This window comes from Jeotgalicoccus coquinae, assembly GCF_014207425.1.
Taxonomy (GTDB): Bacteria; Bacillota; Bacilli; order Staphylococcales; family Salinicoccaceae; genus Jeotgalicoccus; species Jeotgalicoccus coquinae.
On sequence record NZ_JACHFF010000003.1, the window covers coordinates 1 to 115343 of the forward strand.

A 115343-nucleotide genomic window follows, 5' to 3' on the forward strand; every position below is an offset into this window, starting at 1 on the left:
CACACCTGTTCCCATGTCGAACACAGCAGTTAAGCTCTCCAGCGCCGATGGTAGTTGGACTGACGTCCCGCAAGAGTAGGACGCTGCCAGGCTAAGACATATTCAAATATATGGATGCGATGAGCCGCATTGAGACCTTTCGAGGTCTCTTTTTTTTGTTCTTTTTTATATAGTATAATAATGTTATAAAATCTATCGGAGGTATATATGTCTCTTATAAGTAAGTTAAAAGGACTGCATAATGATAATTCAATATCTATGCATGTACCCGGACATAAGAACAATACAATTGGAGAACTGTCTGATGTTATTAAAGCTGACTATGATCTGACTGAGATACCGGGACTGGATGATCTTCATGACCCTGTTGAAATACTAAGTGAATTGAATACTATGCTTGCACAGAAAGCACCGGGCTATCATGCACAGGCAATGGTAAACGGTACTACAAATGGCATCATCTGCAGCATACATGCGATAAAGGAACGGGTGAGTCATTTCTATATAGCAGGGGATGCTCATAAATCGGTGTATCACGGAGTATCACTCATTAATAGTGACTATACAGTTATCCGTCCGGAAGAATTGTATGAACTGGATCTTGATGACAGCTGTGTAATATTGACTTCTCCTTCATATACAGGTGAACTTATTAAAGATATTGAGAAGCATGTGGAATACATAAGGAAGAATAATGGATTAAGTATTATAGATGCGGCGCACGGTGCGCATTTATCGATTACAAATAACTTTGAAGCGTCATTATTAAAGTCTGGTGCAGATGTCGTTATAGAGTCTTATCATAAAATGCTGCCCGCACTGACTATGGCCTCTGTTTTATTTACGGGAGACAGTGCGCTTCATCAGCGTATAATGCATTACATCAACCAGTTCGAAACGTCCAGTCCGTCATATTTAGTACTGGCTTCGATTGAATATGCGCAGCAGTTTTATAACGAGTATGATGATAAAGAATTCTTTCAGAAACGGGGACAGCTGATTCATCATCTTAAAGCAGCTGGAATAGATACAAAAGAACAGGATGATCCTGCGAAGCTGATACTGAATTCTTCCGAAGGTCCATACAACCTCGAACAGAGCCTGCGTGATTCAGGTGTCTATTCAGAGATGGTCACTGATGAAGGTGTGCTGTGGTGCCTGCCGCTCTGGCATGAGGGGGACAGATATCCGTTTACAGCACTGCTTGAAAGAATTACAAAGTTAACTCCTGCTGCATTTAATGAAGGAACAGTTATGAATACAGATATACTTGAAGGGGAGATATGTGTCGAGAATATAGTGCCTTATCCACCCGGTGTACCGCTTGTTTTAAAAGGAAATGTGATTACGGCAGATGTTATTAAAAGGATAAAGCACTACCAGGTTAATCATGTTAAAATAGAGGGTATACAATATAACATCTACTATTATATGAATGAGGCAGAATTATGAGTTACTTCATCACTTTTGAAGGTCCGGAAGGATCAGGAAAGACTACGGTTATAGAACAAATCAGAGCATTATTGGCAGAAACGCATGAAGTCGTAAAAACACGTGAGCCCGGCGGTATACCAATCAGCGAAAAAATTCGCGAAGTACTGCTGACTAAAGACTACGATATGGATGGCAGAACCGAAGCACTGCTTTTTGCAGCATCGCGCCGCCAGCATCTTGTTGAACGTGTGGTACCGGCACTTGAGGCAGGTAAAATTGTATTATGCGACAGGTTTGTCGACAGTTCACTTGCTTACCAGGGCATTGCACGCGGCATCGGCTTTGATGATATAATGGCGATAAATAAATTTGCTATTGATAGTTATATGCCGGACTTAACAATTTACTTAAAACTCGATCCGGAAACAGGACTGCAGCGAATCCGGGATAATGCACGGGAAAATAATCGTCTGGATGATGAAACTATAGACTTTCATAAAAAAGTAGTCTTGGGTTATAATGAGTTATCGGAGTTATATCCCGACAGAATTAAAATTGTTGATGCAGACCAGTCAGTTGAGAACGTTGTTAGAGATACATTAAATATTATAAATACTTATATACAATCTAGAGGTGAAGAATAATGAAAATGGTAATAGCTATTGTCCAGGACCATGACAGCCAAAGATTAAATGATAAATTAACAAAGAATGACTTCCGAAATACGAAACTTGCTTCTACAGGCGGTTTCCTTCGTGCGGGTAACACTACGTTCCTGTGCGGGGTGGAAGATGCACGTGTAAATGAACTTCTTAAACTTATTGACGATACTTGCGGTAACCGCGAGCAGACTGTTGCACCGGTAACGCCAATGGGCGGGAATGCGGATTCTTATATTCCTTACCCGGTTGAAGTTGAAGTCGGCGGCGCTACTGTTTTTGTTTTACCGATCGAACAATTCGAAAGATTTTAAGATGAATAACAATATCGTACAGCAGCAATTATTAAAAATTATCGAGAACAATAAGCTGAGTCATACTTATATGTTCGAAGGCGATGCAATAGAAACACTGCGCAAGTACAGCAAGTTTTTTGCGCTGCATATTTTCGGCAGCAATACGCGAAATGATATGCTGATTGATTCAGGGAACCATCCGGATTTATATTATTTATCGACAGCTGAAAATACGATTAAGAAAGAAGAAATCGAGCAGCTGGTCCGCCAGATGAACCAGAAACCGATTGAGTCTGATTATAAAGTGTATATAATTGAGCAGTTTGAAAAACTGACTCCGCAGGCCGAAAACAGTATTTTGAAATTTTTAGAAGAACCGCCGGAAAGAACAATTGCGATTTTATTAACGATAAATAAAAGCGGCATCCTTCCGACTATACATTCGAGAAGCCAGCACATTCATATCCAGGGAGAGGACGGGGACCGCGAAGATTCGCTGCCTAATTTAAGCGAAGCTGAAACGAAAACCGTCAATGCTCTCGCACTAAATGCTCATCACGTTAACGAGATGGCTGAAAAATTCAGCGACATGCGCCAGGAAGCAATCAGCTTCGGAACGCGCTGGATACATAATCATCCGCTTGTATTAATCGATGCTAAAAGAATAATCGATATTTGTGATGACCGTAAGGATTACGAACTGATGCTGCAGCTCCTCGCCGGATTTATCCGCCAGGCGCTGCATAAAACTATCGGTCTCGATGATTTTCAACCGTTTGATGCGCCACTGCCGGAAGGCAATGATGTAAATGCAGTTAAACTGACACGTATGCTTGAAGAAATTCAAAAAGCGAATCAGCTGCTTTCATTTAACGTTAATCCAATGCTTGTTTTTGAAGGTATGGTCATAGGTGCGAAAGGTTGATGAATGAATATGCTTAAAATCATCAAGGTCACGCAACTTGATTATTACGATAATATTTATATCACTTGCAGTGATGATTCTATAGAACGCGGTGACTATGTTGTCGCGGAAACAAAGAGAGGTCTTGAACTGCTTAATGTAGTAAAAGGGACTTATGAAATACCGAAAGATAATATCGTTGAACCCGATGGTAAATTTGTTCGTCTGGCAACAGAAGATGATTTAATTAAATTTAAGGCGAATGAAGAAAAAGCTGAAACTGCAATGGATTTTTGTACAAATGCAATTAAAGATGAAAAACTTGATATGAACCTTGTGAATGCTAAATTCACGCTTGATATGAAGAAGCTCATTTTTAACTTTACAGCAGATGACAGAGTGGACTTCAGATCACTTGTCAGAATTCTGGCAACTCGCTTTAAAACACGTATCGAGCTGCGTCAGATTGGTGTCAGAGATGAAGCGAAGTACCTTGGCGGTATCGGTCCATGCGGCCGTGCGCACTGCTGTTCGACGTTCCTCGGAGACTTTGTGCCGGTAAGTATTCAAATGGCCAAAAACCAGGACTTATCGTTATCTCCAAGTAAAATATCAGGGGCCTGCGGCCGTCTGATGTGCTGCTTGAACTACGAAGACGAGTATTATGAAGATGCACGTACCAAACTGCCTGATGTCGGCACTAAAGTAAAAACACCGGCAGGCATCGGGAGAGTTATCGGTATTAACATACTGGATTTAGCTGTCAGAGTTAAAGGTTCAGATGATTATATTGAAGAGTACGGTGAAGAAGATATAGATAAGCTAGAGGTTGTGAAGTAATGGATCGTGAAAAACTGTTCCTGCATATTCAGCAGCTCGAACGCAATATCAAAATGATGGATGAAGAAGTGCAGACACTGAAAGAACTCACTGTAAAACTGGTTGAGGAAAACGTCAGCCTGGAACTTGAGAAAGAAAACTATGAGCAGCTTTTAAATGATAAAGAGACGGCAGATTCTCCATTTAAAGAAAACTCATTGAAAAGTTTATACGATGAAGGATTTCATGTATGCAGCATCCATTTTGGCACACACAGACACGGAGACGACTGCTTATTCTGCCAGGCATTTTTTAATGAAAGACAAAGTTAAAGCAGCGATCAGCTGCTTTTCTTTTTGGAGTGAACTCAATGTTAAAATCAAACGAACGCACAGATGACCTGTTCAGGGAAGATATGTGTATTATTCAAAGCAGCGAAACCTTTTCATTTTCTGTCGACGCACTGCTGCTCGGTAACTTTGTGAAGATTAATAAGCGCGATAACAGAATTATGGATTTATGCAGCGGCAACGGCATTATTCCGCTCCTTTTATCACACCGTGCAACGCAGCCGATCGATGCTGTTGAAATTCAGGAACTGCTGGTGGATATGGCAGAGCGCAGCATTCAGATGAATGACAAGTCAGATCAGATTACGATGTATAATCTCGACATTAAAGAACTTAAAACTTCTATGAAACATTCTTCGTATGACGTCATTACAGTAAATCCGCCGTATTTTACAAGCAACCAGCCGTTAAAAGATAAAGGACCGCAGAGCATTGCGCGCCACGAACTGCATATCGATTTAAAAGGCATCGTTGAGGCATGCCGTTATTTAATAACGAACAAAGGACGCCTCTACATGGTTCACCGTGCAGAGCGCAGCGCTGAAGTATTCACAGAAATGCATAACCAGGGCTTCAGAGTCAGACGCGCCCAGCATGTGTACAATGATGTGAACAGCAAAACCGCGATGTTTATCATTGTGGAAGCAATTTTTAATTCTAACGCGTATGCTGATATACTGCCGCCGTTTTATATTTATAATGCGGACAAGACATATTCCGATGAAATGCTTGAGGTGTATTACGGTGACAACAGAGGATAAAAGATACTATGTCTATATTGTTGAATGCAGTGATTTCAGTCTGTATACGGGCTACACGACCGATATTGATGCACGGGTTACGACGCACAATGCCGGTCTCGGTGCGAAGTATACACGGGGGAGACTGCCTGTAACGCTTCGCTATGTCGAAGTCTTCGATTCGAAAAGTACGGCACTGAGACGTGAGTATGCGATTAAACAGCTGACAAAACAGCAGAAGTTATCGTTAATAGGAGGATAATTATGTTATATATTACCGGGACACCGATAGGGAACTTGGATGATATGTCATACAGAGCGATTAAGACGCTTGAAGAAGCAGATGTGATTCTGTGTGAAGATACGCGTATTACCCGTAAATTAACGACACATTTTAATATTGATACGCCGCTTAAAAGCTATCATGATTTCAATAAAGAAGAAGCGACAGAGTCTATTATAGAAGATATAAGAAACGGCAAAACATATGCACTTGTAACTGATGCGGGTATGCCTGTAATATCGGACCCCGGTTTTGAACTCGTCAGCCGCATGCAGGATGAAAAACTGCCGTACGCTGTGATTCCGGCTGCATCAGCCTTTACGATGGCGCTTGTAGCAAGTGGTATTCCAAGCTACGAATTTACGTATTTCGGATTTCTGCCTAAAAGCTCATCGAAGCAGCGGGAGAAACTTTCTGAAATAATGCACCATAAATTCACGTCGGTACTTTACGAATCACCGCACAGAATGAAATCTCTGATGACAGAAGTCAGTAAGATAGACAGCGGCAGAATCGTCAGCGTATCTCGCGAGATTACGAAGAAATTTGAACAGCATGTCAGAGGTACAGCAGATGAAATTTTAGCACAGCTGGATAACGGTATTCCTTTAAAAGGAGAGTTTGTCGTCGTTATAGACAGTTATAAAGAAGAACAGTCGGAGTTCACAGGAACGCCGAAAGATCACGTTACAGAGCTCGTTGAAGAGGGTATGCGCCCGAAAGATGCGATTAAGCTCGTTGCGGAACTGCGCGGCTTGAAAAAACAGGAAGTGTATAATGAATTTCATAAATAAAAAGCCGTGAATGAAATATTCACGGCATGGTTTCTTTTAATTATTTATCGATTTTCTTTTTAATTTCTTTAATTAGCTGATCGGCGCCTTCTTTGCTGAGTACAATTTTACCGTCAGCAAGTGACATGTTGTCGTCGGATACATCGCCGGTTACTGCGCAAGTCATGCGCGGCTGGTATTTTTTCAGAATGATTTTATCGTCATCAGTGAAAATTTCCAGTGCATCTTTAACCTCGATATCGAGAACGCGACGAAGTTCAATTGGAATAACGACGCGTCCAAGTTCATCAACTTTACGCACAATTCCAGTAGATTTCATTAGTGATTCCTCCTACATAGTTAACCAAAATATAATGGGTTATGTCCAATTCGGAAATATGATCGTGCAGTAAAATAAAAGAAAATAAGCTTCGAATCTATTACCCGAAATTGGATATTCATGACTATAGCATAAAAATAATGGGAAAACTATTAAAAACTGTTCAGAATTGAAAAACATACATAAATTAGATATATTAGATAAGTATATTATAGGAGGATGTCCCATGACCAAACCAACATTTTATATCACTACGCCAATTTATTATCCGAGTGGAAAACTCCATATCGGTAATGCATATACGACAATTGCATGTGATGTAATGGCACGTTATAAACGCCTGAGAGGCTTTGACGTATATTACTTAACAGGTACTGACGAACACGGTCAGAAAATAGAGCAGAAAGCTGATGACATGGGGATTACACCTCAGGCTTACGTCGATGACATGGCGGAGAGCATGAAAGAATTATGGAAGATGCTCGATATTACTTACGATCAGTTTATCCGTACGACAAGCGAAAAACATAAAGCAGCTGTACAGTACATTTTCGAACGCCTGCTTGAACAGGGAGATATTTACCTTGGTGAATACGAAGGATGGTACTCGGTTCAGGATGAAGAATTCTTTACTGAAACTCAGCTTGATGAAGTTTACCGCGATGAAGACGGTAAAATGATTGGCGGAAGAGCGCCGAGCGGACACGATGTGGAACTTGTTAAAGAAGAGAGCTATTTCTTCAAAATGAGCAAATACGCTGACCGCCTTGTGAAGTATTACGAAGATAATCCGGATTTCATTCAGCCTGAAGCGCGCAAAAATGAAATGCTGAATAACTTCATTAAACCGGGACTTGAAGACCTCGCTGTATCAAGAACGACATTCAAATGGGGAGTGCCGGTTAAATCGGATCCTAAACACGTTGTCTACGTATGGATCGATGCACTGGCTAACTACATTACGGCACTCGGCTACTCGACAGATGAAGACGAGCTGTTTAAAAAATACTGGCCTGCAGATGTCCACATGATCGGTAAGGAAATCGTAAGATTCCACGCAATTTACTGGCCGATTATGCTGATGGCATTAGACCTGCCGCTGCCGAAAAAATTACTCGGACACGGCTGGCTGCTGATGAAAGACGGCAAGATGTCCAAGTCAAAAGGGAACGTTATTTACCCTGACCAGATTGTCGAACGCTATGGTCTCGACTCACTCCGTTATTATTTAATGCGTGAAGTGCCATTCGGTTCTGACGGCGTGTTTACACCTGAGTCGTTTATCGAACGTACGAACTTTGATTTGGCAAACGACCTTGGGAACCTGGTGAACCGTACAATTTCAATGATTAACAAATACTTCGACGGACATGTGCCTGCATATACAGGTACTCATACCGATTTCGATAAAAGTCTTGAAGCTGCTGTTAAAGACAGCGTTTCGGAATATGAAGCTGCTATGGAAAAAATGCAGTTCAGCCATGCGCTTAGAGCGGTATGGACAATTATCGGCCGTTCGAACAAGTATATCGACGAAACGGCACCATGGGTGCTGGCGAAAGATGAAGCAAACAAAGATGCACTTGGCAATGTAATGGTGCACCTGGCGGAAAACATCCGTATCGCGGCTGTATTATTAAGCCCGTACCTGCCGCACGGTCCGAAAGAAATCTTCAAACAGCTGAATATTACTGATGAAAACCAGCAGACGTATGAATCAGTATTGGAATACGGTATCGTTAAACCTGCCGGACAGCTGGTTAAACCGACACCAATCTATCCGAGACTGGATGTTGAAGAAGAAGTGACGCACATTAAAAACCAGATGCGTCCGCCTGCAGCTGAAAAAGAGGAAGAAGAAACTGAAGCGGCAGAAAAAATTACAATTGATGACTTTAACAAAGTAGAAATTAAAGTTGCAACTATCATTGCAGCAGAAGCTGTGAAGAAAGCCAAGAAACTGTTGAAAATCCAGGTGGATTTAGGCAATGAAGAACGCCAGATTGTTTCGGGAATTCACGAGCATTACGAGCCGGGAGACATTATCGGCAAAAAAGTACTTGTCGTAACAAACCTGCAGCCTGTAAATCTGCGCGGAGAGAAATCAGAAGGTATGATTTTAACTGCAGAAAAAGGCAGCCGTTTAACGTTAATTGATGTGCCTGACGGCATTGAAAACGGCAGCATTGTAAAATAAATCAAGGAGTGATTATGTGTTAATCGATACACACGTCCATCTGAATGCACACCAGTACAATGAAGACCTGGAGGAAGTGATTGCGCGTGCGCGTGAGAACGGACTTGAGAAAATGGTTGTTATCGGCTGCGACCGTCCGTCGATTGAACGCACGATGGAACTCATTGAAGAATATGATGATATATACGGCGTAATTGGATGGCATCCGGTCGATGCCATCGACTGCACTGATGAAGATCTTAAGTGGATAGAAGAACTGTCTGCTCATGAGAAAATTGTCGGTATCGGTGAAACAGGTCTCGACTATCATTGGGATAAGTCACCGAAAGATGTGCAGAAAGAACTTTTCAGAAAGCAGCTGGCACTGGCAAAACGTGTCGGTCTGCCAATCATTATCCACAACCGTGAATCGACTGAGGATTGTGTTGAAATTCTGAAAGAAGAAAATGCCGGAGAAATCGGCGGTATCATGCATGCGTTCAGCGCAGATGAAAAGACTGCAGATGAAATTATCGCTATGAACTTTTATGTCTCGCTTGGCGGACCGGTGACATTTAAAAATGCACAGCTGCCTAAAAAGATAGCCGTTCACGTACCGCTTGACCGTCTGCTCGTTGAAACGGATGCACCGTATTTAACGCCGCATCCGTTCCGCGGTAAACGCAACGAACCGGCACACGTAAAACTGGTTGCCGAGAAAATTGCGGAACTTCGCGGCATGAGCTACGAAGATCTTGCGGCGGCAACGACTGAGAACGCAAAAAGACTTTATAACATCTAAAATGAAAGTGTTTCACTTTGACTTTGGTTGAGGTGAGGCACTTTTTTTATGGTGCAGAAAGATAAGAAATATGAAAAATATGTTATGATACTAAACGAGGTATAAGAGGTGACATTGTATGGAAAAACCTGTGATTAAAGAAATTATTGTCGTTGAAGGCAGAGATGATACACGCAGATTAAAAGAAGCAGTTATCTGCGAAACGATTGAAACGAACGGTTCCGCAATTAATGAACGGACACTTGAAGAAATTGAAGTGGCATTAAATACTCGCGGTGCCATTATATTTACAGATCCGGACTTCCCGGGCCATAAAATCAGAAATACGATTATCGAACGATTCCCGAATATAAAAGAAGCATTTTTACCAAAACATAAAGCGCTGGGACATAACAGTGTCGGCGTGGAACATGCCCGTCTTCAGGATATCCGTTCCGCACTTGAAAACTGTCAGACGAGCCAGCAGGTCGAAGAAGAACAGATTACGATTCAGGATATGCAGTATTTACGCTTATCCGGCAATGCTGCTGCGAAAGAACGCCGTGAGTATTTAACGGAAAAGCTTAATATCGGCTATGCGAATGCAACGCAGCTGCGCAAAAAGCTGAACCGCTACAGCATCTCACCTGAAAAAGTTGCAGAAATATTAAATGAGCTGGAAGTGAATAAATGATGAAGCATATCTCCACTGTAGGACGAACTAAAGAAATCCTCGAAAAACATCACTTTAAATTTAAGAAAAGTCTCGGACAGAACTTTTTAATCGACTCAAATGTCATTAAAGAAGTGATCCATAAAGCGGATATTAATGAAAATACAGGCGTTATAGAAGTCGGTCCGGGGATCGGTTCATTAACAGAGCACCTTGCAATTAATGCAAAAAAAGTGCTGGCTTTTGAAATAGACCAGCGTCTGATTCCAGTACTTGGTGATACGTTAAGCGCGTACGATAATGTAACAGTAATCAATGAGGATATACTGGAAGCGGATGTACCGGCGCGTATTGAAGAGTATTTAAGCGACTGTGATGATATCGTCGTTGTGGCAAACTTGCCGTATTACATTACAACACCGATACTGATGAACTTCCTGACTGGTCATCTGCCGATTTCACGCTACTATGTGATGATGCAGAAAGAAGTCGGCGAGCGTATCAGTGCATCACCGAACTCAAAAGCGTACGGTTCACTGTCGATTGCAATCGATTATTATACAGAAGCGAAAACTGTACAGAATGTACCGAGAACAGTATTTATGCCGCCGCCGAACGTCGATTCGATTATCGTTGAACTGAAGACGCGTCCGGAAAGAAAAGTTGAAGTGGACGATGAAGATACGTTTTTCAAATTAACGAGAGGTGCGTTCCTGCATCGTCGCAAAACAATACTGAACAACTATCAGACATTGTTTCTGGATGGTAAAAAGAAAAAAGATGAAATCAGAGCGCTGTTTGAAGAAGCCGGAATTGAACCTGTCCGCCGCGGTGAGAGTTTATCGCTTGAGGACTATAAGGCAATTTACGACGCCTTCAAGAAAAGTGACTTGGAATTCGCCTAGGAAAACTGGTATAATGGCAATTTTTTGACAGAATTATGTAAACTTGTTACAATGGTCTTAGTGAGGTGGGGTATAATGCCAAAAACATTAATCGACATCAAAAAGATTCTTGATTGTCAGTTAGGAAATCCATGTGTACTTCGTGCTAACGGAGGCCGCAAGAAGTTGATTGAAAGAAAAGGTATTTTAAGAGAGACTTATCCATCGATTTTCGTAGTTGAACTAGATCAAGACGAGCATAATTTTGAGCGTGTATCTTATACATACACAGACGTACTAACATCAAATGTAGAGGTTACTTTCTATAACGACGATTTTACAGAAGAATTTTTAATTCAATAACATATTAAAAACCATCCTTTCGGATGGTTTTTTTGTTTTGTGAGCGGATATTGAGCATACCGCAATCATTATATATATTATTAAAATTATATAATAGATGGAGTGTGACTTATGAATATAAACAACCCTCATATCATGCCGGAAATAGATAAATCAAAGGGGCTTGAATTCGGCCTGTATACTCTCGGAGATCATTTGCCGAATCCGCATACGGGAGAGAGAATCCCGGCAAGCCAGCGTATTAAAGAAATTATTGAAACTGCCCAATATGCAGAACAGGCGGGCATCGACACATTCCAGGTCGGTGAATCCCACCAGGATTATTTTACATCACAGGCGCATATGGTCATCTTATCTGCCATCGCACAGTCGACTGGCAGAATAAAAATCGCGTCCGGCTCAACAATCATCAGTACATCGGATCCGGTTCGTGTGTTTGAAGATGCTTCGACAATCGATCTGATATCGGGCGGGCGTATGGAAGTTATTGCAGGCCGTGCATCACGAGTCGGATTATATGATCTGCTCGGATATAATTTAAATGATTATGAAGCACTGTTTGAAGAGAAGTTTGAACTCTTCTTAAAGATTAACGAAAATGAATATGTTGACTGGCAGGGAGAGTTCCGTGCGCCGTTAAATAATGCACATGTGATTCCACGTCCGGAAAATGAACACAATGGACTGCCGGTATGGCGTGCTGTCGGGGGTTCAATGGCTTCAGCGCATAAAGCAGGACTGACAGGTGTACCGATGTATCAGGCGCACTTAGGCGGGCCGGCTGATGCTTTTAAGAGCCGTATTGACCTGTACAGACAGACGGCGGAAGAAGCGGGCTACGATGCTTTCAGGCTGCCTGTAGCAACTGCGGGGTTCTTCTTTACACATGAAGATACGCTCGAAGCTTACAAAAAGTATTATCCTCATATTAATGAGGGAATGAAGAAATCAAACGGTCAGGGATTCCCTAAACAGGGCTTTGCCCAGGGACAGGATTACCGCAGTGTAATTAACGTCGGAGACCCGGAACTTATAATAGAGAAGATACTTTATCAGCATGAGTTATTTAATCATGACCGTTATATTGCACAGCTCGATTTTGGTGGCGTGACAATGGAAGATATTAAACGTAACATAGATATTATTGGAGAAAAGATACTGCCTGCAGTTAAAAAATATACAAAATCACAGGGGGAACAGTAATGAAAGCAGTAATCATCAGCGGGTCGGTCGTCGGAAGCAAGACACGTAAAGCGACGACGGCACTTAGAGGAAAAATTGAATCATTAAATGTTCATGAAATTGAATATATAGACTTAAAAGAATATGATATGCCGTTCAGCGACGGGCGAAACTATTTGGACTACGGCGGTGCAACGACTGAAGCGCTGACTAAAATAATGGAAGCGGATGTTGTATTTATCGGTACACCGATTTTCCAGGCTTCAATTCCAGGTCCGTTAAAAAACTTATTTGATCTGCTTCCACCGGATGCATTTCGTAATAAAACTGTCGGTATGATTATTACTGCCGGTTCACTCAGACATTACCTGGTGCCGGAACAGCAGCTGAAACCGATTCTGTCTTACATGAAAGCAAATATTGTACCGGGATATGTGTATATTCTGGATCAGGACTTCGGTATGGAAGGTATCGAGAATGATGATATTCTGCTCAGACTGGATGCGCTCATTGATAATACATTTAACAATGCAGAAGCTCAGCAGGCAGTACTTGAAAAATTTAATGACTCGTTTGGATTCTAAAGTGAAAAAGCGTTCAGGATAATCTCCTGAACGCTTTTTACTTATAATTTATCGGATTGTTTTAAGTCCGTTAGCCCAGTTAACTGTAGTAGTGATTACAGCTTCAATTGTTGGGTTATGAAGCTCTGCAGGCGCAAATTTAGTCATTTCTTCAAAGTCAGTGAACAGGCTGAAAGCACCGAAAGGTCCTACAGTAGCCATGTTAAAGTTTGAAAGAATCTGACGCAGTGAAAGTGTTGCAGCAACACCTAAAGTTGAACCGTATCCAACGATACCTGCTGATTTGTTACCGAACTCAGGTCCGATGTAATCAAGAAGGTTTTTAAGTGCCGGTGAAACAGCTTTATTGTATTCTGGAGTAACAAAGATATAACCGTCAAGTGAATCAATTTTAGCTGACCAGTTATTGATTACGTCAGAACCGTACTGTTTGTTAGCCATTAACGGTGGTAAAGCTTCTTTGAATAATGGTGCTTCGTAATCTTTAATATCTACGATTTCGAACTCTGCACCTGTATCTAATTTCTCAGCAAAGTCTTTAAGCCACTCTGCAACCTGCAAGTTAACACGTGATTCACGTGTACTACCTGTAACAATACCAATTTTAGTCATTATATAATTCCTCCGAAGTATGTGAAAAATATTAAGTTACATTTTGTAACTAGTTATAATATACAGTATTTCGAAATGGAAATAAAGACTTTAGTTCATTTATATTCATAAATTGTCATGATTACGTTTACATGGTAAATTTAAAAGTGATTTTAAACAATAGGAGCAATGATTATGGAGATAGAGGTTAAAAATTTAACAGGCCTCCGGTCTGATGAAAAGATTAAAATGACAGCCGGAGAGGTTCTCGCGGTTCAGATTCCATACGAGCGTCTCGAAGTTTTTGCAGAGACACTTCAGAACGCAGGTGTCCACGTCTTTTCAGGCAGTTTATTATATTATAAACGGATGAATTTAAAAGTCCATATTGAATACTTAAGAAAATGGTATAACAGTCCGTTGAAAACCGATGATCTGGTCCGTCAGTTTAACATTACTGATGTTTCCACCAGGTTGTCGAAACTGAGCCGTGCTGAAATTCAAAAGCTGACTTATATTCACGCATTGCTCAGCAATAATAAGCATATTGTTTTTATCGATCCTTTTATCAATACAGTGAATGATAATATTCATCTGTTCCATAAAATGAAAGAACAGCTGGTTAATCAGGGGAAGTCGCTTTTTGTCGCGGCATCGAGACTGGAGGATGCATTTATCGTACAGCCTGATGTCATGAAGCTGACTGAACAGGGTCTGCAGGTCGTTGAAACCGCAGATAATACTGAAGAAGACAGCATCTCAAATGTGAGTAAGATTAAAGTGAAAGCAAACGATAAAACAATTTTCGTTACTATAGAAGATATTGAGTATCTTGAAAGTCAGGACGGCAAAACTTATATTAATCTCGGTTCGGAGAAGTTTGTAATGGAATCGACACTGCAGGGTGCGGAAGAACAGCTGGAAGCACACGGTTTTTACCGCTGTCACCGTTCTTATATTGTTAATCTCCATAAAGTAAAAGAGATTATTACATGGTCTAAAAATACTTATTCTGTGATTATCAGCAATCCTGAAAAGGCGAAGATTCCGCTGTCACGTGCGAAGTTTAATGAAATACAGGAGAAGCTTGTAAAACTATAAAATAAAAAGGTGACTTTATGAACATATATAAAATACAGGCGACGATTTACAGAGATATAAGGGAGTTCTTTACAAATTATGCAGTGCTGACATTGCTTCTAATGCCGCCGGCAATGGCTGCCTTATATGGAACGACTGCACAAAGTGCCGGAGAAAAGATGCCGGATGTTATGATATTTGTCGTTCTCGGTACGACGCTGTCTGCAATTACTACGAATATTCCATTGATGCTGTATGCCGAAGAAAATGAACACGGGCTGTTAAAGCTCGTCACACATACCCGACAGGATCTCTTGAACGGTTTGCTCGGCAGAAGTGTACTGACGCTGATTATTACAGGAGCAGTAGTTATTATTTCTATTTTTATAATGCAGGGGATGCACATATTCAGTTTTCAGCTGATGACAGGATTTATTCTTGCAGCAATTATATTTTTAAATCTGGGGTTATGGACCGGACTGTATGCGAAACTGCAGTCGACATCAACAGTGTACGGAGTAATCGTCCTGTTCTTCCTCGGTATGACCCCGATTATTGAAACATTAAATCTCGGAGAGAGCAGTATTATTTCAGGTCTCGCCGGCCTGACTCCTGTGTATCAATTGATGGCGATATATAATAACGCCGGAATAATGCCATACGTTATTTTAGCCGTATGGCTTGCTCTGACAACGTTTCTTGTCTGGATGGTAGTATCGAAACGTACTGAAACACTGTAGTACAGTTCATGGGATATAAGTACACCTGATAAAAACCAGGGTACACAAGACACTTAATTTATACAGTTCAATATTTATTACCTACAACTCACCGTGATTATATCGCGGTGTTTTTGTTTTGCCCGTAAACTTTAGTTAAGATAACCGAAACAAAATAACTGGAGGTTTTAAATATGAGTATCATTCAGGTAAACAATCTTGAGAAAACATTCGGCAGCGAACGCGCACTTGCCGGTATTACATTTAATGTAGAACGCGGTCAGATTTTCGGACTGCTTGGACCGAGCGGTTCAGGAAAGACAACGACAATTAAAGTTATGACAGGTGAACTTAAACCTTCGGACGGCGACGTTAACGTGAACAATTTCAACTATAAACAGTTCAGAAAAAATGACTACGTCAGCAGCCTGGGGATTTTATCGGATAAAAGTTCTCTATATGAAAGACTGACAGTCAAAGATAATCTGGAGCTGTTCAGAAAGTTATACAATGCACCCAAAGGTTCAGTAGAAAGAGTATTAAAAGATGTCGGGCTGGAAAGTGAAATTGATAAACCGGTATCGAAGTTATCCAAAGGAATGAAACAGCGCATTCTATTATGTAAAGCGGTGATTCACAGACCGGCAATTTTATTCCTGGATGAACCGACATCGGCGCTCGATCCGACGACGACAGAAAAAATCCACGACATGCTGGAAGAACTGCGTGATGAAGGGACGACGATTTTACTGACAACACACAACATGGATGAAGCAACACGACTGTGTGACAATGTCGCATTCCTTTATCAGGGTGTGATTCAGGACTCAGGTGCACCGGCAGAGTTAAGGCACAGATACAAACGAAATGAAGTGCACATTACTTATACAGACGGCACTGTTAAAACAGTAGACAGAACGGAAGAGAACAGATCACTGCTCGACAATGTGCTGTTCAATGAAGAAGCAGTTGACGTAAGAACCGATTTCCCGACACTCGGAGAAGTGTTTAAAAAAGTAACTGGTAAGGAGCTGGTTTAAATGAATATGACAAGAGCGATGGCGATATTTGAAAAAGATCTGAAAGAATTTATGAAAAATATGATGTTGTTTACTTCGGTACTGATTCCGATACTGATGGCAGTATTTTTCTCGAGAGTAGGTATTGGTGCAGGAGCAGAAGGAGAAATGCCCCCGGAAATACTCGGGATTCTTGCAGGTGTAGTATTCTCGGCAGTGCTGTTCAGCGGAATTATGACGATGATTGCTGAAGAAAATGAAAAAGATACGTTAAGAGGACTGCTGCAGTCGCCGGCGACAATTATCGATATTATTCTTGGCAAGAGCATGGTAGTAATATTGATGACAGTAATTTCACTCGTGGCTTCAATAGTGATTATCAGCCCTGAAAACTATTGGACTCTTGAAAATATTATCAGCCTTGTGCTTGCAGGGATGTTTTTCCTGAACATGGGAATCGGACTTGGACTTGTTGTGAAATCAGTAGCAACGACATCGGTGTACATTATTCCAATTATGTTCATCTTCGGTTTTACACCGTATATTGAAATGCTGATTACGGATCCGGACAGCATAGGGATTAAAATTGCGGAATACTTCCCGATTTATCAGCATATGTTCGTACTCGAGGGCAATGCCGGAGCAGTGGAGTTCATCGTTCTTGCTGCATGGGTTGCTGTGAGTTTCCTGCTGGTACTGTGGGCATTTAATAAACGTAAGAATGATGAGTAGAATGATATAAAGTGCCGGATTCCTAATGGAATCCGGTTTTTTTGTTGCTTGGAAGTCGTGGTTTTTGGAACGACGACGTTTAAAGTTGCTTGGAAGTCGTGGTTTTTGGAACGACGACGTTTAAAGCCGTTTGGAAGTCGTGGTTTTCGCAACGACGACGATTAAAGCCGTTTGGAAGTCGTGGTTTTCACAACGACGACGTTTAAAGCCGTCAGGATGTTGTGGTCTCCTCAAATGACGGTGCCGCGCAATCCCAAAACAGCCCCAAACTCGCTCCCCGTGCCAATCTTTAAAAATATCAGCAATATTCATCTTTGTTCTATGCTAAAATAACACATATATATTTCGAAAAAAAACTGGCAAAGGACTATGAACTATGCATTATGAAATCGCACCAGCAAAAATTAATTTAACATTGGATACGCTGTATAAACGCGATGATGGTTATCACGAAGTCAGCATGGTTATGACGACTGTCGATCTGAACGATAATTTATCGTTTGAGAAGCGTAAGGACAGAAAAATCATCATTGAGTCCGATCATCAGTTCGTGCCGACAGACCGACGCAACCTGGCTTACCAGGCTGCGCAGTTAATGATGCGCCGTTACAAGATAAAAACCGGCGTAACGATTAACATCGACAAGCATATTCCGATTGCTGCGGGTCTTGCCGGAGGTTCTGCTGATGCTGCCGCGACGTTCAGGGGGATGAACGTGCTGTATAATCTCGGTGCAGGACTTGATGAGCTGGCGGAATTGTCATCGGAGCTCGGTTCCGATATTCCATTTTGTGTATACGGGGGAACAGCACTTGCGACAGGACGTGGAGAGATTATCGAGCGTCTGCCGCGACCGCCGCATGCATGGGTCGTGCTCGCAAAACCGTCTATCAGCGTATCGACGAAGACTATTTACGGCGCACTGAAACCGGGTAAAAACAAACCGGTTTCAAACGTTATGAAAGATGCAATTGTAAGTGAAGATTACGACAGGATTATCAATACTTTAAAGAATGATCTTGAAGAAGTGACTGTAAGAAAATATCCGCAGGTGAGAAAACTGCTCAGTAATATGAAGGAATCGGGTTCTGACGGTGCACTGATGAGCGGAAGCGGACCGACGGTATTCGGGATTGTCAGGAAGGAACGCCAGTCTGTTCATTTGTACAATGCGATGAAAGGCTGCTGTGCTGAAGTTTATCGAATAAGATTACTTGGATAAGTATTAAAATCCGAACTTATATGGTAAAATTGGTACCTATAATACGGTTTAGGAGTTAGACTATGAAATATAAACGCAGTGAAAGGCTCGTCTATATGACGCAGCATTTAATTACAAATCCCAATAAATTGATACCATTAACGACTTATGTAGATAAATTCAGCCAGGCGAAGTCTTCAATCAGTGAAGATATCCGCATTATTAAAGATGTTTTTAATGCCGAAGGACTTGGCATACTTCAAACAACAGCAGGCGCAAACGGCGGCGCAATGTTCATTCCTAAAATCAGCGTGGAGCGTGCAGAAATGATTATCTCTGAATTCAAGGAAGATCTTGAATCGAGTGAACGTCTGCTTCCGGGGGGCTACTTATACATGTCCGACATTATGGGCAACCCGAAGATGATGAACGACATCGGCGATTTAATCGCAACGATGTACGGCGGCCTGGAAATTGATTCAGTCGTGACAATTGCAACCAAGGGTATTTCCCTTGCAAACGCAGTTGCACGCAAACTGAACGTGCCGGTTGCTGTTATCCGTAAAGATAACAAGGTTACAGAAGGTTCTACGGTATCGATTAATTACGTATCGGGCTCGACGCGAAAGATCGAAACGATGGTACTGTCAAAACGCACACTTAAAGAAGGTTCACGTGTGCTGGTAGTCGACGACTTCCTGCGCGCAGGCGGTTCGATTACCGGTGTAACGAATCTTATGGAAGAGTTCAACGCAACAGTTGTCGGCGTCAGCGTACTCGTTGAAGCGAAAGAAGTTGCGAACCGCAGATTTAACGATTACACGTCATTGCTTAAAGTATCCGAGATTGATGAATTTAACGAATCATTTGTAGTTGAAGAAGGAAACTGTTTAGATTACATTACAGGCAAGTAGATTTTATTCAAATTACGGAGGATGATTAAGATGCAGCCAATTAATTCTGACAAAGCACCAGCAGCAGTAGGACCATACAGCCATGGAGTAAGAACGGGAAATTTATTTTATTCTTCCGGGCAGGTGCCGTTAACACTTGAAGGTAAAATTGTTTCAGATGATGTTGCAGAGCAGGCAGCACAGGTTCTCGACAACATCGGCGGTGTGCTTGAAGCGGCCGGACTGGACTACAGTAATATTGTTAAAACAACTATTTTCATTGCTGATATGAATGACTTTGCAGTGATCAACGAAGTTTACGCGAAGTATTTTACGGGTAAACTACCTGCAAGATCATGTGTAGAAGTTAGTCGTCTCCCATTAGATGCAAAAGTGGAGATTGAGGTTGTTGCATCTTTCGAATAACTGTTGATTTTAGTAAGGTTCTAAGCTAGATGGGTTTTACACAGAAGATCTAAAACACAAATCTATGGAGGAACAGACACATGAAAATAACAGACGTAAGACTTAGAAAAGTCAATAATCAGGATACAAGAATGAAAGCTCTGGTTTCTGTAACATTTGATGAGTCATTTGTTATTCACGATTTACGTGTAATAGACGGTAATAATGGACTGTTCGTAGCAATGCCGAGTAAACGTACTCCGGACGGAGAGTTCAGAGATATTGCCCATCCGATTAATTCCGAAATGCGTCAGCATGTACAGGTAGAAGTTATGCGTGTTTATGAAGAAACTGCGGATGCGGAAGGAACTGCTGAACAGGCAAGTGAGCCGACTGTGGAATCTGACCCGGCTGAAGACGAAGAAACTGCAGAAAATATTGACGAAGAAGACGCTGCAGACTCAAATGCTGCTAAAGAAGAAAGCGTAAAAAATGAAGATTCATCGGAAGTGTCGGAAGATACTGCGGAAGAAAATAAATAAAGCTTCACAATTCAGGCCGGGCCGGTATGGTCCGGCCTGAGTTTCGTCTTGAAAGATAACATATACTGAAATATAATTAATGTATCGTATTATAGTGGGGGTTAATTATGCAAACGAGAGCGATTATTGTTGCTGCAGGTGTCGGCAAGAGAATGAATTCAAAGAAACCGAAAGTATTGCACGAAGTCTGTGGAATCCCGATGATCACGAGAGTAATTAACGCTGTGAAAGCTGCGGGAATCAGCGAACTGCATGTCGTGACAGGTTCAGGACATGACGAAGTAACAGAGATTCTGCCGGCAGATGTTAACGTTGCAGTCCAGGAAAAACAGGAAGGTACAGCACATGCTGTCAGCCAGACGTCGGAGGAATTAAGCGAAGCGGACGGCAACACACTGATTATCTTCGGTGATACACCGCTTATTTCACCGGAAACGATTAAAAATCTTGTGGCAGATCACGAGCACTCGGGACTGAAAGCAACAGTATTATCAGCATATGCAGATAATCCGAAAAATTTCGGCCGTGTTATCCGCAAGGAGAACGGTACGGTTAAAGCGATTCTGGAACAAACTGAAGTTACACATGAACAGGAAGAAATTAAAGAAGTCAGCGCAGGTGCTGCTGTCTTTAATAACCGGGAATTATTTAAAGTGCTCAAAAAGATTACAAATGATAATCCGGAACAGGAATATTATCTTTCTGATGCTGTCGGACTGTTAAGCAGTAAAGGTTCCCGTGTCGGAGCATTTGTGACGCCGGATAATGATGAAATTATAAACGTCGACAACCGGATTTTACTGGCGCGTGCATCAGAACTTCTGAGACAGCGCATTAATGAGCAGCATTTAGAACAAGGTGTGACAATTATCGATCCTTCGAACACATACATCGATGAAAGTGTTAGAATTGGTATGGATACTATTATTTATCCTAACACTGTTATTAAAGGCGATACGGTAATCGGTGAAAATGCGATTATTTCGGCCAATTGTGAAATCAGCAACAGTGTAATCGGTGATAATGCAGAGATTAAACATTCCGTTGTTACCGATGCAGAAGTCGGCAGCAGCACGACAGTCGGTCCATACGCGCAGCTGCGTCCGGGAGCGAAACTCGGAGAAGCTGTGAAGATTGGAAACTTTGTTGAAGTTAAGAAGTCGGAGTTAAAAGACGGCGCGAAAGTATCACACCTGAGCTACATCGGCGATGCAGAAATCGGTGAGAGAGCGAATATCGGGTGCGGTGCGATTACGGTTAACTACGACGGCGTCAACAAGTTTAAAACGACAGTCGGCGCGGATGCGTTCATCGGCTGCAATACGAATCTCGTTGCCCCGGTAACGGTAGGCAGCCGTTCTATTACGGCAGCAGGTTCAACGATTACAGATGATGTTCCTGATGATAGTTTGGCGATTGCACGAAATAAGCAGACGACAAAAGAAGGCTATTACAAAAAATAATACTTGGAGGATCAAAATGTTAGCTTCTAGTAATCAAAACAGAAATTCTAAGATGAAATTATTTACGTTGACAGGTAACGAACCCTTAGCACGTGAAATCGCGGAACATATCGGTATTCCGCTTGGTAAATGTACAGTAAACCGTTTCTCGGACGAAGAAGTTCAGGTCAATGTCGAGGAAAGTGTACGCGGCTGTGACGTATTCGTTATTCAGCCTACAAGCCAGCCGGTAAACGAAAACCTTATGGAATTACTAATCATGATTGATGCACTGAAACGTGCATCGGCTAACACGATTAATATTGTTATGCCGTATTACGGCTATGCACGTCAGGACCGTAAGAGTCGTGCACGTGAACCAATTACAGCGAAGCTCGTTGCAAACATTATTGAAACTGCAGGTGCAAACCGTGTGATTTCACTTGATCTTCACGCACCTCAAATTCAGGGATTCTTCGATATTCCAATCGATCACCTGATGGGAGTGCCAATTTTAAGCGACTACTTCTTAGAGCATGAAGGTATTGACCTTGAAGAAGTAGTCATCGTTTCACCTGACCACGGCGGAGTAACGCGCGCACGCCGCATGGCAGACCGTTTGAAAGCTCCAATCGCAATCATCGATAAACGCCGTCCGCGTCCGAACGTATCTGAAGTAATGAATATCGTCGGTGAAATCGACGGCAGAACAGCAATTATTATCGATGATATTATTGATACAGGCGGCACGATTAAAACTGCAGCACAGGCTCTGGTAGACAAAGGTGCCAAAGATGTTTACGCATGCTGTACGCACCCTGTACTTTCAGGACCTGCAATCGAACGTATTCAGGACTCTGTAATTAAAGAGCTTGTAGTAACAAACTCTATCCAGCTGCCGGAAGAGAAGAAAATTGACAAAATTACAGAATTATCTGTTGGCGAACTGCTTGCACAGGCGATCGTGAGAGTTCACGAGCAGGAGTCGGTGAGTATTTTATTCGACCAAACGTGATAATTTAACAGTTTTTTTACAAACTGCTGTAATTTGTGGTATTATAATGCGTGGCTATGTGTTAGGATAGGCGTTATTATAATAGACTTGTATTAGATGAAAGGTGGAAATAATTATGGCTAAATTAGCCTCAAACTCAAGAGCTGGGAAATCAAAACAGTCAGAACTTAAAGAATTACGTCAAACTGGTAAAGTTCCAGCGGTCGTATATGGTTTTGAAACAGAAAATACATCATTATCGGTAGACGAGAACGAATTCATCAGAGTAATTCGTGAAGTTGGACGTAACGGTGTTATCGACTTAGAAATCGCAGAAGGCGTTACTCAGGTAATGGTCAGCGATTACCAGTTCGACGCACTTAAAAACCAAATTACTCACATCGACTTCATTGCAATCAACATGCAGACTGAAGTTACGGTTGAAGTACAAATCGAATTAACTGGCGAAGCTCCAGGACAAAAAGAAGGCGGCATTCTTGAACAGCCACTATTCGAAGTGTCTGTAACTGCTAAACCAGCTGACATTCCGGAAACTATCGAAGTAGATATTTCTGAACTTAACATCGGAGATGCAATTCACGTTGAAGACATCCGTTCTAAAGGTAACTTTGTTATCGAAAACGAAGATGCTGATGCATTAGTAATCGTAAGTGCGCCAACTGAAGAGCCTGAAGAAGATGAAAACGCTGAAGAACAAAGCGTTGAAGTTGAAGCAACAGCTCAGAAAAATGACGCTGCTGACAACGAGTAATATTAATTTAAAATAACAACGGCGGTGGACTTTCCATCGCCTTTTTTAACGTTTATATGAGGTGATGGAATGAAATGTTTTATCGGTCTTGGAAACCCGGGCCCTAAATACGATAAGACTCGTCATAATATCGGATTTATGGCGATAGACAGATTGAGCAGCGATACTCACATTGAGCTGGATAAGACGAAATTCAAATGTAATTTCGGTACAGGCTTATTAAACGGGGAAAAAGTGATGCTCGTTAAGCCCCAGACTTTTATGAACTTATCAGGTGAAGGTGTACGCCCGCTCGTTGATTATTACAATATTGAACTGGAAGATATCGTCGTTATTTATGATGACCTGGATTTACCGCTTGGACGAATCCGTCTGCGCCAAAAAGGCAGCGGCGGGGGACATAATGGTATTAAATCGCTGACGCAGCATTTCGGCAGTGAAAAATATAATCGTATCCGTCTCGGTATTGAACGTCCGCCGCAGGGTATGCCGGTAACAAATTACGTACTTGGCAAATTTCCCAAAGCAGACTCGCAGACAGTCGATAAAGTACTCGACGTGTCGAGCGAAGCATGCCGGAGTTTCGTCTCGGCACCGTTTTTAGACGTGATGAACGAATACAATGGTGATGTCAATGCATAATAAAATAAGCGACAGAATATTAAACGATGAACGTGTCAAAAGTATTTTAAATTACGACAGCGATAAAAACCTGCTCGTGACAGGTGTGAACGACGACTTTAAACCGGTGCTGCTGAAAGAAATTACAGAGAACTCGGCAGAACCGCAAGTTGTCTTCGTTGAAAACAACCACCATATGGAGAAACTGGCAAACAGTATGATGGACGTCATGGATAATGTATATACATTCCCGGTCGGCGATATTATGATTGAAAGTTTATCAAAGCAAAGCCCTGATTTTATGAAAGCAAGGATGACTGCATTATATGCACTTGCTCATGAGAAACCAGGGCTCTTTATCGTGCCTGTACACGGCCTTTTAAAACCGCTGATGCCGAAAGAAAAACTTCTGTCATACGAAAGAACGCTGCAGCTTGGCGGCACAATCAACTATGACGAGCTGATCGGGTTCCTTGTCAGCCTGGGTTATAAACGTATGAACCAGGCACAGAACTTCGGTGAATTTGCGGTGCGCGGCGATATTTTTGATATTTATATGCACGATGTATTCCTCCGTCTGGAGTTATTTGACGATGAAATCGATTCGCTCCGGCTGATTGATCCCGAGACACAGCGGTCACTTCAGAACATCGACAGTATTACGCTTGAACCTTATGCGGAGTATATCGTCGAGGCAGGCGAGCGCGAAGAACTGCTCGATAAAATCGATGAATTGTACGAACAGACTTCAGCGGGGCTTGAAGGTGTAACGAAAGAAGCACTCGAAGAATACTATGGTGTCGTTACGCATCCGGACCAGCTGGTAAATCATCTGGTTCAGTTTGCACATCTCTTGGAAGACCACGATAAATCACTGCTGGATTATTTAACGTCGAATCACAGAGTGTTTATCGATGATGCCAGTGCGATTAAGTCAGCCTACGATGCTGAGTTATCAGCGGTTCATAATTATTTTGAATCGGTGCTTGAAGCGGGGCAGATGTTTAACGGTGCGGCCAACTATCTGGAAGACCAGTACGAACGACTCCTGAATATTGAAGGTGCGACATACTTCAACTTATTTATGAAGAGTATGCCTGTTTCAATCGGTGAAATGGTTAAAATCTCAGTGAAACCGACAGAGATCTATTACGGGCAGTACGATATTCTCGCCTCGAATTTGAACGGCATGCTGGAAAATGATTATCTCATTAATATTATTCTTCGCGATGAAGATGAGCTGAACAAGACGAAACAGCTGCTCGAAGACTTAAAAATCCCGAGCTTTATAAACGAAATACCTGAAAACTCAGGCATCGTGCTGACAATCGGCAGCATGGCGACAGGATTTATTCTGCCGTATATGAGTGCTGCGATTTTAACATCGAAAGAACTATATAATAAAGTTCAGAAACGAAAAAAACGCAAACAGAAAATTTCAAACGCTGAAAAGATAAAGTCATATCAGGAACTTAACGTCGGAGATTACATCGTCCACGTGCATCACGGTGTAGGCCGGTATCTCGGCATTGAAACGCTGCAGGTCGGCGGTATTCACAGCGACTATATGAAGCTGCAGTACAAAGGTACCGATCAGCTTTATATTCCGGTTGATCAGATGGATCTCGTCCAGAAATATGTCGCGAGTGATGACGGATCGCCGAAAATGCATAAACTCGGCGGTGTCGAATGGAAGAAAACAAAAGCCAAAGTCGAGGCGAATGTTAACGATATTGCTGAAGAATTAATCAGACTCTATCAGGAACGTGCACAGGCTGAAGGATTCCAGTTCAGTCCGGATACGGAAATGCAGGAAGCATTTGAAGCGCGCTTCCCATATGAACCGACACCAGATCAGCTCGCAAGTATAAACGAGATTAAGAAAGACATGGAAGAAGCGAAGCCGATGGACAGACTGCTGTGCGGTGACGTGGGTTACGGTAAGACCGAAGTGGCGATCCGTGCAGCCTTTAAAGCAGTGCAGGATGGTAAACAGGTGGCATTTTTAGTGCCGACAACGATTCTTGCAGCACAGCATTTTGAAAGTCTGATTGAACGGATTGAAGATTATCCGGTTAATGTTGCTATGATGTCGCGTTTCAGAACTGCGAAAGAAAACCGCGAAACAGCGGCAGGTTTAAAAGAAGGACGTATTGATATCGTCGTCGGGACACATAAAATACTTGGCAAATCGATTGAGTATAAAGATCTCGGACTGCTGATCGTCGATGAAGAGCAGCGTTTCGGGGTAAAACATAAAGAAGCGATTAAGCAGATTAAAAATAACGTCGATGTTTTAACGCTGACTGCAACTCCGATTCCAAGAACGCTCCATATGAGTCTTACGGGTGTGCGGGATTTATCGGTTATAGAAACACCGCCTGAAAACAGATTCCCGGTGCAGACATACGTGCTCGAGTTCAACGGCAACTTTGTTAAAGAAGCAATTGAACGGGAACTGTCACGTAACGGGCAGGTATTTTACCTGCACAACAGAGTTGATACGATTTACAACAAACAGGCGCACGTTGAGATGCTTGTGCCCGATGCATCTGTCGGCGTTATGCATGCGAAGATGACCGAGAAGCAGATTGAGGAAACGATGCTCGATTTTGTGAATGGTGAATTCGATGTTCTCGTGACGACGACGATTATCGAAACCGGTGTGGATGTGCCGAATGCGAATACACTTATTATTGAAGATGCTGACCGATTCGGTTTAAGTCAGCTGTATCAGCTCCGCGGACGTGTCGGACGAAGCAACAGAATCAGTTATGCGTATTTATTCCACCAGCCGAACAAAGTGCTGACGGAAGTGGCGGAAAAGCGTCTTGAAGCCATTAAAGAATATACGGAACTCGGCAGCGGATTTAAAATCGCAATGCGCGACCTGAACATTCGCGGCGCCGGTAATCTGCTTGGTAAAAATCAGTCCGGATTTATCGATTCAGTCGGATATGAGATGTACAGCGATATGCTGGAAAGTGCTGTTCAGGAAAAACAGGGTATTGAAAAAGAAAAAGAACCGGTCAGCATTCCGATTAATATTGAAGCAGATGCCTATATTCCGGCGACATATATTACACATGAACAGTCAAAAATCGATATTTACAAACGTTTAAGAAAAGCGAACTCGCTTGAAGATATTCAGGATATTGAAGATGAACTGATCGACCGTTTCGGTGAGTATCCTGAAGAAGTCGTAAATTTAATCGAACTCGTAAAAGTAAAAGTGTATGCACTCATGTACGGGATCTACAAAGTGTCGGAAGATGCGAGACATTATTACCTGAATGTTTCGAAAGCGGCAACAGAAGAAATCAGCGGCGAGAAACTGTTCCAGGACACGCAGGACTACAGCAGAATATTAAAAATATCAGTTAAAGACGGAGAAATCCGCTTAACAATCCGCTCTAAAAATATTAAAGAACTTGTCAGCATTATGAGTGCAATACAGGACAGCAGAATGGAGGCAGTCAGATGAATACAATAAGAATTATCGGGCTCGGCACATCGGATATCGATAAAATGCCGCTCGGCGTATATAAAGAACTAAAAGCAGCGAAGCAGTTATTCGTCCGCACGATAGATCATCCCGCAGCAGTGATGCTAAAAGATGAAGGGGCGGAAATTACGAGCTTCGATTCGTATTATGAACAAAACGATACGTTTGAAGGCACTTACGAACACATTACGGACACGCTCTTAAAAGCAGCGGAAACGGCAGATGTACTGTACGCAGTGCCGGGTCACCCGATGGTCTATGAGACGACGACGGAACGGCTTCTTGAAGCGGCGGCAGCCGGTAAGGTTAATGTGGAAATTGCCGGCGGCCAGAGTTTTATCGATGATGTGATTACTGCACTTAAAATACCGGTGAATGAAAACTTCCAGCTGCTTGACGGTACAGATCTTAACATCGGGGACCTCGATTACAATAAACACACGCTGATTACGCAGGTGTATGATCAGCTGTCTGTCAGCGAAGTGAAAGTCACGCTGCTCGAGTATTACAACTATGACGCGCCGGTTTATTTAGTCGATAAAGCAGGCAGTGCCGATGAAAATATTATCGAAAGCACGATTTCTGAAATCGACTTCCACGTGCCGGACTCCAACCTGCTGTGTATGTTTGTGCCGAAAGCTGCAGGGGAACAATATGATAACCGTTCAATCGGACATATGGTTAATGTATTCGATACACTCGTAAGTGAAGAAAACGGCTGCCCGTGGGACAGTGTGCAGACGCATGCATCGCTGGAACGCTATCTGCTTGAAGAATCATATGAAGTCATTGAAGCGATAGAAAAACAGGATGATAACGGACTGATTGAAGAGCTTGGCGATATACTGCTGCAGGTTGCACTGCATTCAGCAATCGGCAAAAAAGACGGCTACTTCGACTTTTACGATGTCCTCAGCTCGCTGAATAAAAAAGTGGTGCACCGCCACCCGCATGTATTCGGTGATGCGACTGTCGAAAACATGGATGACCTGAACGAAGTATGGGCGAAAGCGAAAGCGGCGGAAGGCAAAAAGCCGAAAGTGAAACACGAAAAAGAATATGCAGCAACGGTATTGGACTGGATGAAGGAAACGATTCATCATAACAAACCGCTGAATGAAATTATTGCAGAGGATGATGGTCATGAGACTCGATAAATTTTTAAAAGTATCAAGAATCATTAAGCGCCGCACGCTTGCGAAAGAAATCAGCAGCGAAGGGCGCATCGAAGTAAACGGGCGCGCAGCTAAAGCGAGCACCGGGCTTGCTGTCGGAGATACGCTTGTAATCCGTTTCGGACGCAGTATCGTGACGTACGAAATACTGGAACTGAACGAGAAAGCGAAAAAAGAAGAAGCAGAACGCATGTATAAAGTTCTAAATGAAGAGAAAATTGAAAAAGAATCAGATTTTTAATAGATTGTCGCCTGTTTTTCCTGTATCTTGTATATAATAGATAGTGAATATGAGATTACAAGATTGGATGTGACAATGTGAGCAACAAGGTAGTAAGGCTGCTGAATAACTATACGAAAAAAAGAGATAGCGAAAAGAAGCAGTTAGCGAGTGAATCACGTGTGTCCCGCCGCCGTACGATGTTTTTTGGCAGTATCCTTCTCGGGATTGCCATCATACTCATGCTCGTGGCATTCAATCAAAAACAGGCAAATGAAGAACTGCACGGCGAAGTACTTGCAACGACTGAAGTACTGGAGAAGAAAAACAAGCAGCATTCGGATCTGGAACAGCAGATCAGACAGCTTAACGATGATAATTATATTCTGCGTATTGCACGCAGCGAATTCTTTTTATCAGAAGAAGGAGAATTGATTTTTAACCTTCCGGATAAAGAGGATAAAGAACAGAAGCAGGCGGAGGAATAATCATTGCTTATGTAATGATTATTCTTTTATTTAGTGTTAATATAGAAATGTATAATGATTTTGGGAGGATATTAAATAAACATGTCAGTTGAAGCGGGCAGTAAAGTTATCGGCAAGGTTACAGGTATCAAACCATTTGGTGCATTTGTTCAATTGCCAGGCGGCAAAACAGGGTTAGTTCACATCAGTGAAGTGGCTGATAAGTACGTAGAGGATATCAACGAACATTTAAAAGTCGGTGACGAAATCGAGGTTAAAGTGCTAACGATAGGCGACGACAACAAGATAAGTTTATCTATTAAAAAAGCACAGGATAAACCAAAACCGAAACCGCGTGCTAAAACACCGTCTCCGGAAGACTTTGAGAAGAAATTATCAGGTTTCCTTAAAGACAGTGAAGAGAGAATGTCTACAATTAAAAGACAGGCAGAATCGCGCCGCGGCGGAAGAGGCCGTAAATAATTATATTAAGAGGCCGGAGCAATTCGCTCTAGCCTTTTTCTTATTTATTGAGATTGGGGGAGGCGGTAAATGATGAACCTGGAAATCAATACTGCATGGGGCCGGGATGACGACATTGCCCTGGCATTGTCCGGCGGCATAGATTCAATGGTGCTGTACAGCCTCCTGACCCGGGAATATAAACATACATACAAAACGCTTACTGTGATTCATGTGAATCATAATGTGAGGGAAGCATCTGAAGAAGAAGCAGCATATATTAAAAACATGACGAAGCGCGACTGTATCCGCTTTGAAATGACCGTACTGGATTTTACGGACGGATTTTCGCAGGAAGCGGGTCGGGTCAAACGTTATGAGTTTTTTGAAAGTGTACTTAAAAAGCTGGATATTAAGTATCTGCTGATGGGTCATCATCAGGACGATCAGTACGAAACGGTGCTGCAGCAACTGTTAACCGGCCGTCATCTGTACGGGAATTTAGGGATTCCGGAAGTACGTGATACTGGCAGTTATACGGTTGTCCGTCCGTTTAAGACCATCACGAAACAAGATATTCAAAAATATCAGAGACATCATGACATTACTTATTTTGAAGACCGGAGCAACTCGGAAGACGGCTACACACGGAACTACGTGAGACATCATATTATTCCGGCGGTGAAAGAGTCGGCATCACTTGATATCAGCCAGCTGGATAATGTCAGACAGGATCTGAACGAACTCAGCGATTTTGCGTACCGGGCGGCTGAGGATTTTGTGAAGCGGCATGACAGCAGACTGCCGAGAGCCGGGTACTTAAAGCACAGCGGTATTATCAGACGGTATATTCTGACTGTTCTTCTAAACAGGCAGGGTGTCCGTATCAGCCGGCAGTCACAGGATTCACTTGATGAACTGCTGGAAAGCGGGCCGCCGCAGACAGTATTCGAGGCCGGTGCTGTGTCAGTACACATTGAATACGATTATTTCTACGCAGCACCATCAGCGGAAGGAATTCCGGAAACCCTCTTATCTGTTGAGGATAACGGCGAATTTATTTATAATGACTATCATGTCACTGTAAATTTATGCAAGTCGGAATTGCCGCTTACATTACGCATGAAGGCGGACGGCGACAAGGTACATATTAAGAATACCGGAACGAAAAAGATCAGCCGGCTGTTTATAGATAAAAAGATTCCGGCCGGTGAACGGCTGAAAATGCCGGTCGTCGTGAATTCTGACGGTATTATTATTGCAGTTGGAACAATTTATAATATAATTGAACCATCTGAAAACAGACTATTAAAGATTACGAAGGAGTTTAATGATGACAATTCAAAATGATATAAGCGAGATTGTGTTATCTGTTGAAGATATAGAGGCAATTAATAAGGAACTTGGAGAACGCATTACTAAAGACTACGAAGGTAAAAAACCTGTACTTGTCGGCCTGTTAAAAGGTTCAATTATGTTCATGGCGGATTTAATTAAGCATATCGATACGCACATGGAAATTGATTTCATGGATGTTTCAAGCTATGTCGGCACGAAATCCACAGGAGAAGTAAAAATCCTGAAAGACTTATCGACATCTGTAGAAGGCAGACATATCATCATTGTTGAAGACATCGTAGAAACAGGAACGACTTTAAATTCCATTATTGAATTTTTAACTTACCGTAAGGCCGCATCTATTGAAATTGTTACACTGCTCGACAAACCGGTTCCGGAAAGAAAACTTGATGTTGAAGTTAAATATATCGGGACTAAAATTCCCGACGGATTCGTCGTTGGATACGGGCTGGATTTTGATCAGCAATACCGCAATCTGCCTTACATTGGATTGTTAAAACCTGAAATCTACAGCTAAATCAAATGAGTGGAACTTACAGGAAATTTTTGTTACTATTTTTGGTAATGCATTAGAAATGGAGGATTACGGATGCCGAAAAATACTGGCCGTAACATATTACTTATCGCCATTCTAACAGTTGTTATGTTTGGTATTTTCCAACGCTTTAACGGCGCCGGCGGAACAGAAGAAGAACTGCAGTACAACGAGTTCTTAAACGCGCTGGAAGCTGGAGAAGTTGCTGAATTAACGATTCAGCCAGAGAATAATGTTTATTTAATTACAGGTCGTTTAGCCGACCAGGACGAACAGGAGTCATTCACTTCTGTAGTTCCATATAATAGTGTTAGTGATTTGGAACAGATTACGGATACAGCCCGCAGTCAGGAAAACCTTTCATTAACAGTAGCACCTGAAGAAGAGCCGAGTCCTTGGGCGAGCATGCTGGTTACATTTATTCCATTGCTGCTTATCTTTTTCTTATTCATCTTCCTCATGAGCCGTGCCCAGGGCGGCGGCGGAGGCGGCGGTAAAATGATGAACTTCGGCAAGAGTAAAGCGAAGCTTCATGAAAAAGACAAATCAGACGTTCGTTTTGATGATGTTGCCGGTGCCGATGAAGAAAAAGCAGAACTTGTGGAAGTTGTAGACTTCTTAAAAGATCCGCGCAGATTTGACAGAATTGGTGCCCGCATTCCTAAAGGGGTGCTTTTAGTCGGACCTCCGGGTACGGGTAAAACTCTTATCGCACGTGCTGTTGCAGGTGAGGCGGGCGTACCGTTCTTCTCAATCAGCGGTTCGGACTTCGTCGAAATGTTCGTCGGGGTCGGAGCATCACGTGTACGTGACCTGTTTGAGAATGCTAAGAAAAATGCACCTTGTATTATCTTTATCGATGAGATTGATGCTGTAGGGCGTCAGCGTGGTGCAGGTGTCGGCGGCGGTCACGATGAGCGTGAGCAGACACTTAACCAGCTCCTGGTTGAAATGGATGGATTCGCAGCGAACGAAGGCGTTATTATGATTGCAGCGACTAACCGTCCTGATATTCTTGACCCTGCACTTTTACGCCCGGGTCGTTTCGACAGACAGATTCAGGTTGGCCGTCCGGATGTTAAAGGACGTGAAGCGGTACTTAAAGTACACGCACGCAACAAGCCCCTTGATGATACTGTGGACCTTGGCGCAATTGCACAGCGTACTCCGGGATTCTCAGGTGCGGATCTTGAAAACCTGTTAAACGAAGCGGCACTTGTTGCTGCCCGTTCAGGTAAGAAGAAAATTGATATGCGGGATGTCGATGAAGCGTCAGACCGTGTTATCGCAGGGCCGGCTAAGAAGAGCCGGGTCATGAGTAAGAAAGAACGTAACATTGTCGCGTATCACGAAGCGGGCCATACAATTATCGGAATGGTGCTTGATGATGCAGAGACAGTGCACAAAGTTACCATCGTGCCGCGTGGACAGGCCGGCGGTTATGCTGTAATGCTTCCTAAAGAAGACCGTTACTTCATGACTAAGCCTGAACTGGAAGACAAGATTGTCGGCCTTCTAGGAGGACGTGTTTCTGAGGAAATTACATTTGGTGAAGTTTCCACAGGTGCACATAATGACTTCCAGAGAACGACAGGCATTGCACGCAGTATGGTAACTGAATACGGTATGAGTGACAGACTTGGACCAATTCAGTTCGGCGAATCAAACGGTCAGGTGTTCCTCGGTAAAGAAATGTCTAATGATGCAAATTATTCAGACAGTATTGCTTATGAAATTGACCAGGAAATGCAAAATATTGTGAAGACACAATACGAGCGCTGCCGCCAGATTCTTACTGAACATCAGGAACAGCTGAACTTAATTGCTGAAACACTGCTTGAGATTGAAACTCTCGACAGAGAGCAGATTGAAGGATTGTTCTACCACGGTAAATTACCGGAGCGCAGCTTCGATAACGACCCGGAGGAAGAAGATACAGTAATCAGCGATTCACTGGACAGCGATAAAACCGGCGCATCTTATGAAGAAGTTAAAGATAAGATGGACAGCGAAGATACTGATGCAGAAAATGATCGGAAAGAACAGCCTGAAGAACGTCCGGATATGGTGGAACCGCCAAAACCGGAAGGAAATAGTGAAGAAACTTCAGTAGACAGAAATAATGACGAAAGAAACAACAGATAGAACATCGAGCTGCCTTTTTGGCAGCTTTTTTTAATGGCACGAGCAATGAAATTGACTATCTTTGACGTTTGATTTATTATGCATGATAGTGAACATGGTTTATTATATAAAATGAAAAGAATTTCCAGGTGGAGGAATATAAAATGAGTGATTATTTAATTAGAGGTTTAGGCCTTAACGATGAAGTAAGGATATTTGCTGTCGATACGACAGAAACGATAAATGAAGCAGTACGACGTCATGGTGCACTGCCGACAGCAGCAGCAGCGCTTGGCCGTTCAATGAGCGCGGGTGTCATGATGGGCGCAATGCTTAAAGGTGATGACAAAGCGACAATAACTATCGAAGGCGGGGGACCGATTGGTGCCATAGTCGTGGACAGCGACGCTGATGGACATGTCAGAGGATACCTCGGCAATCCGGAAGTACACTTTGACTTAAACGACCAGGGCAAACTTGATGTGCGACGTGCAGTCGGTACTGACGGTTACCTGCGTGTAGCTAAAGATATCGGCTTAAAAGATAACTTTGTCGGTTCTGTGGAATTAATTTCAGGAGAGCTTGGCGAAGATTTCTCCTACTATTTTTATGCAAGTGAGCAGGTGCCTTCAATCGTTGCACTTGGTGTTTTAGTAAACCCTGATAACACAATTCAGGCTGCAGGCGGATTTGTAATCCAGGTACTGCCGTCGGCAAGCGATGAAACAATCGAATGGTTAAATGAACGTGCGAAAACAATGACGCCGGTATCTAAACTGCTTGCGAAAGGTTTATCGCCTGAACAGGTTATCGATGAAGCAATCGGTGAAGAAAACTGGAGAAATCTTAATAACATGCCTGTCAGCTTCGAGTGTAACTGTTCCAAAGAACGTTTTATTAACGCAATCAGCGCACTTGATCCAAAAGACATTATGACGATGATTAAAGAAGACGGCGGAGCGGAAGCTGACTGTCATTTCTGCCGCAATAAAGAATGGATTACGAAAGAAGAACTTCAGGAACTTATTACACACTAAATATTTGAAAAAACAGCACTATAATGGTATATTATTCATAGTTATTAACTAGGAATAGGAGTGTTTAATTGTGAGCAACGTATTTAACAACATTTCAGAAGCAATCGGCAACACGCCATTAGTAAAATTAAACAAACTGACTGAAGACAACAGTGCGGACGTTTATGTAAAAGTGGAATTTATGAATCCGGGGAGTTCGGTTAAAGACCGTATTGCCTTAGCAATGATTGAAGCCGCAGAAGCGTCAGGTGAATTAAAAGCCGGCACGACAATCGTTGAACCGACAAGTGGTAACACAGGTATCGGTCTTGCGATGGTAGCTGCTTCAAAAGGTTATAAAGCAGTTTTAGTAATGCCTGATACGATGAGTAAGGAACGCCGTAACCTGTTGCGCGCATATGGTGCGGAACTTGTTCTGACTCCGGGTGCAGACGGTATGAAAGGTGCAATTAAAAAAGCATCTGAACTTGCTGAAAAAGAAAACTTCTTTATGCCTCAGCAGTTTGAGAACCCTGCCAACCCTGAAATTCACGCTAAAACAACTGGTAAAGAATTAGTTGAACAGGCGGCGGCGGCAGGTTTTGAAATCGACGCATTCATCTCAGGTATCGGTACAGGCGGAACAATCAGCGGTGCCGGAAAAGTGTTAAAAGAAAACTTTGATAATGTTAAAGTTGTTGCAGTTGAACCGACGGATTCAGCAATCTTAAGCGGGCAGGAACCAGGTCCGCATAAAATCCAGGGTATCGGCGCAGGATTTGTTCCTGACACATTAAATACAGACATTTATGATGAAATTGTTACGATTGAAAATGAAGAGGCAATGGACACTGCGAGAGAACTTGCAAAACAGGAAGGTATCCTCGGCGGTATTTCTTCAGGTGCTGCAGTCCAAGCAGGAATTAAAGTTGCAAAAGATCTCGGCAAAGGCAAAAATGTCATTGTCATACTCCCTTCAAACGGTGAGAGATATTTATCTACACCATTATTTAACTTTGAAGACTAATTAAATTACAGGAAACTCCGTCTGTTCATCAGACGGAGTTTCTTTTTGTTCTGATTATTTCAGTACGGAAATATTTGGGGGAGTAATCATCTTTAAACATGTTATAATATGACTATTCAATTTATGTAAAAGCAGAGGTAGATTTTAATGGGAAGACTGAAAGTCATGGGTATTTTAAACACCACGCCGGATTCGTTCAGCGACGGTGGCAAATACAACTCGGTCGAGGCCGCTGTACACCGTGCGCGGGAGATGGTTGAAGAAGGCGTGGATATTATCGATATCGGCGGTTATTCAACGCGTCCCGGCTATACTGAGATTACAGCGGAGACGGAAATCGAACGCACAGTCCCTGTAGTTAAAGCAATCAGGGAAGCCGGCATCACTGTGGATATATCAGTCGATACATTCCGCAGTGAAGTGGCACGTGCCGTTCTGGAAGCGGGAGCGACGATGATTAACGATCAGTGGCGCGGTATTTACGATGAGAAAATACTCGATGTAGCCGCAGCATTTGATGCACCGATTTTCTTAATGCATAATAATAATCACAGCACATATAACAACGTGACTGAAGATATGATCAGAGAGCTGAAAGAGTCAGCTGACCTTGCATTAAAGCATGGTGTTAAAAAAGAAAATATCTGGCTGGATCCTGGCATCGGTTTCGTTAAATCGAGAGAAGAAGAACTCGAAGTGATGCGCAATCTTAAACAGCTGACAGCAGAAGGCTATCCGGTACTGCTTGCAACGAGCAGAAAACGCATGGTTAAAGAACTGATCGGCGGCGAAACTGACGCTGACGACCGTGACGCAGGCACACTTGCAACGACGATTATCGGTATTGAAGCGGGCGTTAAAGCAGTCAGAGTCCACAATGTTAAGATGAACCGTCAGGCAGCAGATGTCTATATGAAATTAAAAGGTGATTACAATGGATAAAATTCATATTAACGGAATAAAAACATATGCATACCACGGTGCGATTCAGGAAGAGCGTGTGCTCGGTCAGTATTTCATTACTGACCTGGTACTGCACGTTGATTTAACGGATGCATCACAGACGGATGACCTGACAGCAACTGTCCATTACGGCGAAGTTTATAACCTGGTGGAAGAGATTGTTAAAGGCGAACCGGTGAGTTTAATCGAGCGTCTGGCAGGTAAAATCAATGCGGCATTATTTGACCGGTATGATAAAATAGTAGAGATAGAAACTACTATTACGAAACCTAATCCACCAATAGATGGAAATTATGAAAGCGTGGCAATCACGCTGCACGGAAAGCGGGAATCATCATGGCAATAGCTTACCTCGGACTTGGAAGCAACATCGGTGACAGGGAAGAAAGCTTGAATAATGCAATCGCTGAATTATCCGGAGTGCCGGGTATTCAAGTAACGAAAATTTCATCGAGGTATGAAACAAAACCCTACGGCAATACAAATCAGCCGGACTTTATAAACATGGCAGTGGAAGTGGATACGAACTTAACGCCGCTGGATTTACTGGAGACAGTACTAGGTATCGAGCATGAGCTCGGGCGTGTCAGAACAGAAATATGGGGACCGCGCAGCATCGATATAGATGTTCTGCTGTACGAAGACCTTGAACTGAAACTGACGGATTTAAAAGTACCGCATCCGGAAATGCACCTGCGTTCATTCGTAATTGACCCGCTGTATGAAATTGCACCGAAAAGAGAACATCCGACATTGCATATGACGGTAGAAAAAATTAAAGAGCAGTTAGATAAAAGTCAGTCAGCAGAATGACTTAATTAAATAAAAATTATTAGAACATATATAGGAGTGGAGTATAGTGAGTGAAGAACTGAATGATCAATTAGCTGTCCGCCGCGAGAAAATGCAGCAATTAAGAGACCAGGGTATGGATCCGTTTGGTAAACGATTTGATCGTTTAGCCTACAATGAAGAACTTACAGCTCAGTGGGATGAATTTACTAAAGCAGAGCTTGAAGAAAAAGAAGCGGAGTCAGTTACTGCAATTGCCGGCCGTATTATGACTAAACGCGGTAAAGGTAAAGCAGGCTTTGCACATATTCAGGATATTACTGGACAGATTCAAATCTACGTCAGAAAAGACCAGATTGGCGACGAAGCATTTGAAGTTTGGAATCAGGCAGACCTGGGTGACTTTGTCGGTGTCAAAGGACCGATGTTCAAAACAAACACGGGAGAACTGTCGATTAAACCGACGGAATTCACGCTGCTTACAAAAGCGCTCCGCCCGCTGCCGGACAAATATCACGGTCTGAAAGACGTTGAAGAACGTTACCGTAAACGCTACCTTGACCTGATTACGAGTAAGGAATCGAGAGAAACGTTTATCAAACGCAGCAGAATTATTCAGGAGATGCGCAACTATCTGGACAGCATCGGTTTCCTGGAAGTGGAAACACCGATGATGCATTCAATCGCAGGCGGTGCACAGGCGCGTCCGTTCATTACTCACCATAACGCACTGGACAGAGACCTGTTCATGCGTATCGCACTTGAGCTGCACTTAAAACGCCTTGTTATCGGCGGGATTGAAAAAGTGTATGAAATCGGACGCGTATTTAGAAACGAAGGTGTTTCAACGCGCCATAACCCTGAATTTACGATGATGGAACTTTATGAAGCATATGCTGATTACAAAGATATTATGAAACTTACTGAAGAAATGGTTGCTTACATCGCTGAAAAAGTAAACGGCACGATGAAAGTGACATATAACGGAGAAGAAATCGATTTGACTCCTGAGTGGAAACGCGTGCACATGGTGGATATCGTCAACGAATTCACAGGTGTAAACTTCTACGACATTGAAACAGTAGAAGAAGCGAGAGCTGCGGCGAAAGCGCATAACGTTGAAATTAATGACAACATGCTTTACGGCCACATCCTGAACGAATTCTTCGAACAGAAAGTTGAAGAAGAACTGGTACAGCCGACATTTGTATACGGCCATCCGGTTGAAATTTCACCGCTGGCTAAGAAAAACGATGAAGACCCTCGCTTCACGGATCGTTTCGAGCTGTTTATCGTGCGCCGCGAACACGCGAATGCATTCACAGAGCTGAACGACCCAATCGATCAGAGAGAACGTTTCGAGGCGCAGGTCGCTGAACGTGACGCCGGTAATGACGAAGCACATGAGATGGACGAAGACTATCTTGAAGCAATGGAATACGGACTGCCGCCTACAGGCGGACTTGGAATTGGGATCGACCGTCTGGTAATGCTCCTCACGGACTCGGCATCAATCAGAGATGTACTGTTATTCCCGTCAATGCGCGACAGATAATATAAATTTGAGCACCGCTTTCCTTCGGGAGAGTGGTGTTTTTTTATTGGATGAAGGTAGTAAGTAACAATGAGCGTGTTTCATAGTCACGCAGGAAGCTGTAAGTAACAATGAGCGTGTTTCATAGTCACGCAGGAAGCTGTAAGTAACAATGAGCGAGTTTCATAGTCACGCAGGGTGGCTGTAAGTAACAATGAGCGTGTTTCATAGTTACGCAGGAAGCTGTAAGTAACAATGAGCGTGTTTCATAGTCACGCAGGAAGCTGTAAGTAACAATGAGCGAGTCTCATAGTTACGCAGGAAGCTGTAAGTAACAATGAGCGAGTTTCATAGTCACGCAGGAAGCTGTAAGTAACAATGAGCGGGTTTCATAGTCACGCAGAGCAGTAAATCACAGCCATTTATTAACTTTACGTAAAAATCTATTGACAAATTTACAGAAAATCTATATTATATATATTAGTTTGATTTTGCTTTCCGGAGAATTAGCTCAGCTGGGAGAGCATCTGCCTTACAAGCAGAGGGTCGGCGGTTCGAGCCCGTCATTCTCCACCATTTAATTTTATATTTTTAAAATGCGGAAGTAGTTCAGTGATAGAACACCACCTTGCCAAGGTGGGGGTCGCGGGTTTGAATCCCGTCTTCCGCTCCATTTTTTTTATTACATAAGGGCCTATAGCTCAGTTGGTTAGAGCGCACGCCTGATAAGCGTGAGGTCGGTGGTTCGAGTCCACCTAGGCCCACTCAATAGATATCACTTTCGACGCTGCAGTCGGAAGTGTTTTTTGTTTTACGCATAGTAAAACTGCACAAGGTTAATTATCCTGTGCAGTCAAAATCAGTATTATTTTATATGACCTTTATCTATCAGCGCTTTACGGATTTCAAGCATCGCTGTATACGTTGCAAGCATGTGAATTTGTGTTGTCGGTGCGTGTTCAATTGCTTCGATAACATTTGGCAGTTCCTCTGCGGCATCGATAGTATTTCTGTCAAATCCTGCTGTTACAAGACGTTCCGTCATTGTATCGACAGCAATACCGCCTGTAATGATTTTCTTAATATTAAGCTCTGTCAGCGATTCGAACTGCGTGTCATCAAGCCACTTTAAATCGACACCGTCTGCAGGACGATTATTGAGCAGTGCGACCAGTGTGAACGGTTCTTTTTCAAGTTTAATAAGGTTCAGCACCTGATCGAGTCCCACCGGATTTTTCACGACGTTCAGGATAATCTTTTTATCATAAGCGATAATAACTTCCTGACGGCCGAAGACGCGTTCATTTTCATTGAAGGCCTCTTTAATGCTCGTTGCCGGCACATCAAAAAACTTACCGACGCTGTATGCTGCCAAGGCGTTGTATATATTATAAATACCTGCGTTATGCAGTGTGTACGAGTCATTATCGAGTTTAAACGTTGAGTGTGTGACGTCCAGTTCCTGTACTTCGGTAACTTTGTAATCGAGTGCAGGGCGTTTGTAGCCGCATGATGTACAGTAATAATCACCCAGATTGGCGTATGTGAAATGGTTGTAGTTTAAAGTGTGGCCGCATTTTGGACATTGTGCATTTTCTTTTGACTGATCACTTGATTCAACATCTGTATCGAAACCGAAAAACTTCTGAGGATTTTTCAGATTGTGCGAGTTGAACAGCGGCAGATCACCATTTGCTATAATTGTCGCATCTGGGACTTCGCGAGCTGCATCAATCAGCAGCTCATATATGTTATCAGTCGTCCCGTAACGGTCCAGCTGATCGCTGAAAATATTAGTATGTACAAATACTTTAGGTTGCAGCTCGGCAACGACGTTTTTTAAAGAACCTTCGTCGACTTCGAGAATGGCAATCGAATCTTTCGTTGTGCGGGGAGCATTCAGGAATGCGCCGACAATGCCCTGCTTCATATTTGAACCTGTCCGGTTCGTAATTATGTTATTGTATTTTTTAGACAGAACTTTTGTCGTAAGAGTAGTAGTCAAAGTTTTACCGTTAGTTCCTGTAATTACGATTACATCGTAATTTTTAGCGAGATTCCGGAGCAGGTTTTTATCGATTGAAAGAGCGATTTTACCTGGCAGGCTGCTGCCCCCGTTCGTAAATTTTGTTAAAAAATAGTGAGTTATTTTACCTGCGTTTTTAGCTATATTGGATATGAGTGTCATTAATGTACGCTCCTTTAACTTAAGACTGTTGGGTATCAATTATAACATCAAGGTATATTAGGTACTATAATTTTTTGAAAAGCGTTATAATAAACAATATTAATCACATAGGAGAGTATGCATGTTAGATTTATTTATGAGTTTGGAATCATGGCAGCAGGCGTTAATCGCCACGCTGTTTACGTGGAGCATGACGGGTCTAGGTGCGGCAATTGTATTTCTGACTAAAGGTGTCAGCGATAACTTTTTAAATATAACCCTCGGCTTTGCCGGCGGTATTATGATAGCAGCAAGTTTCTGGTCACTCCTCGCTCCGGCTATTGAAGCGAGTGCCGGTCATCCGGTGGGTGAGTGGTTCCCTGCATTAATCGGTGTGCTTGGCGGTGCGTTATTTATTTATTTATTCGATAAACTGATTCCACACCGGCACCGCGGTGATGATATGGCGGAAGGTCTGGCTTATAATACGTCCAGACGCAGTACGCTGCTTATTACGTCGCTGACATTGCATAATATACCGGAAGGGCTGTCGATTGGTATTCTGTTCGGTGCAGCAGGGCTGAGCGGTGACCCGGTAATGACGATGAGTGCGCTGACGCTGGCAATCGGTATTGGACTGCAGAACATTCCGGAAGGTACAGCGGTATCAATGCCGCTCCGCGGCGATGGAGCTTCAAAAAGACGCGCGTTCTTCTGGGGATGGATGTCTGCGATTGTGGAACCGATGGCGGCCCTTGTTGGTGTTCTGCTGATTGGCTTTATGGAGCCGGCACTGCCTTATGCGCTGGCTGCGGGTGCCGGAGCGATGATATTCGTTGTCGTCGAAGAGGTTATCCCGAGTACGCAGAAAAACGGACATTCCGATGTAGCAGTCTTTGCATTTATGATCGGCTTTGCGATTATGATGGTGCTGGACGTCGCACTGGGATAAAAAAATCCGGAGGACAATGTCCTCCGGATTTTTTGTATTTAAATATTTTTTAATCTTAGTAGAAGAATCCGATGATTACAGAACTTAGTAATGAAACAAGTGTAGCACCGTATACTAATTTAAGACCGAACTTCGCAACTTTGTCTCCGCTTTCGCCGTGAAGGCCTTTCACAGAACCGGCAATAATACCGATACTTGCAAAGTTAGCGAATGAAATAAGGAATACTGAAAGCATTGCTTGTGTTTTCTCTGACAGAGTTTCTGCTAACGGCATAAACTCTAAAATTGCTACGAATTCGTTAGTAATAAGTTTCGTCGCCATTCGTTAGTAATAAGTTTCGTCGCCATTAATGAACCGGCAGTCTGAGCTTCATCCCATGGGATACCGATCAGGAATGCGATAGGCATAAAGATGTAACCGAGAATGTCCTGGAATGATAAGCTTGATCCCGGAATTAACAGGAATATATTGTTTAACAGACCAATTAATGCGATAAACCCGATAAGCATTGCACCTACGATAAGGACGATTTTACCACCGTCGATGATGTAATCTCCAAGAACCTGGAAGAAGGATTTGCCTTTCTCAGGGTTAGTGGAAATTTCAACGTCGCCGTCATCAATCTCTTCTTCATACGGGTTGATAATATGAACAATAACGTATACACCGAACAGGTTAAGAACAATTGCGATAATTACAAACTGCGGGTCGAGCATTGTAAAGAACGCACCGACGATTGACAGTGAGATTGAACTCATTGCCTGCGCTGATAATGTGTAAAGACGCTGTGTTGTCATTTTAGGCAGATGGTTTTTGAGTGATACAAAAACTTCTGACTGCCCAAGCATCATTGACGCCGCACCGTTATATGACTCTATGTAAGGCATGCCAGTGATTTTTGTAAGCAGGAATCCTATTCCTTTAATAATGAAAGGAAGAATTCTCGTAAATGATAAAATACCGATAATTGCCGAGATAAAGATAATCGGAAGTAAAACATTGAATAAGAACACGTCTGCCGGTTCTCCTTCAGTTGTACTCATCAGATCACCAAAGACGAACAATCCGCCTTCTCTTGCAAATCCAAGTAATTCATCGAACGCGTTAGCCAGCCACAGAATGAATGTCTGTCCGCCTGTTGTACTTAAGAATAAGAAAGCAGCAAGCAGTTGCAGTGCAAGTAATAAAACAATGTTTTTCCAGTGTTTGAATGCAAGTTTTTTGTTGCTGCTTGCGATCCATGCCAAGAAGATGACGAATAGTATACCAACTATTCCCATTACAATACTCATAGTAAGCCTCCAAAATTTAATGTATGAAATTTTTCTCTATGTATATGTTTCATTTAATTATAAAATAAATGTTACATAAACGCGATACTGAATCATTATAATGCAAACGTTTACAGAAATAAAGGGGGATTTGATAAAAACGAACAATAAATTCAGCCTTTTTGAGAAATACAAACAATAGGTGTTTAAAAAATAAACAAGAGATTTGCCAAAAAAACGCACAGACTGTATACTTTAGTCAAAGTTGGTCAAGGAGGAGTGATGATATGCGTAATATGTCGGATATCATTGAGCAGTATTTAAAAGATATGATTGAAAAATCTGGCAATGAAGTCGTTGAGATTAAACGTGCGCACATCGCTGAAAAATTTGATTGTGTACCGTCGCAGCTGAACTATGTTATAAAAACCCGTTTCACTAATGAACATGGATATGTAGTGGAAAGTAAACGCGGCGGGGGCGGCTACATAAGAATCACGAAAGTTGAAACTCATTCTGAAACCGAGTATCTGGCACATCTGCAAAATTTAATCGGGGAAAGCATCTCCCAGTTAAATGCAGAACACCTGGTGCAGTCAATGTATGAGAATGAAGTGATTACTTACCGCGAAGCGCAGATTATAGATGCAGTGATGAAGCGTGAAATTTTATCGCTTGAGCTGCCTTACAGAGATATTTTAAGGGCGAAGATTTTACGCCGTATAATTACAGCCATACTCTATGCTAAGGAGTGATCGTATGAAATGTGAAATATGCAATGAACGCGAAGCTTCAATTCATATTTCCAAAGGTTCGGGGCTCACTCACAAAGAACAATATTTGTGTGAACAATGCGCCAATCAATCGATGGATATAAATTATAACCAGACAGATAATCCGTTTGATATTCAGACGCTGTTAAAAATGCTTGCAGGCAATTCAAAGCGCGAACAGTCAGAAACAGAGCAGCATGCATGTCCAACATGCAGTTCGACACTGCAGAGCGTCGTAAAAAATGGTTTGTTCGGCTGCAGCCACTGCTATGAGTACTTTGAACGCTACGTGCCGGAAATCGTTACGCGCGTTCAGTTAAATCAGCAGCGGCATATCGGTAAAATACCGTCGCAGGCGCACGAGACATTGAAACTGAAACGGGATATTGAAACGCTCGAGAAATCACTGCAGGAAAAAGTAAAAACACAAGCCTTTGAAGAGGCAGCGGTTATCCGCGATAAGATTCAGGCGCTGAAGGACGGTGAGCCGCATGAATAGAGAGACAAGCATATGGATTCAAAATGCAGTAAATACAGAAATTGAAATGTCATCACGAATCCGTCTGGCGCGCAACATTAAAGGTGTGCCGTTTACACATATGCTGGAAGACGATGAAGATCTCGATGCACTTTCGGGACTCGTCTCAAAAATACTACCCGAATACGCACTGACATCAATGAAAAAGCTGTCTGTTCTCGACAGAGCACTGCTTGTTGAAAAGCATTTAATCAGTCCTAATTTTGCCAGGAACGGAACACGGGTCTTCATTAACGATGATGAAGACACTTCCATTATGCTCGGTGAAGAAGATCATCTCCGCATTCAGGCACTCGGGGTGAATGTTCCGCTCGAGACGCTTTATGAGAAAGCGAGCGCAATTGATGATACATTGGAAGCACGAATAGAATATGCTTTCGATGAACAATACGGCTATTTAACGGCGTGTCCGACTAATATCGGGACCGGTATGAGAGCGTCAGTAATGCTTCACCTGCCGGCGCTGACAGCGACAAATAAAATTCAGAGATTCCATAACAACCTGACACGTTTCGGTTTTACGCTGCGTGGTATATACGGGGAAGGTTCCGAACCGCTCGGTTCGGTTTATCAGCTTTCCAATCAGGTGACTTTAGGTTTTGAGGAAGCTGTCATTATTAATAATTTAAACGAGTTGAAAAATCGTTTAATAGAAGAAGAACGCATGGCAAGGGAGCAGTTAAAAACGATTGATACGCTCGACGCAGTCAGCCGTTCACTGGGTGTGCTGCAGCATGCCTATAAATTATCTTTAAAGGAAGCTTCGATGCATTTAAGTAATGTAAAACTTGGTATTGATCTGGCTTATCTTGAAGTTGAAAAATTTAACTTTCAGGAATGGTTCCAGCTGATTCAGCCGGCATTTGTGAAAGAGCGTTTAAATAGAGAAGAATACGATTCACCCGGAATTGCCGCGGAAAGAACGCGGGCAGCCTTAATGCGTGAATTACTAGGAGGGAAATAAGTATGTTGTTTGGTAAATTAACAGAGCGTGCCCAGAAAGTCCTGGCATATGCACAAGAAGAAGCAATCACACTAAAAAACTCTAATATAGGTACAGAACACCTGCTGCTTGGTCTGGTTAAAGAACAAGAAGGCATTGCGGCAAAGGTTCTTGCATCATTTAATATTGATGAACAGCGTGTTAATGAAGAAGTGCATAACTTAATCAATACAGGGTCGGAAAAGGCATCATCTATCCACTATACACCCCGTGCTAAAAAAGTAATCGAGCTGTCGATGGATGAAGCGCGCAAGCTCCATCATAACTTCGTCGGTACAGAGCACCTGCTGCTCGGTTTAATCCGTGAAAGCGAGGGCGTGGCAGCACGTGTACTTGCGAACCTCGACTTAAACATTACGAAAGCACGTGCAGCTGTGATTAAAATGCTCGGCAATCCCGAATCTTTCCAGTCACACAGCAGTATTGAACGTGATACGAATACACCGACACTTGATTCACTTGCGCGTGATTTAACGCAGATTGCAAGAGAAGAGCGTCTTGATCCGGTAATCGGCCGTTCAAGCGAGATTACGCGTGTTGTTGAAGTACTGAGCCGCAGAACGAAAAACAACCCGGTATTAATCGGTGAACCCGGTGTTGGTAAAACTGCAATCGCAGAAGGACTGGCACAGGCAATTATTCACAACGAAGTACCTGAGAACTTAAAAGGCAAACGCGTCATGTCACTCGACATGGGGACGGTCGTTGCAGGGACGAAATACCGTGGTGAATTTGAAGAGCGCATGAAAAAAGTAATGGATGAAATTCATAAAGCAGGCAACGTTGTGCTCTTTATCGATGAGCTGCACACACTTATCGGTGCCGGCGGTGCAGAAGGTGCGATTGATGCATCGAACATTTTAAAACCTGCACTGGCGCGCGGTGAGCTGCAGTGTATCGGTGCGACAACTCTTGATGAGTTCCGCAAACACATTGAAAAAGACGCAGCACTGGAACGCCGTTTCCAGCCTGTAATGGTAGACGAACCGAACGCTGAAGATGCACTCCTTATTTTGAAAGGGCTGCGTGACCGTTATGAGGCACATCACCGCCTGACAATTACGGATGAAGCACTTGAAGCGGCGGTACGTATGAGTGACCGTTATATTCAGGACCGTTTCCTGCCGGATAAAGCGATCGATTTAATCGATGAAGCATCTTCCAAAGTCAGATTGAGAAGCTATGCTGCTCCGCCTGACCTGAAAGATCTTGAAGCACAGCTCGAAACTGTGAAGAAAGAAAAAGATGCGGCAGTGCAGAGCCAGGAATTTGAAGCGGCTGCAAACTACCGTGACCAGCAGACGAAAATCGAACGTCAGGTAAAAGAATGCGAAGAGAACTGGAAGAAAGAACAGGGAGACTCATCGCAGTCGGTAATGCCTTCCGATATCGAACTTGTCGTTGCCGGCATTACAGGTATTCCGCTGACGAAAATCGCAGAAGATGAATCGGACAGACTGTTAAATCTCGAGTCGATTTTACACGAACGTGTTATCGGACAGAACGATGCAGTCACATCGATTTCAAAAGCAGTCCGACGCGCGCGCGCGGGGCTTAAAAACCCTAAACGTCCAATCGGAAGCTTTATCTTCTTAGGACCGACAGGTGTCGGGAAGACCGAGCTTGCAAGAGCACTCAGCGAAACGATGTTCGGTGAAGAAGACGCGATGATCCGCGTCGATATGAGTGAATATATGGAGAAACATTCCGTATCGCGTCTTGTCGGTTCGCCTCCGGGCTATGTCGGCTATGATGACGGCGGACAGCTGACTGAGAAAGTCAGAAGAAAACCATACTCACTTGTCCTGTTTGATGAAATTGAAAAAGCACATCCTGATGTTTTTAACCTGCTGCTGCAGGTGCTTGACGACGGACGCTTAACAGATTCAAACGGGCGTACAGTCGATTTCCGCAATACGATTATCGTAATGACATCAAACGTCGGTGCCCGTGAACTTCAGGATCAGAGATTCGTCGGTTTCGGCGGACCTGCTGCAGAAGATTATGAGAATGTCCGCAGCACGATGATGAAAGAACTTAAAAATACTTTCAGACCTGAATTTATTAACCGTGTAGACGATATTATTGTGTTCCACAAACTTGAAAAAGAACACCTTAGAGAGATTGTCAGTCTGATGATTGACCAGCTGCGCGAACGTCTGACAGACCAGAATATTCACATTGAAGTGACTGATAAAGCAACTGAACGTATTGCAGAAGAAGGATACGATCCTGAATATGGAGCGCGTCCGCTGGCAAGAAGCATTCAGAAAAACATTGAGGATACACTCAGTGAATCACTGCTTTCCGGTGAGGTTTTTGAAAATAAACTCGTTACTGTTGATTACAAAGATGATGAATTCAAAGTAACAACTAAAGACAGGGAAAAAGACACAGTCGAACAATAATAAAGAAACCCCAATCGCTCAAAGAGAATTTGAGGATTGGGGTTTTGCTTACATAAATTACGAATGGAACACTTCTTCGGCGAGGTTGATTGCATTAAACAGCGCGCTCGCTTTATTGATTGTTTCCTGATATTCGTTTTCCGGAGTGGAATCCGCAACGACACCGGCACCTGCCTGAACGCTGACAGTACTGCCTTCTAAAATCATTGTGCGGATTGTAATGCACGAGTCCATATTGCCGTCGAATCCGTAATAGAGAATGCACCCGCCGTATAAACCGCGGTTGTCCGGCTCGAGTTCACGGATGATTTCCATGGCGCGCGTTTTCGGTGCGCCGGTGAGCGTGCCTGCCGGAAATGAATTAAAGAACGCTTCAATCGGTGACACATCGTCACGGAGCGTACCGTTTACGACGCTGATAATGTGCATAACTTCCGAGAATTTTCCGATAGTCATATAACGGCTGACTTCGACGCTGTCTGCGACAGATACTTTGCGGAATTCATCGAGAGCAAGTTCCACGAGCATTTTATGCTCGGCGACTTCTTTTTCATCATTGAGCAGTTCTTCAGCAATCGCTTCATCCTCTTTTGGAGTGGCGCCGCGTCTTCTCGTGCCGGCAATCGGGTGGATTTCGAGCGTATTGTCTTTGACCTGCAGCTGGCGTTCCGGCGAACTGCCGATCAGTTTGGAATCCGGGAAGTTTAAGTAGAACATATACGGTGACGGGTTCACGTTTCTTAATACGCGGTACAGCTCAAAACCGGAACATTGTGTTTCCGTGTCGAAACGCTGTGACAGCACCGTCTGTTCTATTTCGCCGCGGCTGATATGCTCTTTAATCACATCAACATCGCGTTTGAAGTCGGCTTCTTTATAGTTGCTTGTAAATGACAGTTTTGGATTTTCCGCCTGTCTTCTGGACAGCATCAAATCTTCGAGGTGCGCACTGTCCCGCAATCGTTTTTTTAATGAATGAATCCTGGTTTTTAAAGTGTTGTATGTATCTTTAACACTTTCGAAACGTTCGGGACTGTCGAATGAAACGATGAATGTTTTTTGAGCGCGGTGCTCGTAAGCAATCAGTGTACGTGTAAAGACAAAGTGATAATTGCCGGATTCCGTGTTTTCACGGGGGCTGATGCCGGCTAAATCCTGTACGGCTTCATAGTTCACGTAGCCGACCGCGCCGCCTTTAAACGGCAGTTCAATGCTGTCTGTATACGCGTTGACATAATCCTGTGCGTAATCCAGCGCATCTTTCAGATTGTCGAAGCTGAATGTTTTATCAGTGTCGAGATCGGTCATAAGAAAACCGTTATCCTGCTCACTGATATCGATAAAAGGATCCAGGCCGATAAATGAATAATTCGACCACTCTGATGCAGGGTCCTGACTTTCTAAAATGTAAAGCGCGTCGTCTTTCAATGCATTGAACATATGTATCGGTGTCAGTACATCGGTGTAAAAGCTTTCAATCAGCGGCAAAGTTCTGTGAGAACCGGCGCTTTTGGAAAAATCGTTAAATGACTGCATAGAATCTCCTTTTCTTTTTTAAGAATATGAACATATATTAAAGAAGCTGAAAGTGATTTGCAACCATGCTGATGGAATAGTCTGAAAATATTTTGTGAATGGACGAACAATATTACTGAATATCATTAATATCACAGGCTTCTGCCTTTAAATCAATTCAAATAAATAATACAATAGTAATACGTAAATATAATTGGGGGAGAATGTACACTGATGGCAAAAGCAAAAGTATCATTTGAATGTATGGCCTGCGGCTACGAGTCGCCAAAGTGGATGGGCAAATGTCCGAACTGCGGTGCGTGGAACCAGCTTGAAGAGAAAATTGTACATAAGGAATCGACGCCCGGCCGGGGAACGCTCGGTAAGACGGCTTCCGATGACCGCTCGCGTGCCACTAAACTTACTACGATAAAAAAACAGGATACACCGCGTACAACGACACGCTCCGGAGAATTTGACCGGGTGCTCGGCGGGGGTATCGTCAACGGTTCACTGATTTTAATCGGCGGGGATCCCGGTATCGGGAAATCAACAATCTTACTGCAGACGGCACTGATTTTAGCAGAAAATCATAATGTGCTTTACGTTTCCGGTGAGGAATCGCTCGAACAGATTAAAATGCGTGCGGACCGGATTACAGAAAAACCGTCGGATTTAACGGTGTTCTGTGAAACGAACCTGTTATATATACATGACGAAATTAAACGTATGAAGCCCGACTTCTTAATTATCGACTCGATTCAGACAGTATTCCATCCGGATGTCGCAAGTGCACCGGGCAGTGTGGCTCAGGTCAGGGAGAGTACGCAGTCCATTATGAATATTGCCAAAGGCAATAACATTGCGACATTTATTGTCGGACACGTAACGAAGGACGGTCAGATTGCCGGACCGAGACTGCTTGAACACATGGTGGATACTGTGCTGTATTTCGAAGGTGATCAGCACCATTCGTACCGTATACTGCGTGCAGTGAAAAACCGTTTCGGTTCAACGAACGAAATGGGTATTTTCGAAATGAAGGCAAAAGGGCTTGAAGAAGTTTTAAACCCTTCTGAAATCTTCCTCGAAGAACGTTCGAAAAACGCACCGGGCTCGGCTATCGTTGCAACGATGGAAGGAACGCGGTCAATGCTCGTTGAAGTACAGTCGCTGGTTACTCCGACACACTTTCATAACCCGAGACGCATGGCGACCGGAGTCGACACGAACCGGCTGTCGCTGTTAATGGCAGTACTTGAGAAATCGGAAGGACTGCTTATGCAGCAGCACGATGCATACATTAAAGTTGCAGGCGGCGTAAAACTCGATGAGCCGGCTGTCGATTTAAGTGTCATTATCAGTATTGCTTCCAGCTTCCAGAATATTGCGGTACGCGGTGATGACTGCTTTATCGGTGAAGTGGGGCTGACAGGCGAAATCAGACGTGTGACTAAGATTGAACAGCGTCTGCAGGAAGCGGCAAAGCTCGGATTTAAACGTGCAATAGTGCCTGCTTCGAACTTAAGCGGCGTGGATGTGCCGGCGGGCATTGAAGCTATCGGTGTGAAAACGCTGAAACAGGCAATCAAACACGCACAGCATAAAGATTAAAAAGGAGGGATACTATGCTCAAATATTTACTGTATGTCGTTTACATACTGATTGGTATTTCACTGGGTGTCTGGCTGTTTCCTGAACTGCAGATGCTGCTGCCGTTCGAAATACCGAGGATATTTAACAATATACTGATAAGCGGCACGCTTGGTGTTCTGCTGTTTTTCCTGTTATTCGGCTGGACACTGTCGCATGCACATAATTTTCTGAAGAAAAGTGAAGGATATCTGCTTTCAAGAAGTCTTGTCGAAATCGTTTTTGCCACACTTGGAATGGTACTGGGACTCGTAATCGCTGTCTTAATATCTCTTTTAATCAATACACTGGACATTCCACTGATAGGCGAAATCGTACCGATTGTATTTGCAGTAGTACTCGGTTATTTAGGATTTATAATCGGACTGCGCAAATTCAGCGAGGTGCTTGATTTCTTTCCGAAAGCTTCGCAGAAAGCCAAAGCAGACGGCAATCAGATTGCCCTTAAGAAGTTTATCGATACGAGTGTAATTATTGACGGACGGATTATCGATGTTGTCGAAACGGGGTTTCTGGAAGGTGAAATTATCATTCCGCAGTTCGTACTGGATGAACTTCAGCTGATTGCTGATGCTACTGACCCGGTTAAAAGGGAAAAAGGCCAGCGCGGGCTGGACATGCTGAATGCACTGCAGGAGAAAAGCCGTAATGTCCGTATCGAACCGGTTACTTATGACAAGCTCGATGTCGACCAGCAGCTGATCGAGATTGCAAAAAAAGAAAAAGGTGCAATTTTAACGACGGATTACAACCTGAATAAAATATGCCAGCTTCACGATATTCCCGTTCTTAACGTCAATGAGTTAAGCGGGGCGATAAAAACCGTCGTCGTTCAGGGTGACGTTTTTGAACTGTTTGTATCCAAAACTGGTAAAGAAGAAAACCAGGGTGTCGGATATCTCGATGACGGTACGATGGTCGTTGTGGAAAACGGTGAGAACTTAATTAATCAAATGGTACCTGTCATTGTGACAAGTGTACTGCAGACGAATTCAGGACGAATCGTCTTTGCGAAACTGGAGAAAAACAAATGAAATATACGGTAATTATTCCGGCAGCGGGACTCGGTTCCCGCATGGGGCTCGGATTTAACAAAGTGCTTTTGGAAATTGACGGAGAACCGGTAATTAAACGCACCGTCAGACAATTTGAAGAAGATCCCGACTGCGAAGCGATTCACCTTGCGGTGAGATCTGAAGAGACGGATATTATGAATAAGATGTTTGAAAACAGCAGAAAAATCGCAGGTATTCATATCGGCGGTGCTGAACGTCAGGACAGCATTTATAATGCACTGATTAATGTGAAGAATGCCGAATATGTTTTCGTACACGACGGTGCAAGACCGTTTGTCACAACTGATGTACTTAAGCGATTGAAAGATAAAGTTACAGAAACCGGCGCGGTCATCTGCGGAGTGAAAACAAAAGATACGCTGAAGCGCGTCAATGACGGCAAGGTGAAAGAAACACTTGTCCGTGATGAAGTGGTTGCCGTGCATACGCCGCAAGGTTTTAAGTACAGTATTTTAAGACAGGCTTATGAGCATTCAAAAGCAAATAAACTTGAAGTGACAGATGACTCGATGATGGTTGAAGCGATAGGAAAAGAAGTCTATTTAGTCGATTCGACTTATGATAATATTAAAATAACGACAAGCGAAGATCTGCAGCTTGCGCATATGATTCTTAAAGGAAAGTAGTGAGATGATGAGGATCGGTCACGGTTATGATGTGCACGCATTTGATGCATCCCGCCCGCTTATTTTGGGCGGTATGGAAATTCCCCACGACTTCGGGTTAAAAGGACATTCCGACGCGGATGTGCTGCTGCATACAATTACAGATTCCATACTGGGTGCGCTGGCACTTGGTGATATCGGGAAGTTCTTCCCGGACACAGACGAAAAATTTAAAGATGCGGATTCACGTGCACTGCTGAGTGAAGTAGTAACGATGATGCATGAAAAAGGTTATGAAATCGGCAATATCGATGCAGTAGTGATTGCTGAAAGGCCGAAACTTAGAGGATATATTGACGATATGCGTGAGAACGTTGCGGTTCTTTTGAAGACGGATATATCAAATGTTAATATTAAAGCGACAACATCTGAAAAATTAGGATTTACAGGCAGAGAAGAAGGTATCGCAAGTGAAGCGGTAGTCTTACTTCAAAAACAGGAGGCAAAATAATGAGTAAAGTAAGAGTGAGATACGCACCAAGTCCAACCGGATATCTGCACATAGGTAATGCCCGTGCAGCACTGTTTAACTATTTGTTCGCACGCCATCACGGCGGAGACTTCATTATCCGTATTGAGGATACTGATAGATCGAGACACGTGGATGAGGGTGAAGAGTCTCAGCTGAACTACTTGAAGTGGCTCGGTATTGAGTGGGATGAAAGTGTTGATGTTGGCGGAAACTACGGCCCGTACCGTCAGTCGGAACGCGGAGATATTTACGCACCGTATATCCAGAAATTACTGGATAACAACCTGGCATACCGCTGCTATATGACTTCTGAAGAACTTGAAGCTGAAAGAGAAGAACAGCTTAAAAACGGTCAGACACCAATGTACGGCGGAAAACATTCAAACTTAACAGCTGAACAGGAAGAACAGTACAAGGCTGAAGGCAGAGAACCATCAATCCGTATCCGTGTACCGAAAGACAAAACATACACGTTTAACGACATGGTTAAAGGCGACGTATCATTTGACTCAAACGGATTCGGCGACTGGGTTATCGTGAAGAAAGACGGCGTGCCGACTTACAACTTCGCTGTTGTAATCGATGACCACGAAATGGAAATTACTCACGTACTTCGCGGTGACGACCACATTTCAAATACACCGAAACAGATGATGGTGTACGAACTGCTTGATTTGCCGCTGCCGGAATTCGGCCACACAGCATTAATCGTTAACGCAGAGAAGAAGAAGTTATCAAAACGAGATGCTTCAATTATTCAGTTCATCGAGCAGTATGAAGCGCTTGGCTACCTGCCGGATGCAATGTTTAACTTTATCGCGCTTCTTGGCTGGTCTCCTGAAGGAGAAGAGGAAATCTTTACTAAAGAAGAACTGATTGCAAATTTCGACGAAAACAGACTGTCTAAAGCATCTGCATTCTTCGATAACCAGAAATTAATGTGGATTAACAACCAGTACATGAAACAGAAAAACTCTGAAGAGATTTTCGACATGGCATTGCCGTTCCTTAAGGAAGCGGGCAGAGTATCTGAAAATCCTGATGAAGCGGAGCTGGACTGGACACGCAAACTTGTGCAGCTGTACCAGCCTCAGATGAGCTATGCTGCTGAAATTACAGACCTTTCAGAGCAGTTCTTTAAAGACCACGTGGAGTTTGATGAAGAAGCGGATGAAGTTCTTCGTCAGGAGCACATTCCTGAACTGATGACGGCACTTCATGAACACTTCACAGCGCTTGAAGACTTCTCACCTGAAGGAATCAAAGCAGAAATTAAAGCTGTGCAGAAAGCAACAGGCATTAAAGGCAAGAAATTATTCATGCCGATCCGTGTTGCAGCAACAGGCGAAACAAAAGGACCTGAACTGCCGGACGCAATTTCATTAATCGGCAAAGAGACAGTTCTAGAGCGCATCAAGCGTCTTATCTAGGCTGAACGGTTGAAATAAGAGGCTTTGTGCCGTATGATATAAGTGTTAAAAGTTAAGTATATAAACCGCTGGACACAAAGAGATTATCCACCTGCTGAAAAGGATAACAAAGCGTTTGTAGAATTGCGCTTTTAATATTGAATAAACTCTATATTAAAAGTGAAAAAGCAGAGTGGAACCGTGCGTGAGCGCCTCTGTCCGACTACCGGGCAGAGGCGTATTTTTATGATTTTAGGAGGGCGAAGATGTTTCAGAGAGTGAAAGAGGATTTGGACATGGTACTGGCACTCGATCCGGCTGCAAAGAATCGTTTCGAAGCGTTTTTTACGTACTCAGGTGTCCATGCAGTATGGGCGCATCTGATTGCACACTGGTTTTATAAAAAGAATTTAAAAGTGATTGCACGCGTGATTTCGCAGCTGAGCCGTTTTGTGACCGGTGTGGAAATTCATCCGGGAGCAAAAGTCGGCAGAAGGTTATTTATCGACCACGGAATGGGTGTCGTTATCGGCGAAACGTGCAACATCGGCAATGATGTGACGATATACCAGGGGGTAACACTTGGCGGAACGGGTAAAGAAGACCATAAGCGCCATCCTGATATCGACGACAATGTACTGATTGCAGCAGGTGCCAAAGTGCTCGGGAACATTCGCATCGGAGAATCATCGAATGTCGGTGCAAACTCCGTCGTACTGAAAAATGTGCCGCCTCACTCGACAGTTGTTGGAATTCCGGGGCATATTGTGAAGCAGCACGGTCAGCGTATCAGAAAACATAATAACTTTGACCACCGGGATATTCCGGATCCGTTATTTGAGAAATTGCTGGAACTTGAAAAAGATATTAATAACTTCAGAAGAGAAGTTGGGAATGAGGTAAAAGATGGTTCGCATATATAATACAATTACCAGAAAAAAAGAAGAGTTTAAGCCGCTTGAAGAAGGAAAAGTAAGCATGTACGTCTGCGGTCCGACAGTTTATAACTATATTCATATCGGGAACGCGCGTCCTGCGATTGCTTTCGATACGGTACGCCGTTATTTGGAATATAAAGGATATGAAGTGAAATACGTATCGAACTTTACAGATGTCGACGATAAATTAATTAAAGCTTCTAAAGAACTTGGTGAAACCGTTCCTGAAATTGCAGAGCGTTTTATCGAAGCGTTCTTTGAAGATACGGGCGCACTCAACGTTAAAAAAGCAGATGTTCATCCGAGAGTGATGGACCACATGCCGGACATCGTAGAGTTTATTAAAGTGCTGATTGAAAAAGATCATGCGTACGAGTCGGCGGGAGATGTATACTTTAAAACACGTTCATTTGACGGCTACGGCAAACTGTCTCAGCAGTCGGTGGATGACTTAAAAGTAGGCGCGCGCATCGATGCGGGCGAGAAAAAACAGGATCCGCTGGATTTCGCGCTGTGGAAACAGGCGAAAGATGGAGAAATCAGCTGGGATTCACCATGGGGCGAAGGCCGGCCGGGCTGGCACATCGAGTGCAGCGTGATGGCGCGTGAACATCTGGGGAACACGATTGACATTCATGCAGGCGGACAGGACTTAACATTCCCGCATCATGAAAACGAAATTGCCCAAAGCGAATGTATGACAGACGAAACATTTGCCAACTACTGGATGCACAACGGCTACATTAATATCGACAACACTAAGATGTCGAAGTCACTCGGCAACTTCATCCTGGTGCACGATATTATTAAGGAAATCGAACCGAATGTACTCCGCTATTTTATGGTAAGTGTGCATTACCGCAACCCGATTAACTATAACCGCGAGCTTGTGGATGCAGCGCGCAACGGTCTGATGCGTATCCAGGACAGCTATCACCAGGCAGTGGAACGTCTTGACAAAGCAGTCGGTACAGAAACAGACGATAAAATTCTCGCTGGAATTGATGACAACATTAAACTGCTGGAAACACATATGGATGATGATTTCAATACAGCCAATGCGGTTGCAGCATGGCACGAACTGACCGGCGAACTGAATAAGTATCTTCGTCAGCCGTCAACAGCAAAAGAAGTGCTTGAGAAATTTACGGCAGCATTTAAGACGTACTCGGAAATTCTCGGTGTGAGTCTGGAGAGAAAAGAACTGCTTCTTGATGAAGAAGTTGAAGCGCTGATTGAAGAGCGTGAAACAGCACGTAAGAATAAAGATTTCGCACGCGCAGATGAAATCCGCGATAACTTAAAAGCGGAAGGTATTGTACTTGAAGATACGAAAGACGGTGTGAGGTTCAGACGTGGATAATTTTAAACTGGACACAGTGCCGTCTCTGTCGCTGGCATTTTTAGGCGATGCAGTTTATGCCGTACACGTCCGAGAATATTTAATAAGAAATAAACCCTACTTAAAACCGGACGCTCTGCACAGAGAGGCTAATAAACTTGTCAGTGCAAGGGCCCAGGCAGAAGCACTGCATTTTTTAAGACAGTCGGAACTGCTGACGGAAGAAGAATGGGATATTGCGAAAAAAGCGCGTAATAAATCGAGCGCAACACGTGCGAAGAATGCTTCGATTAAAGAGTACCGGAACGCATCCGGACTTGAAGCGCTTGTCGGGTACCTTGCGCTGACGGATAACGAAGCGCGTATTACAGAGCTGATGGCTCATATAATTAAGAACGGGAGTGAAGTGCGATGAGCAGTTCAGCAATAGCAGGACGCCACGCAGTGAGAGAGCTGCTGCGTTCAAACAGTGATATTAATAAGATTTATATACAGGACACTGTAAACAAAAGTCAGTTGAAAGAAATTCTTGATCTGGCGAAAGAAAAACGCGTTGTTGTATCAACGGTGCCGAAAAATAAAATAGACGGACTGACAGACGAACGCCACCAGGGTATCGTTGCACTTGTCAGTGCGCATGAGTATATGCCGTTCGAAGAACTGCTTGAAAATATTGCAGGCAAAGATGCCAACATTATTATTCTGGACGGGCTGGAAGATCCGCATAACCTGGGCTCTATTTTAAGAACAGCTGATGCTGTCGGCTTCGATGCGGTAATCATTCCAAAACGCCGCTCGGTACTCTTAACGGATACTGTTGCGAAAACATCGACAGGTGCGATTGAGTACGTGCCGGTTGTCAGAGTGACGAACATTAACCAGACAATCGATAAGCTGAAAGAACATAACTTCTGGGTAATCGGCAGTGATGGTACAGGAACGATGGATTATCGCGAAATGAACGCGAAGTCCGGCAGTACAGCACTCGTTGTCGGCAGTGAAGGTGAGGGAATCAGCAGAAAAACATTGGAGAAATGCGACTTTACCGTTAAAATACCGATGGTTGGTGAAATTACGAGCCTGAATGCTTCGGTTTCAGCTGCACTTTTGATGTATGAAGTGTTCCGTCAGCAGAACCCGTCCGGACGTGATTAATCATGCGTAAAAAACGGCGGTTACTGGTAGTCGACGGCTATAATCTGATTGGTGCCAATTCCAAGCTTTTTGCAGAATCAAAAATTTCACTTCAGCTTGCGAGAGAAGAAGTGCTGAAAGCGCTGAGTGAATACCAGGCGCTGCAGAATTATGAAATCATCTGTGTGTTTGATGCATATGAAGTAAAAAACCAGGAAGCGGTTATCGATTATTACGGCATTACGGTAATTTATACGAAAGAAAAAGAAACAGCCGATGAATATATAGAACGATTCGTTTACGATAATTATCATCCTCACTTATGCGATATCAGTGTTGTTACGAGTGACCTGACAGAGCAGAATGCGATATTTGCATACGGCGCCTACCGGGTACCCTCGAGAGAGATGTGGATGAATCTGGCGGAGGCTGATAAAAATATCAGTGCACATATTGAGACGATAAACGAAAAACTGCCGAGGACAAAACTGGATATCAGTGAAGAAGTACTCGCAAAAATGGAAAAACTGCGGCGCGGCGAAGAGTGACACCTTGAACGCCCCTCACGAACCTCATATAGTAGGAGTAATATAAAAGAGGGGGCGCAGCTGATGTACAGAATAAAAACTTTTTATTTTTATATCAGGGAAACCGGATCGTCAGAGTACGACGGCACAGATGTGATTTATAACAGCAATGCACTCAGAGTAAAAGACGGCGATTTTAATGCATTCGATGAAATTGATGTCCGGCTGCGTCCGTTCATCCGGCGGATGTCGTTCAAGTACGATATGAGTGAGCATGACCGTGAAGATTTAATTCAGGAAATGATGTATACGGCACTGATTCTCTGTCTGAAGTACGATTATGCGAAAGGTCATTACAGACATTATGTGCTCCGGACCATCCGGCTGAAAATGTACGATTATATGAACTGCTGCAGCGCCCGGCATCAGATTGAAATGGATTCCGATGATATGATAATGTTTGAAAACAAACATGCACTGTCGCAGATTATATTAAAAGAAACGCAGGCTGAGTATACCGGGGCATCCGGGGATTTATCGAATTACGAAAAACAGGTGCTGAAGTTACTGATGGACGGCTGTTCTTTAAACGATATTGCCAGTCTTTGCCGCAGGGACCCGAGATCGGTAATCAATACCCTTTACAGGATAAAAATCAAGTTCAGAGCAGTTGAAGATTTACACGCTGTTGTTGACAATAACGCACTGAGCCGATATAGTATACTAGAATTGAAATGAGGATTTTAAGATGAAAATTGCTCTTATATGCAGTGACTGCGGCTCGCGTAATTATTCATTAAACAAGCCGGTTCACAATGAAAGACTCGTAATGAAAAAACATTGTCCAAAATGCAATAAGCATACAACGCATAAAAGTTCTATATAGTTCAGGAGGAACGGTTGATGAATAATAATAATAACTTCTTCCAAAATGTTGTTAGCGAGATGAAAAAAGTCAGCTGGCCAACAGGGCAGGAAGTAGTCCGTTATACGACGACAGTAGTACTTACAGTAGTATTTTTTCTGGCATTCTTCTACGTGCTGGATATCGGCATCACAGCACTAATTGATTTTATGTAATTTAAAAGGAGCGGTAAAATGTCTCTAGACAAGCATTGGTATGCAGTACATACCTATTCAGGCTATGAAAACAAAGTAAAGGCAAACCTAGAGGCGCGCCTTGAATCGATGAATATGCAGGATTTAATTTTCCGCGTAGTCATTCCCGAAGAAGAAGAAACAACAATTAAAGACGGGAAAAAGAAAACGGCAATGAAGAAAACATTCCCGGGATATGTTCTCGTTGAATTAGTAATGACAGACGAATCATGGTACGTAGTCCGCAATACGCCGGGCGTTACAGGATTTGTCGGCTCGCAGGGTGCGGGCAGCAAGCCAAATCCGCTGCTGCCGGAGGAAGTTAAATTTATCCTTCGCCAGATGGGAATGTCCGAGAAAATTGTTGATGTTGAAGTCGCTGTCGGCGAATCGATCAATATTATTGCAGGGCCATTCAATAACCAGAGCGGTGTAATTGAGTCTATCGATGAGGAACGCTACAAGCTTACTGTACTCGTTGAGATGTTCGGCCGTGAAACACCGGTTGAAGTTGAATTCGACCAAATCGAAAAACTTTAATTTCTTTATTGAAATATGTAACTATTATGTGCTATACTTTCATGGTCGCAAATTTGCGGCCATCTTTATTTATGTATACAGATGAAGAGTGGGAGGATGAAATCTAAACATCCTGTGACCACATCACGATTATGAGGAGGTGCAACATCGTGGCTAAAAAAGTTATTAATGTTGTGAAATTGCAAATTCCTGCAGGCAAGGCGAACCCGGCACCACCGGTAGGTCCAGCACTAGGTCAGGCAGGCGTAAACATCATGGGATTCTGTAAAGAATTCAACGCACGTACACAAGAGCAGGCAGGTCTTATTATTCCTGTAGAAATCTCAGTATTTGAGGACCGCTCATTCACATTTATTACAAAGACTCCACCAGCAGCTGTTCTTCTTAAGAAAGCAGCAAGCGTTGAGAAGGGTTCAGGCGAACCTAACAAAAACAAGGTGGCAACTGTTACAGCGGCTCAGGTTCGTGAAATCGCTGAAACAAAAATGGAAGATTTAAACGCAGCATCAGTAGACGCAGCAGTTAAAATGGTTGAAGGTACAGCTAGAAGCATGGGCTTCTCTGTCGAAAAATAAATTAAGTATTAATACGGTCGTGGGAGGATTAACCCCGCTATAACCACAAGGAGGAATTTAAATGGCTAAGAGAGGTAAAAAGTATCAAGCTGCTCTAGAGAAGTTTGATCAAAACTCTACATTCTCAATTGAAGAAGCAATTAAACTTGCTAAAGAAACGCATGTTGCGAACTTTGACGCTTCAGTTGAAGTAGCTTTCCGTCTAGGTATTGATACGCGTAAAAATGATCAGCAGATCCGTGGAGCACTAGTACTGCCGCACGGTACTGGTAAGTCACAACGTGTATTAGTATTCGCTAAAGGCGAAAAAGCTAAAGAAGCAGAAGCTGCAGGCGCAGACTTCGTAGGCGAAGCAGAACTGGCACAAAAGATTAATGGTGGATGGTTTGATTTCGATGTAATCGTTGCAACACCGGACATGATGGGCGAAGTTGGTAAATTAGGCCGCGTACTTGGACCTAAAGGACTAATGCCAAACCCTAAAACTGGTACAGTAACTATGGATGTAACGAAAGCAGTTCAGGAAATCAAAGCTGGTAAAGTTGAATACCGTGCTGAAAAAGCTGGTATTGTACACGTTGGAATCGGTAAAGTTTCATTTAGCGAAGAACAGCTTGTAGAAAACTTTAAAGCAATTCACGATGCTCTTGAAAAAGCTAAACCTGCATCATCTAAAGGTGTTTACTTCAAATCAGTAACAGTATCCAGCACTATGGGGCCTGGAATCACTCTTGACCCAAGCGTTGTAAGAACTGTTTAATAAATAAATATTGACAAGTGTAGATATATCGGTTATATTTACACTTGTAAATTTTAAAAGATTACCTAAGACAGCAGGAGCTGATTTCATCAGCTTAATAATAATCCTGCCGAGGCAAATAAAAATGACTTGAATGATATTTATATAAATTCAAGCACTTTTTGCCGCGGGTAAAAGGTGCTTTTTTTATTTGCACCAAAAATTAATGGAGGTGTAACTACATGTCAAACGTGATGGAACAAAAACAACAGCACGTTGAGGTTATTGCAGAACAGCTTAAAAACTCAGTATCTACTGTATTAGTGGACTACCGTGGACTAACTGTTTCTGAAGTAACTGAATTACGTAAGCAATTACGTGATGCTGGAATTGAATTCAAAGTTTATAAAAACACGATGGTTCGCCGTGCTGCGGATTCACAAGGCTTATCTGAGCTTAATGAATTCCTGGTAGGTCCAAGTGCAATCGCATTTTCTAACGAAGATGTTATCGCTCCTGCTAAAATCATCCACGAATTCGCTAAAAAACACGAAGCTTTAGAAATTAAAGCGGGTGTCATCGAAGGTAGTTTCGTACCGGCGGAAGATGTTAAATCAATTGCATCTCTACCATCAAGAGACGGCTTACTTTCTATGCTGTTATCAGTATTACAAGCACCAGTACGCAACTTCGCATATGCAGTTAAAGCTATCGGTGAAAAAGAAGAAGAAAACGGCGAAGCTTAATATTAAGCACGCTTAAAACCAACAAAAAAATGGAGGAATATTATCATGGCTAACAATGAACAAATCATTGAAATGATTAAAGAAATGTCAGTTTTAGAATTAAACGACTTAGTAAAAGCAATTGAAGAAGAATTCGGCGTAACTGCTGCTGCTCCAGTAGCTGCTGCAGGTGGCGGGGAAGCTGCTGCTGCTGAAGAACAAACTGAATTTGATGTAGAACTTACATCTGCAGGTTCATCTAAGATTAAAGTAATCAAAGTAGTTCGTGAAGCTACTGGTCTTGGTCTTAAAGATGCTAAAGAGCTAGTTGACGGCGCTCCTAAAGTTGTCAAAGAAGGTCTTTCTAAAGACGATGCTGAAGCTCTTAAAGCTCAACTTGAAGAAGTTGGCGCTGGCGTAGAAGTTAAGTAGTCTATATAAATTTTGACACAAAAAGTTCCCGTAAACATAAGTTTATCGGGGACTTTTTTAGTTACTTTTACTGATTGGGGGAGATTTAATGTCTCACTATTTTACTACGGACAATACACCGCATGAATTCAGCGAAATTAAGTTCAGTTTCAACGATCATGTCTACCGCTTTAAAACAGACCGCGGCGTATTTTCGAAAAACCAGATTGATTACGGCACAGAAGTGCTGATCAAAACTGTATTTGAGAATTTTAAAGGCTCGGGACAGCTGATAGATATGGGCGCAGGATACGGTCCAATCGGAACTGTGCTCGGAAGAGAGCTCGGCATGGAACCGGTAATGGTCGAAGTTAATGAAGATGCGATACAGTTATCCATTGAAAATACACGGCGGGAAAATCTGAAAGCCGACGTGCTCGACCGTGAAAGTTACGGCGATATGATATTTAATGTACTGCTGTATGTTACTAATCCGCCGTTCAGAGCGGGCAAAGATACAGTGCTCGGCATTTTAGATGACGGGTATAACCGTCTTTCTGAAAACGGAGTGTTGTATATGGTTGTACAGAAAAAGCAGGGCATGCCTTCTTATAAAAAACATTTAAATTCGCTGTTTGGCAATGTTGAAATTGCATCAAAAGATAAAGGTTATTACATCTTAAAAAGCACGAAATAAAAGAAATTATATATTTGACTTGACAAATTGTATATGTTATTCTTATAGAATGTTAAATTAATATCAATAAGTATGTACTTTTCTGTGCAGCTGTTGAATGGAGCATTTTAAATAAGTGTCCAGTTTAATAGGAAATGGAGTTGATTACGATTCCGTTTTCTTTTTGTCTTTTGAACTGCTGTCCGCTTAAATGTCCCATTATAGTTTACGCAAATATTATTAGGGGTGAATCTGTCGATGAGTCAATTGATTCAGTATGGAAGACATGCACAACGTAGAAGTTATGCGCGTATCGAAGAGAAGTTAGAATTACCTAACTTAATTGAGATTCAGACGAAATCGTACGAGTGGTTTTTAGAAACCGGTCTAATCGAAATGTTTAAAGATATTTCTCCGGTAGAGGATTTTACAGGAAATATGTCTTTAGAGTTTGTCGATTACAAACTCGGCGAACCGAAGTATAACGAGGAAGAAGCGAAAGATCACGATTCAACTTACTCAGCACCGCTGAGAGTGAAAGTTCGTTTAGTCATCAAAGAAACCGGCGAAGTTAAAGAGCAGGATGTATTTATGGGAGACTTCCCATTGATGACGGATACAGGGACATTCATTATTAATGGCGCTGAACGTGTAATCGTTTCGCAATTAGTAAGAAGCCCATCTGTATATTTCTCTGAGAAGTTCGACAAGAATGGTAAATTGAACTTCGGAGCAACAGTCATCCCTAACCGTGGCGCATGGTTAGAATATGAAATCGACGCAAAAGATGTCGTTTATGTAAGAATCGACCGCACGCGTAAATTACCGATTACGGTATTATTACGTGCGTTAGGTTTTGCAACTGACGAAGAAATTATCAACCTTCTTGGCGATAACGAATATCTTCGTAATACGCTTGAGAAAGATGCGACGGAAACAGTCGACCAGGCCCTGTTAGAAATTTACGAAAGATTGCGTCCAGGCGAACCGCCAACAGTAGAAAACGCACGTAATTTATTATATTCGAGATTCTTTGATCCGAAACGTTACGACTTAGCAAATGTCGGACGTTACAAGATGAATAAGAAACTTCATCTGCAAAACCGTCTCTTCAACCAAGTGCTTACAGAACCGGTTGTCGACTCAGAGACAGGTGAAATTATTGCTGAATCAGGTTCAACTATCGACCGCCGTACACTGGACTCGATTATGGAACAGCTTGAAACAACTGCGAACCTGAAAACTTACCACCTTGAGCAGGGTCTTTTAGATGAGCCTGTTGAAGTTCAGTCGGTAAAAGTAAGATCACGCAACAACGAAGAGCATTCAACTACAGTAATCGGCAACGCTTTCCCTGATGTGGAAGTTAAATCCATCACGCCGTCAGACATTATTTCTTCAATCAGTTACTTCTTTAACTTATTGGAAGGTGTCGGATTCACTGATGATATTGATCACCTTGGAAACCGCCGTCTGCGTTCAGTTGGTGAACTGCTTCAAAACCAGTTCCGTATCGGTGTTTCACGTATGGAGCGTGTTGTACGCGAAAGAATGTCTATTCAGGACACTGAGACTGTAACGCCTCAGCAGCTGATTAACATTCGTCCGGTAATTGCATCTATTAAAGAGTTCTTCGGAAGCTCGCAATTATCACAGTTCATGGACCAGACGAACCCGCTTGCCGAATTGACGCACAAACGCCGTCTTTCTGCATTAGGGCCCGGCGGTTTAACCCGTGAACGTGCCGGAATGGAAGTTCGTGACGTTCACTACTCTCACTACGGACGTATGTGTCCAATCGAGACGCCTGAGGGACCAAACATCGGGCTGATTAACACACTTTCAAGTTATGCACGTGTGAACGACTTTGGATTTATCGAAACACCTTACAGAAGAGTGGACCCTGAAACAAACAAGGTAACGAATCAAATCGATTACTTAACAGCTGACGAAGAAGACAGCTATGTTGTTGCACAGGCTAACGCTGTTCTTGGTGAAGACGGGACGTTCCTCGATGAGGAAGTTATCTGTCGTTTCCGCGGAAACAACACGCAGATGCAGCGCGACCGTATGGACTACATGGATGTATCGCCTAAGCAGGTAGTATCTGCTGCGACAGCTTGTATTCCATTCCTTGAGAACGATGACTCCAACCGTGCACTTATGGGTGCGAACATGCAGCGTCAGGCAGTTCCATTATTAAACCCTGAATCACCATTCATCGGTACAGGTATGGAACACGTGTCTGCCCGCGACTCAGGTGCTGCTGTAGTTTCACGCTACAGAGGGCGCGTTGAACATGTTGAAGCTAAAGAAATTCACGTCCGCCGTATCGAAGATAAAAACGGTAAAGACGTAGAAACAGAAAAAGATGTTTACAGAATGTCTAAATTCGTGCGTTCAAACGCAGGAACATGTTATAACCAGATTCCGATTATCGCTGAAGGCGACATCGTTGAAAAAGGTGAAATTTTAGCGGACGGTCCTTCAATGGACAACGGTGAAATGGCACTTGGACGCAACCTTGTTGTCGGCTTCATGACTTGGGACGGTTACAACTATGAGGATGCTGTAATCATGAGTGAGCGTCTTGTAAAACAGGATGTATACACTTCAATTCATATTGAAGAATACGAATCTGAATCAAGAGACACTAAACTCGGACCTGAAGAAATTACACGTGACATTCCAAACGTATCTGACAGTGCGCTTAAGAAACTCGACGATCGCGGAATTGTTCATATCGGTGCTGAAGTTATCGACGGCGACATTCTTGTTGGTAAAGTAACGCCTAAAGGTGTAACTGAATTAACTGCAGAAGAACGTCTGCTGCACGCAATCTTCGGTGAAAAAGCACGTGAAGTAAGAGATACTTCACTGCGTGTACCTCACGGTGCAGGCGGTATCGTGTTGGATGTTAAAGTGTTCAACCGTGAAGACGGCGACGAATTATCACCTGGTGTTAACCAGCTCGTACGTGTTTATATCGTTCAGAAGAGAAAGATTTCTGAAGGTGACAAGATGTGCGGACGCCACGGTAACAAGGGTGTAATTTCGAAGATCTTACCGGAAGAAGATATGCCTTATATGCCTGATGGCACGCCAATTGACATCATGCTTAACCCGCTTGGAGTTCCATCCCGTATGAACATCGGTCAGGTGCTTGAACTTCACCTCGGTATGGCAGCACGTGCAATGGGCTTAAGAATGGCATCTCCTGTATTTGATGGAGCGAACGAAGACGATGTGTGGTCTACAATGGAAGAAGCAGGACTTGCACGCGACGGTAAGACGGTACTATACGACGGGCGCACAGGCGAACCGTTTGAAAACCGTATTTCTGTAGGTGTAATGTACATGCTGAAACTTGCACACATGGTTGACGATAAACTTCACGCAAGAAGTACTGGACCATACTCACTGGTTACACAGCAGCCACTGGGCGGTAAAGCACAGTTTGGTGGACAGCGTTTCGGTGAGATGGAAGTATGGGCACTTGAAGCATATGGTGCTGCGTACACATTACAGGAAATCCTGACAGTTAAATCCGATGATACTGTCGGACGGGTTAAAACATACGAAGCAATCGTTAAAGGTGAAAACCTGCCGAAACCTGGTGTTCCTGAATCATTCAGAGTATTGATGAAAGAACTTCAGAGTCTGGGTCTCGACGTAAGTATCATGGATGAAAACGACGAAGAAATTGAATTGCGCGATACAGAAGATGATGAGATTCAAAGCCAACCGACTCAATCGGACAACGTAACTGCTTCAGCTAAAAATGAAAATGTTACTGAGTAATGTGCTGAGCTTGAGAAAACTTTAGGGAGGAAAGCTCATTGATAGATGTTAATAGATTTAAATATATGAAAATTGGTTTAGCGTCACCGGAAAAGATCCGTTCATGGTCTTTCGGTGAAGTGAAGAAACCGGAAACGATTAACTACAGAACATTAAAACCGGAACGCGATGGTTTATTCTGTGAGAAAATTTTCGGACCGACAAAAGACTGGGAATGTAGCTGTGGTAAATACAAACGTGTCAGATATAAAGGCATGGTTTGTGACCGCTGCGGTGTTGAAGTTACACGCGCTAAAGTAAGACGTGAAAGAATGGGGCACATTGAACTTGCAGCTCCAGTAACTCACATCTGGTACTTTAAAGGAATCCCGTCACGCATGGGTCTTCTTTTAGACATGTCACCTCGTTCACTTGAAGAAATCATCTATTTCGCATCTTACGCTGTAATTAAGCCGGGACCTACGGGTCTCGAGCCTAAACAGCTGTTAAGCGAACGTGAATATCGTGAATATTACGATAAATTCGGCAATACGTTCACAGCGAAAATGGGTGCTGAAGCAATCAAGGAATTACTTCAGCTTGTAGATTTAAACGCAGAACTGGATATGCTCAGAAAAGAATTGGAAACTGCAACAGGTCAGCGTCTGACTCGTGCGATTAAACGACTTGAAGTTGTTGAAGCGTTCCGTCATTCAGGCAACGATCCGTCATGGATGATTCTTGATGTACTTCCAATTATTCCACCGGAAATCCGTCCGATGGTACAGCTTGACGGCGGACGTTTTGCGACGAGTGATATGAACGACTTATACCGTCGTGTAATTAACCGTAACAACCGTCTGAAACGCCTTCTTGATTTAGGTGCACCGGGGATTATCGTTCAGAACGAGAAACGTATGCTGCAGGAAGCTGTAGATGCGCTTATCGATAACGGACGCCGCGGCCGTCCTGTAACAGGGCCGGGGAACCGTCCCCTTAAATCACTGTCTCATATGCTTAAAGGTAAGCAGGGGCGTTTCCGTCAAAACCTTCTTGGTAAACGTGTTGACTACTCAGGACGTTCGGTAATCGTTGTTGGACCGAGCCTGAAAATGTATCAGTGCGGACTGCCGAAAGAAATGGCGCTGGAACTGTTCAAGCCTTTCGTAATGAAAGAACTTGTAGCTCGTGATTTAGCAACAAACATCAAGAATGCCAAAGGTAAGATTGAGCGTATGGAAAACGAAGTATGGGATGTCCTGGAAGATGTTATTTCAGAACACCCGGTACTGCTGAACCGTGCACCGACACTTCACCGTCTTGGTATCCAGGCTTTCGAAGCGAAATTAGTTGAAGGTCGTGCAATCCGTCTTCACCCATTAGTAACAACAGCGTATAACGCTGACTTTGACGGTGACCAGATGGCAGTACACGTTCCTTTATCTAAAGAAGCACAGGCTGAGGCCCGCATGCTTATGCTTGCAGCTCAAAACATTCTTAACCCTAAAGATGGCAAGCCGGTAGTTACGCCGTCCCAGGATATGGTACTTGGTAACTACTACTTAACACTTGAGCGCGAAAATATGAAGAACGAAGGACACATCTTCAAAGGTATCGACGAAGTCGTGATGGCTTACCAGAATGGTTACACATCACTTCATACTCGTATCGGTCTTCATACGCAGGAGCTTTCTGAAGAGAAAGTTTCAGCTGAAAACAAAGGTAAAATCTTAATGACAACTGTCGGTAAAGTAATCTTTAACCAGATTATGCCGCCATCGTTCCCATATATTAACGAACCGACACGCGAAAATCTTGAGCGTAAAACGCCGAACAAATACTTCATCGACGGTAAAGACATTGGTGAAGGCGGCTTAGCTGAAAAAGTTGGGGAAATGCCTCTTGTTGCACCATTCGACAAGAAATTCCTCGGACAGGTTATCGCAGAAGTCTTCAATAAGTTCCACATTACAGAAACATCTGTCATGCTTGACCTTATGAAAGACTTAGGGTTCAAATACTCCGCTAAAGCCGGTATTACAGTAGGAGTATCAGACATCGTTGTACTTCCTGAGAAGCAGGTTATTATCGACGAGACTGAAGAGAAAGTTGAAAGAGTTCAAAAGCAGTTCTCACGCGGTTTAATTACTGAAGAAGAACGTTATAATGCTGTTATTGAACTTTGGACGAAAGCTAAAGATATTATTCAGGATAAACTGATGGCATCATTACACCGTCTCAACCCGATCTTTATGATGAGTGACTCAGGTGCACGTGGTAACGCGTCAAACTTCACGCAGCTGGCTGGTATGCGTGGACTGATGGCCAACCCGTCCGGTGAAATCATCGAGCTTCCGATCAAATCAAGTTTCCGTGAAGGACTGACAGTACTTGAGTACTTCATTTCAACACACGGTGCGCGTAAAGGTCTTGCCGATACAGCACTGAAAACTGCTGACTCGGGTTATCTGACACGCCGTCTTGTAGACGTAGCTCAGGACGTTATCGTCCGCGAAGAAGATTGCGGTACGGATAAAGGACTTAATGTTTCTGCACTTACAGAAGGTTCGGAATTAATCGAGCCGCTGATCGACCGTCTTGAAGGCCGTTACGTGAAAGAAACAGTAAGACATCCGGAAACAAACGAAGTAATTCTCGGCAGTAACGAACTGATTACGCCGGATATTGCTAAAGAAATTATTAACGCAGGAATCGAAGAAGTTTATATCCGCTCAGCATTTACATGTAATACACGTCATGGTGTATGTGAACGCTGTTACGGTAAGAACCTTGCAACAGGTGAAAAAGTTGAAGTTGGGGAAGCAGTTGGTACAATTGCAGCCCAGTCAATTGGTGAGCCTGGTACACAGCTTACAATGCGTACATTCCACACAGGTGGGGTAGCAGGTAGCGATATTACACAAGGTTTACCTCGTATCCAGGAATTATTTGAAGCGCGTAACCCTAAAGGTCAGGCGCAGATTTCAGAAATTCACGGTACGGTAACGGATATTGAAGTCGTTAAAGACCGTCAGCAGGAGGTCAAGGTTAAAGGTGAGCACGAAACTCGTACTTACATGATACCTGGAGCTGCACGTCTGCTGGTTGAAATTGGCGATAAAGTCGGTCCGGGTGAAGTATTAAACGAAGGTTCAATCGAACCTAAACAGCTGCTTCAGGTAGCCGGTTTAAATACTACACAGGAATATCTGCTTAAAGAAGTACAGAAAGTATACCGCATGCAGGGGGTAGAAATCGGTGATAAGCACGTTGAAGTTATGGTTCGTCAAATGCTGCGTAAAGTTCGCATTATCGATGCCGGAGACACTTCATTATTACCGGGTGCTTTAGTAGAGATTCACACGTTCACTGACGCAAACAAAGAAATCTTCAAACAGAGAAAACGTCCGGCAACGGCGAAACCTGTGCTGCTTGGTATTACTAAAGCATCACTTGAAACGGAAAGCTTCCTGTCAGCAGCCAGCTTCCAGGAAACGACACGTGTCCTTACAGATGCAGCGATTAAAGGTAAGCGCGATGATCTTCTCGGTCTTAAAGAGAACGTTATTATCGGTAAACTTATCCCTGCTGGTACGGGAATGCCTAAGTATAAAGACGTAGAAATAGATGTAGCTGAAAAAGCAGTATCTGAAGATGAAGCAGTTCTTTTAGAAGACTAATTCACGGAAGATATTAATAAGAGAAAAGCATATGTATTTACGGGTCAGATGCATATACACAAGCCGCTCCGGAACGGGGCGGCTTTTTTATAAAAAACTTCGGAAAAGTCCGCGGATTTTTATAGCCATCACGCAATATTTATGTTAGTCTGTTTATGTCTTAACGATATGAAATTTTATATCGGGAATGCTTGACACTGAAGTTGCCGCAATGGTATTATTATTAAGGTTACTTTATGAGGGACTTCGTGCCCGGTCATAAAGGAGACAAAGTGTATTTAGTGTAAGATTTACATCTTACAGATTTTTTATACTCTAAAAATGAACCACCTGGATGTGTGGATTAAGAAAAAGAGAGGAGGACATTCGATTATGCCAACTATTAATCAGTTGATCAGAAAGTCACGCAGTACTAAATCATCAAAATCTGCCTCGCCTGCATTAAACAGAGGGTTTAACAGTCTTAAGAAACGCGTTACTACTGACGCTGCGCCACAAAAACGCGGTGTTTGTACACGTGTAGGTACTATGACTCCTAAGAAACCAAACTCTGCTTTACGTAAATATGCACGTGTTAGATTATCAAATAACATTGAAGTAAACGCGTATATTCCTGGAATTGGGCACAACCTGCAAGAACACAGTGTTGTACTTATCCGTGGAGGACGTGTTAAAGACTTACCGGGGGTACGTTACCACGTAGTCCGTGGTGCACTTGATACTTCAGGTGTTGAAGGCCGCAGACAGAGCCGTTCACATTACGGTGCTAAAAAGCCTAAAGGCGACAAGTAATATTAAGTTACTTTAGCTGTAAAAACAAATTTAAAAAATGATAAAATAAAAGTTGGAAGGAGGATAATTATGCCACGTAAAGGTCCAGTACCAAAAAGAGATGTTTTACCGGATCCGATTCACAACTCTAAGCTTGTGACTAAACTCATCAACAAGATGATGATCGACGGTAAACGAGGAACTTCGCAAAAAATTCTTTATAATGCATTTGATCTAGTACAAGAACGTTCTGGTAAAGATGCTATGGAGGTTTTTGACGAAGCGATTGAAAACATTATGCCACTTCTTGAAGTTAAAGCACGCCGTGTTGGTGGGTCAAACTACCAAGTACCGGTTGAAGTTCGTCCTGAACGCCGTACTACTCTTAGCTTACGTTGGCTTGTGAACTACGCACGTCTGCGTGGGGAAAAGACAATGGAAGAAAGATTAGCTAACGAAATTCTTGATGCTGCAAACAACACAGGTGGAGCAGTTAAGAAACGCGAAGAAAGCCATAAAATGGCTGAGGCTAACAGAGCATTTGCACACTACCGCTGGTAGTATGCATTGCCTTTTAGTATTTAAATCTAATCCATACCTGGAAGGAGCAAAGAATACTCATGGCAAGACCATTTACTTTAGAAAACACTCGTAATATCGGTATCATGGCGCACATCGACGCAGGTAAAACTACGACGACTGAACGTATTCTTTATTACACAGGACGTATCCACAAACTAGGTGAAACACACGAAGGTGCTTCACAAATGGACTGGATGGCGCAGGAGCAGGAACGTGGAATCACGATCACATCTGCTGCGACTACAGCCGAATGGGACGGACACCGTGTAAACATTATCGATACACCGGGACACGTAGACTTCACTGTTGAAGTTGAACGTTCACTACGTGTACTTGATAGTGCGGTTACAGTACTTGATGCACAATCAGGTGTTGAGCCACAAACAGAAACAGTATGGCGTCAAGCGACGACATACGGCGTTCCAAGACTGGTATTTGTAAACAAAATGGACAAAATCGGTGCAGACTTCCAGTATGCAGTAGGCACTGTAAAAGACCGTTTACAGGCAAATATTCACCCGATTCAAATTCCAATTGGTGCAGAAGATAATTTCTCAGGAATCATTGATCTTGTAGAAATGAAAGCTCACCTTTACAGTAATGATTTAGGAACTGACATTGAGACAGTTGAAATTCCTGAAGAACACATGGACAGAGCTGTAGAAGCAAGAGAATCTCTAATCGAAGGTTTAGCTGACGTTAACGAAGACGTTATGGAAAAATACCTTGGCGGAGAAGAACTTTCTCTAGAAGAACTCAAAGCAGCAATTCGTAAAGCGACTTGTGATGTTGAATTCTACCCTGCACTATGTGGTACTGCATTCAAAAATAAAGGTGTTCAATTACTGCTTAACGCGGTAGTAGAATATCTTCCTTCTCCATTAGACGTTAAACCAATTGTTGGTCATAAAGTGGATAATGAAGAAGAAGAATATATTGCAAAACCGGATGATTCTGAGCCGTTTGCAGCATTAGCGTTCAAAGTAATGACGGATCCATTCGTTGGTAAGCTTACTTTCTTCCGCGTGTACTCTGGTACACTTGATGCTGGTTCTTACGTTCAGAACACTACTAAAGGCAAACGTGAACGTGTTGGCCGTATCTTACAGATGCACGCTAACTCACGTGAAGAAATCGCAACTGTGTACTCAGGCGATATCGCTGCTGCAGTAGGTCTTAAAGACACTGGTACAGGTGACACTCTTACACAAGAGAAACTTGACGTAATCCTTGAGTCTATGGAATTCCCTGAGCCGGTAATTCACTTATCGGTTGAGCCGAAGTCTAAAGGCGACCAGGATAAGTTAACGACTGCACTTGTTAAACTGCAAGAAGAAGACCCGACGTTCACAGCCCGTACTGATAAAGAAACTGGACAAGTTATTATCGGCGGTATGGGTGAGCTTCACCTGGACGTACTTGTTGACCGTATGAAACGTGAATTCAAAGTTGAATGTAACGTTGGTGCGCCAATGGTATCTTACCGTGAAACATTTACTGTACCTGCGAAGGTTCAAGGTAAATTTGCCCGCCAATCCGGTGGTCGCGGTCAGTTCGGTGACGTTCACATTGAATTTACTCCAAACGAACAAGGTGCCGGTTTCGAATTCGAAAACGCAATTGTCGGCGGGGTAGTTCCACGTGAATATATTCCATCTGTAGAAGCTGGACTTAGAGATTCTATGGAAAACGGTGTTCTTGCCGGTTATCCACTAGTTGACGTTAAGGCTAAACTTTACGATGGTTCATACCACGATGTCGATTCATCTGAGATGGCGTTTAAAGTTGCTGCATCACTTGCACTGAGAGAAGCTGCTAAAGTTTGTAAAGCTGTTCTTTTAGAGCCGATGATGAAAGTAGAAATCGTTATGCCGGAAGAATATTTAGGAGACATCATGGGTGACGTAACAAGCCGTCGCGGACGTGTAGATGGTATGAACGCTCGTGGTAACGCTCAAGTCGTTAACGCATTCGTTCCACTATCGGAAATGTTCGGTTACGCAACGTCATTACGTTCTAACACACAAGGTCGCGGTACTTACTCAATGGTATTCGACCACTATGAAGAAGTTCCTAAATCAGTATCTGAAGAAATCATCAAGAAAAACACTGGCGAATAATTCATATACTTGATTTTTTAGAATAAATGCTTTATAAGTGTTGTAAGAAAGACATCGAGACGGGCTCGTCCCGTTCTCGGGTTTTATATAAAAAATAATGTTCTATATAAGGAGAGGTATTTTACAATGGGTAAAGAAAAATTTGACCGTTCGAAAACACATGCCAACATTGGTACTATTGGTCACGTTGACCACGGTAAAACAACTTTAACAGCTGCTATCGCAACTGTATTATCTAAACACGGTGGCGGAGAAGCACAAAGCTACGACATGGTAGACAACGCACCTGAAGAAAAAGAGCGTGGTATTACAATTAACACGTCTCACATCGAGTACGAAACTGAAAAACGTCACTACGCACACGTAGACTGCCCAGGACACGCTGACTATGTTAAAAACATGATCACTGGTGCTGCACAAATGGATGGCGGTATCTTAGTAGTATCTGCTGCTGATGGCCCAATGCCACAAACTCGTGAGCACATCCTTCTTTCACGTAACGTAGGTGTACCTGCACTTGTTGTATTCTTAAACAAAGTTGACATGGTAGACGACGAAGAACTACTTGAATTAGTTGAAATGGAAGTTCGTGAATTACTTTCTGAGTATGACTTCCCTGGCGACGACGTTCCAGTAATCTCTGGTTCAGCTCTTAAAGCACTTGAAGGTGTTGAAGAGTACGAACAAAAAATTCTTGACCTTATGAACGCTGTTGATGAGTACATTCCAACTCCGGAACGTGACTCTGACAAGCCATTCATGATGCCAGTTGAGGACGTTTTCTCAATCACTGGCCGTGGTACTGTTGCTACAGGACGTGTTGAGCGTGGACAAGTTAAAGTCGGCGAAGAAATCGAAATCATTGGTATCACTGAGTCTAAGAAAACAACTGTTACAGGTGTAGAAATGTTCCGTAAGCTTCTTGATTACGCTGAAGCTGGTGACAACATCGGTGCTCTTTTACGTGGTGTATCACGTGAAGACATCCAGCGTGGACAGGTTTTAGCTGCTCCAGGATCAATCACACCACACACAAACTTCAAAGCTGAAGTTTATGTTCTTTCAAAAGAAGAAGGTGGACGTCACACTCCATTCTTCACTAACTACCGCCCACAGTTCTACTTCCGTACAACTGACGTAACTGGCGTATGTAACTTACCTGAAGGAACTGAAATGGTTATGCCTGGTGACAACGTTGAAATGACAGTAGAACTTATTTCACCAATCGCTATTGAAGACGGTACACGTTTCTCAATCCGCGAAGGTGGACGTACTGTAGGATCAGGCGTTGTAACTGAAATCCAAAAATAATAATTTTTGAATTGTTATAACTATAAAGAAAAGAGCTGAGATTTTATCTCAGCTCTTTTTTGTGCTTATTTTTATTTTGATGTTATCTTTTATCGAAATTTAAAACTGCTTTCAGGAGTGTTTCGACACCTGTCTTCATACCGTCTTCGTCGATATCGAACAAAGGATGGTGATGCGGTATATCTGCATTCTTCTCGCTGTTATGTACACCTGTGTAAAAGTAGCATCCCGGTTTTTCCTGGATGAAGTAGGAGAAATCTTCGCCGCCCATTGCGGGACCGACTTCTTCAACACCTGACACGAACGCTGCACCTTCTCTCACGTTATCCACAACGTAGTCGAGGAGGGCGTGATCGTTTTTCATCGACGGATAACCGTACATAATTTCAAGGTCTGCATTGACGTTGAAACTTGCGCTGATACCGAGACAGATCTGTTCGAGCCGTTTCGCTGCAATTTCCCTTACTTCCGGCGTGTAGGTTCTGAACGTTCCTTTAATTTCTGCTGTACCCGGTATAACGTTGAATACCGTACCGGCATTGTACGCGCCGATAGTTACGACCGCAGAGTCCAGAGGGCTGACGGATCGCGACACAATCGTCTGTACTTGCTGAATCAGCGATGCTGAAGCAATGATCGGATCGTGAGTGACCTGCGGTGTTGCACCGTGTCCGCCAAGTCCGCGTACCGTAATTTTAAATGAATCTGCATTAGCGTACATCGTATCGTAGTTATATTTAATCGTACCAACCGGGAATTTAGTGGAAACATGAGTCCCGAATACATAATCGACATCGTCGAGCGCACCGTCTTCAATCATTGCTTTAGCACCGCCCGGGAGCAGCTCTTCTGCGTGCTGGTGAAGGAATACAACGTTGACCGGCAGTTCTTCTTTGTGTGCTGTTAAAATTTTAGCCATCGTAATGAGCATGGCTGTATGCGCATCGTGACCGCATGCATGCATAACGCCGGGTGTTTTAGATTTATAAGGCACATCTTTCTCGTCGTGAATCGGCAGTGCATCAAAGTCTGCGCGGAGTGCCACAGTTTCGAAGTCGCCGTTCACATGAAGACGTGCAACGATGCCGTTGCCGCCGACATCCTGTCTGATATCGAGACCGAGATCTTTTATCTGGTCATAAATCCATTTTTTCGTATTCATTTCCTGGAAAGAGATTTCAGGATGCTGATGCATATATCTTCGAAGTTCCACCATTGAATCGTAGTGGTCATTTATTACTTGTTTTATATCCATTATCGGGACTCCTTTTCTAAATACGTAAATACAGATTCCAGCATAACGCTCACTGCATTAACCATACCCTTTTCATCAATATCGAAATGAGCGTGGTGGTGAGGGAAATCTGCTTTAAAGCTTGAGTTTCTGACACCTGTATAAAAGAATGTACCGGGGACCCGCTGCAAATAATAAGAGAAGTCTTCTCCGCCGAGATCCGGTTCCAGTCTGATAGTTTCGTTGACTGTGGAAATTCTCTCTGCACTTTCAAGTACAATGTCCGTCATTTCATCGTCATTGACTACAGGCGGATAACCTTTCATATAGTCGAGATCGAATGATACACCGGTCGTTCTGACCAGTCCTTCAAGTGTCCGGTTAAGTTCTTTAATCATCGTTTCCTGCATTTCATGATTAAATGAGCGGATTGTTCCGCCGATTGTCACTTCATCCGGTATAACGTTATGCTGATTGCCCGCATTGAACATCGTAATCGACAGCACGACTGAATCCATTGCGTTCGTGCGTCTCGTTACTGCGTACTGCAGCTGGTTGCAGAGTGCAATACCGGCTGCGACGGGATCGATTGTGTCGTGGGGACGTGAAGCATGTCCGCCGCGCCCTTTTATTTTAATAGTAAAGTCATCAGGAATACCTGTCGCCGTGCCGTACTTGTATCCTATTTTTCCGACGTCGAGCGACGTTGATACATGCTGGCCGAATATGGCATCGACACCGTCGAGGCAGCCGTCTGCAATCATCTGAATCGCACCGCCGGGATCAACTTCTTCCGCGTGCTGGTGAATGAAGACGATATTGCCTTTCAGTTCGTCTTTCATTCCGCTTAAAATTTTAGCGGCAGTCAGGACGATTGCCGTATGTGCATCGTGCCCGCAGGCATGCATGACACCGGGCACTGTTGATTTATACGGTGTATCTTTCAAATCCTGGATAGGCAGTGCATCGAAATCAGCTCTTAACGCTACAGTAGGAAGCGATTTATCGACAATCAGGCTGCCGACTACACCGCGTCCGCCGATGCCTTCACGCACGTCGATATCGAGACTGCGCAGATAATCTGCGATGTAAGCAGGAGTATGAATTTCCTGAAACGACAATTCCGGATACATGTGAAGGTGTCTCCGGAGCTGAACCATTTCGCCAAACTGCTGATTAACTGCTTTTTCAATTGTTGTTACGTCCATTTGATCACCGATTCTTTTTCCAGAATTTTCATGAACATCATCAGTGCTGTTTCCATTGCATCTTCGTCGATATCAAACATATCGGTATGGTGCGCAGGAGTCGTTTTTTTGTCTTCGTTTCCTGTACCCGTGTAGAAGAACGCGCCGGGTTTATCTAAAATATAATACGAGAAATCTTCGCCGATCATTAAAGGATCTGCTTCTTTAAACGGCAGACCGAGTTCTTTGGCTGCATCTTCAATGATCTGTGCTTCTGTTTCGTGATTTATAACAGCGGGATAGCCGAAATTGTACTTCATATCGGCAGTTGCACCGCGTTTTTTAGTAGTGTATTCCACTTCGTTTTTAAAGATTTCATAAATTTTTTCTTTTACTTCCTGTTTGAATGTACGGACAGTACCGGTAATTCTAACCGTATCGGGGATGACGTTGAATGCATCTCCGCCGTTGACACTGCCGACAGTAACCACTGCGTTGTCAATCGGTGAAATCTGCCGCGATACTGCTGTCTGAAGATTCGTAATCAGTTCTGCTGCAACGACAATCGGATCAACTGTCAGATCCGGGTACGCAGCGTGGCCGCCAGAGCCCTGCAGCGTAATGTAGAATCCGTCCGGACTTGCAATCATTGCACCGGGTTTAGTCTGGACTTCGTGCGTCTCGAACTGGCTCCAGTAATGCTGGCCGTAAACTTTATCGATACCGTCAAGAACATTATCATCAACCATGGATTTTGCGCCGCCCGGCTGTACTTCTTCGCCGTACTGGAAGATAAACGACACAGTGCCGCTTAAATTGTCTTTATTAGCCACTACAGTGTCCACGAGCGCTAAAAGGGTGCTCGTATGACCATCGTGCCCGCAGGCATGCATAGCACCCGGATTTTGCGATTTATAAGGCACATCTTTCTGGTCCTGAATAGGGAGTGCGTCAAAATCAGCGCGGACAGCAATGTGCGGACTGCCCGATCCGATAGAAGCAACGATACCGGCACCTTCGTTTTCATCGTTTACACCGACGTTTTCACGAATGTTCAGTTCAGGATGCTGCTCGAGCTTACCTAAAATAAACTGGTATGTTTCTTTCTCTTTAAATGATACTTCCGGATGCATATGCATATGTCTTCTGTTTGTAACCATCTCGGGAAGCTTTGATGATGCGATATCTTTAATGCTCATGATTGAACCTCCATAACTGTTTTCTATTCATATTATCAGAGCCGGGGGAACTTTAAAATATAAACCGCTTAAAAGTTAGAAAATTACAACAATATAAACTATTTGTTATCGCTCTAAGAAAGCGCTTAGATATGCTAAAATGTTAGGTAAGGAGGGGACGTATATGTCACAAAAATTAGAACAGTATTTACAATCGAATTTAGAGTATTTGAAGGACAACGGCTTATACAATGAAATAGATGTAGTAGAAGGTGCAAACGGTCCTGAAATTACGGTGGCAGGCAAGAGCTTAATTAACTTATCATCGAATAACTATTTAGGTCTTGCAACAGATGAAAAACTGAAAGAAGCAGCGATCGAAGCGATTAAAACTCATGGTGTAGGTGCAGGTGCGGTACGTACAATCAACGGTACGCTCGATCTGCACGTAGAGCTTGAAGATACACTTGCAGAATTCAAGGGTACTGAAGCAGCGGTTGCATTCCAGTCAGGATTCAACTGTAATATGGCGGCAATCCAGGCGGTAATGAACAAAGAAGATGCGATTTTATCGGATGAGTTAAACCACGCATCAATTATCGACGGATGCCGTTTATCAAAAGCTAAAATTATCCGCGTAAATCATTCGGATATGGACGATCTCCGCCGGAAAGCGAAAGAAGCGGTGGAATCAGGACTTTATAAAAAAGTAATGTACATCACAGACGGTGTATTCTCGATGGACGGGGACGTTGCAAAACTTCCAGAAATCGTTGAGATTGCTAAAGAATTCGACTTAATTACTTATGTCGATGACGCGCACGGATCAGGCGTAATGGGCAAAGGAGCCGGCACAGTTAAGCACTTCGGCCTGGAAAAAGAAATCGACCTGCAGATGGGTACTTTATCGAAAGCAATCGGAGTTGTCGGCGGATACGTTGCCGGATCTCAGGATTTAATTGATTACCTGAAAGTAGCGGCACGACCGTTCCTGTTCTCAACTTCATTAACACCGGGAGATACGAAAGCGATTACTGAAGCGGTTAAAACTTTAATGGCTTCAACTGAGCTGCATGATAAGTTATGGGAGAACGGTGATTATCTGAAAGCCGGCTTAAAAGATTTAGGCTTTGAAATTGGTAATTCAGAAACTCCGATTACACCTTGTATTATCGGTGACGAGAAGAAAGCACAGGAATTCTCGAAACGTCTTAAAGAAGAGGGCGTTTATGCGAAGTCAATCGTCTTCCCGACAGTGCCAAAAGGTACGGGTCGCGTAAGAAACATGCCGACAGCGGCACACACGAAAGAAATGCTCGACAAAGCGCTTGAAATTTACGCAAAAGTCGGCCGTGAAATGGGAATTATCAGCTAAAACATAAACTTTTCGAATAAGGGGAAACAATCATGGAACGAATTATAGTTACAGGGGCGCTCGGCCAGATTGGAACAGAGTTAACCGTTAAATTAAGAGAAATTTACGGTGAGGACAATGTTCTGCCGACAGATATTAAAGAACCTGTGGATTCACCGCTTGAGGGCAAAGCTTTCGAAATACTGGATGTTACGGATTTCGAAGCGATGGAACACACTGCACGTGAATTTAAAGCAGATACAATTATGCATCTGGCAGCGCTGTTAAGTGCGACATGTGAAAAAGATCCAATGCTTGCATGGAACATTAATATGGGCGGGCTGGTTAACGCACTGGAAACAGCGCGTAAACTTAATCTGCAATTCTTCACGCCAAGTTCCATCGGTGCGTTCGGTCCGGAAACACCGAAAGTAAATACACCGCAGACGACGATTCAGCGCCCGACAACAATGTACGGCGTCAACAAAGTATCGGGAGAACTGCTGTGTGATTACTACTTTGAGAAATTCGGCGTGGATACTCGCGGCGTGCGTTTCCCGGGACTTATTTCACACGTGAGAGAGCCCGGCGGCGGTACGACGGATTACGCTGTGGAAATTTACTTTGAAGCGGTGAAAAACGGCAAGTACACATCATTTATCGGTAAAGATACATTTATGGATATGATGTATATGGATGACGCGATTCAGGCGATTATCGACTTAATGGAAGCGGACGGCAGCAAGCTTGAAAACCGCAACGCATTTAATGTAACGAACATCAGTCTTGAGCCGGAAATGGTGGCAGCATCAATCCGCCGTCACTATCCGGAATTCGAATTAAATTACGATGTTGATCCTGTCAGACAGGGTATTGCCGAAAGCTGGCCGGACAGCATCGACGCATCTGAAGCGAAACGCCAGTGGGGCTTCAAGGCATCTTTTGATTTGGATAAAATGACTGATACAATGATAGAAGCGATACAGAGCAAAAACCGGGCCGGGATTTAATAACAAGGTCCCGTCCGGTTCGTGGAGGGTGACGAATGAACCGTATACTTTTATACGATAAGGATGGGACACTGTTAAATTTTCATAAGCTGTGGACACCGTATGCCAAAAAGTGCATTGATGAATTCGCAGAAGATTTTGATGCTCAAAACATAAAATCGGAAGTGGCCGGGAAACTGGGCTATATCGATGGGGAGATTAAAGCGAACTCGACGATTGCCTCCGGAACCGGCAGCGATATTCACAAAGTTTTTGAATCGTTCAGAGAAGGCGGCGGAGAATGGGCGAAAGAATTTTACGAATCCAATCTCCAGATGCTTGCTGACGATATGGTATTAATTGACGGCGTTAAAACTGTGCTCGAACACGGTTTAACTAACGGTTATAAAAACGTGATTGTCACGAGCGACAGCAGAGACTCGACTTTAAGATTTATCGAGAAATTTGAGCTCGAACCGTACATATTCGATGTGATATGCGGCGACGACAACGACTATCATAAACCGCAGTTCGGTTTTATTAAGGACTTTATCGACAAACACGAGTATCCGATTGAGGAACTTGTAATGATCGGCGACAATGCTGCCGATACACTGCTTGGTTACGATGAAGGGCTCTATACAATCGGAGTGCTGAGCGGTACAGGACAGCGCGAGCACCTTGCTGGTGCGGACCGGATTGTCGACAGTATTAAAGATTTATACGATGCAGACGGGAAGTTTATTCTCGATGCATGAAGTATATATGAGAGCGGCAATTGAAGAAGCGAAAAAAGCAGAAGCACTCGGCGAAGTGCCAATCGGGGCAGTCGTTGTAAAAGACGGAAAAATTATCAGCCGTGCACACAATCTGCGGGAAACATCACAGAATCCCACAACACATGCAGAACTGCTCGCTATTCAGGCAGCCTCAGAAGCAGTCGGGTCATTCCGGCTGGAAGACTGTACATTATATGTCACGCTCGAGCCATGTGTCATGTGCTCCGGCGCGATAATAATGTCGCGGGTACCATTAGTAGTATACGGCGCGCCGGACCCTAAAGGGGGAACGGTGGACAGTCTGATGAATCTGCTGGACGAGCCTCGGTTTAACCACCGGGCCGAAGTTGTGAGCGGAGTGCTGCAGGAAGAATGCAGTGCGATGCTGAAAGCTTTCTTTAAAAATTTAAGATTAAAAGCTAAACAGAAAAAAAACTCCCAGCCGGGACCGTGATGAACGGGCCGGGGGAGTTTTTTTATTTTATTTGAAATTGTCGTAATTTAATTGCTGTTCAATCTTTAAATATACCAGGGAAGTAATAACATTTATATAGAAAATAGTAAGAAACGGTATTTATAAGAATCCAAAAAAATCCAAAAGTCAGTGACTTTCTGCAGTATCATCAGCAGTTTTACGAAAATTGATTAAACATGACTTTTTTAAAAGAAAAACGTACTTTTCGCCTATATATAGAGTAAGAGGTACTTTTTATTTTAAAGGAGGAAATTGGATGTACTTAAATAAAAGAAGAATGCCGCTGGAACTTTTATATTACAATGCGTTGTCATTTAGAAAAGAACTCAGCCGCCAGGAAAAGTACGAAAAGGAGAAAATTCAAAGAGGATATGAAGGTGAATGTCAGTACGATCAAATTTTAGATGAAGCAGGCCATGACAATATTTATGTAATTAGAGATGTTTATCTGAAAACAGGTAATACAGATACCCAGTATGATACGATAATTATTTCTGAAAATAGAGTCGTTATTAATGAAATTAAAAATTATACAGGGGATTACCGGTATGAAAATAACAGATGGTTTAGAAATAATAAAGATATCAATGATAATGCTTTTGCTCAGCTGGACAGAGCGAAAGGGAAACTGATGAATCTGATGGATGAGGCTGAGCTGCATGTGAAAGTGGAAGCGGCACTGGTATTTACCAGTGATGACTTGAGGCTTTCTTCCGAAGATCAGCGAATTTGGCAGGAAACTATTGTGCGCAACCACCTGAGAAACTATCTCCGTCAGTTTTATAATGAATATCTGGGAAACAAAGCAAAAAGTATAGCTAATCTCATACGTAACGCCGTAGTTGAGAATACCTACTTTAAAGAAACAGCAGATATTAACCAATTGCGACGCGGTTTATATTGCGGTGAATGCGGCAGCTTTAATCTGATAAAAAAACGATTCCAGTTTTGTTGTGCAGAATGTGAGACGGTTGAAAGCTCAGATTCACATTTGTTGCGTGCAATGCATAACTATAAATATTTATTTTATAACCAGCCAATGACTCAGAGTTCCCTTACTTATCTGATTAACGATGAAATTAACAGAAGTACAATTTACCGTGCTTTCCAAAAGTACTGTCACATAAATAGAAAAGGAAATTATACGACTTATACTTTGAAATATCAGGATTTAGAGGAAGCGCTGGAGCTTCATCGGAAAACTCAGCGCTATAAAGATAAATTAGTGACGAATAGATAAAAATTGTGCGTAAATGGGTTAGGAAGTTCAATGAGCGCCTTTCATAGAGATCCGCATCGCTTGGAAGTTCAATGAGCGCCTTTCATAGAGATCCGCATCGCTTGGAAGTTCAATGAGCACCTTTCATAGGAATCCGAATCGTTTAGAAGTTCTATGAGCACCTTTCATAGGAATCCGCGGCGTTTAGAAGTTCCATGAGCGCCTTTCATAGAGATCCGCGGCGTTTAGAAGTTCCATGAGCGCCTTTCATAGAACTTCCAACCCGGCAACCCAACCAAAAAAGACCGAAACTCAAATGTTTCGGTCTTCACTATCTATCTATTATCTATTTATTTCTGATATCTCAGTCTGCTGAATGCGTCGTGCTGGTGAATGCTTTCTTCGTTGCGGCATTCAAGCTCGAAGCCTTTAACCCAGTCCAGCTCAACTAAGTCGTATGCTACAAGACGGATAAGGTCTTCAACGAAACGCGGATTTTCGTATGCGCGTTCTGTCACCATTTTCTCATCTGTGCGTTTTAGAATCGGGTAGAGCTGGCTTGATGCATTAATTTCCAGCACTTCATATAAGTCTTCTTTATAAGTTGCAGGGAGTTCAACGCTGTCATCGATGTCGATTAACACTTTAACGTTGCCTCGCTGGTTGTGTGCACTGTATTCACTGATTTCTTTCGAGCATGGGCAGAGTGTAGTCACCTGTGCTGTCATACCGAATTGTTTACGTGTGAATTTCTCACCGTCGAATTCAGCTGAGTAGATAACGTCTGCGTTAGCAATCGCATCAAGACCTGTGCCTGGTGATGGTTTGTTAAAGAACCATTTACCGTCGACAGTAAGTTCTGCTGAATTCTGTTTCATGCGGTCACGGAGTCTTGTAAGCAGTTCTTTGATTGTTTCAAAGTTAAGTGGAACACCACCTCTGTTTACAGTTTCCAGTGATTCAATTAAGCGGCTCATATTAATGCCTTTTTCATCTTTTTCAAGACTGGTTGCCAGCTCAAAGTTTCCGACTGACTGGAAATCACCGATAATTACAGGATAAGTTAAATTATTAATGCCGACAGAGTCGACTTCAAAAAGAAAGTCTTTACGTGAGTTTTGTAAATCTGCCATATCTTCTTTATTTTTTGGTTTAGTACCTTCAACAGGATCTACGGAACCAAAATATTTAAAACGACCTTCTCGCGTCGTTAAGTCAAATTCTTCCATTTACAATGCTCCTTAATCAATTTCGTAACTGTAAAAGTTCTCGTATCTCATCCAGCGGTTACGTGCATCGTCGCCCTGCTGTGTATCTGAAGCAAGATCTTCGAGCAGTTTACCTGTCTGTGAACGATGAGCTGCCATGACATCCAGTTTCCGTTCTGTATAGCCGTCAATATCAATTACGATATCGGGTTCGCCAAGGTCATCAAAAGTACGATTATCAAATGCAACAAGCTGAAGTGCCGGACGTTTATCCTGCGGCATCTCTTCAAGTGCTTCCAGGACAGCGTCTGCAGTCGCCTCATGATCCGGGTGTACTGAATAGCCGGGATAGAATGTAATAATACGTGATGGCGAAAGTTCTTCAATCATATCGGTAATTACGCCTCTAAGTTTACCATGTTCTTCGAATTCGAGTGTTTTGTCCCGGAATCCGAGCAGGCGGAGATCGTCAAGGCCCATAATACGCGCTGACTCTTCGACTTCGGCTTTACGGACAGAGTGCAGTGACTCGCGTGTTGCAAATGGCGGATAGCCCAGATTGCGGCCCATATCGCCGAACGTCAGACATGCATATGTAACAGGCACTCCCGCATCTCTGTATTTCATTATTGTTCCGCTGACTCCGAATGCTTCATCATCGGGGTGCGGGAAAACAACAAGTACGTGATTTTCCTGTGAAAAATCCATGTGATTTCCTCCTACTTAAAGAATGGTTTCGTTGAAATTTCAAGTGCTGAAGCGAGTTTTCCGTCGGTATTAAAACCGTGCATGATAAACTCCCCGTTTTCGCCCTCGATATAATGCGTTAAACCGAGAACGTAAACCCAGCCGCCGTTGTCGAGCTTTAATCCGACACGGTATTCTTTCGAACGGTTCCCGCCGCGGATTGTCGCCTGAATGAACTCCACCTGAATGTTACGGAGGAATGTTCCTGCGTTAAAGACATTGCCATCCAGATGGCTCGCATACATGCCGCTCGTAATTTCAACATGTAAGTAGACCGGTGTATTTTCGTAAGTTGTTAAGATTTTCTGGACATCCTGTTTCACTATTTTCTTCATTTCCATGAATAGCAAACTCCTATAATCATAATATCGGTGACACATTAAAAGAGATAGCAAGCTATCTCTTAGTTCAATACTTTATCTACAACTTCGATTTTTTCCACTGAATTGTACGCGCCGTGTCTTACAACACCGACGTGTTCATTCATCTGCCATCCGTTTTTAATAGCGCTTGTAACGAATGCTTTTGCCAGCTGAACTGCTTCAAGCGGCTCTTTTCCGTTCGCAAGGTTAGCTGCGATTGATGCTGCAAAAGTACATCCTGCACCGTGGTTAAATGCAGTATCGAATTTTTTAGATTCAAGCAGGTGAAGTTCACTGCCGTCGTAAAATACGTCGATTGCCGAATCTCCTTCGATTCCTGTACCACCTTTAACGACAACGTAGTTTGCACCCTTAGCGTGAATTAATTTAGCCGCTTCTTTGATTTCTTCGAGTGTACGGGGCGTTTTAACACCCGCTAAGTGGCCCGCTTCAACCAGGTTCGGTGTAACGACCGTTGCATTCGGAATCAGATTCTCGATCATTGATTCCACAAGACCGGGGTTCAGAACTTCATCGTCACCTTTACAAACCATTACAGGATCGACGACGAAATGCTTGGCATTTGAATTTAAAAATGCTTCCTTCGAAAGTTCTACAACTTCTTCTGAAGGCAGCATCCCCGTTTTAATTACATCGGGATTTAAAGATAATGCTGTCTCGAGCTGATTTTTAACATCTTCTATTGGGATTGGGCTCACACGGTGAGACCAAGTTGACGGCTCCATTGATACTACTGTTGTTAAAACACTGAAACCGTAAGTTTCGTGTTCCTGAAAAGCCTTTAAATCTGCTGCGATTCCAGCGCCGCCGCTAACGTCGGTACCGGCTATTGTTAACGTTTTTGCAAGTGCCATTATATTGCCCCCTAATTCTACTGATAGATATTGTCATTTTACTATAATTAGCCGTGTAATTCTAGAGCATTGCTTACAACGATGATATAATGAAATTTTAGTATGGAGGTGCGTTAATAAATGGCTGAATTAAACTGGGAAGAGATCTTCCGCAGTATTACAAATAATCATGATTTTACGACGATGAGACAGACGTTAAATGAACGCTACAGAAACGGGGAAGTGTATCCGCCAGAAGAACAGGTGTACACGGCATTTGAATTAACGCCGTTCAACGGTATTAAAGCTGTAGTTCTCGGGCAGGACCCGTATCACGGCAAAGGCCAGTCACATGGACTTGCGTTTTCGGTAAACAAAGGTGTTAAAATACCGCCGTCACTCCGCAATATATATAAAGAACTGGAAAGCGACCTTGGAATTGTCAGGACAACGGGTAATTTATCGGATTGGGCGCGTGAAGGTGTGCTGCTGTTAAATACAGTGCTGACAGTGGACGCAGGTGATGCAAACTCGCACCGTGGACTTGGCTGGGAGCAGTTTACGGATGACGTCATCCGCACGATTTCTGACGAACTGGAACATGTGGTCTTTATTTTATGGGGCAAACCCGCACAGCAGAAAATTAAATTAATCGACACAGACAAGCATAAAATAATTACATCAGTGCACCCGAGCCCTTTATCTTCTTACAGAGGATTCTTCGGCTCAAAACCGTTCAGCCAGACGAACGACTATCTGGAGTCGGTCGGACGCGGTGCAATTGACTGGAGTGAACAGAATGAATAAGCGTATTGCAGCAGAATTACAGAAGGAATTGAACTATATAGAAGCGGGCGACGATGTGGAAAAGCATGCTTATGCGATGGAGAAGCTGCTTGGCCTGCTGACAGCTTCCGACGATAAACATCCGGAACCCGCGGCGAAATTAGAAGATAATGTGACAATACGCCGTGCACCTGTTGCTAAACCGGCGACAGACGAGGATGATGACGGTAACGGCAGAGATATTTTTGATTTTTAACGGAGGTTACACGTCATGATGGTATTTATCGTCACCGGTATATTGTTTTTTATACTTACTTTTGTACTCGGCAGATATAAAGAAAAATTGAAAGAACATAATCAGCAGCTGTGGCAGAAAGCATTGAAGTACATCAGATATATCTCGCTGCTGCTGATTGTTGCAGGACTGTTATATGTACCGCAGGTGCAGATATTGAAAATCGGCGGGTGGCTGCTGATCTTCAGTCTGGTTATGTACTCAAGTTCGCTGTATCTTATATTTATTAAAAACAGAGAGTAAAACAGGAGGATTCATTCGATGAAATTATTCGTTATAATCGGTGCGATAAACGCATTTATCGCCGTGGCATGCGGTGCATTCGGTGCGCACGCACTTGAAGGAAAGCTGAGCGAGCACTATTTAGACATATGGGAAACCGCAGTTAAATACCAGTTTTACCATGCACTTGGACTTATCGCTATCGGAATTTTAATCCAGGTAACAGGCGCACAATTCTTAGTCGCTGCAGGATGGTTCATGACAGCGGGGATTGTGTTCTTCACAGGATCACTGATGGTGCTGGCATTCACAGGGATTTCAATTCTTGGTGCAGTTACACCAATCGGCGGCGTTATGTTCCTGATCAGCTGGACACTTGTTATTATTGGAATCGCAAAACTATAGTATTGAACTTGGAGCCGGGACATTTTGTCCCGGTTTTTTTATTTTTGGGGAAGGGTGGGTGTTGGAAGTTCTATGAACCGCGCTCATAGGAATCCGCAACGTTTATCACCTCTTCAACCCACTCAATTTAAATTAAATCACACAAAAATGTTTACAAATTACGCCAAAGGTTATATAGTTATATACATAGATATATAACCAGGTGACTAAAGAAGGAAAATATAAATAGATTACAGGTTAAGGATGGGAGGATGCGATGTGTCGAATCTGCTGAATGAGAAAAAGCCGATTTATGAACAAATCAGAGATTGGCTGGCGGATCAGATTATTGATGAAACGCTTGTCGAACACGATAAAGTACCGTCGACCAATGAAATCGTCACGTATTTTAAAGTGAATCATATAACTGTTTCAAAAGGTGTTACAGAACTTGTGGAAGAAGGCGTATTATACAAAAAAAGAGGTGTAGGAATGTTCGTGGAAGAAGGTGCACGGAACACACTGCTGGCAGCGAGAAGAGAAGGGTTTGTTGAAGAATACCTGAAACCGATGCTTGAAGAAGCGAGAAAACTCGATTTAACAGAAAGTGATATACAAAAAATGATTAATGTAAACGGGAGTGACAAATAATGACTTTAAAAATAGAAAATGTAGATTTAAAAATTAAAAAAGACACGATACTGACGGATATCAGCCTTGAGCTTGAGCCGGGGAAAATTTACGGGCTGCTGGGACGTAACGGTGCGGGGAAAACTTCACTGCTGTCGCTGATTGCATCGTACAGAAAAGTGAACGCCGGCAATATTACCCTGGATGGTAAAAAAGTATATGAGCAGGATGACGTAATGCAGCACATCAACTTCCTGTATAACCCGAAAGATACGTCGGCAGAAAATGATAAGGTAACGGAATATATTGAATCCGGCATGATTTTCCGCAATGATTTTGATAAAGAGTATGCGTACCGCCTGCTTGATAAATTCGATATCGATACCGGCAAAGCATACAGCGCACTGTCCCAGGGGCAGCAGGCGGCTGTAACAGCAACGCTTGGTCTCGCATCACTGTCGAAAGTAACGATTTTTGATGAAGTGACGAACGGCATGGATGCACCGACGCGCGAACTGTTTTACAGCGAAGTGCTTGAAGCGGCAAACCGCGAGGAACGTATTATTATCCTTTCGACGCACATTATTTCGGAAATGGAGCACTTATTCGATGACATTATTATGATTCATAAAGGACAGGTTCTGCTTCATGAACCGACGTATGAACTGCTTGAGAAGGGTTATACTGTTGCCGGTAAAGCGGAAAGAGTCAGAGCATTTACGGAAAATAAAAATGTGATTAACGTAAAATTCCTGGGAGCGCTCCAGATTGATACGGTGCTTGGCAGAGTCACACCGGAAGAAATGGATATCGCAGCAGATGAGCATCTGGATATTTCGCCGTTGAAACTTCAGGAGATGTTCATCAGTCTGACGGATAAACAGAAAGACGGGAAGTGATTAAATGATTGCCCGTAATAAAAAAACGATAAAGAAATTTATGCTGTGGATTTTTATTGCTGTGCTGGCGATGACAGTGTTTCTCGGTGTGAGTATTTATTTCAGTGATGATACAGGAGATATTTATTATCAGGGATTCTTCAGTTCGCTAAAAATTGCGACGCTGATATCCGGTCTGATTGCTGTAATTACGCTTAAGAAATATGTCGCGCGGGGAATGTCGCGGAAAACTTTTTTTAAAGACAGCACATTGTCTATTGTCATGATCAGTTTGTATTCACTGTTATTAATAAATGTATTCGGCTGGATACTGAACAAAGTTCCGGCACTGGCAGGACAAATCTTAACAAGTGAGTATATTGAAAATATGATACTTCTAAACGCATCTGCATTTGTCGCAGCATTGCTGTTTTACTATGTAGGACTTACGATATATTTCAGTTTCAGAATTAATGGATGGTTTGGAACATTAGTAAGCATAGTACTGGGTGGGTTTACAGGCTATATGAGTTTTACGGATATGCTGTTAAACAATCCGGGTCTGTACTTCCTGAGCGCCGGTGCTGCAGCACTTATATTTGGTTATCTCGCTTTCCGTACAGTTACGGCAGCGTATATTAAAATTTAAAAGGAGTGATACTATGACTGCTAAATTAAAAGATATGACGAAAATTTTTACGAGTATATTTCCGGTATGGTCGCTCTGGTATATCGGAATTCTGCTGATAGTCTATATTATCTCGAATATTTTTTCAACTGATGGGATGGCATCATTTTTCGGTTTCGGGATGACGGCGAACCGAACATATCTGCTCGTGCTCGCAATTATTACCACGCTGATGTTTACTGAATGGGCAGTGAACATGGGAGTTTCGAGAAAGACATTTTATAAATCAATGATGATTACGGGACTGGTGACAGCGGTGTTTGTAACAGCGGTAGTTGCTGTAATCTCATTCGGACTGTCATTTACACCATTCAGAGGGGATTATCTGCTCGTGGAAGATCTGCGTTATTTAACCAACTTTGAATATGTGATATTCCACTTCTTAAGCGGACTGCTGTTCTGGGCGGCTGGAGTGCTGATTGCCGCTTCTTTCTACAGAGGTTTCTGGCGTGGCATGCTGTCTGTTTTAGCGGGAATCACGGCAATAATGCTGCTGTTATTTAATGAAGACCTGCTGAACTATTTTGGTGCAATCGGCAATATGACCGTCTATCTGGGATTCGCATTAATGCTGCTGCTGATAGTGATATACAACTGGATTGCATATGCAGTCGTTAAAAATATACCGGTAAAATTCGGATAATGATAAAAGAATCTCACTCGGGTGAGGTTCTTTTTCTGTATGAAAAGCACTCTTCAACAAATGATGAACAAAGAGGCGTATAGTTATATACAGAGGCTTTTTTTGAAAGGAAGGATAACTATAGACCACATAAATATTACTGCTAAACGTTTAATCTTATACATTTCAGGTTTGTTTTTTCTTTCTCTCGGAGTCAGTTTTTCTATTCAGGCAAATCTTGGCGTATCGCCTGTTTCCTCATTAGCTTATGCATTCACACTTTCTGCGGGAATCTCTATCGGTCTGATGACGATAGCGGCGAACATTCTGTTTATTACTCTTCAAATCATTTTAAGCAAAAAATTTAATTTAAGAGAAGCAATCGTTCAGCTGATGATTACTTTCCTTTTTGGTTTTATGATGGATTTTACATTATTCCTCGTACAAATATTGCCGGCACCTGAAACATGGATTATGCGCAGTGCATTTTTAGTAATCAGTTTATTTGTTGTTTCAACAGGACTGCTCGGTTATTTCAGCGCAAAATTCCCGTTGATGCCATATGATGAATTAACACACGTAATCAGTGAAAAGTTCAATATGCAGTTCAGCAAAGCTAAAATTACGAGTGACTTGTTGAACGTTGCTGCAGCAGGTCTCATCTGTATTATCTTTATTCAGTCACTCGGCTCAATAGGTATAGGCACATTAATTGCGGCGTATTTTATCGGAAAAATTACCGGCTGGATGATGAAGGAATATCAGCATCATTTAATAGACTGGTCGGGACAGCGTAAAGCAATCGCAGAAGAAGTAATAGAAACTGCAGAGCCTGGAAACGATACGGAATTCGAAGAAGAATTGCCAGAGCCTTTTGAAAATCCAACAGCCCCATAGCAGACAGAAGGAATCTCATTTGAGATTCTTTTTTTATGCAAACAGGCTTTTACTTTCATTCTGATAAAATGTTTAATAACATATTACGAAATACAGAAAATAAAAAGTGAAAGGAAGCTTATCATGAACCGTATGCCGTTTTTTGATAATGCGAGATTAATTTTAATTTTTCTCGTAGTGTTTGGTCATATGATTCAGCCGTTTGCGTCTGATTCACAGCTGATCAACTCGATTTATGCATTTATATATATATTCCATATGCCAATGTTTATAATGCTGGCAGGCTTTTTCGCCAAAGGCATCGGTGAACCGAAGTACATTTTAAATCTCGCTAAAAAACTGCTGCTGCCGTATTTAATATTCCAGGGACTGTACACCGTGCTGTATTTCCTGCTCGGACGTGAGGAATGGTACACAGGCATCCTGCACCCGCAATGGGCAATGTGGTTTTTAGTCAGTCTGTTCTGCTGGCACATCCTGCTCGTACTTTTTAAACGAATTCCGGCAGTGGCGAGCATCCTCGCAGCGGTATTTATCGGCCTGGCTGTCGGCTACGTCGACCTGTCTTCATACGGCCTCAGCCTGTCACGCACGTTCGCATTCTTTCCGTTCTTTTTAGCGGGTTACTTTATGACGAAAGAGCATGTGAAGCTGATAAAGACCAGGAGCTTAAGTATCGCAGGTATTATATTTATGATGGCGCTGTTTACATTTATTTATCTCTTTATCAACGTAGACGTAACGCTCGATACAGGCTGGCTGTCCGGTGCAGTTGCGTACAGACGTCTTGAAGCGGAAATCAGCGGCGGGCTGATGCGCCTCATTATTTATATTCTGGCGGCGCTCTTAATCATCAGCATGATAGCGTTAATTCCGTCCGGCGATTTCGGCTGGCTGACAAAAATGGGCGAGAAGACGTTATACGTTTATCTGCTGCACGGATTTATCATTCAGCCGTTCAGGGAGTTTGAAATACTGTGGTATAACCATTGGTATGAAACGTTCTGGTTCGTGCTGCTGTCGGCACTGGTGGTCATAGTGCTGTCGAGCAGACCGGCAGTGGCGCTCACGCGGCCGCTTGTTGAATTGAAATGGAAAAAATAATGGTGGGAAAATCGGTGCGGGAGCCTGAATGGCTCCTGCACTTTTTCATTTTATGTATTTTCCTGTCATGAACGGGTAATAGATATTAATAAGATATTTTACATAATTAAATAACGGTAATGGGGGATTAACATGAACATAAATGTTAGTGAACTGATGCCATTTCTAATTCCGTTAATAATTCTGCAGCTGCTGTTAATGGTTTCCGCGTTAACGATGATTGCCCGGCAGCGGCGTTTTAAATATTTAAACAGAGCAGCGTGGATAATAATCGTAGTTGTTTTTAATATTGTCGGGCCTGTCCTGTATTTCGTGCTGGAACGCAAGTAAATGTAAAAATGATGATGCAGAGATCCGCAAGGGTTTCTGTTTTTACAGTTCCTCAGTTTCAATTTTTTTACGGAGCGCCGAAACTTCTGTGCGCGTCATCGGGGCAAGATGCCCGTGGATATAAGTTTCGTACGGGATTTTGTCGACACTTGTAACGTAATCATAAAATTTGTCCGCATCATAACCGCTGTCCAGTTCGTAAAAGTCACCCGTGTCGGCATCGCCGGCGAAGAGTACTTTATCTTCTTTAATATACACGACTGCACCGTCATCAGAATGCGGGTTTGCGATTGGAGTGACCTCAACTGTAACGTTGCCGGGATTAATAGTTAAATTGCCGTCGAATTCAATGTCTGCACGAACGACTTTAATTTCTGTAATATCGTCGTATTCAATTTTAATATGCGTGTCGCAGAATTCGCATTCCTCACCGGTTTTAAGACGTTCGTTCATTGCTTCCGGCGTCCATTTCCATTTTGTGAGACCGTTGAGAATTTCATTGGTTTTAGTATGCGTCACCGTTGTGCCTGAGAAAGCGTGCATGCCGAATGTGTGATCCCAGTGCCAGTGAGTGATCAGCGCGATTGCCGGCGCGGGAAGGTTCGCATCTTTAATTGCTTTCAACATCCTGTTCAGATGCGCTTTTGAATTGCCTGTATCGACGAGCAAGCTGAATTTTTCGCCGTGTATGTAACCGAGATTCGGACGGTCGCGTTGACTGTCGAACGGCAGTATGTAAACGTGCGGTGATATTTGGGCGAGCATAGTCATCATCCTTTATATAGACAGACAGAAAACCACTTAACATGAGTTAGGTGGTTTTTATCTTGTCTTATTTTCTTTTCTTGCCCTTCGAAGAAGATTTGTCATCTTTGTGAAGAAATTTCTGTACAACTTTATTTATAATAATTGGTGCGATAAAAATTGCCGCACGTCTGAGTAAACGTCCCATAAGTTTACCTCCTAAATGATAGATAGTTATATATAACCATTATCTCACATCGTAAAACCAACTGGTTAGAAAAACACATGGGAAAGAGCCTTTAACGGTGGTGCGGCAGGTGAGAAGACAACATTGCAGTCGTATGAGCGGAGCTCATCGGACTCAACCAGCCCACCCGCAAAAAAAGACGATTCCCTCGAGGGAACCGCCTTCCAATATAAGATTTATCCGAAGTAGTCCGCGATTGCGTCGTTCGGAATGTGTCCGCCGACGTAGAAGTCGCCGAAGACGCCGTAGCGTGCACTTGTTTCGTCGAATCTCATTTCGTAGATAATCTTTTTGAATTCGAGCATATCATCTGATAATAATGTGACTGCCCATTCGTATTTGTCCAAGCCTTGTGAGCCTGTGATGTACTGCTTGATTTTGCCTGCATATTTGCGGCCGATCATGCCGTGGTCGCGCATTAACTGCTTGCGTTCGTCCATAGGCAGCATGTACCAGTTGTCATCGAGGTCGCGTTTTTTATCCATCGGGTAGAAACAGATGTATTTAGATTTTTCCAGGGAAGGATATAATCTCTGCTGAATATGAGGAATCTGCATCATCTCTTCAGGCGTTTTGTTTCCGCCTAAATAGCTGCTCATCTCGATAATTGATACGTAAGAGTACGTCGGAATTAAGTAGTCCGCGATTCTGAGCTTATTAATTTCAAGCTCAAGCTTAATCAGTTCGTCCGCAGTCGGGCGAAGCAGCCACATAATAATATCTGCTTTATGTCCCATGATGTTGTAAAATGCATAGTCACCTTCGTGTTTTTCATGCACTTCTTCCTGTCTGTTTAAAAATGCCTGAAGTTCATCTGTCAGCGCATTTCTTTCATCTTTGCCCAGCACACGTAAACCTGCCCAGTCCACGCTGTAAAGCAGGTGTAAACTGTACCAGCCATCTATAGTACTTACCGGTTCACTCATTTAAACTCTCTCCTTAATTAAGTCATTACTTCTATTCTAGACCAATGGAAAACGTTTTAACAAGAGATTCTGTTTAAAAGATGTGACAAAACACGTATAATATACTTAAAGTATAGTAGCCAAGGAGGATATAATGAGTAAATTCATTAAAGATCTTAAAAATAATTTAAATGGTGAAAACATCAGGATTGTATTTCCAGAAGGTACAGACACAAGAATCCTTACTGCTGCAGCTGAGCATTTAAAAAATAGCTATGTGCATCCGATTGTTATCGGCGATGCTGTCGAACTGAAAAAAATAGCTGCTGAGAAAAACATTGATATAGAAGGTTTGGAAATTTTAAACCCGAAAACATCTGATTTAACCAGTAAGCTTGCTGAAGAGTTCTGCGAAGTCAGACAAGGTAAAGTGACGCTTGAACAAGCTGAAGATATTGTTCAGAACATAAACTATTTTGGAACGATGCTTGTACATACAGGCTATGCTGACGGGCTGGTTTCAGGTGCGATGCATTCGACACCGGATACTGTCCGTCCTGCACTGCAGATTATTAAAACTAAAGAGGGCGTATCGAAGACGAGCGGTGTTTTCTTTATGCGCCGCGGCGATGAACTTTACGTAATGGGGGATTGTGCAATTAACCCGACACTGACTGCCGAAGAGTTATCGGAAGTTGCGGTTGAGACTGCGAAGACAACGATGAGTTTCGGCATTACACCGCGCGTTGCACTGTTAAGCTTCTCTTCTAAAGGCTCGGCTAAAACAGAAGAGGCGGAAAAAGTCCGTCTTGCAACTGAGTACGCGCAGGATAAACTGCCGGATACGCTGATCGACGGCGAGCTGCAGTTTGATGCGGCATTCGTTCCCAGTGTCGCAGAGAAGAAATCTCCGAATTCACCGCTTGAAGGTAACGCTAACGTATTTATCTTCCCGTCACTTGAAGCGGGTAACATCGGTTATAAAATTGCGCAGCGCTTAGGCGGCTTTGAAGCATACGGACCGATTTTACAAGGGTTAAACAAACCGGTGAACGACCTGTCGCGCGGAACGACGACTGAAGAAGTATATAACCTTGCTTTATTTACAGCAACGCAGGTGATGGCGAATCGTCATGACAGCTGAATTCTTTAACGGACCGGTGGAAGTAATCGGCAAAATGCAGACAGCTCATCCTTTCGAATCATTTGCATTCGATGACTTTCTGCAGCATCAGATTAGTGAAGATAATGTACCTAAAGTCCGTTTTTGGGTGCATTCACCTTATATAATACTGGGACTGCAGGATGCGAGACTGCCTGAACTGTCCTACGGGCTGGATTATATTTCAGACGCAGGCTACGACTATATCGTGCGTAACAGCGGCGGATTAGGTGTTGTGCTTGATGAAGGGGTATTAAACATTTCTCTTGTTCTGCCTAAAGCTGATTTTCCTTACATAGAAAAAGGCTATGATATAATGACGGAATTAGTGACGAAAATGTTTCCGGAAGGAAAAGTTGAAGCATATGAAATTTCAGCAAGCTACTGTCCCGGGAGTTACGACCTGAGTATCGGCGGCAAAAAATTCGCAGGGATTTCACAGCGCCGTATTAAAGACGGTGTCGCAGTGCAGATATATTTATCTGTAACAGGGAGCGGTTCTGAGCGTGCGCGGATGATGAAAGACTTTTACCGTGATGCGCATGCCGAAAATAGCACTAAGTTTACTTATCCGGTAATTAATCCGGATCATATGGCATCTTTAAATGAACTGCTTGGTACGGATCTTTCTATTGAAGACGTTGAAAAACGCGCACTGGATGCGCTCCGCAGCATGGGTGCGGAACTGGAGGATTACTCAGGCTTTGATGATGAACAAGAGGCACAGTATGAACAGTTCCTTAGAAATATTAAAGAACGTAATAAAAAATACATAACTTTTGACTGACCAGTATATATTAATACTGGTTTTTTAATTTTCATGAAAGAAGGAATAACATGTCAGCAAGTTCTTATGCGCCAAAAATATGGACAAAAGAATTTACAGCAATTTTCGCTTTCCACTTCATTTTAATGGGAGCAATGTATTCGACATTAGTAACAGTCGGAAACTATGCGATTGAAAAATACAGCGTCAACCCGAGTATTGCAGGATTTGTTGCCAGTATATTTATCGTCGGAGTGCTTGTTGGACGCGGCGTGACAGGATATCAGATTAACCATCTTGGCGCCCGTAAAATTATGTACGGCGGTACGGTACTTTACTTTTTAACTTATATTTTATATTTCTTTGATTTCGGCCTAACATTTTTAATAGTTACCCGGCTGTTAAACGGTATCGCTACAGGAATGATCAGTACAGCTCTGAACACACTGGCGACGATATCCGTGCCTGAGGAACGCCGCGGTGAAGGAATCAGCTACTTCAGTTTAAGTATGGTTGTGGCGAGTGCGGTCGGGCCGTTTGCCGCATTTCTGCTGCTCGAACAGATTTCATTTGAGATGATGTTAATTTACGTGGGTGTTTTAATGCTGGTAGTCGTGCTGATGATCCCGCTGATTAAAACAAACAACGTTACGAGAGAGACAGCGGTAAAACCGGAAAAATTTGTGCTGATTGAAAGCCACTCACTCAAAATGCTTATGCCGATATTTTTAATGGGCCTCGCGTATTCAAGCGTGCTGTCTTTTCTGAATACGTACGCTATTGAAATTGATGTGGTTACAGCAGCAAGTTTCTTCTTTATCGTTTATGCGGCAGCGGTACTGTCGACACGTCCGTTTACAGGTCGTATTATTGACCGGAGAGGTCCCAATGTCGTCATTTATCCGACGTTTATCCTTATGGCAATTGGATTTTTCTTACTGGGCAGTACATCAACAGGTGTCGTTGTGCTGATTGCCGGATTTATTATCGGGCTCGGTTTCGGTAATTTTCAGTCGGCAGCACAGATTATCTGCGTCAATGTAGCGCCGAAGGAAAACGTCGGACTGGCAACGTCGACGTTCTTTATTATTCTGGAGATCGGGCTCGGTTTCGGACCGGTATTTTTAGGGTTAATCGTACCATTTGTCGGTTACGGGGGCATGTATCTCTGGCTTATTGTACCGATTCTTTTAGCGGGGATATTTTACATGCTGATGGTCGGTAAAGACGGAGTACAATCTCATAATCAGCGTTAAACGAAACGGTCGGCTTCCCCGGCCGTTTTATGATATTATTGGGGTGTTAAGGGAGGCGTAAAAGCGTGATGATGAGTGACTACAGCAGGAAACAATTACAGGAAGAAAAAGTCTTTAAAGATCCGGTCCACCGGTACGTTCACGTCCGCGATCAGGTCATCTGGGACCTCGTGAAAACGAAAGAATTTCAGCGGCTCCGCAGAATAAAACAGCTCGGCACGTTATATCTGGCGTTTCACAGCGCAGAGCATTCGCGTTTTAATCATTCGCTCGGGGTATATGAGATTGTGCGCCGCATGATTGAGAACTTTGAAGAGTATCCCGAATGGGACAGTGACGATCGTCTCCTGGCGCTGTCGGCAGCATTGCTGCACGACCTGGGTCACGGACCATTTTCCCATACGTTTGAAGATATATTCCATACAGATCATGAAGAATATACGAAAAAAATTATTTTGGAAGAGACTGAAGTGAATGCCGTATTATCCAAAGTGTCGCCGGACTTTCCGCGTGAAGTGGCGGAAGTTATCAACAAGACGCATCCTAACAAGCTTGTTATCAGTATGATTTCGAGCCAGATTGATGCAGACCGGATGGATTATCTGCAGCGCGACTCTTTTTATACAGGTGTCAGCTACGGAAATTTCGATATGGAACGTATCCTTCGTGTGATGCGTCCGTCAAAAGATGAAGTGCTGATTAAAGAAAGCGGTATGCATGCGGTGGAAGACTACTTAATGAGCCGCTATCAGATGTACTGGCAGGTCTATTTCCATCCGGTATCGCGCGGCGGTGAAGTAATGCTGAACCTCGTGATGCAGCGGGCGAAAGCACTGTATAAATCGGACTACAGCTTTAAGCAGCAGCCGACTTATTTCATTCCATTCTTCAACGAGAATGTCACTGTGCACGATTACCTGCGTCTGGACGAAATGGTCGTTAATTTTTATCTGCAGGAATGGGTACATGAGGAAGACGAGATATTAAGCGACCTTGCCGGCCGATTTGTGAACAGGGATCTGTTTAAATATTTACCATTCGACGGATCGATTATTACGATAACGGAATTGAACGAATTATATAAACAAGCCGGTATCGATCCGGATTATTACGTCTTCAGCGACAGTTATTCCGACCTGCCGTACGATTACGACAGACCCGGACAGAACCGCAACAGACGTCCGATCCACCTGCTCCGACCAAACGGGGAAATCAGGGAAATCAGTTCCCAGTCGGCAATTATTAATTCGATTACAGGAATTCACCGCCTGGGTTCAAGATTGTATTATCCGAAAGAAAAGATATTGGCGATTAAAGATTTAAGTGTCAAAGCAGAAATAATCAATTTACTGAATGAGCTTGATTAGGAGGTATAAAATTGTCTGAAGAACAACCAAAAAAGAAGCCCGGATTCCAGTTTAATATTATTAAAAATGATCCGCTCGACGGTCACAGAGGCCAGAACTTCGGTTCAATAAGCCTTGAGAATATCGCGCCTGTCTATATTAATATCGACACGCAGGAAGCAATTCTTGATATCGGGGGACTGCACGGCAAAGCTGAAGTCGAAAAGCGCGTAAAATGGATTAAAGATAAAGAAGAAGCGATGGGTCCGGATGCGAAAGAATATTTCCTTGTCTGGATTGCTGTCGAGCGTGCGGAAGCAGGTCCGATATATAACGGTGCGGGTGCATGCTACATGATGGTCAACAAAGAAAAGCGCCGCGGCTACAAGATGATGCATGAACATGTGAACAGTCTTGACGATGCGATGAAAGGCCGAATAAAGCTTAATATTCTCGACGATAAATCAAAAGAAACACTGAAAGAGTTTCTGATTAATCACAACGAAGAAATGTGGAATATTTCACAAGACATGCGTGCAGCATTTGATAAATAAGCTGTGAATAAATGTGTCTTTTTTGTGTCTTTCGCATAATGCATTGCACAATAGTGAATCTATGGATAAAATAAAGAGTAGTTATAGACATATAACTAGGACATAAAGGCGGGGCAATTTGCTCTGCCTTTTTTTATTTTTAACAGGACCAATGCCATTTCGGATATGGTATAATTTACGATACTGAAGGTGATAAAAATGACCGGAACAATAACATACGACTGCAGGCTGACACAGCTTGTTTTCATGCACGGTGATGAAACAAAATACGAACAGAAACTGAAAGTCTCCGAAATTGAAAAAGGGGATACGTATTTGCGCTATACAGAAGCGCTCGACGATAATGAACTGAAAGTAACTGTGAGGCTTGGGGATAACTACGTTAAACTCCAGCGCCGCGGCATTATAAATATGAATTTTTATTTTGAAGAAGGTGTAAGGACGGATACATTTTACGACTCTCCGGCCGGCAGACATCATTTTGAAATTGTGACACATGAACTTAAAACCAAAGACGGCATGCTGACTATTAAATACGACTTATTTGAAAGCGGCGCGCTGCTCGGAAAATATAAATACACGTTGGAGAGGATTTAATTATGAACTTAAAACAACAGTTAAAAGAAGCAATTGAAGCCGCAATTAAAAAAGCGGATATAGTGGAAGAAATTCCTGAAGTTAAAGTTGAAGTGCCGAAAGATAAAAATAACGGGGACTTTTCAACGAACGCAGCGATGATGCTGACGAAACTTGCACGTAAAAACCCGCGCGACATCGCACAGGCGATTATCGACAACATCGATAAAGAAGGGGCAAGCATTAAAGAAGTCAGCATCGCAGGACCGGGTTTTATCAACTTTAAAATGGAAACAGCGGAACTTGCTAACGTAATTTATACTGTTCTCGATAAGAAAGAAAACTACGGCCGCACAGAGCGCGAAACAGCTGAAAAAGTTCTGATTGAATTCGTGAGTGCGAACCCGACAGGTGATCTGCACATCGGACATGCGAGAAACGCATCAGTCGGTGCGACGCTTTCAAACATTATGGATTTCGCAGGCTACGATGTAACACGTGAATACTATATTAATGATGCAGGGAATCAGATTAACAACCTTGCTAAATCGATTGAAGCACGTTACTTTGAAGCACTCGGCGAAGAGCTGAATATGCCTGAAGACGGCTACAACGGTAAGGATATTAAAGTGATTGGTGAGAAACTTGCATCCGAGCACCCGGAATATAAAGATCTTGAAGAAGCGGAACGTATTTCTAAATTCCGTGACCTCGGTGTCGAATACGAAATGCGCAAACTAAAGGGAGACCTTGCAGAATTCCGTATTAACTTCGATAACTGGTTCAGTGAAACAGCGCTGTATGAAAGCGGCGAAATCGATGAAGCGATGACAAAGATGAAAGACAACGGCTATATCTTCGAAGCCGAAGGTGCAACATGGCTTCGTACGACAGACTTTAAAGATGATAAAGACCGGGTCCTCGTAAAAGGCGACGGCACACTGACGTACTTAATGCCTGATATTGCGTACCACTACGATAAAGTAGAACGCGGTTTCGACAAGCTGATTAACTTATTCGGTGCAGACCACCACGGCTACATCAACCGTTTGAAAGCATCTTTAGGTGCATTGGGCGAAAACCCTGACAAACTTGAAATTCAGATTATGCAGCTCGTTCGTTTAATTGAAAACGGCGAAGAAGTGAAGATGAGCAAGCGTACAGGCAAGGCAGTTACCCTGCGCGACCTGATCGACATGATCGGTGTAGACGCAGCGCGCTACTTCATGATTATGCGTTCAACAGACACTCATTTCGACTTTGACCTGGACCTTGCACGCAGTGAATCAAGCGATAACCCTGTATATTACGCACAGTACGCTCACGCGAGAATCTGCAGTATATTACGCCAGGCCAAAGAACAGGGCTTCGAAATAAATACAGAGAACCCGGTTGATATTATTGAAAACGAACAGGCGCTTGAACTGCTTAAAAAAGTACTGGAATTTCCCAACATCGTTAAAGGTGCAGCAGAATCACGCGCTACACAGCGTATTCCGAACTACATCCACGACTTGGCAGCAAGCTTCCACAAATTCTATAACGCAGAAAAAGTACTTGGTGAAAACGCCGATAAAACACGTGCTTATATATTAATGATCGAGGCTGTGCGCCAGACACTGGAAAATGCACTCCGCCTGATTGACGTATCCGCACCTGAAAAGATGTAATTGAAATACTGAAGCCCGAACTTTACAGTTCGGGCTTTTTTTCTTCGGCATTTCCCCTGTATAAGGATGCGGAACTTTAATATAATGAAGGTAATGATCTATTGCGCGTTGTCGTTGAAGGGAACGACGACACTTAAAGCCTGTTAAACGTTGTGGTTGAAGAGAACGACGACACTTAAAGCTTGTTGAACGTTGTCGTTGAAGGAACGACGACACTAAAGCACTGTTAAACGTTGTCGTTGAAGGAACGACGACATCCAAAACTTCATCATCGGAAGGGGAAAAACAATGAAAATTATGTATGTATATTTATCGCTGCTCAGCATTCTGCTGCTCGCGGCATGCAGCAGCGACAGTGAAGAACAGGTTCAAACATCAAATAATGAAGAGATGCGCATCATCTCTCTGATACCGAGCAACACAGAAATTATTGCCGGACTCGGAGAAGTGAAAAGTCTCGCAGGCATTACGACTGTCGATGATTATCCTGAAGATTTAAGTGAGGAACTGACGCGTCTTGATACTTTCGCGCTTGATGAAGAAGCGATGATAGCGGCCGACCCGACGCATATCGTGTCGCATGAATCAAATCACGATGCGAACAAGGATATTATAGACAGAGTTGCATCAAATACCGGAGCTGATGTGCTTATCGTTGATGATGCACAGAAAATTGATGAGATTTACGGCACGATTACCGATATCGGAGCGTTTATCGGCACAGAAGAGGAAGCGGATCAGCTGAATGCGGAGCTCCGCAAGGAAACTAAAGCTATCCAAGATCAGTACAGCAGTCAGTCACTGGATGATAAAGTGCTTATTCTCATTTCAACAACGCCAGATATATACACAGCAGGCCGTGACACATTTATCGATGATTTCTTAAACACGCTGAATATCGGCAATGTCTTTGAAGATGTGGAGGGCTATCCTGCAGTGACTTCGGAAGAAGTTATTGCACGCGAGCCTGAAACTGTAATTTCCACGCTCGGTATCGATAATGAGGAACTGACAAATGCATTGAATAATATTTCCGGGCTGGAAGGCGCGCCGGTAACGAGTGAAGAAAATCAGTGCACCCCGGATCCGAACCTGATTTCTCGTCCCGGTCCGAGATTTACCGAGGGGCTGACTGCAATCGCAGAGTGTGTATATGAATAAAACCAACTGTATACTCGTATTTCTGTTAATTATCAGCGTCATTATGAGTATCTTTATCGGCTCGGTGAATTTCCGGGAAGTTTCAAACATGCAGGCGTTCAGTATTATGCTCGACGTGCGGCTCCCGCGTGCGCTTATGGCAATATTAGTCGGAGCCGCACTCGCGATGAGCGGGGCGGTCTTTCAGATTATCCTGAAAAATCCGATGGCTGACAGTTTCACACTCGGCATGGCGAATGGTGCAGTACTCGGTGCGGCAATTACTGTCGTGACTATTATTCCTGCAGTGTTCGCACCTGTTCTCAGCATCTTTCTCGGACTGTTAAGTCTGCTTTTCGTTCTTATAATCGCGAGGAAACTCGATTTAACTTACCGTCCGGAAACATTAATTATTACGGGTATTCTGCTTGGAGCAATGTTATCCGGCGTGCTCTATATTATTATTCTGTTATTCCCGGAAGATACCGCGAATATCGCACGCTATATGTTCGGTTCACTTGGCGGTGCGGATTTCACCCGGGTGTCGGTCTTATTAATTCTGACAGCAGTATCCTTTATTATTTTGGAACGATACGGGTATGTGCTTGATCTTTTGAAGCTTGGGGACATCAGAGCACACGCATTGGGTGTTAACGTCAGCGTTATTCGTCCGCTGCTTCTCGTAACAGCTGCTGTGCCGCCGCTCGTTGCGATTAGCTATACCGGCATTATTGCACTCGTCGGCATTATCATTCCGCAGATTATTTTATATATTAGGCCGATGAACTTCCGTCCACTTCTAAAGCGCTCGATTTTAATCGGCGGGCTGTACGTCCTGATTATCGATACACTTGGGCGTACACTGATTGCGCCGCTGCAAATACCGACAGGCGTCATGGTCATGCTGTCGGCAGTGCCGCTGTTTATATTTCTTCTTTATAAACGCACTCTCGTGATCGGGCATCAATAATTAATTGATGAAATATTCTGTAAAAATATTTTTGATTAATTAGTAAACCCGCGTTAAAGAATGTTATATTTATAAAAAAGGGGGAAATTCGATGAATAAAGTTTCTACAGATGATATTTTCAAAATCAAGACGGTATCGTCGCCGGAAGTTGTACCGAATACAGGCAAGGTTACATATCTTGTAACTAAGACAGATGAAGACAAGGATACGTACTATTCGTACCTTCATAATTTCGACGGCCGCGGCAATATCCAGCTTACATATAAGAATGAGACGATCTCAAATGTCACTCATTCACATGATGGAACGATGACATTATTTACAGCACCGGATGACGATAAGAAAACACAGGTATTCCTGCTGAGACATGCAGGCGGTGAACGCGAGCAGCTGACGCACGAAGAAAATGGGGTATTCGGCGCACAGTTTGCTCACGATGACAACTCGGTGTTTTATCACGTTTCAAAGGACAAAGATGCGGAAGACAAAAAAGATAAAGACGATAAAGATAAAAAACCTGAAGCGACGGTTATTACCCGCATGAAATATAAGAGCGACAGCGGTCCGGGACCGTACGGCTTATTAAAAGAGAAATTTACTGCGGTAAAATCAATCGGTATTAAATCGGGTGAGGCGGAAACAGTATTGTCCGGCGAAGAGAACTTTACGCTGTACGACGTTTTTGACGGCGGCTTAATCTATGCGACTGATAAGAGCGATAATCCTGACTTTAACTTTGCACAGAAGCTTTATATGCGTATTCACGGAGAAGATAAACTGATCCGCGGCGATGCAGGATTTATGAAAGCAGAAATGTCTCCTGACGGCAGTTATATTTTAATGACGGTAATGACGCGCAAGTTTAAAAATGCGACACATCCTCATATTGAAATATACGATGTGAAGAGCGGAGAGAGCATCGATGTGACGACGAAACTTGATAAGCCGGTCGGCGGTCTTGTAGCACAGGATACGCAGCAGAATGCTGCCAGCAATTCAGCTGAATGGGTTTCAGACAGCGACTACGTATTTTTAGTATCTGAATTCGGCAGCGTCAACTTATATAAAGGTGACGCTGAAGGTAATATCCGTCCGCTGCTGCGAGGTGAGCATAATATCTTCGGTATGGATGCGGATGCTGAAGCGGCATACTTAACGATTTCAACCCACGTGTCACCAAGTGAATTGTATAAGTTTGATTTCAAAACTGAAGAGCTGTCTCAGCTGACAGAACATAACCATGATTACGTGGCTGAAACACAGCTCGTTACACCGGAAACGGTTGAGTTCCAAAGTTTTGATGATACAGCAGTTCACGGCTGGTTTATGAAACCTGCCGGTTACGAAGCGGGCAAAGAGTACCCGATGATTACTAATATTCACGGCGGACCGCACGCCTTATATGCGAATACGTTCTTCCATGAAATGCAGCTGCTGGCAGCGAAAGGGTATGCGGTATTATTCATTAACCCGAGAGGCTCGCACAGCTATTCCCAGGAATTTGTAGACGCTGTACGCGGCGATTACGGCAACGGAGACTATAAAGATATTATGGCTGCGGTTGATTATATTACTGACAAATACGACTGGATTGATACTGACAACCTGGGTGTTACAGGCGGCTCTTACGGCGGCTTTATGACGAACTGGATTGTCGGACATACAAACCGCTTTAAAGCAGCTGTCACACAGCGTTCAATCAGCAACTGGATCAGTTTCAGAGGCGTATCCGATATCGGCTACTACTTTACGGACTGGCAAATTTTAGCCGGGCTCGATGACCTCGACAAGCTGTGGCACCATTCACCATTGAAGTACGCGAAAGACGTTGAAACACCGTTATTAATACTTCATGGTGAGGAGGACATCCGCTGTCCGATTGAACAGGCGGAACAGCTGTTTATCGAACTGAAATCGAGAGGGAAAGAAACGGAATTTGTCCGTTTCCCTGAATCTTCACATGAGTTATCACGCTCGGGCAAACCGAGTCTGAAGATGCAGCGGCTGAATCATATTGTCCGATGGTTCGAACAATATTTAATTTAAAATTAATTGGAGGAAGATTTTTATATGACAGGCAAGATTGAGGCGCTCGCTAAAAGTGTCAAAGCAGACTACTCTATTATTTCTGACCCGATGAACATCTTTTATTTTTCAGGTGTGCACCTGGAGCCGCATGAAAGACTGCTGCTTCTGCTGGTAGACAACAACACGCTCGAGACAGCGATGGTTTTCCCGGCACTTGACGGCGAAACAGTGAAAGCTAAAACTGATCTGACATCGTATCTTCCGCATGATGACGAAGACGATGCGTTCCAGTATGTTTTCGATACAATCGCCGAAGGCAAAACAGTCGCGGTTGAAGGCGAACATTTAATCTACTCAAGATATTTACGCTTAATCGAAAAATATGCGCCGGAAGATATTTCGACGCTCGACGATGAAGTGAACTATCTGCGCGGTAAAAAGAATGAACACGATAAAGCCGAAATTCAGCGTGCAGTCGACATGACTGAAAAAGCGCTTGAAGATTTAAAAGCAATTACTGTGGAAGGGAAAACTGAAATGGAAGTTTCGGACTTCCTCGTTAAGCAGTTTAAATCATACGGTGCAGTCGGACCAAGCTTCGGACCAAGTGTGCTTGCCGGTAAACAATCAGCAATGCCGCACGGTGAAACAGGCTCGAATGTCATTCAGCGTGGAGATTTCCTGCTGATCGACTTCGGTGTAGTGTCGGATACAGGTTATGTATCTGATATGACGCGTACATTTATCGTTGGTGAAGCAACGAAAGAACAGGAAGAGATTTACAAGACTGTACTGAAGTCAAACCTCGCAGGCATTAAAGCATCACAGGCCGGAACGGTAATGGGTGACATTGACCGTGCGTCACGCGGTGTAATTGAAGATGCCGGATACGGCGAGTACTTCATGCACCGTATCGGTCACGGCCTTGGCCACGATGTACACGAGGCACCGTCAATTCACGGCGGTAACACGGACAAGCTTGAAGCAGGTCACGTGATTACGATTGAGCCGGGCATTTACATTCCTGAAACCGGCGGTGTGCGTATCGAGGATATGCTGTTTATCGATGAAGATACAACGTATAACTTCAACAGTTTTCCAAAAGATTTTGAATCGATGATTATTAAATAAGAAATTTAACTTAGGAGCTGCATGTGAAATGGCAATCAAGACTAGAATTGAAGCGGATTTTCTTGGAGAAAAAGAAATTGATAATAATGCATACTACGGTGTTCAGAGCCTCCGTGCACTGGAAAACTTTCCGATTACGGGCTACCGTTTAAATACAGATTTAATCCGTGCGCTTGCAATGGTTAAAAAAGCAGCAGCACTTGGAAACTACGCAAACGGCGTACTTGAAGAAGATAAAAAAGATGCGATTGTACAGGCGAGTGAAGAAATTATCGCAGGTAAAATGCACGAAGACTTTATCGTTGACCCGATTCAGGGCGGTGCAGGAACTTCAACGAACATGAACGCGAACGAAGTCATTGCAAACCGTGCACTAGAAATTATGGGACGCGACAAAGGCGACTATGACTTTATCAGCCCGAACAACCACGTAAACATGTCTCAGTCGACAAATGACGCATTCCCGACGTCACTGCATGTCGCTCTCCTAATCCATGCAGAATCGCTGCTTGAGACGATGAATACGATGCGTCAGGCATTCGAAGCGAAAGCTGCTGAATTTGACCACGTGATTAAAATGGGACGTACGCACATGCAGGATGCAGTGCCGATTCGTCTTGGCCAGGAATTCAGTGCATACGCGAAAGTATTATCGAGAGATATCCGCCGCGTATCGAACTCGCTTGAGAACCTTTATGAAATTAATATCGGTGCAACGGCAGTAGGAACAGGCTTAAACGCTGACCAGAAATATATCGATACTGTAGTTGAAGAACTGAGCAAAATTTCAGGATATAAGCTGAAATCTGCTGAAAACTTAGTGGATGGAACGCAGAATACTGATGCATATACAGAAATCTCTTCAGCACTTAAAATTTGTATGATCAACATGTCGAAAGTTGCAAATGACTTCCGTCTGATGGCATCAGGACCGAAAGCGGGTCTTTACGAAATTAACCTGCCTGCACGTCAGCCGGGATCATCAATCATGCCTGGTAAAGTAAACCCGGTTATGGCGGAAGTGCTGAACCAGATTGCATTCCAGGTTATCGGAAACGACAACACAATCAGTCTGGCATCAGAAGCGGGACAGTTTGAATTAAACGTTATGGAGCCTGTACTGGCATTTAACCTGATTCAGTCAATCGATATTATGAACAACGGTTTCAAAGTATTCACGGAAAGATGTATTGCGGGCATTACTGCAAACGAAGAACAAATGAAATCTTATGTTGAGAACAGCATCGGTGTGATTACAGCACTTGTACCTCATATCGGCTACAAAAAAGCATCAGCAATTGCAGTAGAAGCAATCCAGACAGGCCAGCCTGTCCGCCAGCTGTGCTCAAAGCATGAAGTTCTTACAGAAGAACAGCTTGATCACGTGCTGAACGCATTTGAAATGACAAACATCGGCGTATCAAAACTGCCAGAGTAATATAATAAGATGAAAACCGCCCGTGCTCCTTTTTGGAATTCGGGCGGTTTTTTAATTTTCTTCTAGGAAGATGTAGGTCATGAAGCTCTCGAAATTTTGATGGGCGAGGGTCAGTTGAGTAGAGTCCTGGTCACTCAGCTCAGATTCTTCTGCTGCTACAGTTCCTGTGTAGCTGTAATATTCATCAGGTGTTCCCTCGAAATCAGTAAAGAGTATTTTTAGTGATGAATCTCCGTCTTCAACTTCAATATTTAAATCTGTATCCTCCAAAGTATATGTGCCGGGAAATTCATTTCCATTATGAGTCAGCGTCACTTCATCCGAAGATTCAAAATCAAACACAGTCATACTGGAATAAAATTTAATATCTGCACTTTCTGCTTCCTCTTTTGAAACGGTAGGATCGTGTGAAGATAATCCTAAAGATTTATCTTCCAGTCCAGTTTCTTCACCGCCGCTGCAGCCTCCTAATATGACTAGAGCAAGTCCTAAAATTGTTAAGCAAATTTTATTCATAGATGCACTCCTTACGATTGTCGTCAATGTAAATATATCATTAATGTAATCGTTTTCACAAATGATTTTTGTAATCTATTAGATTGTATGCAAGCTCCAATTCGTCATGACTATGTAAAAGGTAATATGTAGTCATGAGGACAAATCTTGTATTTTCATCCGGTTGAAAACTCAAGATTAACCGGATGATATATTCACATACGGTCAATAAGAAATAATCGACCGCATGTAAAACTTTCATCGGGTTGAAAAAGTGTCTTCAACCGCATGAACTTGTCACATAGGATCGATTACTCGTCTTCAACCCGATGAAGTCCCCACATTGAGATAAAAACCTTTAATAGTCCCAACGAAGTCCCCACATTGAGACAAGAACCTTTAATCATCCCAACATGCACATAAAACTGCAGGAAATTGAGCTGATTTTTAAAAGTGCAGCAGCTAATCAGCCAATAAGTATCCCGGGATGCATTTCCTCCGGGTTTACGTGTAAAATAAGAGTAATGGCTATAATAAATACGGCAGGAGGCAAGCAGCATGGATATACAGACTTTTTATCAAACGTATTTAGGCGAACATGAACTCATCAGAGCAAGTTTGTTTAATGCGGGAAACTTTACGACTAATGAATCACTGATAAAATATAAAATGGAAGAGCTTGAGTCGCAGTCTGCCCTGAACGAAATGTTCGAGCATCTGTCGATGGCGGAGGCGAAGCTGTTAAGACGTTTATCGACTGAAGATCCTCACGACAACGTCCACAGAGTAGCGTATCTTTCAGCGAAGTATCCGACTCTGATCGATTATCAATATATTTTGGAAGATAACGGCACGGAAGGTGTCATTCATTCTGAAGTGGTTAACGTGCTGAACAGTGCACTGCAGCAGACCGGAATATTCCCGTACACACCGATGTCGATTCCGGACAGCGAAACAATTGAGCCGCAGGATGTTTCAAGGCTCGAGAAAATATATAACGGCCCGATTTACTGGCTGTATAACAACTTAACGTTTATAGAGCTGCGTCAAACGATGTCGAAGCTGAATATAAAATCTGTCGGACAGTACAAAGATGATTATTTAAACGAAGTCATCGGGCATTTAACCGCACCGGAATATCTTCCAGTCGCACTGAATCAGCTGGATGATGTGTCTTATTCACAGATTAAAGAAAACGTTAAAAAAGACTACTCGGTCTATGAAAATCATCCTCGCTGGCAGACGGCTCTTGAAACAGGGCTGCTTGTGAAAGTGCACCAGGATTATCTGGTGATGCACCGCGATGTGCTCGCAGCGCTAAAAAAAGTGAATTTCAAAAAAAACGGCAAGGAAGAGCGGACTGAATCGCCGGAGAACTACAACGCATACCGTATTACATGTACGATTAACGGCTGCGAAGATATATCGCGGACAATATCGATTCCGACGCGTCTGAACTTTCTGGAGCTCGAAATAATTATATGCGAAGCTTTCGGATGGAATAATATCGGCAGCGGAGAATTTATGACGGATAAAGATTTAATCGCAAATGAATCCGGTGTCAACAAAAATGCGCTGATGATTGACGTGTATTTAATGAATGAATACATTCAGTTCCTGTACGATTCAGATGACGATTACGTTGTCGATATCGCACTCGACGCTGTGACGAACATTACAAAACCGATTCCTGAAGTCGTCAGCTACGGCGGGGAAGTGCCGATTGAAAACATCGGCGGTGTCGATAAGCTGCTTGAAACTTTAAATATTTTACAAGATAAAAAGCACCCGGACTACGTGCGTGTCTATGCTAATGCACGGACTAAAAACTACCGGGAACGCTATCCGGTCAGTGCAACAAACAAAAAGCTCGCACGGCTGTTTAATAGAGGCAATCCAATCACTTAAGGAGGATAACGATGGACTTACAGACCTTCTACAAAACTTATTTAACATATCTGCATCTGGACAAAACAGGTGAATCCTTATCCCAGCTGGAAAAAATTATAGAAGATAAAATAGAAGAAGCGGGTTCCGATGATTATCTGACGCTTCTCGGAGACAGTTTGAAGATGGAAGAAATCGAATTGATCAAACGTTACTCGAACGCGCTGACCGGCGACAACATTATTACGATGCCGTTCAATCCGGAAGAGAACCCATTTTTAATATATAATCATCATCTCCTTTATATTGGAGACGGCATGGCAGTCATGCACGAAGAGGTCATCGACGGCATATTAAGAAACTTCGGTTCAACAATACATTTAGCGCCGCTGCCGGAAGGTATAAGCGTTTCGAACGTTATGCTGAATAATGCAGAATACACGACAACCGTCAATCTGCTGGACTATCCGATTATAGAATTCTACGATTTGCTCCTGACTGAAGACCATATGAATTTAGTGGCTCAGAATCTGGATTTGGATCTTGAAGAATATAAAACACGTCCGCAGATTATTAACGCAATATCGAAACGGCTCGTGCACAAATCGTATATCGAAGAGAAATTAAAATTGTTTGAAGACGAAGAACTGGCACGTTTTAAAGAGAAGCTTGAGCGCGGTGAAGTTTTGTTTACCGAGGAAGAGGGTAATTGGGATACATTCCTTGCTACAGGAATTATTATGCCGTACTTACCAAATGCAGCGATACTGCCGCTCGTTTTGTTTCACTTCTTTAGAGAAGAGATTTTTAATTAATTCTAAAAAGGGGTAATGGACATGTCATTAAAAGAGAAGTTATTTAAACAGCTTGAAGAGAACGAGCCGCGTATGATTGAAATCAGACGTCATTTACATGAAAACCCTGAGTTGTCTTTTAAAGAAGAAAAGACTGCTCAGTTTATCGAAGAGTTTTATAAAGATAAAGATGTGAAAGTTACAGCAAACGTCGGTAACGGCTACGGTATTATCGTTGAAATAGAAGGCGGACGAGGCGACGGTCCGACACTGGGTCTTCGTGCAGACTTTGATGCGCTGCCGATTCAGGAAGAAGCGGATGTAGAGTTTAAATCAAAAAACGACGGTGTGATGCATGCGTGCGGGCACGACGGTCATACAGCTTACATGCTGATTTTAGGTGAAGCACTAATCGACTTAAAAGATGAATGGAAAGGTAAAATTAAACTCATTCATCAGCACGCGGAAGAAATTCCGCCGGGCGGTGCGAAGAGTATCGTGGAATCAGGTATTCTTGATGACCTCGACGAAGTTTACGGTATTCACCTGATGCCGACGCTCGATAACGGTGACATTACATTATGTCCGGGTGAAGCAATGACCGGACGTTCGAACTTTGACCTTAAGATTCAAGGGTCGGGCGGACACGGCGCAATGCCGCATACGACACATGACGCACTCGTTGCAGGCGGATACTTTATAACGTCGGCACAGACGATTGTTTCAAGACGCATGAACCCGAATGACTCGGTTACTGTATCAATTACTGCATTTGATGCACCGGGCGGCTACAACGTCATTCAGGGCAGCGTGACACTGCGCGGTACAGTCCGTTATTTATCGATGGATAACAAAGAACCCGTTTACGAGGAAATGGTGAAACTCGTTAAAGGACTGGAAACAGCATACGATGTTGAATGCACCCTCGATTATGCCTACGATTATCCGGTGCTGTACAACACAGTTGAAAAAATCGGTGAAATCGAAACAGTACTTGAACAAAGTGCAGGTACTTATTTCGATAAAGTATACCGCGATAAAGCACAGGCAGCATCTGAAGATTTTGCGTATTATCTGGAGAAAACACCAGGTGCGTTTATTTTCGTTGGTGCGAAACCTGACGGTGTCGAAACAGCATATCCGAACCACCACCCTAAATTCGAAGTGAATGAAAAATCACTCCTGATTTCGGCAAAAGCAATGGCTGAAATTGTATTGAATAAAGTAGAATAATATAGTAATTTCCAAAAAACGGCCTCTCAGAAAAGAGGGGCCGTTTTTTTAAATATTTGTTTATCTTTTTTTTTTGGAAGGGAATGGATAACGAACAATCATGTAAAGGATGTGTCTAATTTGCAAGCTGTTACTGTTCAAGGAAAAAACAAAGTCAAAGTCAAGAAGATGAAGGCTCCGGAAATCCAGGAAGGTACAGATATGATTATAAAGGTGACGTCCACTGCAATATGCGGCTCGGATCTTCACTTATATCGCAAAAACATGCCTATCAGCGATGATTACATTATCGGTC

Annotated in this window: 116 protein-coding genes, 3 tRNA genes, 1 rRNA gene, 3 pseudogenes and 1 other annotated feature (1 of these 124 running past the window's edge); of the genes and pseudogenes, 108 read left to right on the top strand and 15 right to left on the bottom strand. The window is 43.1% G+C overall.

Annotated features, from left to right (window positions below; translation table 11 throughout):
* The 10 genes from rrf to rsmI form a co-directional block, all read left to right on the top strand.
* Nucleotides 1-92, top strand: a 5S ribosomal RNA gene (rrf, locus tag HNR41_RS08740); the annotation flags it as partial.
* 115 nt (nucleotides 93-207) lie between these two features.
* Nucleotides 208-1452 (top strand): aminotransferase class I/II-fold pyridoxal phosphate-dependent enzyme, encoded by a 1245-nt coding sequence (locus HNR41_RS08745; protein WP_184283800.1) that lies wholly within the window; start codon nucleotides 208-210, stop codon nucleotides 1450-1452.
* Nucleotides 1449-2078, top strand: coding sequence for a dTMP kinase (gene tmk, locus HNR41_RS08750; protein ID WP_184283802.1), 630 nt, complete (start codon nucleotides 1449-1451; stop codon nucleotides 2076-2078). Before HNR41_RS08745 ends, tmk begins: the two co-directional genes overlap by 4 nt.
* Nucleotides 2078-2407, top strand: a complete 330-nt coding sequence (darA, locus tag HNR41_RS08755; protein ID WP_184283804.1) for a cyclic di-AMP receptor DarA — start codon at nucleotides 2078-2080, stop codon at nucleotides 2405-2407. Before tmk ends, darA begins: the two co-directional genes overlap by 1 nt.
* Nucleotide 2408: 1 nt before the next feature.
* Complete coding sequence (locus HNR41_RS08760) at nucleotides 2409-3314, top strand: DNA polymerase III delta subunit-related protein (protein WP_184283806.1); 906 nt, start codon at nucleotides 2409-2411, stop codon at nucleotides 3312-3314.
* A gap of 9 nt (nucleotides 3315-3323) precedes the next feature.
* A complete protein-coding gene (locus HNR41_RS08765; protein WP_184284302.1) occupies nucleotides 3324-4133 on the top strand; it encodes a PSP1 domain-containing protein in 810 nt (269 codons plus the stop codon).
* Nucleotides 4133-4444 carry an initiation-control protein YabA gene (locus tag HNR41_RS08770; protein ID WP_026860078.1) on the top strand — a complete coding sequence of 104 codons (312 nt, stop codon included), beginning with the start codon at nucleotides 4133-4135 and terminating at the stop codon, nucleotides 4442-4444. Before HNR41_RS08765 ends, HNR41_RS08770 begins: the two co-directional genes overlap by 1 nt.
* Before the next feature lie 38 nt (nucleotides 4445-4482).
* Complete coding sequence (locus tag HNR41_RS08775; RefSeq protein WP_184283808.1) at nucleotides 4483-5223, top strand: tRNA1(Val) (adenine(37)-N6)-methyltransferase; 741 nt, start codon at nucleotides 4483-4485, stop codon at nucleotides 5221-5223.
* Complete coding sequence (locus HNR41_RS08780; RefSeq protein WP_229714993.1) at nucleotides 5207-5464, top strand: GIY-YIG nuclease family protein; 258 nt, start codon at nucleotides 5207-5209, stop codon at nucleotides 5462-5464. Before HNR41_RS08775 ends, HNR41_RS08780 begins: the two co-directional genes overlap by 17 nt.
* Nucleotides 5465-5466: 2 nt before the next feature.
* Complete coding sequence (rsmI, locus tag HNR41_RS08785) at nucleotides 5467-6279, top strand: 16S rRNA (cytidine(1402)-2'-O)-methyltransferase (RefSeq protein WP_221432912.1); 813 nt, start codon at nucleotides 5467-5469, stop codon at nucleotides 6277-6279.
* Between the two features lie 40 nt (nucleotides 6280-6319).
* Here the strand turns inward: rsmI and abrB are convergent, their stop codons facing one another.
* Nucleotides 6320-6598: a transition state genes transcriptional regulator AbrB gene (gene abrB, locus HNR41_RS08790; protein WP_184283812.1), complete on the bottom strand. Its 279-nt coding sequence runs from the start codon at nucleotides 6596-6598 to the stop codon at nucleotides 6320-6322.
* 226 nt (nucleotides 6599-6824) lie between these two features.
* On the opposite strand from abrB, the gene metG reads away from it, so the two are divergent.
* From metG to HNR41_RS08825, 7 genes are all read left to right on the top strand, one after another.
* On the top strand, nucleotides 6825-8795 hold the full coding sequence (gene metG, locus HNR41_RS08795) for a methionine--tRNA ligase (RefSeq protein ID WP_184283814.1): 1971 nt from the start codon (nucleotides 6825-6827) through the stop codon (nucleotides 8793-8795).
* Between the two features lie 16 nt (nucleotides 8796-8811).
* Complete coding sequence (locus tag HNR41_RS08800; RefSeq protein WP_184283816.1) at nucleotides 8812-9576, top strand: TatD family hydrolase; 765 nt, start codon at nucleotides 8812-8814, stop codon at nucleotides 9574-9576.
* A gap of 118 nt (nucleotides 9577-9694) precedes the next feature.
* Nucleotides 9695-10249: a ribonuclease M5 gene (rnmV, locus tag HNR41_RS08805; protein WP_184283818.1), complete on the top strand. Its 555-nt coding sequence runs from the start codon at nucleotides 9695-9697 to the stop codon at nucleotides 10247-10249.
* Nucleotides 10249-11133 carry a 16S rRNA (adenine(1518)-N(6)/adenine(1519)-N(6))-dimethyltransferase RsmA gene (gene rsmA / locus HNR41_RS08810; RefSeq protein ID WP_184284306.1) on the top strand — a complete coding sequence of 295 codons (885 nt, stop codon included), beginning with the start codon at nucleotides 10249-10251 and terminating at the stop codon, nucleotides 11131-11133. Before rnmV ends, rsmA begins: the two co-directional genes overlap by 1 nt.
* 75 nt (nucleotides 11134-11208) lie before the next feature.
* Nucleotides 11209-11475, top strand: coding sequence for a Veg family protein (locus HNR41_RS08815; RefSeq protein ID WP_026860087.1), 267 nt, complete (start codon nucleotides 11209-11211; stop codon nucleotides 11473-11475).
* Between the two features lie 111 nt (nucleotides 11476-11586).
* Complete coding sequence (locus HNR41_RS08820; protein ID WP_376698673.1) at nucleotides 11587-12678, top strand: LLM class flavin-dependent oxidoreductase; 1092 nt, start codon at nucleotides 11587-11589, stop codon at nucleotides 12676-12678.
* Nucleotides 12678-13241: an NADPH-dependent FMN reductase gene (locus tag HNR41_RS08825; protein WP_184283820.1), complete on the top strand. Its 564-nt coding sequence runs from the start codon at nucleotides 12678-12680 to the stop codon at nucleotides 13239-13241. The genes HNR41_RS08820 and HNR41_RS08825 overlap by 1 nt, the downstream gene beginning before the upstream one ends.
* 48 nt (nucleotides 13242-13289) lie before the next feature.
* Here HNR41_RS08825 and HNR41_RS08830 read toward each other — a convergent pair whose 3' ends face one another.
* Nucleotides 13290-13853, bottom strand: coding sequence for an NADPH-dependent FMN reductase (locus HNR41_RS08830; RefSeq protein ID WP_184283822.1), 564 nt, complete (start codon nucleotides 13851-13853; stop codon nucleotides 13290-13292).
* Between the two features lie 174 nt (nucleotides 13854-14027).
* Here HNR41_RS08830 and HNR41_RS08835 point away from each other — a divergent pair, with 174 nt between their 5' ends.
* The 29 genes and pseudogenes from HNR41_RS08835 (at nucleotide 14028) to HNR41_RS08975 (ending at nucleotide 40195) form a co-directional block, all read left to right on the top strand.
* Complete coding sequence (locus tag HNR41_RS08835) at nucleotides 14028-14933, top strand: LytTR family DNA-binding domain-containing protein (RefSeq protein WP_184283824.1); 906 nt, start codon at nucleotides 14028-14030, stop codon at nucleotides 14931-14933.
* A 17-nt stretch (nucleotides 14934-14950) separates the two neighbouring features.
* Nucleotides 14951-15652: a hypothetical protein gene (locus HNR41_RS08840; protein ID WP_184283826.1), complete on the top strand. Its 702-nt coding sequence runs from the start codon at nucleotides 14951-14953 to the stop codon at nucleotides 15650-15652.
* Between the two features lie 173 nt (nucleotides 15653-15825).
* A complete protein-coding gene (locus tag HNR41_RS08845; protein WP_184283828.1) occupies nucleotides 15826-16671 on the top strand; it encodes an ABC transporter ATP-binding protein in 846 nt (281 codons plus the stop codon).
* Nucleotides 16672-17382, top strand: coding sequence for an ABC transporter permease (locus HNR41_RS08850; RefSeq protein WP_184283830.1), 711 nt, complete (start codon nucleotides 16672-16674; stop codon nucleotides 17380-17382).
* Nucleotides 17383-17758: 376 nt separating this feature from the next.
* On the top strand, nucleotides 17759-18604 hold the full coding sequence (gene ispE, locus HNR41_RS08855) for a 4-(cytidine 5'-diphospho)-2-C-methyl-D-erythritol kinase (RefSeq protein ID WP_184283832.1): 846 nt from the start codon (nucleotides 17759-17761) through the stop codon (nucleotides 18602-18604).
* A gap of 62 nt (nucleotides 18605-18666) precedes the next feature.
* The gene (gene purR / locus HNR41_RS08860) at nucleotides 18667-19497 is read left to right on the top strand and encodes a pur operon repressor (protein WP_184283834.1); all 831 of its coding nucleotides are present in this window, start codon (nucleotides 18667-18669) and stop codon (nucleotides 19495-19497) included.
* A 30-nt stretch (nucleotides 19498-19527) separates the two neighbouring features.
* Nucleotides 19528-19902 carry a RidA family protein gene (locus HNR41_RS08865; RefSeq protein WP_184283836.1) on the top strand — a complete coding sequence of 125 codons (375 nt, stop codon included), beginning with the start codon at nucleotides 19528-19530 and terminating at the stop codon, nucleotides 19900-19902.
* An 80-nt stretch (nucleotides 19903-19982) separates the two neighbouring features.
* Nucleotides 19983-20315, top strand: a pseudogene (gene spoVG, locus HNR41_RS08870) (septation regulator SpoVG); the annotation flags it as partial.
* Nucleotides 20316-20530: 215 nt separating this feature from the next.
* On the top strand, nucleotides 20531-21886 hold the full coding sequence (gene glmU / locus HNR41_RS08875; RefSeq protein ID WP_184283840.1) for a bifunctional UDP-N-acetylglucosamine diphosphorylase/glucosamine-1-phosphate N-acetyltransferase GlmU: 1356 nt from the start codon (nucleotides 20531-20533) through the stop codon (nucleotides 21884-21886).
* Nucleotides 21887-21902: 16 nt separating this feature from the next.
* Complete coding sequence (locus tag HNR41_RS08880) at nucleotides 21903-22880, top strand: ribose-phosphate diphosphokinase (RefSeq protein WP_184283842.1); 978 nt, start codon at nucleotides 21903-21905, stop codon at nucleotides 22878-22880.
* Between the two features lie 115 nt (nucleotides 22881-22995).
* Nucleotides 22996-23631 carry a 50S ribosomal protein L25/general stress protein Ctc gene (locus HNR41_RS08885; protein WP_184283844.1) on the top strand — a complete coding sequence of 212 codons (636 nt, stop codon included), beginning with the start codon at nucleotides 22996-22998 and terminating at the stop codon, nucleotides 23629-23631.
* Between the two features lie 69 nt (nucleotides 23632-23700).
* Nucleotides 23701-24273 (top strand): aminoacyl-tRNA hydrolase, encoded by a 573-nt coding sequence (gene pth, locus HNR41_RS08890; protein WP_184283846.1) that lies wholly within the window; start codon nucleotides 23701-23703, stop codon nucleotides 24271-24273.
* A complete protein-coding gene (gene mfd, locus HNR41_RS08895) occupies nucleotides 24266-27736 on the top strand; it encodes a transcription-repair coupling factor (RefSeq protein ID WP_184283848.1) in 3471 nt (1156 codons plus the stop codon). The genes pth and mfd overlap by 8 nt, the downstream gene beginning before the upstream one ends.
* A complete protein-coding gene (locus HNR41_RS08900) occupies nucleotides 27733-28914 on the top strand; it encodes a MazG nucleotide pyrophosphohydrolase domain-containing protein (RefSeq protein WP_184283850.1) in 1182 nt (393 codons plus the stop codon). Before mfd ends, HNR41_RS08900 begins: the two co-directional genes overlap by 4 nt.
* Nucleotides 28901-29173, top strand: a complete 273-nt coding sequence (locus tag HNR41_RS08905; protein WP_184283852.1) for an RNA-binding S4 domain-containing protein — start codon at nucleotides 28901-28903, stop codon at nucleotides 29171-29173. The genes HNR41_RS08900 and HNR41_RS08905 overlap by 14 nt, the downstream gene beginning before the upstream one ends.
* Nucleotides 29174-29250: 77 nt before the next feature.
* A complete protein-coding gene (locus HNR41_RS08910) occupies nucleotides 29251-29640 on the top strand; it encodes an FtsB family cell division protein (RefSeq protein ID WP_229714992.1) in 390 nt (129 codons plus the stop codon).
* 81 nt (nucleotides 29641-29721) lie between these two features.
* Nucleotides 29722-30102 carry a S1 domain-containing RNA-binding protein gene (locus HNR41_RS08915; RefSeq protein ID WP_115883858.1) on the top strand — a complete coding sequence of 127 codons (381 nt, stop codon included), beginning with the start codon at nucleotides 29722-29724 and terminating at the stop codon, nucleotides 30100-30102.
* A gap of 69 nt (nucleotides 30103-30171) precedes the next feature.
* A complete protein-coding gene (tilS, locus tag HNR41_RS08920; protein WP_184283854.1) occupies nucleotides 30172-31431 on the top strand; it encodes a tRNA lysidine(34) synthetase TilS in 1260 nt (419 codons plus the stop codon).
* Nucleotides 31421-31957: a hypoxanthine phosphoribosyltransferase gene (hpt, locus tag HNR41_RS08925; protein WP_229714997.1), complete on the top strand. Its 537-nt coding sequence runs from the start codon at nucleotides 31421-31423 to the stop codon at nucleotides 31955-31957. Before tilS ends, hpt begins: the two co-directional genes overlap by 11 nt.
* Nucleotides 31958-32029: 72 nt before the next feature.
* Nucleotides 32030-34120, top strand: a complete 2091-nt coding sequence (gene ftsH, locus HNR41_RS08930) for an ATP-dependent zinc metalloprotease FtsH (RefSeq protein ID WP_184283856.1) — start codon at nucleotides 32030-32032, stop codon at nucleotides 34118-34120.
* Nucleotides 34121-34263: 143 nt separating this feature from the next.
* Nucleotides 34264-35136: an Hsp33 family molecular chaperone HslO gene (gene hslO, locus HNR41_RS08935; RefSeq protein ID WP_184283858.1), complete on the top strand. Its 873-nt coding sequence runs from the start codon at nucleotides 34264-34266 to the stop codon at nucleotides 35134-35136.
* Nucleotides 35137-35206: 70 nt separating this feature from the next.
* A complete protein-coding gene (gene cysK / locus HNR41_RS08940) occupies nucleotides 35207-36142 on the top strand; it encodes a cysteine synthase A (protein WP_184283860.1) in 936 nt (311 codons plus the stop codon).
* 147 nt (nucleotides 36143-36289) lie between these two features.
* Nucleotides 36290-37084, top strand: coding sequence for a dihydropteroate synthase (gene folP / locus HNR41_RS08945; protein WP_184283862.1), 795 nt, complete (start codon nucleotides 36290-36292; stop codon nucleotides 37082-37084).
* Entirely contained in the window at nucleotides 37077-37451 is a 375-nt protein-coding gene (gene folB / locus HNR41_RS08950; protein ID WP_035810450.1) for a dihydroneopterin aldolase, read from the top strand. The genes folP and folB overlap by 8 nt, the downstream gene beginning before the upstream one ends.
* Nucleotides 37442-37918 (top strand): 2-amino-4-hydroxy-6-hydroxymethyldihydropteridine diphosphokinase, encoded by a 477-nt coding sequence (gene folK, locus HNR41_RS08955; RefSeq protein ID WP_184283864.1) that lies wholly within the window; start codon nucleotides 37442-37444, stop codon nucleotides 37916-37918. Before folB ends, folK begins: the two co-directional genes overlap by 10 nt.
* A 46-nt stretch (nucleotides 37919-37964) precedes the next feature.
* Nucleotides 37965-39452: a lysine--tRNA ligase gene (lysS, locus tag HNR41_RS08960; protein ID WP_184283866.1), complete on the top strand. Its 1488-nt coding sequence runs from the start codon at nucleotides 37965-37967 to the stop codon at nucleotides 39450-39452.
* Nucleotides 39453-39931: 479 nt separating this feature from the next.
* A tRNA-Val gene (locus tag HNR41_RS08965) sits at nucleotides 39932-40007 on the top strand.
* 22 nt (nucleotides 40008-40029) lie between these two features.
* A tRNA-Gly gene (locus HNR41_RS08970) sits at nucleotides 40030-40104 on the top strand.
* A 17-nt stretch (nucleotides 40105-40121) separates the two neighbouring features.
* A tRNA-Ile gene (locus HNR41_RS08975) sits at nucleotides 40122-40195 on the top strand.
* Between the two features lie 101 nt (nucleotides 40196-40296).
* On the opposite strand, the gene HNR41_RS08980 is transcribed toward HNR41_RS08975, so the two are convergent.
* Nucleotides 40297-41619 (bottom strand): MurT ligase domain-containing protein, encoded by a 1323-nt coding sequence (locus HNR41_RS08980; protein WP_184283868.1) that lies wholly within the window; start codon nucleotides 41617-41619, stop codon nucleotides 40297-40299.
* Nucleotides 41620-41740: 121 nt separating this feature from the next.
* Between HNR41_RS08980 and HNR41_RS08985 the strand changes: the two genes are divergently transcribed.
* Nucleotides 41741-42550 (top strand): ZIP family metal transporter, encoded by an 810-nt coding sequence (locus tag HNR41_RS08985; RefSeq protein WP_184283870.1) that lies wholly within the window; start codon nucleotides 41741-41743, stop codon nucleotides 42548-42550.
* A gap of 55 nt (nucleotides 42551-42605) precedes the next feature.
* Here the strand turns inward: HNR41_RS08985 and HNR41_RS08990 are convergent.
* Nucleotides 42606-43843 (bottom strand): annotated as a pseudogene (locus HNR41_RS08990) (NupC/NupG family nucleoside CNT transporter).
* Between the two features lie 266 nt (nucleotides 43844-44109).
* Between HNR41_RS08990 and HNR41_RS08995 the strand changes: the two are divergent.
* From HNR41_RS08995 to HNR41_RS09010, 4 genes are read left to right on the top strand one after another with little or no spacing between them, the layout of a single operon-like run.
* Nucleotides 44110-44577 (top strand): CtsR family transcriptional regulator, encoded by a 468-nt coding sequence (locus HNR41_RS08995; RefSeq protein WP_184283872.1) that lies wholly within the window; start codon nucleotides 44110-44112, stop codon nucleotides 44575-44577.
* A 4-nt stretch (nucleotides 44578-44581) separates the two neighbouring features.
* On the top strand, nucleotides 44582-45094 hold the full coding sequence (locus HNR41_RS09000) for a UvrB/UvrC motif-containing protein (RefSeq protein WP_184283874.1): 513 nt from the start codon (nucleotides 44582-44584) through the stop codon (nucleotides 45092-45094).
* A complete protein-coding gene (locus tag HNR41_RS09005; protein ID WP_184283876.1) occupies nucleotides 45087-46097 on the top strand; it encodes a protein arginine kinase in 1011 nt (336 codons plus the stop codon). The genes HNR41_RS09000 and HNR41_RS09005 overlap by 8 nt, the downstream gene beginning before the upstream one ends.
* 2 nt (nucleotides 46098-46099) lie before the next feature.
* Complete coding sequence (locus HNR41_RS09010; protein ID WP_184283878.1) at nucleotides 46100-48544, top strand: ATP-dependent Clp protease ATP-binding subunit; 2445 nt, start codon at nucleotides 46100-46102, stop codon at nucleotides 48542-48544.
* Between the two features lie 57 nt (nucleotides 48545-48601).
* Here the strand turns inward: HNR41_RS09010 and HNR41_RS09015 are convergent, their stop codons facing one another.
* Nucleotides 48602-50080: an anthranilate synthase component I family protein gene (locus HNR41_RS09015; protein WP_184283880.1), complete on the bottom strand. Its 1479-nt coding sequence runs from the start codon at nucleotides 50078-50080 to the stop codon at nucleotides 48602-48604.
* 213 nt (nucleotides 50081-50293) lie between these two features.
* Between HNR41_RS09015 and radA the strand changes: the two genes are divergently transcribed.
* The 25 genes from radA to tuf all read left to right on the top strand — a co-directional run bounded on the left by radA (nucleotide 50294) and on the right by tuf (nucleotide 76283).
* Complete coding sequence (gene radA / locus HNR41_RS09020) at nucleotides 50294-51673, top strand: DNA repair protein RadA (protein WP_184283882.1); 1380 nt, start codon at nucleotides 50294-50296, stop codon at nucleotides 51671-51673.
* A 14-nt stretch (nucleotides 51674-51687) separates the two neighbouring features.
* Nucleotides 51688-52746 (top strand): PIN/TRAM domain-containing protein, encoded by a 1059-nt coding sequence (locus tag HNR41_RS09025; RefSeq protein ID WP_184283884.1) that lies wholly within the window; start codon nucleotides 51688-51690, stop codon nucleotides 52744-52746.
* Nucleotides 52743-53414: a 2-C-methyl-D-erythritol 4-phosphate cytidylyltransferase gene (gene ispD, locus HNR41_RS09030; RefSeq protein ID WP_184283886.1), complete on the top strand. Its 672-nt coding sequence runs from the start codon at nucleotides 52743-52745 to the stop codon at nucleotides 53412-53414. The genes HNR41_RS09025 and ispD overlap by 4 nt, the downstream gene beginning before the upstream one ends.
* Before the next feature lie 4 nt (nucleotides 53415-53418).
* Nucleotides 53419-53904 carry a 2-C-methyl-D-erythritol 2,4-cyclodiphosphate synthase gene (gene ispF, locus HNR41_RS09035; protein ID WP_184283888.1) on the top strand — a complete coding sequence of 162 codons (486 nt, stop codon included), beginning with the start codon at nucleotides 53419-53421 and terminating at the stop codon, nucleotides 53902-53904.
* Nucleotides 53901-55355: a glutamate--tRNA ligase gene (gene gltX, locus HNR41_RS09040; protein WP_184284311.1), complete on the top strand. Its 1455-nt coding sequence runs from the start codon at nucleotides 53901-53903 to the stop codon at nucleotides 55353-55355. Before ispF ends, gltX begins: the two co-directional genes overlap by 4 nt.
* Nucleotides 55356-55600: 245 nt before the next feature.
* The gene (gene cysE / locus HNR41_RS09045) at nucleotides 55601-56257 is read left to right on the top strand and encodes a serine O-acetyltransferase (protein ID WP_184283890.1); all 657 of its coding nucleotides are present in this window, start codon (nucleotides 55601-55603) and stop codon (nucleotides 56255-56257) included.
* Nucleotides 56241-57635, top strand: coding sequence for a cysteine--tRNA ligase (cysS, locus tag HNR41_RS09050; protein ID WP_184283892.1), 1395 nt, complete (start codon nucleotides 56241-56243; stop codon nucleotides 57633-57635). The genes cysE and cysS overlap by 17 nt, the downstream gene beginning before the upstream one ends.
* Entirely contained in the window at nucleotides 57628-58029 is a 402-nt protein-coding gene (locus HNR41_RS09055; RefSeq protein ID WP_229714991.1) for a Mini-ribonuclease 3, read from the top strand. The genes cysS and HNR41_RS09055 overlap by 8 nt, the downstream gene beginning before the upstream one ends.
* Nucleotides 58026-58769, top strand: coding sequence for a 23S rRNA (guanosine(2251)-2'-O)-methyltransferase RlmB (gene rlmB / locus HNR41_RS09060; RefSeq protein ID WP_184283894.1), 744 nt, complete (start codon nucleotides 58026-58028; stop codon nucleotides 58767-58769). Before HNR41_RS09055 ends, rlmB begins: the two co-directional genes overlap by 4 nt.
* A 2-nt stretch (nucleotides 58770-58771) precedes the next feature.
* Nucleotides 58772-59296: an NYN domain-containing protein gene (locus HNR41_RS09065; RefSeq protein WP_221432914.1), complete on the top strand. Its 525-nt coding sequence runs from the start codon at nucleotides 58772-58774 to the stop codon at nucleotides 59294-59296.
* A 63-nt stretch (nucleotides 59297-59359) separates the two neighbouring features.
* Nucleotides 59360-60013: an RNA polymerase sigma factor gene (locus tag HNR41_RS09070; protein ID WP_184283896.1), complete on the top strand. Its 654-nt coding sequence runs from the start codon at nucleotides 59360-59362 to the stop codon at nucleotides 60011-60013.
* A 10-nt stretch (nucleotides 60014-60023) separates the two neighbouring features.
* Entirely contained in the window at nucleotides 60024-60161 is a 138-nt protein-coding gene (gene rpmG, locus HNR41_RS09075; RefSeq protein ID WP_074431621.1) for a 50S ribosomal protein L33, read from the top strand.
* 17 nt (nucleotides 60162-60178) lie between these two features.
* Complete coding sequence (secE, locus tag HNR41_RS09080) at nucleotides 60179-60355, top strand: preprotein translocase subunit SecE (protein WP_184283898.1); 177 nt, start codon at nucleotides 60179-60181, stop codon at nucleotides 60353-60355.
* 18 nt (nucleotides 60356-60373) lie between these two features.
* A complete protein-coding gene (nusG, locus tag HNR41_RS09085; RefSeq protein ID WP_184283900.1) occupies nucleotides 60374-60913 on the top strand; it encodes a transcription termination/antitermination protein NusG in 540 nt (179 codons plus the stop codon).
* A 149-nt stretch (nucleotides 60914-61062) separates the two neighbouring features.
* Nucleotides 61063-61488, top strand: coding sequence for a 50S ribosomal protein L11 (rplK, locus tag HNR41_RS09090; RefSeq protein ID WP_184283902.1), 426 nt, complete (start codon nucleotides 61063-61065; stop codon nucleotides 61486-61488).
* Between the two features lie 61 nt (nucleotides 61489-61549).
* Complete coding sequence (gene rplA / locus HNR41_RS09095) at nucleotides 61550-62248, top strand: 50S ribosomal protein L1 (RefSeq protein WP_184283904.1); 699 nt, start codon at nucleotides 61550-61552, stop codon at nucleotides 62246-62248.
* A 46-nt stretch (nucleotides 62249-62294) separates the two neighbouring features.
* Nucleotides 62295-62444 (top strand) — a sequence feature (ribosomal protein L10 leader region).
* Nucleotides 62445-62469: 25 nt separating this feature from the next.
* On the top strand, nucleotides 62470-62973 hold the full coding sequence (rplJ, locus tag HNR41_RS09100) for a 50S ribosomal protein L10 (RefSeq protein WP_184283906.1): 504 nt from the start codon (nucleotides 62470-62472) through the stop codon (nucleotides 62971-62973).
* A 45-nt stretch (nucleotides 62974-63018) separates the two neighbouring features.
* Nucleotides 63019-63384, top strand: a complete 366-nt coding sequence (rplL, locus tag HNR41_RS09105; protein ID WP_184283908.1) for a 50S ribosomal protein L7/L12 — start codon at nucleotides 63019-63021, stop codon at nucleotides 63382-63384.
* Nucleotides 63385-63472: 88 nt separating this feature from the next.
* Nucleotides 63473-64060, top strand: a complete 588-nt coding sequence (locus tag HNR41_RS09110; protein ID WP_184283910.1) for a class I SAM-dependent methyltransferase — start codon at nucleotides 63473-63475, stop codon at nucleotides 64058-64060.
* A 237-nt stretch (nucleotides 64061-64297) separates the two neighbouring features.
* Nucleotides 64298-67840 (top strand): DNA-directed RNA polymerase subunit beta, encoded by a 3543-nt coding sequence (rpoB, locus tag HNR41_RS09115; RefSeq protein ID WP_184283912.1) that lies wholly within the window; start codon nucleotides 64298-64300, stop codon nucleotides 67838-67840.
* 38 nt (nucleotides 67841-67878) lie between these two features.
* The gene (gene rpoC / locus HNR41_RS09120; RefSeq protein ID WP_184283914.1) at nucleotides 67879-71499 is read left to right on the top strand and encodes a DNA-directed RNA polymerase subunit beta'; all 3621 of its coding nucleotides are present in this window, start codon (nucleotides 67879-67881) and stop codon (nucleotides 71497-71499) included.
* Between the two features lie 372 nt (nucleotides 71500-71871).
* A complete protein-coding gene (gene rpsL, locus HNR41_RS09125) occupies nucleotides 71872-72291 on the top strand; it encodes a 30S ribosomal protein S12 (RefSeq protein ID WP_184283916.1) in 420 nt (139 codons plus the stop codon).
* A 69-nt stretch (nucleotides 72292-72360) separates the two neighbouring features.
* Entirely contained in the window at nucleotides 72361-72831 is a 471-nt protein-coding gene (gene rpsG, locus HNR41_RS09130) for a 30S ribosomal protein S7 (RefSeq protein ID WP_026860143.1), read from the top strand.
* A 59-nt stretch (nucleotides 72832-72890) separates the two neighbouring features.
* On the top strand, nucleotides 72891-74972 hold the full coding sequence (gene fusA, locus HNR41_RS09135) for an elongation factor G (protein ID WP_184283918.1): 2082 nt from the start codon (nucleotides 72891-72893) through the stop codon (nucleotides 74970-74972).
* Between the two features lie 126 nt (nucleotides 74973-75098).
* Nucleotides 75099-76283, top strand: coding sequence for an elongation factor Tu (gene tuf, locus HNR41_RS09140; RefSeq protein WP_184283920.1), 1185 nt, complete (start codon nucleotides 75099-75101; stop codon nucleotides 76281-76283).
* Nucleotides 76284-76365: 82 nt separating this feature from the next.
* Here tuf and HNR41_RS09145 read toward each other — a convergent pair whose 3' ends face one another.
* From HNR41_RS09145 to HNR41_RS09155, 3 genes are read right to left on the bottom strand one after another with little or no spacing between them, the layout of a single operon-like run.
* On the bottom strand, nucleotides 76366-77538 hold the full coding sequence (locus tag HNR41_RS09145; RefSeq protein ID WP_184283922.1) for a M20 metallopeptidase family protein: 1173 nt from the start codon (nucleotides 77536-77538) through the stop codon (nucleotides 76366-76368).
* On the bottom strand, nucleotides 77538-78725 hold the full coding sequence (locus HNR41_RS09150; RefSeq protein ID WP_184283925.1) for an amidohydrolase: 1188 nt from the start codon (nucleotides 78723-78725) through the stop codon (nucleotides 77538-77540). The genes HNR41_RS09145 and HNR41_RS09150 overlap by 1 nt, the downstream gene beginning before the upstream one ends.
* A complete protein-coding gene (locus HNR41_RS09155) occupies nucleotides 78716-79903 on the bottom strand; it encodes an amidohydrolase (RefSeq protein ID WP_184283927.1) in 1188 nt (395 codons plus the stop codon). Before HNR41_RS09155 ends, HNR41_RS09150 begins: the two co-directional genes overlap by 10 nt.
* Nucleotides 79904-80066: 163 nt before the next feature.
* On the opposite strand from HNR41_RS09155, the gene HNR41_RS09160 reads away from it, so the two are divergent.
* The 5 genes from HNR41_RS09160 to HNR41_RS09180 all read left to right on the top strand — a co-directional run bounded on the left by HNR41_RS09160 (nucleotide 80067) and on the right by HNR41_RS09180 (nucleotide 84719).
* A complete protein-coding gene (locus HNR41_RS09160; protein WP_184283929.1) occupies nucleotides 80067-81257 on the top strand; it encodes a glycine C-acetyltransferase in 1191 nt (396 codons plus the stop codon).
* Nucleotides 81258-81289: 32 nt separating this feature from the next.
* The gene (locus HNR41_RS09165; protein ID WP_184283931.1) at nucleotides 81290-82246 is read left to right on the top strand and encodes an NAD-dependent epimerase/dehydratase family protein; all 957 of its coding nucleotides are present in this window, start codon (nucleotides 81290-81292) and stop codon (nucleotides 82244-82246) included.
* A gap of 35 nt (nucleotides 82247-82281) precedes the next feature.
* A complete protein-coding gene (locus HNR41_RS09170; RefSeq protein ID WP_184283933.1) occupies nucleotides 82282-82983 on the top strand; it encodes an HAD family hydrolase in 702 nt (233 codons plus the stop codon).
* Entirely contained in the window at nucleotides 82976-83458 is a 483-nt protein-coding gene (gene tadA / locus HNR41_RS09175) for a tRNA adenosine(34) deaminase TadA (RefSeq protein WP_184283935.1), read from the top strand. Before HNR41_RS09170 ends, tadA begins: the two co-directional genes overlap by 8 nt.
* 187 nt (nucleotides 83459-83645) lie before the next feature.
* Nucleotides 83646-84719, top strand: a complete 1074-nt coding sequence (locus tag HNR41_RS09180; RefSeq protein ID WP_221432916.1) for a nuclease-related domain-containing protein — start codon at nucleotides 83646-83648, stop codon at nucleotides 84717-84719.
* Between the two features lie 329 nt (nucleotides 84720-85048).
* Here HNR41_RS09180 and folE2 read toward each other — a convergent pair whose 3' ends face one another.
* The 4 genes from folE2 to thiD all read right to left on the bottom strand — a co-directional run bounded on the left by folE2 (nucleotide 85049) and on the right by thiD (nucleotide 87890).
* Nucleotides 85049-85927, bottom strand: a complete 879-nt coding sequence (folE2, locus tag HNR41_RS09185) for a GTP cyclohydrolase FolE2 (RefSeq protein WP_184283939.1) — start codon at nucleotides 85925-85927, stop codon at nucleotides 85049-85051.
* A 12-nt stretch (nucleotides 85928-85939) separates the two neighbouring features.
* Nucleotides 85940-86614, bottom strand: a complete 675-nt coding sequence (bshB2, locus tag HNR41_RS09190; RefSeq protein WP_184283941.1) for a bacillithiol biosynthesis deacetylase BshB2 — start codon at nucleotides 86612-86614, stop codon at nucleotides 85940-85942.
* Between the two features lie 11 nt (nucleotides 86615-86625).
* Nucleotides 86626-86988: a DUF1806 family protein gene (locus tag HNR41_RS09195; protein ID WP_184284314.1), complete on the bottom strand. Its 363-nt coding sequence runs from the start codon at nucleotides 86986-86988 to the stop codon at nucleotides 86626-86628.
* Nucleotides 86989-87056: 68 nt separating this feature from the next.
* Nucleotides 87057-87890, bottom strand: a complete 834-nt coding sequence (gene thiD, locus HNR41_RS09200; protein WP_184283944.1) for a bifunctional hydroxymethylpyrimidine kinase/phosphomethylpyrimidine kinase — start codon at nucleotides 87888-87890, stop codon at nucleotides 87057-87059.
* A 120-nt stretch (nucleotides 87891-88010) separates the two neighbouring features.
* Here thiD and HNR41_RS09205 point away from each other — a divergent pair, with 120 nt between their 5' ends.
* From HNR41_RS09205 to HNR41_RS09255, 11 genes are all read left to right on the top strand, one after another.
* Nucleotides 88011-88676, top strand: a complete 666-nt coding sequence (locus HNR41_RS09205; RefSeq protein ID WP_184283946.1) for a uracil-DNA glycosylase — start codon at nucleotides 88011-88013, stop codon at nucleotides 88674-88676.
* A complete protein-coding gene (locus HNR41_RS09210; protein WP_184283948.1) occupies nucleotides 88669-88911 on the top strand; it encodes a hypothetical protein in 243 nt (80 codons plus the stop codon). Before HNR41_RS09205 ends, HNR41_RS09210 begins: the two co-directional genes overlap by 8 nt.
* 15 nt (nucleotides 88912-88926) lie before the next feature.
* Complete coding sequence (locus HNR41_RS09215) at nucleotides 88927-89193, top strand: DUF423 domain-containing protein (protein WP_184283950.1); 267 nt, start codon at nucleotides 88927-88929, stop codon at nucleotides 89191-89193.
* Between the two features lie 18 nt (nucleotides 89194-89211).
* Nucleotides 89212-89577: a DUF423 domain-containing protein gene (locus HNR41_RS09220; RefSeq protein ID WP_184283952.1), complete on the top strand. Its 366-nt coding sequence runs from the start codon at nucleotides 89212-89214 to the stop codon at nucleotides 89575-89577.
* A 258-nt stretch (nucleotides 89578-89835) separates the two neighbouring features.
* On the top strand, nucleotides 89836-90207 hold the full coding sequence (locus HNR41_RS09225) for a GntR family transcriptional regulator (RefSeq protein ID WP_184283954.1): 372 nt from the start codon (nucleotides 89836-89838) through the stop codon (nucleotides 90205-90207).
* Nucleotides 90207-91085 carry an ATP-binding cassette domain-containing protein gene (locus HNR41_RS09230; RefSeq protein WP_184283956.1) on the top strand — a complete coding sequence of 293 codons (879 nt, stop codon included), beginning with the start codon at nucleotides 90207-90209 and terminating at the stop codon, nucleotides 91083-91085. The genes HNR41_RS09225 and HNR41_RS09230 overlap by 1 nt, the downstream gene beginning before the upstream one ends.
* Before the next feature lie 4 nt (nucleotides 91086-91089).
* Nucleotides 91090-91713, top strand: a complete 624-nt coding sequence (locus HNR41_RS09235) for a hypothetical protein (protein ID WP_184283958.1) — start codon at nucleotides 91090-91092, stop codon at nucleotides 91711-91713.
* 13 nt (nucleotides 91714-91726) lie between these two features.
* A complete protein-coding gene (locus tag HNR41_RS09240) occupies nucleotides 91727-92395 on the top strand; it encodes a hypothetical protein (protein WP_184283960.1) in 669 nt (222 codons plus the stop codon).
* 120 nt (nucleotides 92396-92515) lie between these two features.
* Nucleotides 92516-93271: a YczE/YyaS/YitT family protein gene (locus tag HNR41_RS09245; RefSeq protein ID WP_229714995.1), complete on the top strand. Its 756-nt coding sequence runs from the start codon at nucleotides 92516-92518 to the stop codon at nucleotides 93269-93271.
* Nucleotides 93272-93403: 132 nt separating this feature from the next.
* Entirely contained in the window at nucleotides 93404-94375 is a 972-nt protein-coding gene (locus HNR41_RS09250; protein ID WP_229714990.1) for an acyltransferase family protein, read from the top strand.
* A 132-nt stretch (nucleotides 94376-94507) separates the two neighbouring features.
* On the top strand, nucleotides 94508-94705 hold the full coding sequence (locus tag HNR41_RS09255) for a PLDc N-terminal domain-containing protein (protein ID WP_184283964.1): 198 nt from the start codon (nucleotides 94508-94510) through the stop codon (nucleotides 94703-94705).
* A gap of 42 nt (nucleotides 94706-94747) precedes the next feature.
* Here the strand turns inward: HNR41_RS09255 and HNR41_RS09260 are convergent, their stop codons facing one another.
* Both HNR41_RS09260 and hemQ read right to left on the bottom strand, forming a co-directional pair.
* On the bottom strand, nucleotides 94748-95470 hold the full coding sequence (locus HNR41_RS09260) for an MBL fold metallo-hydrolase (RefSeq protein ID WP_184283966.1): 723 nt from the start codon (nucleotides 95468-95470) through the stop codon (nucleotides 94748-94750).
* Nucleotides 95471-95872: 402 nt separating this feature from the next.
* Nucleotides 95873-96622 (bottom strand): hydrogen peroxide-dependent heme synthase, encoded by a 750-nt coding sequence (hemQ, locus tag HNR41_RS09265; protein ID WP_184283968.1) that lies wholly within the window; start codon nucleotides 96620-96622, stop codon nucleotides 95873-95875.
* Nucleotides 96623-96755: 133 nt separating this feature from the next.
* Between hemQ and pta the strand changes: the two genes are divergently transcribed.
* From pta to aspA, 12 genes are all read left to right on the top strand, one after another.
* Nucleotides 96756-97745 carry a phosphate acetyltransferase gene (gene pta / locus HNR41_RS09270; RefSeq protein WP_184283970.1) on the top strand — a complete coding sequence of 330 codons (990 nt, stop codon included), beginning with the start codon at nucleotides 96756-96758 and terminating at the stop codon, nucleotides 97743-97745.
* Nucleotides 97735-98550, top strand: a complete 816-nt coding sequence (locus HNR41_RS09275; RefSeq protein ID WP_184283972.1) for a lipoate--protein ligase family protein — start codon at nucleotides 97735-97737, stop codon at nucleotides 98548-98550. The genes pta and HNR41_RS09275 overlap by 11 nt, the downstream gene beginning before the upstream one ends.
* A gap of 50 nt (nucleotides 98551-98600) precedes the next feature.
* The gene (locus HNR41_RS09280) at nucleotides 98601-99785 is read left to right on the top strand and encodes an MFS transporter (RefSeq protein ID WP_184283974.1); all 1185 of its coding nucleotides are present in this window, start codon (nucleotides 98601-98603) and stop codon (nucleotides 99783-99785) included.
* A 68-nt stretch (nucleotides 99786-99853) separates the two neighbouring features.
* On the top strand, nucleotides 99854-101152 hold the full coding sequence (locus tag HNR41_RS09285; RefSeq protein ID WP_221432925.1) for an HD domain-containing protein: 1299 nt from the start codon (nucleotides 99854-99856) through the stop codon (nucleotides 101150-101152).
* 11 nt (nucleotides 101153-101163) lie between these two features.
* On the top strand, nucleotides 101164-101685 hold the full coding sequence (locus HNR41_RS09290) for a YwhD family protein (protein ID WP_184283978.1): 522 nt from the start codon (nucleotides 101164-101166) through the stop codon (nucleotides 101683-101685).
* 198 nt (nucleotides 101686-101883) lie between these two features.
* Nucleotides 101884-102282 carry a YwiB family protein gene (locus HNR41_RS09295; protein ID WP_184283981.1) on the top strand — a complete coding sequence of 133 codons (399 nt, stop codon included), beginning with the start codon at nucleotides 101884-101886 and terminating at the stop codon, nucleotides 102280-102282.
* A 2-nt stretch (nucleotides 102283-102284) separates the two neighbouring features.
* Nucleotides 102285-103931, top strand: a complete 1647-nt coding sequence (gene argS / locus HNR41_RS09300) for an arginine--tRNA ligase (protein ID WP_184283983.1) — start codon at nucleotides 102285-102287, stop codon at nucleotides 103929-103931.
* A 288-nt stretch (nucleotides 103932-104219) separates the two neighbouring features.
* A complete protein-coding gene (locus tag HNR41_RS09305; RefSeq protein WP_184283985.1) occupies nucleotides 104220-105092 on the top strand; it encodes a helical backbone metal receptor in 873 nt (290 codons plus the stop codon).
* Nucleotides 105085-106041, top strand: coding sequence for a FecCD family ABC transporter permease (locus HNR41_RS09310; RefSeq protein ID WP_184283987.1), 957 nt, complete (start codon nucleotides 105085-105087; stop codon nucleotides 106039-106041). Before HNR41_RS09305 ends, HNR41_RS09310 begins: the two co-directional genes overlap by 8 nt.
* A 91-nt stretch (nucleotides 106042-106132) precedes the next feature.
* Nucleotides 106133-108088 carry a S9 family peptidase gene (locus HNR41_RS09315; RefSeq protein ID WP_184283989.1) on the top strand — a complete coding sequence of 652 codons (1956 nt, stop codon included), beginning with the start codon at nucleotides 106133-106135 and terminating at the stop codon, nucleotides 108086-108088.
* Between the two features lie 24 nt (nucleotides 108089-108112).
* On the top strand, nucleotides 108113-109201 hold the full coding sequence (locus HNR41_RS09320; RefSeq protein WP_184283991.1) for an aminopeptidase P family protein: 1089 nt from the start codon (nucleotides 108113-108115) through the stop codon (nucleotides 109199-109201).
* Nucleotides 109202-109229: 28 nt separating this feature from the next.
* Nucleotides 109230-110639 (top strand): aspartate ammonia-lyase, encoded by a 1410-nt coding sequence (aspA, locus tag HNR41_RS09325; RefSeq protein WP_184283993.1) that lies wholly within the window; start codon nucleotides 109230-109232, stop codon nucleotides 110637-110639.
* Between the two features lie 51 nt (nucleotides 110640-110690).
* Here the strand turns inward: aspA and HNR41_RS09330 are convergent, their stop codons facing one another.
* A complete protein-coding gene (locus tag HNR41_RS09330) occupies nucleotides 110691-111155 on the bottom strand; it encodes a hypothetical protein (RefSeq protein ID WP_184283995.1) in 465 nt (154 codons plus the stop codon).
* 537 nt (nucleotides 111156-111692) lie between these two features.
* Between HNR41_RS09330 and HNR41_RS09335 the strand changes: the two genes are divergently transcribed.
* The 4 genes and pseudogenes from HNR41_RS09335 to HNR41_RS09350 all read left to right on the top strand — a co-directional run.
* The gene (locus tag HNR41_RS09335; RefSeq protein ID WP_184283997.1) at nucleotides 111693-113042 is read left to right on the top strand and encodes an IS1096 element passenger TnpR family protein; all 1350 of its coding nucleotides are present in this window, start codon (nucleotides 111693-111695) and stop codon (nucleotides 113040-113042) included.
* Between the two features lie 11 nt (nucleotides 113043-113053).
* Complete coding sequence (locus HNR41_RS09340; RefSeq protein ID WP_184283999.1) at nucleotides 113054-113836, top strand: hypothetical protein; 783 nt, start codon at nucleotides 113054-113056, stop codon at nucleotides 113834-113836.
* 21 nt (nucleotides 113837-113857) lie between these two features.
* A complete protein-coding gene (locus HNR41_RS09345) occupies nucleotides 113858-115048 on the top strand; it encodes an amidohydrolase (protein ID WP_184284001.1) in 1191 nt (396 codons plus the stop codon).
* Between the two features lie 120 nt (nucleotides 115049-115168).
* A pseudogene (locus HNR41_RS09350) lies at nucleotides 115169-115343 on the top strand (alcohol dehydrogenase catalytic domain-containing protein); it runs 956 nt beyond the window's last position.

Excerpts from the sequence above, each read along its gene's own strand:
- rsmA (WP_184284306.1), top strand. The coding sequence starts at position 10,249 with ATGAAGCATATCTCCACTGTAGGACGAACTAAAGAAATCCTCGAAAAA.
- hemQ (WP_184283968.1), bottom strand. The coding sequence starts at position 96,622 with ATGAGTGAACCGGTAAGTACTATAGATGGCTGGTACAGTTTACACCTG.
- HNR41_RS09235 (WP_184283958.1), top strand. The coding sequence starts at position 91,090 with ATGATTGCCCGTAATAAAAAAACGATAAAGAAATTTATGCTGTGGATT.
- HNR41_RS08985 (WP_184283870.1), top strand. The coding sequence starts at position 41,741 with ATGTTAGATTTATTTATGAGTTTGGAATCATGGCAGCAGGCGTTAATC.
- aspA (WP_184283993.1), top strand. The coding sequence starts at position 109,230 with ATGGCAATCAAGACTAGAATTGAAGCGGATTTTCTTGGAGAAAAAGAA.
- HNR41_RS08765 (WP_184284302.1), top strand. The coding sequence starts at position 3,324 with ATGCTTAAAATCATCAAGGTCACGCAACTTGATTATTACGATAATATT.
- secE (WP_184283898.1), top strand. The coding sequence starts at position 60,179 with ATGAATAATAATAATAACTTCTTCCAAAATGTTGTTAGCGAGATGAAA.
- metG (WP_184283814.1), top strand. The coding sequence starts at position 6,825 with ATGACCAAACCAACATTTTATATCACTACGCCAATTTATTATCCGAGT.
- rplL (WP_184283908.1), top strand. The coding sequence starts at position 63,019 with ATGGCTAACAATGAACAAATCATTGAAATGATTAAAGAAATGTCAGTT.
- rlmB (WP_184283894.1), top strand. The coding sequence starts at position 58,026 with ATGAGCAGTTCAGCAATAGCAGGACGCCACGCAGTGAGAGAGCTGCTG.
- HNR41_RS09305 (WP_184283985.1), top strand. The coding sequence starts at position 104,220 with ATGAAAATTATGTATGTATATTTATCGCTGCTCAGCATTCTGCTGCTC.
- thiD (WP_184283944.1), bottom strand. The coding sequence starts at position 87,890 with ATGGCACTTGCAAAAACGTTAACAATAGCCGGTACCGACGTTAGCGGC.
- HNR41_RS09280 (WP_184283974.1), top strand. The coding sequence starts at position 98,601 with ATGTCAGCAAGTTCTTATGCGCCAAAAATATGGACAAAAGAATTTACA.
- HNR41_RS08845 (WP_184283828.1), top strand. The coding sequence starts at position 15,826 with ATGAGTATCATTCAGGTAAACAATCTTGAGAAAACATTCGGCAGCGAA.
- rnmV (WP_184283818.1), top strand. The coding sequence starts at position 9,695 with ATGGAAAAACCTGTGATTAAAGAAATTATTGTCGTTGAAGGCAGAGAT.
- tadA (WP_184283935.1), top strand. The coding sequence starts at position 82,976 with ATGCATGAAGTATATATGAGAGCGGCAATTGAAGAAGCGAAAAAAGCA.
- HNR41_RS09000 (WP_184283874.1), top strand. The coding sequence starts at position 44,582 with ATGAAATGTGAAATATGCAATGAACGCGAAGCTTCAATTCATATTTCC.
- HNR41_RS09165 (WP_184283931.1), top strand. The coding sequence starts at position 81,290 with ATGGAACGAATTATAGTTACAGGGGCGCTCGGCCAGATTGGAACAGAG.
- HNR41_RS08885 (WP_184283844.1), top strand. The coding sequence starts at position 22,996 with ATGGCTAAATTAGCCTCAAACTCAAGAGCTGGGAAATCAAAACAGTCA.
- HNR41_RS09295 (WP_184283981.1), top strand. The coding sequence starts at position 101,884 with ATGACCGGAACAATAACATACGACTGCAGGCTGACACAGCTTGTTTTC.
- HNR41_RS09160 (WP_184283929.1), top strand. The coding sequence starts at position 80,067 with ATGTCACAAAAATTAGAACAGTATTTACAATCGAATTTAGAGTATTTG.
- tuf (WP_184283920.1), top strand. The coding sequence starts at position 75,099 with ATGGGTAAAGAAAAATTTGACCGTTCGAAAACACATGCCAACATTGGT.
- nusG (WP_184283900.1), top strand. The coding sequence starts at position 60,374 with ATGTCTCTAGACAAGCATTGGTATGCAGTACATACCTATTCAGGCTAT.
- HNR41_RS09260 (WP_184283966.1), bottom strand. The coding sequence starts at position 95,470 with ATGCTCGCCCAAATATCACCGCACGTTTACATACTGCCGTTCGACAGT.
- pth (WP_184283846.1), top strand. The coding sequence starts at position 23,701 with ATGAAATGTTTTATCGGTCTTGGAAACCCGGGCCCTAAATACGATAAG.
- abrB (WP_184283812.1), bottom strand. The coding sequence starts at position 6,598 with ATGAAATCTACTGGAATTGTGCGTAAAGTTGATGAACTTGGACGCGTC.
- tmk (WP_184283802.1), top strand. The coding sequence starts at position 1,449 with ATGAGTTACTTCATCACTTTTGAAGGTCCGGAAGGATCAGGAAAGACT.
- HNR41_RS08825 (WP_184283820.1), top strand. The coding sequence starts at position 12,678 with ATGAAAGCAGTAATCATCAGCGGGTCGGTCGTCGGAAGCAAGACACGT.
- HNR41_RS08815 (WP_026860087.1), top strand. The coding sequence starts at position 11,209 with ATGCCAAAAACATTAATCGACATCAAAAAGATTCTTGATTGTCAGTTA.
- HNR41_RS09330 (WP_184283995.1), bottom strand. The coding sequence starts at position 111,155 with ATGAATAAAATTTGCTTAACAATTTTAGGACTTGCTCTAGTCATATTA.
- cysS (WP_184283892.1), top strand. The coding sequence starts at position 56,241 with ATGGTTCGCATATATAATACAATTACCAGAAAAAAAGAAGAGTTTAAG.
- HNR41_RS09220 (WP_184283952.1), top strand. The coding sequence starts at position 89,212 with ATGAAATTATTCGTTATAATCGGTGCGATAAACGCATTTATCGCCGTG.
- HNR41_RS09320 (WP_184283991.1), top strand. The coding sequence starts at position 108,113 with ATGACAGGCAAGATTGAGGCGCTCGCTAAAAGTGTCAAAGCAGACTAC.
- HNR41_RS09070 (WP_184283896.1), top strand. The coding sequence starts at position 59,360 with ATGTACAGAATAAAAACTTTTTATTTTTATATCAGGGAAACCGGATCG.
- rpoB (WP_184283912.1), top strand. The coding sequence starts at position 64,298 with ATGAGTCAATTGATTCAGTATGGAAGACATGCACAACGTAGAAGTTAT.
- HNR41_RS09170 (WP_184283933.1), top strand. The coding sequence starts at position 82,282 with ATGAACCGTATACTTTTATACGATAAGGATGGGACACTGTTAAATTTT.
- HNR41_RS08915 (WP_115883858.1), top strand. The coding sequence starts at position 29,722 with ATGTCAGTTGAAGCGGGCAGTAAAGTTATCGGCAAGGTTACAGGTATC.
- HNR41_RS09335 (WP_184283997.1), top strand. The coding sequence starts at position 111,693 with ATGGATATACAGACTTTTTATCAAACGTATTTAGGCGAACATGAACTC.
- folK (WP_184283864.1), top strand. The coding sequence starts at position 37,442 with ATGGCAATAGCTTACCTCGGACTTGGAAGCAACATCGGTGACAGGGAA.
- rplJ (WP_184283906.1), top strand. The coding sequence starts at position 62,470 with ATGTCAAACGTGATGGAACAAAAACAACAGCACGTTGAGGTTATTGCA.
- HNR41_RS09025 (WP_184283884.1), top strand. The coding sequence starts at position 51,688 with ATGCTCAAATATTTACTGTATGTCGTTTACATACTGATTGGTATTTCA.
- rsmI (WP_221432912.1), top strand. The coding sequence starts at position 5,467 with ATGTTATATATTACCGGGACACCGATAGGGAACTTGGATGATATGTCA.
- rpsG (WP_026860143.1), top strand. The coding sequence starts at position 72,361 with ATGCCACGTAAAGGTCCAGTACCAAAAAGAGATGTTTTACCGGATCCG.
- argS (WP_184283983.1), top strand. The coding sequence starts at position 102,285 with ATGAACTTAAAACAACAGTTAAAAGAAGCAATTGAAGCCGCAATTAAA.
- HNR41_RS09195 (WP_184284314.1), bottom strand. The coding sequence starts at position 86,988 with ATGAAGAAAATAGTGAAACAGGATGTCCAGAAAATCTTAACAACTTAC.
- HNR41_RS09250 (WP_229714990.1), top strand. The coding sequence starts at position 93,404 with ATGCCGTTTTTTGATAATGCGAGATTAATTTTAATTTTTCTCGTAGTG.
- mfd (WP_184283848.1), top strand. The coding sequence starts at position 24,266 with ATGCATAATAAAATAAGCGACAGAATATTAAACGATGAACGTGTCAAA.
- HNR41_RS08745 (WP_184283800.1), top strand. The coding sequence starts at position 208 with ATGTCTCTTATAAGTAAGTTAAAAGGACTGCATAATGATAATTCAATA.
- rpmG (WP_074431621.1), top strand. The coding sequence starts at position 60,024 with ATGAAAATTGCTCTTATATGCAGTGACTGCGGCTCGCGTAATTATTCA.
- rplA (WP_184283904.1), top strand. The coding sequence starts at position 61,550 with ATGGCTAAGAGAGGTAAAAAGTATCAAGCTGCTCTAGAGAAGTTTGAT.
- cysE (WP_184283890.1), top strand. The coding sequence starts at position 55,601 with ATGTTTCAGAGAGTGAAAGAGGATTTGGACATGGTACTGGCACTCGAT.
- folP (WP_184283862.1), top strand. The coding sequence starts at position 36,290 with ATGGGAAGACTGAAAGTCATGGGTATTTTAAACACCACGCCGGATTCG.
- bshB2 (WP_184283941.1), bottom strand. The coding sequence starts at position 86,614 with ATGGATTTTTCACAGGAAAATCACGTACTTGTTGTTTTCCCGCACCCC.
- HNR41_RS09275 (WP_184283972.1), top strand. The coding sequence starts at position 97,735 with ATGACAGCTGAATTCTTTAACGGACCGGTGGAAGTAATCGGCAAAATG.
- HNR41_RS08865 (WP_184283836.1), top strand. The coding sequence starts at position 19,528 with ATGCAGCCAATTAATTCTGACAAAGCACCAGCAGCAGTAGGACCATAC.
- HNR41_RS08900 (WP_184283850.1), top strand. The coding sequence starts at position 27,733 with ATGAATACAATAAGAATTATCGGGCTCGGCACATCGGATATCGATAAA.
- pta (WP_184283970.1), top strand. The coding sequence starts at position 96,756 with ATGAGTAAATTCATTAAAGATCTTAAAAATAATTTAAATGGTGAAAAC.
- HNR41_RS09010 (WP_184283878.1), top strand. The coding sequence starts at position 46,100 with ATGTTGTTTGGTAAATTAACAGAGCGTGCCCAGAAAGTCCTGGCATAT.
- HNR41_RS08775 (WP_184283808.1), top strand. The coding sequence starts at position 4,483 with ATGTTAAAATCAAACGAACGCACAGATGACCTGTTCAGGGAAGATATG.
- folB (WP_035810450.1), top strand. The coding sequence starts at position 37,077 with ATGGATAAAATTCATATTAACGGAATAAAAACATATGCATACCACGGT.
- HNR41_RS09255 (WP_184283964.1), top strand. The coding sequence starts at position 94,508 with ATGAACATAAATGTTAGTGAACTGATGCCATTTCTAATTCCGTTAATA.
- HNR41_RS09005 (WP_184283876.1), top strand. The coding sequence starts at position 45,087 with ATGAATAGAGAGACAAGCATATGGATTCAAAATGCAGTAAATACAGAA.
- HNR41_RS09150 (WP_184283925.1), bottom strand. The coding sequence starts at position 78,725 with ATGGACGTAACAACAATTGAAAAAGCAGTTAATCAGCAGTTTGGCGAA.
- glmU (WP_184283840.1), top strand. The coding sequence starts at position 20,531 with ATGCAAACGAGAGCGATTATTGTTGCTGCAGGTGTCGGCAAGAGAATG.
- HNR41_RS09285 (WP_221432925.1), top strand. The coding sequence starts at position 99,854 with ATGATGAGTGACTACAGCAGGAAACAATTACAGGAAGAAAAAGTCTTT.
- HNR41_RS09065 (WP_221432914.1), top strand. The coding sequence starts at position 58,772 with ATGCGTAAAAAACGGCGGTTACTGGTAGTCGACGGCTATAATCTGATT.
- HNR41_RS09215 (WP_184283950.1), top strand. The coding sequence starts at position 88,927 with ATGATGGTATTTATCGTCACCGGTATATTGTTTTTTATACTTACTTTT.
- HNR41_RS08980 (WP_184283868.1), bottom strand. The coding sequence starts at position 41,619 with ATGACACTCATATCCAATATAGCTAAAAACGCAGGTAAAATAACTCAC.
- tilS (WP_184283854.1), top strand. The coding sequence starts at position 30,172 with ATGATGAACCTGGAAATCAATACTGCATGGGGCCGGGATGACGACATT.
- HNR41_RS09210 (WP_184283948.1), top strand. The coding sequence starts at position 88,669 with ATGAATAAGCGTATTGCAGCAGAATTACAGAAGGAATTGAACTATATA.
- fusA (WP_184283918.1), top strand. The coding sequence starts at position 72,891 with ATGGCAAGACCATTTACTTTAGAAAACACTCGTAATATCGGTATCATG.
- HNR41_RS08850 (WP_184283830.1), top strand. The coding sequence starts at position 16,672 with ATGAATATGACAAGAGCGATGGCGATATTTGAAAAAGATCTGAAAGAA.
- HNR41_RS09340 (WP_184283999.1), top strand. The coding sequence starts at position 113,054 with ATGGACTTACAGACCTTCTACAAAACTTATTTAACATATCTGCATCTG.
- HNR41_RS09205 (WP_184283946.1), top strand. The coding sequence starts at position 88,011 with ATGGCTGAATTAAACTGGGAAGAGATCTTCCGCAGTATTACAAATAAT.
- HNR41_RS09310 (WP_184283987.1), top strand. The coding sequence starts at position 105,085 with ATGAATAAAACCAACTGTATACTCGTATTTCTGTTAATTATCAGCGTC.
- ftsH (WP_184283856.1), top strand. The coding sequence starts at position 32,030 with ATGCCGAAAAATACTGGCCGTAACATATTACTTATCGCCATTCTAACA.
- HNR41_RS08835 (WP_184283824.1), top strand. The coding sequence starts at position 14,028 with ATGGAGATAGAGGTTAAAAATTTAACAGGCCTCCGGTCTGATGAAAAG.
- HNR41_RS08995 (WP_184283872.1), top strand. The coding sequence starts at position 44,110 with ATGCGTAATATGTCGGATATCATTGAGCAGTATTTAAAAGATATGATT.
- rpsL (WP_184283916.1), top strand. The coding sequence starts at position 71,872 with ATGCCAACTATTAATCAGTTGATCAGAAAGTCACGCAGTACTAAATCA.
- darA (WP_184283804.1), top strand. The coding sequence starts at position 2,078 with ATGAAAATGGTAATAGCTATTGTCCAGGACCATGACAGCCAAAGATTA.
- HNR41_RS09345 (WP_184284001.1), top strand. The coding sequence starts at position 113,858 with ATGTCATTAAAAGAGAAGTTATTTAAACAGCTTGAAGAGAACGAGCCG.
- HNR41_RS09315 (WP_184283989.1), top strand. The coding sequence starts at position 106,133 with ATGAATAAAGTTTCTACAGATGATATTTTCAAAATCAAGACGGTATCG.
- ispF (WP_184283888.1), top strand. The coding sequence starts at position 53,419 with ATGATGAGGATCGGTCACGGTTATGATGTGCACGCATTTGATGCATCC.
- HNR41_RS08760 (WP_184283806.1), top strand. The coding sequence starts at position 2,409 with ATGAATAACAATATCGTACAGCAGCAATTATTAAAAATTATCGAGAAC.
- hslO (WP_184283858.1), top strand. The coding sequence starts at position 34,264 with ATGAGTGATTATTTAATTAGAGGTTTAGGCCTTAACGATGAAGTAAGG.
- ispD (WP_184283886.1), top strand. The coding sequence starts at position 52,743 with ATGAAATATACGGTAATTATTCCGGCAGCGGGACTCGGTTCCCGCATG.
- HNR41_RS08880 (WP_184283842.1), top strand. The coding sequence starts at position 21,903 with ATGTTAGCTTCTAGTAATCAAAACAGAAATTCTAAGATGAAATTATTT.
- HNR41_RS08840 (WP_184283826.1), top strand. The coding sequence starts at position 14,951 with ATGAACATATATAAAATACAGGCGACGATTTACAGAGATATAAGGGAG.
- HNR41_RS08770 (WP_026860078.1), top strand. The coding sequence starts at position 4,133 with ATGGATCGTGAAAAACTGTTCCTGCATATTCAGCAGCTCGAACGCAAT.
- purR (WP_184283834.1), top strand. The coding sequence starts at position 18,667 with ATGAAATATAAACGCAGTGAAAGGCTCGTCTATATGACGCAGCATTTA.
- radA (WP_184283882.1), top strand. The coding sequence starts at position 50,294 with ATGGCAAAAGCAAAAGTATCATTTGAATGTATGGCCTGCGGCTACGAG.
- HNR41_RS09240 (WP_184283960.1), top strand. The coding sequence starts at position 91,727 with ATGACTGCTAAATTAAAAGATATGACGAAAATTTTTACGAGTATATTT.
- HNR41_RS09145 (WP_184283922.1), bottom strand. The coding sequence starts at position 77,538 with ATGGATATAAAACAAGTAATAAATGACCACTACGATTCAATGGTGGAA.
- ispE (WP_184283832.1), top strand. The coding sequence starts at position 17,759 with ATGCATTATGAAATCGCACCAGCAAAAATTAATTTAACATTGGATACG.
- HNR41_RS08820 (WP_376698673.1), top strand. The coding sequence starts at position 11,587 with ATGAATATAAACAACCCTCATATCATGCCGGAAATAGATAAATCAAAG.
- HNR41_RS08830 (WP_184283822.1), bottom strand. The coding sequence starts at position 13,853 with ATGACTAAAATTGGTATTGTTACAGGTAGTACACGTGAATCACGTGTT.
- HNR41_RS09015 (WP_184283880.1), bottom strand. The coding sequence starts at position 50,080 with ATGCAGTCATTTAACGATTTTTCCAAAAGCGCCGGTTCTCACAGAACT.
- HNR41_RS09155 (WP_184283927.1), bottom strand. The coding sequence starts at position 79,903 with ATGAGCATTAAAGATATCGCATCATCAAAGCTTCCCGAGATGGTTACA.
- HNR41_RS09230 (WP_184283956.1), top strand. The coding sequence starts at position 90,207 with ATGACTTTAAAAATAGAAAATGTAGATTTAAAAATTAAAAAAGACACG.
- HNR41_RS08905 (WP_184283852.1), top strand. The coding sequence starts at position 28,901 with ATGAGACTCGATAAATTTTTAAAAGTATCAAGAATCATTAAGCGCCGC.
- folE2 (WP_184283939.1), bottom strand. The coding sequence starts at position 85,927 with ATGGAAGAATTTGACTTAACGACGCGAGAAGGTCGTTTTAAATATTTT.
- HNR41_RS09110 (WP_184283910.1), top strand. The coding sequence starts at position 63,473 with ATGTCTCACTATTTTACTACGGACAATACACCGCATGAATTCAGCGAA.